The sequence below is a fragment of the Kitasatospora sp. NPDC001175 genome (assembly GCF_053598215.1).
This window is the reverse complement of the sequence record NZ_JBSFJU010000002.1, coordinates 113,814-229,156: the sequence shown is the minus strand read 5'-3', so window position 1 is coordinate 229,156 and position 115,343 is coordinate 113,814. Positions and strand designations below refer to the sequence as shown.

Below are 115,343 nucleotides of genomic sequence, written 5' to 3'. Positions count from 1 at the left end.
TGATCGTCAACATCGGCGAGGCCGAGGCCGCCCGCCGCTACGTCTCCGCCGAGGTCGAGCTGGTCGAGCGCCCGCTGGACGACGCCTGGATGCGCGACATCGGCCCCACCTTCCTGATCGACGGCAAGGGAGAAGTCGCCGCCACCGACTGGGTGTTCAACGGCTGGGGCGCACAGTCCTGGGCCAGCTGGGACAACGACCAGCACATCGCCGAGAAGATCACCGAACTGACCGGTGTCCGGCGCTTCGTCTCGAAGCTGATCAACGAGGGCGGCGGCATCCACGTCGACGGCGAGGGCACCGTCCTAGTGACCGAGACCGTCCAGCTCGGCGAAGGTCGCAACTTCGACTGGACCAAGGAGGCCGTCGAGGCCGAGCTGCACGCCCAACTCGGCACCACCAAGGCCATCTGGGTCCCGCGCGGACTCACCCGCGACTACGACGAGTTCGGCACCCGCGGCCACATCGACATCGTCGCCTCCTTCGTCCGCCCGGGCGTCGTACTCGCCCACGTCCAGCCCGACCCCGCCCACCCCGACCACGAGGTCTGCAAGGAGATCCTCACCGTCCTGCGCACCTCCACCGACGCCGCCGGCCGCCAGCTGGAGGTCATCGAACTCCCCGCCCCCACCGTCCTGACCGACGAGGACGGCGAGCCGGTCGACTACTCCTACATCAACCACTACGTCGCCAACGGCGCCGTCATCCTCTGCGGCTTCAACGACCCCCGCGACCAGGTCGCCGCCTCGATCCTCGGCGACGCCTACCCCGACCGCAAGGTCGAACTGGTCGACGCCCGCGAGATCTTCGCCAACGGCGGCGGCATCCACTGCATCACGCAGCAGCAGCCGAAGGGCTGACGCCGTTCGAGGCCATGGCGCTGACCTAGGGATTTACATCGAACGGACCTGGGAGGAGCTAGCAGCTCCTAGCAAGATCTAGCAGCTGCCGTGAGCTGGTGAGAGCACACGGCCGGTTCGTCCGGTGCCCCGGCCGGCCGCTTCGGGGGTGTGCGGCTGGCCGGGGCTGGTCCCGCTGTGCCGGTGTGCTGACGGGGCTGCAGCGGGAGTCTGGGGTCCTGCTAGCTCTTCGGGGGATCGTTTGGCGGGAGCGGCGGGGGCGGGGTGCTCGGCCCGGGCGGAGGCGACGGCGGGCTGCCGGGTGCCGGGGGACTGCTCGGCGGGCGCTGTGGGTTCATAGCTTGCTCCTCCTCGGTCGGATCTTCAGGTCCGTGGAACGGGAGACGTGGGCCCTTTCCGGGGCCGCGGGTTCCGCGTCGTCCACCAGGCCAGGACGGGCCTTTGGCGCCAAGCGGCGGTGTGCGACTCATCTGCAACAACCTCTCTGTAGCCCGCACTGAGTCTGGCGCTGGACCGGCGTACGGGCGAGTTACCCCCGCCCTGCCGACCGGTCGGCAGGGCGGGAGGGTGCGCACGGGCCCAGCCACATGGAAGGGAGGAGCCGCCGGAACGCGCGGGTCTGCGACTGGGGACTCAGTGCCGCCGGGCGGACACGAGCAGGAGGGTGGCCAGGCCGGCGATGCAGCCGCTGGACAGCACGTAGGCCACCATCGAGGCGATCGGGTCCGGGAGTCCGCGGCGCCGGCGCTCGGCGACCTCGCGGTACTCGGCCTGCAACTCGTCGGCGGGCATCACGACGGCTCTTCCTGCGGAACCATGAGCCAGGGCGTGACCGCGACGTGGGCGTACGACCGGTGCTCCTGCTGCACCTTGAGGTGATCGAACGGCCACTTCTGTGCCGTCGCGAAGGCCTCGTGGACGGGCCCTTCGGCGCCGCACGGCTTGCCGTCCTCGTCCTCGCCGAGGCACCGGTACAGGTGCTGGATCGGGGGCGCGTCCGGCTCGCGGCCCAGCGTCAGGGTCCAGTCGAGGAAGCGGAAGAGTTTGCGGGGCATGCTGCTCTCTCAAGGGCGGTGGAAGATGTTCAGCTGCACGTCGCCCTCAGCGCGGGACCGGAGGGAGGTGGGTGACCGTACGCGGAGCCTGGTCACGCGCGCGGAAGCCGAAGCTGATGAGGACGACGCTCTCCCCGGCGCTGAGGGGCGTCCGGCCGTGCGGCGTGAGCGCGCCGTCGAACACGACGCAGTCTCCCGGTGGATGGCGATGTACGAGACCGCGCACGGCCTCGGGCAGAGCTACTACCTACGAGCGCTCGAAATGGCGGCTGCAGCTGGTGACCACATCACCTACTGCCGGACCCTGCGCGGGATGGCGTTGCAAGCCTCCAGCCTTGGGCACGGTCCGAAGGCGCTGGAGCTGGCCGACAGCGCCGCCGAGGCTGCCCCGGCCGCCGGCCCGCGTCTGACAGCGTTCCTGCGCGGCCAGCAGGCCCACGGGGCAGCGATGGTGAAGGACCAGCGGCAGGCGTTCGCCCGCCTGCGCGAGACCGAAGACGCCCTGTCGAGGGCCGACGGTCGGAATGACGCCGTAGGCGGCTACGACCAGGCGGCATACCACTTCCACGTATCCCACGTGCTGTGGGAGCCCGGAGACCAGGCCGGTTCGGTCAGGGCGCTTCGCGCGTCGAACCGGGCCCGACCGACGAACGAGAAGCAGGGCAGGGTGCACGCGAACGGGCTGCTCGCGCGCCGCCAGATGAAGATGCGGCACGTCGAAGCTGCTGCGGAGACGTGGAACGCGTTCCTCGACGACTACGTGACGATCAGCTCGGCCCGGGGAGATGAACACTTCCGGACGCTCCGGCCTGAGATCGCCCCGTACGCGGGCCTGCGAGCGGTGCAGCAGCTCGACCAGCGGGCGGCCGAGGTGGCGCGCTTGAAGGCAGCCTGAGCGAAACAAAAGCCCCCACCGGCACAGCGGAGGCTGTTCTCAACGTACCAGCCGACACGAAGTTGGCTACCGGTTCCGAAGAAGCTGGACCAGTGCAAAACGCAGGTCGCCCCCGCCCGGCCGGAGCCGAGCGGGGGCAGCGTGTTCAGGGGCGCACGAGGGCGACGGCAGAGACGACCAGGGCACCGAGACCGGTCAGCACAGCAACTGCCACCAGCGGCCAACGACCCCGCTCCAGCCAGTCGCGCGCTGGGCCGGTCACGCCATTGTGCCTACGTGGCCGCAGCGGGCGTTCGGCATCCCGTCCCGCCCCGGGCCCCTGGGGCGGGACGGTCACCCGAAACCGGCCGACCTGGAGCGCGAGCAGCTCGGCCGCTGAGAAGGCACGTCGAGCCCCCTAGGCCGGGGTCTCTCAGTTGGGCTCCTCCCCCGGCACCATGAGCCAGGGCGTGATCGCCACATGGGTGTAACTACGGTGCTCCTGCTGCTCCTTGATGTGCTCGAACGGCCACTTCTGCGCGGTCTCGAAGTCCTCGCAGACCGGCCCCTCGGCGCCGCACGGCTTGCCGTCCTCGTCCTCCCCCAGGCAGCGGTACATGTGGAGGATCGGGGGCGCGTCCGGCTCGCGGTCGGGCGTCAGGGTCCAGTCAACGAATCGGAACAGCTTGCGCATGCTGCCTGTCTCTCAAACGGGTCATTGGCGTGCCCATACGGACTTGAGTAACTCGACCATCGGTTGCACCTAGGGGATTAAAAGCGGATGAAAACTCATATTTCTTTTAGATCAAGGTAGTTGGATGCACGAAGCCGCACAACGGGATGTCCATCGGTGCACGGACTTGATCAACAGCCGAGCAGTGCGAGCAGTTGCTTCGCCTTGCCTCGCCGCACGCCGCCGCTCCGATCACCCGTGCAGCATGCGGTCGATTCGGCATGCTCCGGCGCACGCCACGAACCGGCCGGTCCACTCCGCAGGCATTCGGGAGCGGACCGGCACTTCCTGAGCCCCACGAGCCAGGTCCGCCCTGCCTGTCAGCCGCCGGCCAGCGGTCACGCCTGGAGCGCTGCGGCCGTCCCGTCGAGTTGGGCGGCCACGCCGGTCAGCCGGCCCATCGTGTGCGCGACACCGAGGCCGTCCATGTAGTCGCGGGCGTGCACGATCTGGCCGTTGCGGATTCTGAGCACCAGAAGGCCGGGGAGGCTGAAGGGGCGGCCGGTTGTGGCCAGCGTCCCGAGGACGATCTGCTCGGTGACGATCACCTCGCCGTCGGCACTCTCGTGCACGGCGACCTCGCGAACTTCGGTCGGCTGCGCGGGGCTCGCTCCCCAGGCTGCCCGGTAGCCGGCCCGGATCTCCTCCCGGCCCTGGTAGCTGTCGGGCATGCCCGGGAAGAGGAACGGGAATTCGTGGACGGCGTCGAGGGCGTACAACTCGGCCAGAGCGTCGGCGGACTTGTCGACTATCGCCTGCCGAAAGCGGGTCAGGACCTCGCGGGGCCCCGGGGCGGTCGAGTCGTTCGGATTCGGCATGGTGGTTGAGCTCCAGTTCGGTGCGGTCGGCTCTGGACATCCACCGTATCGCTGACCTTTCACCTGCATAACCTAACTCCATTGCGGCCGACCGGAGTTCTGCCACGGACATGACCGCGACCGTGCCCGGCCGGCCCCGCTCCGCCGCTACCGGTCCGGCTGAAGGGATACGGCGCGTCCTATGTCGACGGGCACTCCGCAACCGGTCAGTGCTGCTCAGGGCGGTAGGTACCGACGAACCGGCCGACTGTCCCGTGGGAGTCGCGGCCACGGCCGGGCGGCGAGCGCAGGTCGGCAGGGGCCATGGGCGGCGACATCCCCTGCGGGCGCACGTCAACCGCGACGCACCTCAACTCATCCTTGAGAGCGCGTTTCCACCGGTACCGTTGATCACCGCCGGCGACCGTGCGACGGCGAAGTGGGTGCCGTGTTCGCGCGGTCGGGCAGCTCTGACGGCACACCATCCCGGACGAGCCCCGAACCGCGTCGGCCCCGGCCCCGGCCAACCAGGGCCCGAGGTCGTCGAAGCCTTATCGTGGAAGGCCGGTCGGAGCGGGTCAGGAGGAGGAAGAGCAGATGGCGCAGGCACGGGCGCGCCGGGCTGCGCGGCCGCGCGAGGAGGTGTTCGCCGCCGCTCGGGCCGCGATCGCGGAACACGGTGTCGCCAAGCTGACGATGGCCGGGCTCGGCAAACAGCTCCAGATGAGCGCCGGGCACCTCCTCTACTACTTCGGCAGCAAGGACCAGTTGTTGCTGGAGACCCTGCGCTGGAGCGAGGAGCAACTGGGCGTACGCCGCCGCGCCGCGCTGGAGCGCGGCGGCGGTCAAGGCGGTGGTGGCGAGAGCGCCGGCGGTGACGTGTGGGCGCGGCTCGCGGCGTACACGGAGCTGTACCTGCCCGATGGGCCCGGGGATCCGCGCTGGATCCTCTGGGTCGAGGTGTGGGGGCGTTCACCGTCGAGCGCTGAGATCCGGCAGGGACAGCTGGAGATCGAGGCGCCCTGGCAGGCCGACCTGGTCGCGCTGATCGAGGAGGGCGTGGCGGAGGGCGAGTTCACGGCAGGCGGGGCGCACGACCGGGCCGTCCAGATCCGCGCGCTGCTGGACGGTTTCTCGGTGCCGATCGCGATCGGGCTCCCGGGGGCGAGCCGGGACGAGGCCGCCGCACAGGTCATGTCCGTCACGGCGGCGTTGCTGGGGCCGAAGCGCTGAGCCCGCGCTGGGCCCGCGCTGAACCAGCGCCGGGGCTGCCGCCCGGCTGCTCCGTCCCTACTCCGTCCAGAGGGCGGCCGCCGTACGGTCGTCGGTGTAGCCCTTGGCACGCACCTGGACCTGGCGGAGGAAGTCGACCGTTCCCGGCGGGTGTGGGTGGGCCCAGTGGCTCGACAGGAAGCGTGCTACGGCTGGTTCCTCGGCGATCGGTTCGGCCAGACCCGGTGAGCAGAGCAGCAGGATGTCGCCCGGGGTGGCCGGGACGAGCCTGAAACGGAACGGGCGCGGGGGCGCCACCGAGGGCGGCGGTACGGGCTGGCTGCCGTCGGGGTGGTGCAGCAGCCTGGCTCCGTACGCGTCGATCCAGTGGCCGGAGCGCAGCAGGTAGAGGCCGCCCGGTCCGGTACCGAACGCGGCCCGGTGGGTGGCCTCCGGGTCCAGCGAGAGCAGCAGGCAGTGCAGCGATCCGGCGGTGTGCGGGGCTGCCGGGCCGGCGGGGGCAGCGGCTCCGGAGTCCACCGCGGCGGCCGGCCCGGCTGACGGCTCGCCGGCTCGGAGCGGCGCGGCCGCACGGGCGGTGAGGCGCTGCAGGCCGTACCGGAGGCGATCGCGGGCACCGGTCCGGAGGTCGGCGGCGAGTTCGGGCCGACTGCGGCCGATCGCGGCGGCGAGCTGACGGCATGCCTCGGCCGCTGCCGCCGCGGACTGCGGCCGCCCACGACCGGGCGCGGCGAGCACCGCCAGCAGCAGGCCCTCCTCGCCCTCGCCGAAACGGGTGACCAGGAGCGAGTCCCGCCGGGGTTCGCCCCGGTAGCGGCCGGAGTCCCCGCGTGCGGAGACGGCCCGAAGCGTCGCCGGGCCGTACTGCGCGCCCTCGATGACCGTGTCCGGGGCGAGGGCGGCGAGGCCGTCCGGCTCCGCAACGGGCAGGGTGGTCGGCTCGGGCCCGTAGGTGGGCGGGCGCTCGCCGATGTGCGGGACGGGGTACGGCTGTTGGTGCTGGGAGGCCGTGCGCGGGGACGGCCGTCGCGGGGACGGCGGTCGGGGCGCGGACTCACCGGTTTCGGCGGCTTCGGCGGCTTCGCCGGTTCCGCCGGTTCCGCCGGTTCCGCCGGTTCCGCCGGTTCCGGTGACCTTGGCGGCCGGGGTGGCAGCGGAGGCCGGTGCCGAAACGGCGGACGGTTCGGGCCGGGGAGCGTGTTCCTTCGGTGCTTCCGACATGCCCGGCGCCTGCGGTGCGTCCGGCCGGTTTGGTACGGCCGGCTTCTGCGGCCCGGCCGGTGGCTCGGGCGCGGCCGGGGCATCGCGTTCACCGGCGGGCTTGACCAGGCTGGGCGGCTCAGGCGTGGGCTGCTTCCCGGCGGCCACCACCGTGGCGGGCACAGGTCCGGACTCTGCCCCGGGCCCGGGCTCGCACTCGGCCTTAGGCCCTGGCGCCGCCGAAGGCCCTGGATCGGCCGAAGGCCTTGGCTCGGGCACGATCACAGGCTCACGTCCGGCCGAAGGCTCGCACTCAGCCTCGGGTTCGCGCTCGGCCGCAGGCTCGGCCGCAGACGCGGGCGCAGGCTCGGCCGCAGACGCGGGCGCAGGCTCGGCCGCAGACTCGGTCTCAGCAGCAGGTTCCGGAGGTGACTGCGGCGCAGCACGGTTCGCACCGATCACGCCGGCAGCCGTGTCGAACCAGTCGTCGACGCTGACCTCGGCCGGAACCGGGCGCCCGCTCCCCGGCGGTCCCTCGGGCGGCTCCAGGGAGTCGGCCGAGCCCGGCCGACCGCTGTGGTCCGCCGCCGAGGGGGCCTGTTCGCGGTTCCTGCCCCTGCCCCGTAGGTCGTGCGTACCGCCCGCAGCCGAATCGCCCGCTCGCTGGGCGCCCACCCTCGGGGCCCCGGCTCGCCGCACGCCGATCATCCCCACCACCATGTCGAACCAGTCGTCGACGCTGCCCTCGTCCGCGGTGGCGCCGGGGGTGTCCGGCAGGGTGCCCGCCGGGCCCGCGTACACCATGTGCCACCAGCCGTCGTCCGGCTGGTGGTGCGGGGGTGCGCCCTGGTCGCTCATCTGGCGGCTCCTCGTCCATGTACTGCCGTCTGCCGAGCGGGCTGGGGTGCCGGACTCGACGTCATTGTCCCCAACGAGAACGACGCTGTCCGGGAATCGTGGACAACCGGTCACCCGGTGGGGGCAGCATTCCGGCCACCGATGCGCCCGATCGGTCCCGACCTGGCCGGAACTGCCCGGACCGGGGAGGATTCGGTACCGAATGCGGGCCACGAAGCCGAAAAATGAAGGCCTGCAAGGGGCATCGCTTCGCTCGTTCGGCTGATTAATATGTGCGCATGACCGCGCCGGGAGCCACCGCACCGCAGCCGGGGAGGGCCAGCACCGCGGGCCGCCCGGCGGGCGCGCTGTTGGTCCTGCTACTGGTCGGTCTGCTGGCCGTGCTGCCCTGCGCGGGCCGTGCCCAGGCCGCGCCGGCGAAGCCCGGGCAAAGCCCGGCCACCACCGTGACCGCGGCGCTGCCCGACCCCTCGGCCGCCACCGCACACAGCGCCGCACCGGCCACCCGCGCGAGCGGCACCCACGGGCACGGCGTCACCACCCGCACCCTGTACGGCCTGCCGCTCGACGGCGGCCTGCCGCTGACCTGGTGCTCGGTCGACGGTGATCATCCGGTGCCCGGCAGTGGCTGCTCCAGCCACCCGTTCTGCGCCCAGGAGTCCCAGCTGCCGAACGCGCCGCCGCAGCCGGCGGCCGCCGTGCCGAACCAGCCGCTCTCACCCGAGGCGCCGCCCCGCCCGGCCGCGCCCACCGCGCCGACCGGGCTCGACCACGCGCCCGACCTGCACGTGCTTCAGGTCCAGCGGTCCTGAGCGGAACCCACCGTCGGCCCGCACCGCCCCCGCGGACGGCCGACGGCTCCGCCATCCCCTCCACACCGCATACCGCCGTGCCCTGACACGCGGCGGGGACAAGGACACTTCCCATGGGTTCCGCATCGAAGCAGTCGAACAAGCCGGGCAAGGACCAGGCCACGGCTGGCAAGCCCGGGGTGGCCGACCGACGGGCTCGGATCGCCGAGCTCCGGGCCGCGGAGCAGCGCCGCGACCGCCGCAACAAGTTCGTGGCGATCGGCGCGGCGAGCGTGCTGGTCGCCGGGATGATCGGCGTCGGCGCCTGGGTCGCGCTGGACGCCAAGTCGAAGCAGGACGCCAAGGACACGGCCGCGAAGGCCCCGATCCCGGGCGTGAAGACCTACGACAAGCTGTCCCGCAACCATGTGGAGACCAAGGTCAACTACCCGCAGACCCCGCCGGTCGGCGGCGACCACAACCCGGTCTGGGCCAACTGCATGGGCACGGTCTACGACAAGCCGCTCGCGAACGAGAACGCGGTGCACTCGCTGGAGCACGGCGCGGTCTGGGTCACCTACAACGCCAAGGCCACCCCTGACGACCTCAAGACGCTGTCGGCCAAGGTGAAGGCGACCCCGTACTCGCTGATGAGCCCGTACCCGGACGAGAAGGGCACCATCACGCTGACGGCCTGGGGCACCCAGCTGGTCCTGGACAGCGCCAAGGACCCGCGTGTGGACGAGTTCTTCACCAAGTACGTGCAGGGCCCGCAGACCCAGGAGCCGGGCGCGTCGTGCAGTACCGCCCAGTGACCGGTGGTGAGGGCGTGGCCGGGAACGTGACCGTGGACGATCCGCACCCGAAGAAGGCGGTGGAGGCCGTGGAATCCGTGGACGCGGCGGAGACGATCGAGCACATCGAGGAATTGGCGAAGCCGCGCAGGCGACGGATGTGGTGGCCGGCCGCGCTGGCCGCCGCCGTGGCCCTCGGGCTGGGGATCCCGGCGCTGATGGCCGGCGGTTCGACCGCGGCGGGGACGGTGGCGTCCGCGCCGTCGACCGAATCGCCCGAGGCCGGGTTCGCCCGGGACATGGCGACGCACCACCAGCAGGCGATCGACATGTCGTTCATCGTCCGGGACCGCACCCAGGACCCCGCGGTCCGCAACCTGGCGTTCGACATCATCAACACCCAGGCCAACCAGCGCGGAATGCTGATGGGTTGGCTCGACCAGTGGGGGCTGACCCAGAGCTCGGCCGCCCCGCCGATGGCGTGGATGAAGATGGACCACCCCTACCCGGCGCACGACGGTTCGCTGATGCCTGGCATGGCCACCAACGTCGAACTGGACAGACTGCGCGGGCTCAGCGGGCGGGACGCCGAGGTGTACTACCTCCAGTTGATGATCGAGCACCACAAGGGCGGGGTCGCGATGGCCCAGGGCTATGTCGACCTCAGCACCAACCCGGTGGAGAAGCGGCTCGCCCAGACCATGGTCAACGGGCAGCGCTCCGAGATCGACCTGATCACCGGCATGCTCGCGGAGCGCGGCGCCAAGCCGCTCTCCTGACGGGCGATCGGACGACCTGCCGAGCGGGACGGGGTGTGGTGGACCGGCCGGTTCACCACACCCCGTCCTGCTCGGCGTGCGGATTACCTCTCGGAGAGCGGTACCGTCCGGTCGGCGGCTGCGAGCGGCAGAACCAGGTGAGACAGGTGCTTCAAACTATGTCGGAGACAGAATCACTCGCTTGCAGATATTATCCCCTGACGACCATCTCGGCATGGGATGCAATCGTCGACAGAGCTGGTCGCGGGCCGAACCAGCGGCGTAAGAGGCGCTACGCTGTCCGCCATGCCATCGCTGCCCAACCCTTCTCCCACCTCCCCCGACCCCACCGACACCGGTGACGAGTCCGCGCTGGAGAAGGCCGTGGCGATCGAGCGCGCCCAGCGACTCACCGATGTGATCACCAGGCTGCGCCGCGCGCTGCGCAGCAGCATCCGCACCGATTACCCGTGGGAATCGCTGCCGATGGCGCAGGTCGAACTGCTCCAGACGCTGGCCGCCGCACCGCTGCGGGTCGGCGAACTGGCCGCGCGCCAGCGGCTGGCCCCGAACACCGTCAGCGGGCTGGTCGGCAAGCTGCTGGAGGCCGGCTTCGTCGACCGGCAGGCCGACCCCGGCGACCGCCGCACCGCCCGGATCGCCCTGACCGAGGCCGGGCATCAACAGCTCAGGGACTGGCAGCGCGCTCACGAGCGCCGGATGGCCGACGCCCTGGAGAGCCTCTCGCCGGCCGATCGCGACGCCGTCATGCGCGCCCTCCCCGGCCTGGAACAGCTCGCCACCGCCCTGTCCGGCCCCGGCGCCCCCGAGGACCGCCCCGGTCTCTGAGCCTCCGCACGGAACGTCCCGGCAGGGGTACGAGGAACCGTGCGGCCAACCCTCCACCGAAGTGCTCGGCTTCTCGCGCAGTTCCCCGCGACCCCAAAGTGCCTCTCCCGGCTGGAAGTTCTCCCCTGGAAGCACCAGCCCCGCAGCCCTGACGGATGACCGGACGTCAGAAGAGCGTTCCGCTTTCGTGTTCCAACAGCCAGCGCTTCCGCTCGATCCCGGCGGCGAAGCCGGTGAGTGCGCCGTTGGCGCCCATCACCCGGTGGCACGGCCGGACCACGAGCAGCGGGTTGGCCCCCACCGCCCCGCCGACCGCTCGGACCGCACGCTGCGACTGCCCGGCCGCCGCCCCCAGTTCACCGTAGGTGACGGTGGTGCCGTACGGGATGTCCTCCAGGGCACGCCAGACCTGCTGGCGGAACTCGGTGCCGACCGGTGCCAGCGGCAGGTCGAAGACGGTGAGCTCACCGGCGAAGTAGGCGGTCAACTGCTCCACGGCCGGGGCCAGCGGCAGCGCGTCCGGTTCCCAGTCGGGGGCGGGCTCGGCGAGTGCCCCCTTCTGGCCGGGGGCGGTCACCGCGGTCAGCGCGGCCGGACCGTTGCCGTCCAGGACACCGCTCAGCAGCAGTACGCCCAGCGGGCTCTCCATGGTCGTGAACACCGTCGTCATGCCTGTTCACCCTTCGTACTGTTCGAAACACTGCTCGAAGTTCTCCGTTCCGCGTCCCCGGGCGCAGCCGAGGCCGTGGACCACAGTCGGTGGACCGCGTACGAGCGCCACGGTGCCCAGGCCTGCGCGGCCGCGGTGGCCGCCCCGGGGTCGCCCGACTGCCCGAGGCGGATCAGCCCGTGCCTGACCCCGGCGTCCGTGGGCAGGAAGACGTCCGGGTCGGCGAGGGCCCGCATCCGCAGGTAGCCGACCGTCCACGGGCCGATCCCGGGGAGGTCGAGCAGCGCTGCGGCGGCCTGTTCGCGGTCGACGCCACCGTCCAGCCGTACCGTGCCGCCCGCGAGCGCGCTGCACAGGCCGGTGAGTGCCCGACGGCGGGACTGCGGCATGGCCAGGTCGCCCGGCTCCGCCTCAGCCAGGGCGGCGGCGCTCGGGAAGAGCACCCGCAGCCCGCCGTCCGGCTCCGCCAGCGGCACGCCGTACCTGCCGGCGAGCCGTCCGGCCAGCGTACGCGCGGCGGCGACGGAGACCTGTTGGCCGAGCACCGCCCGGACCGCCAGTTCGTGCGGGTCCACATGGCCGGGCGAACGGAGGCCGGGGCGGGCCTGGACCAGAGGACCGAGCACCGGGTCGGCGCCGAGCCGGGCGTCCACGGCGTCCGGGTCGGCGTCCAGGTCGAAGAGCGCCCGCAGGCGGTGCACGGCGGTGGTGAGGTCGCGCAGGTCGGTCAGGCGCAGGCGGCAGTCGAGCCAGCCACGGCGCGGATCGGTGCCCGGGCCGAGGCCGTCCACCTCGGCGACGGCGTGGCCGTACGGGAGCGCCAGGGTGCGCCGGTAGGTGCGCACGCCGTTCCGTGCTCCGGCGGCCGGACCCGACGGCGCGTCGGCGCCCGGCCCGGCCTTGGCTCCTGCATCCGCCCCGGTCTGCACGCCGGGGACGACCTCCTCCACGCCGGGGACGGCGCGCAGGGCGAGGAAGTCGAGCAGGTGCTCACTGTCCAGGGCACCCCGGTAGGCGAGCCGGAGGCTGATCGTGCCGCCCCGGGCCGGCTTGCGGCGGCCGCCCGCCACCTCGGCGCGCAGACCGCTCGGGGTGCGGTCGTAGACCTCGCGGACCGTCTCGTTGAACTGCCGGACCGAGGCGAAGCCGGCCGCGAACGCGATTTCGGTGACCGGCAGTTCGGTGGTCTGGAGCAGCAGGCGGGCGGTCTGGGCGCGCTGCGCCCTGGCGAGTGCGAGCGGGCCGGCCCCGAGTTCGGCGGTCAGCTGGCGCTGCAACTGGCGTGAGCTGTAGCCGAGTCGGTCGGCGAGCCCGGCGACTCCCTCCCGGTCCACCACTCCGTCACCGATCAGTCGCATCGCGCGGCCCACCAGGTCCGCCCGGTGGTTCCACTCGGGCGACCCGGGGACGGAGTCCGGACGGCAGCGACGGCAGGCCCGGTAGCCGGCGCCCTGCGCGGCCGCCGCGGTGGGGAAGAAGGCGCAGTTCACCCGCTTCGGAGTCACCGCGGGGCAGCTCGGCCTGCAGTAGATGCCGGTGGTGCGGACGGCAGTGAAGAACACTCCGTCGAAACGGGCGTCCCTGCTGTCCACGGCTCGGTAGCGGGTGTCGTCGTCGATCACGCTGTCCAGTCTGCGTCACCGGAGAGGCATCGACTGGCGGAAATCGGACACGACCGTCAGCAGCACGGGAGTCGTGGGGCAGGCGCCGTGCGACGGCCGGTCGGAACGGGCGCCGTGCGGTCACCCCCGAGGTCGGGAGCGGCCGCACGGCGGTGGACGGCGACGGTCAGCGGCGGATCGGGCTGTTCGGCCCGCGCATGGTCTTGGTCATGGCCTTCCAGCGCTGCAACCGGGCGGCCGCCAGCCGGGCGTCGGTCCGGGAGGCGATCCACTCGTTCTCCCGCTGGAGCTTGAGGTAGCTCTCCCACCTGCGCTCCGAGAGCGTGCCGTTGGCGAGCGCGGCCCGCACGGCGCAGCCGGGTTCGGTGTTGTGGCCGCAGTCGTGGAAGCGGCAGTCCTCGGCCAGTTCCTCGATCTCGCCGAAGGCCTGCCGCAGGCCCTCGCCACCGAACAGGCCGACCTCGCGCAGCCCGGGGGTGTCGATGACCACGCCGCCGCCGGGCAGCGGGACCAGCTCCCGGGTGGTGGTGGTGTGGCGGCCCTTCCCGTCCCGGTCCCTGGTCCGCTGGACTGCCATGGTGTCCGTCCCGGTCAGGGCGTTGGTCAGGGTGGACTTGCCCGCTCCGGACTGGCCGATCAGCGCGGTCGAACCGCCGAGGCAGGCGCGCAGGACGTCGATCCCCTCGCCGGTCTCGGCACTGACCACCAGGACGGTCACTCCGGGCGCGATCTGTTCGACATCGGACCGGATGTACTCCGCGTCGTCCACCACGTCGGCCTTGGTGAGGACGACCAGCGGTTCGGCGCCGCTCTCCCAGGCCAGGGACAGGAAGCGCTCGATCCGGCCGAGGTCGGGTTCGGCGGCGAGCGACACCACGATCAGTACGGAGTCGATGTTGGCCGCCAGGACCTGCCCCTCCGAGCGTCCGCGGGCACCCTTGCGGACGATCGCGGTACGGCGCGGCAGCAGCGCCGCCAGGGTGGCCATCGGTTCGGCCGCCAGGTCGACGGCCGTCCAGTCACCGGTGCACGGGTTGTTCACCGGGTCGGGGTCGAGGACCCGCCGCGAGTCGGCCCGCACGGTCCGCAGCTCGCCCGACTCGGGGTCGGCGAGCACGACCTCGCACTGGCCGCGGTCCACCCGGGCGATACGCGCGGGGGTGAGTCCGGCCTCGGTGAGGGGAGTGAACTCGGCAGCCCACGCCTCGTCCCAGCCGAAGCCGGACAGCAGGGGGGCGACGGAGAAGTTGTTCAAGGGGGATGACCCTTCGGGAAAAGGGTGGCCCCGGCCGTGCGCGTTCGACGCTCGGGCGTCAGCGCATGGTTGTGAGAGGGGGTCGGCCGGAGACCACGGAGGTAGGAACGCCGGTCTTCTTGGCACGGGCAACGCGCCGGACAACGACAGCCACCACGGTCGCCACCTCCCTCGTCATCTCGACAGCCGACGGAACGGCCTCTGACGGACCGTTCCGAACAACGCCACCGTAGTTCGGGCCGCCCGTCGCCGCCACCGGTTATCGGCGGGGCACCACCACAGCCCGACCGCGGACCGCCCGTCGCTGCTCGGCCTGCGTCATCGATTCGCTCCCGGGCCATCGACGACCACCGACAGGGCTCTGGACGTAGCCGGCCCACCATGTCCAAGAGGCCACTCCCGACAGTGCTCGAGTGATCAACTCCGCTCAACAAGAGCTGTTCTGACGTTCGGTCACACAACACCGGCCTTCATCGCGCAGGTCAGCCGCAGGCTCCCCGGACGGTGTAGAGGGTGACCGTGATGCCATGTACCGCCCGGGTGCGGCAGGGCGTGAACCTGGCTGCCAGCGCGGCGAGTTTGGCCTGGTCGCGCGCGGAGGCACCGGCCCGTGGGCGCGGGTCGGTGACCAGGACCACCCGGCGCTGGGCGGCCACGGCGGCACGGATCCGCTCGGGTCCGGTCTCCACGCCGTTGATGGTGCCGGAGTCCGCACCGGTCCGTGCCAGCGCCAGGTCGCGCAACCCGGCGAAGGCGGCCGGGTCGTAGAGCGCGGCCTCCCGGCGGGCGCCGGGGACGAAGAGCACCGCGTCTCCCGGACGGCCGAGGTCCCGTGCCGCGCGGGCCGCCGCCGCCACGTCGTTGGGCCTGCTCTGCGGGGTCCGCAGCCCGCGTTCCAGCGGAAGCGGCGCCAGGACCAGGACGGTCAGCGCCAACGAGGCGACCACCGGCCGTCCCGGGACGGGCCATTCGGTCAGCGCACGTGGCAGCCGGGCCCAGGCGCGGTCGAGGGCGAGACCGAGCAGCAGGGCGAGACCCGCGTAGCTGAAGACCACATAGCGGTCCACGTACAGCGGGTCGAGAAAGGAGACCAGGATCAGCGCCGCCGGGGGCAGGACCAGCAGGGGCAACGCCAACGCCCGGGCCCGGCACGGCGCGCCGGGAGCGGCGGGCTGCCGCAGGCAGGCGCAGAGCGCGCCGACGGCGCTGGTCAGGGCCGGCGCCCAGACGTCGGACCAGCCGGGCGTGGTGATCCACGCGACCTGGTCCGCCTGCGCCCGGCTGATCAGGCTCAACGGCAACAGGCCCGCCAGCACGGCCGCGGCCGCCACGGCCCAGCCGGCCCACACCCGGCGACCGGCCCGGCCCCAGCAGAGCGTCAGCGCGTGGGCGGCCATCGCCAGCACCGCGAACTCGTGCAGCAGCGCTCCGATCAGCATCACCGCGCCGTACGCCGTCCAGGCCCGGGCCGTAGGGCGCTGCCAGGCGCGGACCAGCAGCAGGCTGCCGAGTACCACCGCCGCGCACACCGAGGCGTAGCTGCGGCCCTCCTGCGCGTACTGCTGGACGGCGGGCACCAGCGCGAAGACCAGCCCGGCCAGCAGTCCGGCACGGCGCCCGGCGAGCCGGCGACCGGTCTCGGCGAGTGCTCCGGCGGCGAGCGCCATCGCGAGCACCGATGGCAGGCGCAGGGCCGGCAGGCCGCCGTCCCATAACCGGAAGACGGTGTTCAGCAGCAGGTAGTGCAGCCCGTGCACCGCGTCGATCTCGTGCAGCAGCCGCCAGATCTCGGGCAGGCTGCGGTGGGCGACCTGGTAACTCACCACCTCGTCCCGCCAGATGCTCCCGCCCCGCTCGACGCCCCAGAACCCCAGCAGCAGGGTGAGCAGGGCCGGCGGGAGGAGGACGGGCCAGCCCCGCTCCGGCGTCGCCGTCTTGTCGGTGGTCACGATTCCGGTCACGGTCATCCAGTATGCGGACTGCCCTTCGAGCCCGAACCGGACTGCCGCTCTGGTTTGGTGATCGCCCGTCTGAGACGCGGCGTCCCGGCCGTCCGCCGGGTCGGCCGGGCGCCGGGTCGGCCGGGCGCCGAGCCGCGTACCCGGTCTCGCTACCGACCGGTCCAGGGCCCGTGGTGGGGGCCGCCCGAACGGCTGCCCGGGCGGTCGGAGTCGGGTGGGGGCGGGGGCTGGCGGCGGATGCCGCCGGCACGGAGGCGTCCGCGCAGGTCCTTGGGCGGCAGGATCTCCGCCCACCGTTCGGGGTACTCGGACGGGACGTCGATGTCGTCCTCCTCGTCCTCCAGGTCCTCCTCGTGGCCCTCGCCGAGCCCGAGCTCCCGCGCCAGCCGGGCCCGCTCCACCGCCCGCCGCGCGCTGACCTCGCGGAACGCCGCCGCTGCGGCCTCCTCGTCGGCCCGCTCGTTCTCGGCCCGCGCGTCGGCGGTCTCGACCGTGGGCCACCTGCGGTCTATCGCGGCGTTCATCGCGGCGCCGATCAGCACGGCCAGCGCGACCACGCCGATCCACAGCAGCACCGCCACCGGTGCGGCCAGCGACCCGTACACCGTGGGGCCCTCGACCGAGTGGATCAGGTATATCCGGAGCAGCACGCTGCAGACCACCAGCACGCCGAGGGCGACCAGCGCGCCGGGGATGTCCTCCCGCCAGGGGGTGCTGACCGGGACGGCCACGTGGTACAGCGTGGTGAGGAAGGCGACCAGCAGCAGGATGGTGGCGGGCCAGTACAGCGCGTTGATCACGCCCGCCGCCATGGGCAGCTCGTAGACGACCAGTCCCGGACCGGCAACCAGTAGCGGCAGCACCAGCGAGCCGATCACCAGGGCGCCGAGGTAGAGGCCGAGCGACATGAGCCGGGTCTTGACGATGCCGCGCTTCCCGTCGAGCCCGTACATCACGGTGATGGTGTCGATGAAGATGTACAGCGCGCGCGAGCCGGACCAGAGCGAGAACAGGAAGCCGATCGAGATGAGGTCGGGCCGGGCCCTGTCGAAGACCCCGGTCAACAGCGGCTGGACGATCTGGTTGATCGAGCTGGGCGAGAGCACCGTCCCGGCTGCCGTGACGATGTCCTGCTTGAGCTTGTCGATGGTGCCGGCGCCGAGGATCTCGTCGAGGTAGCCGAGGGTGCCGGCCAGACCGAGCAGCAGTGGCGGGATGGAGAGCAGGGTGAAGAACGCGGCCTCCGCGGCGAGTCCGGTGACCCGGTACTCGACACAGGTGTTGGTGGTGTCCTTGATGAGTGCCCAGAGTGTGGTCCGCCATGCCGCCCTGGCACGCCGACGCCTGCCGCGGCGTCGCGAAGGCCGGTCGGGCGTCGTCCTGGAGGTTTCCCCTGCTGGTTGCACTCCCCTACGGTAGCGGGCCCGGTACCCACCGCCGGTCCGAGCGGCGATGCGCCCGCGGACTCGCCGGCGGACGGCGCCGCCGGCGGCATCCCGTGCGACACGTATGAGGGGGAGCGATGGGGTGGCCGCGGACACACCGGCACGGAGCGACATCTGACGCAGCGGCTCCGGTCTGGACCCTCCCCACAGCGTCTCATGCAATGGAACGAATCAGTCCACTATTCGGATGTTAGTGGACCGCGGGTCGCCGGCCGTGCGAATCTCTTGCCATGCCTAGCGCCGGAGCCACCCTGGTAGGTCGACTGCACGTCGATCTCCTTCGCGTGTCCAGCGCCATCTGTCCGGTGACCTGAGCCCCACCCCCGCTGCCACCACCGCACCCGGCGCCACCACCTGCCATCCCCGCAGACGCGGACGAAACGGCGCCCTCCGGCCGAGGTCACCGCCTGCCTGCGTCTCTTGATATCCGCAGGTCAAAAGCGGTTTCGCGGCCGGGATTGCCAGCCCCGCCCCCAGCCTGCTGCCTAAGGACGACACCATGGCAACCACTCCCGAGACGGTCGAGCCCGCGGCCGAGAGCGCACCTGTTCGCCGCCCCGCCGCCGCCCGCAAGGTGACCCGCCACCGCGGCGAGGGCCAGTGGGGCATGGGCCACTTCACTCCGCTGAACGCCAACGAGCAGTTCAAGCGGGACGACGACGGTCTCAATGTACGGACACGTATTGAGACGATCTACGCGCACCAGGGCTTCGACTCCATCGACCCCGCCGACCTGCGCGGCCGGATGCGCTGGTGGGGCCTGTACACCCAGCGCAAGGAGGGAATCGACGGCGGCAAGACGGCCATCCTGGACCCGCACGAGCTGGACGCCGAGTACTTCATGCTGCGGGTGCGCATCGACGGCGGCCGACTGACCGTGGCACAGCTGAAGGCGATCGGCGAGGTCTCCGAGGAGTACGGCCGCGGCACCGCCGACCTGACCGACCGGCAGAACGTCCAGTACCACTGGATCCGGATCGAGGACGTGCCGGCGATCTGGCGGAGGCTGGAGGCCGTCGGCCTGTCCACCACCGAGGCCTGCGGCGACACCCCGCGCGTCATCCTCGGCTCGCCGGTCGCCGGTGTCGCCGAGGACGAGATCATCGACGGCACGCCCGCCATCGACGAGATCCACCGCCGCTTCATCGGCAACCCCGAGTTCTCCAACCTGCCGCGCAAGTTCAAGAGCGCGATCTCCGGCTCGCCGCTGCTCGACGTGGCGCACGAGATCAACGACGTCGCCTTCGTCGGCGTGGTGCACCCCGAACACGGCCCGGGCTTCGACCTCTGGGTCGGCGGCGGGCTCTCCACCAACCCCAGGCTGGGCGTGCGGCTGGGTGCCTGGGTGCCGCTGGAGGAGGTCGCGGACGTCTTCGGTGGCGTGATCGGCATCTTCCGCGACTACGGCTACCGCCGGCTGCGCAACCGCGCCCGGCTCAAGTTCCTGGTCGCCGACTGGGGCGCCACGAGGTTCCGTCAGGTACTGGAGGACGAGTACCTGCGCCACCGGCTGATCGACGGCCCCGCCCCGGAGGAGCCCAGCGGCCGCTGGCGCGACCACGTGGGCGTGCACCGGCAGAAGGACGGGAAGTTCTACGTCGGCTTCGCCCCGCGCGTCGGCCGGGTCAACGGCAAGCTGCTCTCGCAGATCGCCGACCTGGCCGCCGAGCACGGCTCCGACCGGCTGCGCACCACCGCCGAGCAGAAGATGCTGATCCTCGACATCGCCGAGGACCGGGTCGAGTCGCTGGTGGCCGGGCTGGAGGCACTGGACCTGCGGGTCACCCCGTCCCCGTTCCGCCGCGGCACCATGGCCTGCACCGGCATCGAGTACTGCAAGCTCGCCATCGTCGAGACCAAGGAGCGCGGCCGCACCCTGATCGACGAACTGGAGCGGCGCCTGCCGGAGTTCGACGAGCCGCTGACCATCAACATCAACGGTTGCCCGAACGCCTGCGCCCGGATCCAGGTCGCGGACATCGGCCTCAAGGGCCAGCTGGTGACGGACGAGAACGGCGAGCAGGTCGAGGGCTACCAGGTGCACCTCGGCGGCGCGCTCGGCCTCCAGGCCGGGTTCGGCCGCAAGGTCCGCGGACTCAAGGTCACCAAGGACGGCCTGCCCGACTACGTCGAGCGGCTGCTGACCCGCTACCGGGCCGAGCGCCGCGAGGGCGAGCGGTTCGCCCAGTGGACCGCCCGCGCCGACGAGGAGGCGCTGTCGTGAGCGAGCGCGCGGCGCCGTTCTACTGCCCGTACTGCGGGGACGAGGACCTGCGTCCGTCCGAGACCGGCCACGGCGCCTGGGAGTGCGCGGCCTGTCGCCGGGCCTTCCAACTGAAGTTCCTGGGACTGCTGTCGACTGCCGACGGGAGCAAGGCACATGAGCACTGATCTGGAGGAGCTCGCGAACCGGACCGGCCGCGAGCTGGAGGACGCCACCCCGCAGGAGATCCTGCGCTGGGCCGCCGACACCTTCGGCAAGCGGTTCTGCGTCACCTCCTCGATGGCGGACGCCGTCGTCGCCCACCTGGCCTCGACCGTGTTCCCCGGCGTGGACGTGGTGTTCCTGGACACCGGCTACCACTTCGCCGAGACCATCGGCACCCGGGACGCGGTGGAGGCGACCATGCCGGTCACCGTCATCACGCTCACCCCGAAGCTCACCGTGGCCGAGCAGGACGCCCGGTACGGTCCCGCACTGCACGACCGCGACCCGGACCTGTGCTGCTCGCTGCGGAAGGTCGAGCCGCTGGGCCGCGGCCTCGGCGCGTACGACGCCTGGGCGACCGGCCTGCGCCGCGACGAGTCCCCGACCCGCGCGGGCACCCCGGTGGTGTCCTGGGACGCCAAGCGCCGCAAGGTGAAGATCGCGCCGATCGCCCGCTGGACCCAGGACGACGTGGACGCCTACGTCAACACCAACGGAGTCCTGCTCAACCCGCTGCTGTGGGAGGGCTACACCTCCATCGGATGCTCGCCGCTCTCCTGCACCGCCAAGCCCACCCAGGGCGAGTCGGGCCGGGCCGGCCGGTGGGCCGGCTCGGGCAAGACCGAGTGCGGCATCCACTCCTGACAATGCGTCAAATCCACTACCCGGAAAGGACATCACCGTGACGACAGCCAACACCTTGGCCGCCCGGGGAGCCGCAGAGGCGGCCCCCGCGGCCGCCCCCTGCGAGCGCGGCGCCACCGTGTGGCTGACCGGGCTGCCCAGCGCGGGCAAGACCACCCTCGCCTTCGCCCTCGCCGAGCGACTGCGCGCCGGAGGCCACCGGGTCGAGGTCCTGGACGGTGACGAGATCCGCGAGTTCCTCTCCAAAGGACTGGGCTTCAGCCGGGAGGACCGGCACACCAACGTGACCCGGATCGGCTTCGTGGCCCAGAAGTTGGCCGCCAACGGCGTCAAGGTGCTCGCACCGGTGATCGCGCCCTACGCCGACGCGCGTGCCGCCGTCCGCGAGCGCCACGCCGCCAACGGCACGGAGTTCCTGGAGATCCACGTCGCCACCCCCGTCGAGCTCTGCTCCGAGCGCGACGTCAAGGGCCTGTACGCCAAGCAGGCCGCTGGCGAGCTGTCCGGCCTCACCGGTGTGGACGACCCGTACGAGACCCCGGACGACCCGGAGCTGCGGATTCACACGCAGGGCCGTTCGGTGGCCGAGTCCGCCGCCGAGCTGCACCAATTCCTGACCGAGAGGGGCCTGGCTTGATCCCCACCTTGGCCCCGAAGGGCCAGAGCCTCCTCCGGTCGCCCGGCGGACCTTCCCGCTTCACGGCCGGCAGCCTCCGGAGCGAACCCGAGACGAGGTCCCACACCAGCTCCGAAGGCATCACTTCCCGCCGACCCGGCGGCAGGTCCAGCCGACCGACTGGACCTGCAGAGTTCATCACCGTTCAGCAGAGCGTTAGGAGTCTCGCATGACGACGGCGACCCGGAGCCTGGTGGACACCACCGAGAACCCTCCCCCAGCCTCCGGCCGGGGGTACCCCCACGCGCTGTCGCACCTGGACGCGCTGGAGGCGGAGTCGGTGCACATCTTCCGCGAGGTGGCGGGGGAGTTCGAGCGGCCGGTGATCCTGTTCTCGGGCGGCAAGGACTCGATCGTCATGCTGCATCTGGCGCTGAAGGCCTTCGCGCCGGCGTCGATACCGTTCTCGCTGCTGCACGTGGACACCGGGCACAACTTCCCCGAGGTCATCGCCTACCGCGACCGGGCCGTCGCCGAGCACAACCTGCGGCTGCACGTCGCCTCCGTCCAGGACTTCATCGACCGCGGCCTGCTGCGCGAACGCCCGGACGGCACCCGCAACCCGCTGCAGACCGTTCCGCTGCTGGACGCCATCGAGAAGAACCGTTTCGACGCGGTCTTCGGCGGGGGCCGCCGCGACGAGGAGAAGGCCCGCGCCAAGGAACGGGTCTTCTCGCTGCGCGATGAGTTCGGCGCCTGGGACCCGCGCCGTCAGCGCCCCGAGCTGTGGTCGCTCTACAACGGCCGCCACGCTCCCGGCGAGCACGTGCGCGTCTTCCCGCTCTCCAACTGGACCGAGCTGGACGTCTGGCAGTACATCGAGCGCGAGAACATCGACCTCCCGGAGATCTACTACGCCCACGAGCGCGAGGTGTTCGCGCGGGGCGGCATGTGGCTCACCGCCGGCGAGTGGGGCGGCCCCAAGGAACACGAGACGCCTCAACGGCGGCTGATCCGCTACCGCACCGTCGGCGACATGTCCTGCACCGGCGCCGTCGACTCCGACGCCACCGACATCCAGGCCGTCATCGCCGAGATCGCCGCCAGCCGCCTCACCGAACGCGGCGCCACCCGGGCCGACGACAAGCTCTCCGAGGCCGCCATGGAAGACCGCAAGCGCGAGGGGTACTTCTAGACATGACCACCGCCCCCCTGATCGATGGAAGCGGCGCCACCTCGCTGCTGCGCTTCGCCACCGCCGGCTCCGTCGACGACGGCAAGTCCACCCTGGTCGGCCGCCTGCTGCACGACTCCAAGTCCGTGCTCGCCGACCAGTTGGAGGCCGTCGAACGCGCCTCCCAAAACCGCGGCCAGGACACGCCCGACCTCGCGCTGCTCACCGACGGCCTGCGCGCCGAGCGCGAGCAGGGCATCACCATCGACGTCGCCTACCGCTACTTCGCCACCCCCAGGCGCCGGTTCATCCTCGCCGACACCCCCGGCCACGTGCAGTACACCCGCAACATGGTCACCGGCGCCTCCACCGCCGAACTGGCCGTGGTGCTGGTCGACGCCCGCCACGGCGTGGTCGAGCAGACCCGCCGCCACGCCGCCGTCGCCGCCCTGCTGCGCGTCCCGCACGTGGTGCTGGCGGTCAACAAGATGGACCTGGTCGACTACGCCGAGCCCGTCTTCGCCGCCATCGCCGAGGAGTTCACCTCCTACGCGGCCTCGCTCGGCGTCAAGGACATCGTCGCCGTCCCGATCTCCGCACTGGCCGGAGACAACGTGGTCGAGCCGTCCGCCCGCATGGACTGGTACGGCGGCCCGACCCTGCTGGAACACCTGGAGACCGTCCCGGTCGGCACCGACCCGAGCCTGGAGCCGACCCGTCTCCCCGTCCAGTACGTGATCCGACCCCAGCGGGGACAGGGGGTGAGCGCGGAGTACCACGACTACCGCGGCTACGCCGGGCAGTTGGCGTCCGGCGTGCTGCGGGTCGGCGACACCGTCACCGTCCTGCCCTCCGGCCACACCACCACCGTCACGGCCATCGACGCCCTCGGTGCGCAGACGGACATCGCCTGGGCCCCCCGGTCGGTCACCGTCCGCCTCGCCGACGACATCGACATCTCCCGCGGCGACCTGATCGCGGCAGGCCGGGCTCCCGTGCCCACCAAGGACATCGAGGCCACCGTCTGCCACCTGGGCGAGCGCCCGCTGCGCGCCGGGGACAAGGTGCTGCTCAAGCACACCACCCGGACCGTGCGCGCGCTCGTCAAGGACATCTCGTACCGCATCGACATCACTGCGCCGATCAGCGAAGGGGGCCTCGAACAGCGGTCCGGTGCCGAGGGGTTGAACGTCAACGACATCGGCCACGTGACGCTCCGCGCCGCCGAGCCGCTGGCGCTGGACGAGTACGCGGACAACCGCCGCACCGGCTCGTTCCTGCTGATCGACCCGGCCGACGGCACCACCCTCACCGCCGGCATGGCGGGCGAGGCCTTCGAGACCGTACGCGCCACCGAACCCGTTGAGGAGGACTGGGTCTGATGCCCAGCGAGGCGTTCTCGGGCATGGACAAGGAAGGCGGCCGCATCGGCGGAGGGACCCTCGGCAGCGGCCAGGGCGGTCTGAACCGATGTGCGGGCGGACACGGGCGCTGAGCCCGCGCCACCGGGCCGTCCCTTCACCGACCGCCCGGCCTGTCCGGCACCCCGACCCGGCCGCACACCACCCCGACCTCCACGAACAGGACGACTCCCATGGCACCGAACCCGGCGATCCCGCATACCCGCAAGCGCCCCGGCCCCGGCCGGATCAGACGGTCCGCCACCGCCGCCGTGGCGGGCCTGACCGCCGTCCTCCTGCTCTCGGCCTGCGGCTACGGCTCCAAGGCGGCCGACTCCGCCCCCAGCGCGGCCCCGGCCGCCTCCTCGGGCTCGAAGCTCTCCGCCGACACCGTGAAGATCGGCTACTTCCCGAACCTGACCCACGGCACCGCCCTGGTCGGCCTGGGGGACGGCTTCTTCCAGAAGGAGCTGGGCGCGACCCGGATCAGGACCCAGACCTTCAACGCCGGTCCGGCCGAGATCGAGGCGCTGAACGCCGGTTCCATCGACATCGGCTGGATCGGCCCCTCCCCCGCGGTCAACGGTTACACCAAGTCGAACGGACAGTCGCTGCGCATCATCGGCGGCTCCGCATCCGGCGGCGTCAGGCTGGTGGTCAACCCCGACCGGATCAAGTCACCGGACGACCTCAGGGGCAAGAGGATCGCCACCCCGCAGCTGGGCAACACCCAGGACGTCGCGCTGCTCGACTACCTGGCCGACAAGGGCTACCGGGTCGATCCGCAGACCGGCGGCGGGGACGTCTCGGTGGTCCGCACCGACAACAAGGTCACCCCCGACGCCTACAAGTCCGGTTCCATCGACGGCGCCTGGGTGCCCGAACCGACCGCCTCCAAGCTGGTCACCCTCGGCGCCAGGGAACTCCTCGACGAGAAGTCCCTGTGGCCCGACGGCAAGTTCGTGATCACCAACATCATCGTCTCGCAGAAGTTCCTCAAGGAGCACCCGGACGTGGTCGAGGCCGTACTGCGCGGCTCGGTGAACGCCAACGCCTACATCAAGGCCAACCCGGACCAGGCCAAGGCCGACGCCAACGCCCGGCTCAAGGCCGACAGCGGCAGCGCGCTGGACGCGGCGGTCCTCGACCCGGCCTGGCAGGACATCGACTTCATCGACGACCCGCTGGCCGCCACCCTGCAGACCGAGGCCGACCACGCGGTGACCGCCGGACTGCTCAAGAAGCCTGACCTGGCCGGGATCTACGACCTGACCCTGCTCAACAAGGTGCTCCAGGCCAAGGGCCGGCCCGCCGTCGCGGACGCCGGACTCGGCGCCAAGTAGCCGCCCTGCACAGCTCCGTGGCCCGCCCCGCTCCGTCCCCGTCGATGCCCAGTCACCGGACGGAGCGGGGCCGGCCCCGGCCCGAGCCTCCGCCCACCCCGTCCCTCCCTCCTCGCCCGCCAACGGGCGGGGGTACCCCCGGCCGAAGGCTGGGGGCGAGGGGCCCCGACCACTCACGCAGGAGGTGCCCGGCATGCCCCCGGCACTGACCACCTCGCAGGCCGCCACCGGAAGTGAGCCCGACGGCCACGCCCCCGCCATCCGGCTCTCCCACGTCCACAAGACCTACGGCCGCCCCGGCACCGCCGCCCCCGTCCTCGACGACATCTCCCTCGACGTCGCGCCCGGCGAGTTCGTCACCCTGCTCGGCGCCTCCGGCTGCGGCAAGTCCACCCTGCTCAACCTGATCGCCGGACTCGACCGGCCCACCACCGGCACCATCGAAGTCCCCAGCGGCCGCCCCGCCCTGATGTTCCAGGAACACGCCCTCTTCCCCTGGCTGACAGCAGGCCGCAACATCGAACTCGCCCTCCGCCTGGCCGGCATCCCCCGCCCCGAACGCCGTCCCGAAGCCGAGCGCCTGCTCGAACTCGTCCGCCTCTCCGGCTCCTACGGCAAACGGGTGCACGAACTCTCCGGCGGCATGCGCCAGCGCGTCGCCCTAGCCCGCGCCCTCGCCCAGGGCAGCCGCGTCCTGCTGATGGACGAACCGTTCGCCGCCCTGGACGCCATCACCCGCGACGTCCTGCACGACGAGATCACCCGGATCTGGGCCGAACGAGAGCTCACCGTCCTGTTCGTCACCCACAACGTCCGCGAGGCCGTCCGACTCGCCCAGCGCGTCGTCCTGCTCTCCTCCCGCCCCGGCCGAGTACGCCGCCAATGGCACATCGACCTGCCCCAGCCGCGCCGCATCGAGGACACCGGCGTCGCGGACCTGTCCATCGAGATCACCGAAGAACTGCGTGGGGAGATCCGCCGCCATGGCAAGCACTGACACCACACCCGTGCAGACCCAGCGCCCCACAGCCGACAACACCCCGGCCAAGGACAGCCCGGTCAGCACCGAGGACCTCGGCGCCGGCCTGGACGCACTGGACAGCGTCACCATCCAGCACGCCCCGATCACCCGGACCCTGCGGGAAAAGGTCCTCCCCCCGGTGATCGCCATCGCGCTGGTACTCGGCCTGTGGCAGCTCGCCTTCACCCTGCACCTCACCGACACCTACAAACTGCCCAGCCCCGCCATGGTCTGGCACTCACTCACCGACCTCTGGTACGCCGGAACGCTCTTCTCCATCATCTGGACCAGCCTCTGGCGCGGCATCTCCGGCTTCCTCGCCGCCGTCGCCATCGGCACCCCGATCGGACTCCTGGTCGCCCGGACCAGGCCCGTACGCGCCGCGATCGGCCCGATCCTCTCCGGCCTCCAGTCCCTGCCCTCGGTCGCCTGGGTACCCGCCGCCGTCATCTGGCTCGGCATCAACGACTCCGCGATGTACGCCGTGATCCTCCTCGGCGCCGTCCCCTCCATCGCCAACGGCCTCGTCTCCGGCATCGACCAAGTCCCCCCGCTGTTCCTGCGGGCCGGCCGCACCATGGGCGCCACCGGCCTGACCGGCGCCCGCCACGTCCTGCTACCCGCTGCCCTCCCCGGCTACCTCGCCGGCCTCAAACAGGGCTGGGCCTTCTCCTGGCGCTCCCTGATGGCCGCCGAACTCATCGCCTCCTCCCCCGACCTCGGCCTGGGCCTGGGCCGCTACCTGGAGAACCGCCGCGAGGACATCGACATGCCCGGCGTCCTCCTCGGCATCATCCTCATCCTCACCGTCGGCATCGCCATCGACCTACTCGTCTTCTCCCCGATCGAACGCACCGTGCTCCGCAGCCGCGGCCTGCTGACCACCAACCGCTGACGCCGGACCACCCGACCTTCCGCCGCCGACGCCCGATCGCACCGAGGGGCCGCACATGTCCACGAGCAGACCGCCCGCCTCCGCCCCGGCCCGCCTCACCACCGGCCCCGGGACGGCGGCGGCCCGCCCGGCGCCGTCCGACCCCTCGGCCAGGTCCGCCGGAGGCCCCCTGCGCCGCGTCCGCGCCCACGCAGGGCCCCGCCCACTCCCGGTCTCAACGCCAACTCCCCTTCCCCGTACGGCACTCCCGGCTCCCACCCTGCTACTGATCGCCCATGGCAGCCGTGACCCCCGGCACGCCGCCACCGTGGACGCCCTGGTCGAACGCCTGCGCCTGCTGCGCCCCCGACTGGAGATCGCCACCGCCTACCTGGACCACTGCGCCCCGCGCATCCCCCAGGTGCTCGGGCGGCTGGACGGCACCCCCGCGGTCGCCGTACCACTGCTGCTCAACCGGGCCTTCCACGCCAAGAGCGACATCCCGGCGGCCCTGCGCGAGGCCGGTGCCGTGCTGCCGCTGGCCGAGGTCCTCGGTCCGTCCCCACTGCTCCTCGCCGCCCTCGACCGCCGCCTGGCCGAGGCCGGTCTCGACGTGCGCTCCGCCGCCGTGCGCGCCCGCACCGGCGTGGTCCTGTCCGCCGCCGGGTCCTGTGACCCGGCCGCCGACGCCGCCACCCGGGCACTCGCCGCCGACTGGCGGCGCACCCGGGGCTGGGCCGCCGTCGAGGTCGCCTACGCCTCGGCCGGCGGTCCGCGCGTTCCCGAGGCCGTCGCCGCACTGCGCGCCTCGGGCGTCACCCAAGTCGCCGTCGCTCCCTACCTGTTGGCGCCCGGCCTGCTCCCCGACCGCATCACCGCGGCCGCCGCCGAGGCCGGTGCCGACCTGACCGCCCCCGTCCTAGGAGCCGCGCCGGAACTCGCCCGCCTCCTCCTGCACCGGTACGACCGGGCACACCGGGCGGCTGACCGGACCACCGCCCTGATCGCCTGAACGGCTTGCCGTCCCCGTGCCGACCCGACGTTTTTTGCGCTGCGATCCGGCTCGGTGAGACTGTGCGACGTGACATCCAATCAGACAGGCCCGCTCATCGGCGGCACATTCGGGCTGATCTTCATCCAGGCGAACGCCGGTGACCTCCCGTCAGCCATCGCCATCCCCCTACGGGCGCTCGGGGCAGCCGCGTTCCTCGGACTGCTCGCCGCACTGCGCAGGGCCCCCGCGCCCCGGACCACCGGGACGCCGCAGCGCACCTTCGGACGCGGCTACTGGCTCGTGGTGGCCGCCGAGGTGATCGCCGCAGCGGCCGGCTTCTTCGTCATCATTTCAGTGCTGCACGCCCCGCACGCGACGGTCGGCTGGATCGCCCTCGTGGTCGGCGTGCACTTCTTCGGCCTCGCGGCCGTCTGGCGGATGGCCGCCCTGCGCCTGCTGGCCGCGGGGATGTCCCTGTGCGGCGCCGCCGGTCTGGTCCTGGCCGCCTGCGGCTCCTCCCCCGCCGTCATCGCAGGGGTCGCGGGCATCGCCCCGGGCGCCCTGCTGCTCGCCTCCGTCTGGCGGAGTGCCCTCGCCAAGCCGGCGCTCCAGGACACCCCCGCCTGATCCAGGACACCCCGCGCACCGAGCCGTTGGCGCCGGGTGCAGCCCACCTCACCGGACCGGGCTGGCCCCGGCCTCGACCGTCAGTGCGCGCCGCCGGACCGCCGTCACTTCAGGCCGGCGGCCATCCGTCCAGGGCTGCCGACAGTCGGTCGCGAGTCCAGTCGTCCCGGCAGGCCGCCTGCGCCGCCCGCAGGCCCGCCTCGAAGCGTGAGGCCAGGTCGGACAGCGCGGCCCGGGCCGCGAGGCTCCGCGGAGTCGGCCGGCCGGCCCGGAAGTCCTCCTCGCCCGCGTAGTCGAGCGGTGCCAGCACCCACGGCCAGGCGCCCGCCGCGCAGGCCTGCTGGTACGGGTCGCCGTCCTCGACCGCCCGGACCAGGCTCTCCTGCACCCGCCGGCGCCCGACCGACTCGACCAGCACGGCGGCCAGCGAACGCGGCGAGCTCCGGTCGTCGTCACTCACCAGCGCCCGGAGCACGAGCTCGTAGTGGCGCTCGACCAGTGCCCGCCGCCCGGTCAGCTCCCGGACGGCCGACTGCCGCTTGTGCCCGATCCGGTGATACTGCGGAAAGTACGGCTCCCGCTGGGCGAACGCCGCCACCCTCGGGTCGTCCGGCTCCGTCCACTCGACCCCGAGGGACCGCAACAGCTCGTCCAGGCAGCCCTCCTGCCGGGCCAGCCGCGCGCCGAGTTCCATCCGTCCCCATCCGTCGAAGAGATCGCACCCGAGCTCCACGGGCCGGCCGTCGGGACCGCCGGGGTCCGCGCCCAGCCCGCCGGGCCGCAACAGGAGCCCGGCATCGGGCGGTTCGGGCGGCCACCGGACGATCGGCGGCCGCCCCAGCCGTGTTGACGCGCTGCGTCAGTCCGCCTTGCGGCGCTGGCGGCCGGTGCCGTAGTTGGAGCCGCTCTTGGCGCCCGAGCCGGGCTTGGGGCGGCCCGAGGCCTTGCCGATGAAGCCGGCGGCCATCCGGCGGCCACCGCCCTCGCCGGTGCCCGAACCGGCGGCGCCGAAGCGCTGCTTGGGGCGCGGCCGCTTGGCGTTGCCGCTGGCGTCCACGTCGGCGGGCAGGCCGGAGCGGCGGGGCGGGCGGCGGCGGGCGGGCGCCGCACCGGAGGGTGCGGCCGGAGCGGCGGCCGGCGCGGGCTGGACCACGGCCGGGATCGGGAGGACGGCGACACCGCTGGGGGTGCGGGCACCGGTGATCCGGGCCAGTTCGGCGTCGGTGGGACGGACCTTGGTGACGGTGGGCCGGATGCCCGCGGTGGACATCAGGCGGTTGACCTCGCGGCGCTGCTCGGGCAGCACCAGGGTGACCACGGTGCCGGACTCGCCGGCCCGCGCGGTGCGGCCACCGCGGTGCAGGTAGTCCTTGTGGTCGATCGGCGGGTCGACGTTGACGACCAGGTCGAGGCCGTCGATGTGGATGCCCCGGGCGGCGACGTTGGTGGCGATCAGCGCGGTGACCTGGCCGTCGCGGAACTGGTCCAGGGTGCGGTTGCGCTGCGGCTGGGACTTGCCGCCGTGCAGCGCGGCGGCCTGCACACCGTTGGCCCGCAGCTGCTTGGCCAGCCGGTCGGCGCCGTGCTTGGTGTGCACGAACATGATGACGCGTCCCTCGCGGGCGGCGATCCGCGCGGTGGCCTCGGCCTTGTCGGCCGGGTCCAGCTGGATCAGGTGGTGGTCCATGGTGGTCACCGCGCCGGCCGACGGATCCACCGAATGGGTGACCGGGTCGGCCAGGAAACGGCGCACCAGGCGGTCGATGTTGCGGTCCAGGGTGGCAGAGAACAGCATCCGCTGCCCACCCTCGGCGACCTGCTCCAGCAGCTTGGTGACCTGCGGCAGGAAGCCCATGTCGGCCATCTGGTCGGCCTCGTCCAGGACGGTGATGGTGACCTGGTCGAGCTGGACGTCCTGCCGGTTGATCAGGTCGTCCAGTCGCCCGGGGGTGGCGACCAGGACCTCGGTGCCGCGCCGCACCGCATTGGACTGCTTGTTGATCGACATGCCGCCGACCACGGTGGTGATCCGCAGGTTGACCGCGTTGGCGTACGGGGTGAGGGCCTCGGTGACCTGCTGGGCCAGCTCGCGGGTGGGCACCAGGACCAGGGCCAGCGGGCGGCGGGCCGAGGCGCGCTGCCCGGCGGTACGGGCCAGCAGCGGCAGGCCGAAGGCCAGGGTCTTGCCGGAGCCGGTCCGGCCCCGGCCGAGCACGTCGCGCCCGGCGAGCGAGTCGGGCAGGGTGGCGGCCTGGATCGGGAAGGGCTCGGTGACGCCCTCCTTGGTGAGCGCGGACACCAGTGCCTTCGGCATGTCCAGCTCGGCGAAGCTCTCGGCGGCCGGGCGGGCGGGGGTGCCCTCGATGACGGTGAAGTCCTCGGCGACCTGCGGCGCGGCGGTACGGGCCCGCGGAGCCCGGCGCGGCCCGGACGAGCCGCGGCCGGCCGATCGGGTGCGGTCGGCGCCGGAGCGCTCGGCGCCGCGGGTGCGGTCGGTGGCTCGCTGGCGGTCCGTGGCACGGTTGCGCGGCGGGCGGGCAGGGGTGGTCATGGGTTCTCCAGTCCTGTTCGGCCGATGGCCGCGGGTACCGCGTGATGATCGCAGAGGATCGCGGATGCCGTGGCGGCAGGCCATGGGTCGTCGCCCCCGGCCGGAGGCTGGGGGGGTGGGTCGGCCGTCAGGGTGTGGAGGTGCGCCGCCCCGGCCGTTCGGCGGCATGGGCGAGGGCCCGCACCTTGCGGTGCGGGCCCTCGCTTCGCGACTCAGACTGTCGGCAAGTGCCGAAGTCAGCCGATGACGCGGATGTTCTCGGCCTGCGGGCCCTTCTGGCCCTGGGTCACGTCGAACTCGACCTGCTGACCCTCGAGCAGCTCACGGAAGCCCTGGGCAGCGATGTTCGAGTAGTGGGCGAAGACGTCCGGGCCGCCCTCGGCCTGCTCGATGAAGCCGAAGCCCTTCTCGCTGTTGAACCACTTCACGGTGCCGGTAGCCATAACCGTCTCCTCTTTCTGGGGCATCGGGACACGCACCTCGCGAGCCCCGGGTCGCCGCGATCCCCATCCGGAGACAAAACACCGGACAAAACAAATGCGCCTGTTGGTTGGTACCAGCAGGCGCACACAAACGTTCATGGGAACCAAAACTGCAACTGCCTCGACTGTAGCACGGCGGGCCGTCAACTGATCGGAAAAGTTTCCCTCGCCACAGTGCCAGTGCACCGGGTTTACCTGCACGGATGAGGGGGCATGCGGCCAGTTCACCGCATGCCCCCTGCCCTTTACTCCGGGCTACCGCCTACCCACTGCCACTCACCCTCAGTGATGACCGGCGGGCTCCCGGTCGTCCTCGTACGGGACGCCGGCCAGCGGTGCCTGGGCCCCGCGCCCTGGCATCGCGCCGTGGCCGGGCCACCAGGCGACTCGGCCGAGCAGCGCGGTCACCGACGGGGTGAAGAAGAGCGCCATCACGAAGGCCGCGACGAGGATGCCGAAGGCGATCGAGAAGCCGATCTCGCTGAACAGGACGTTGCCGGCCAGCATGAAGGTGGCGAAGGAGGCGGCCAGGATGAAGCCGGCCGCACCGACGGTCGGACCGCCGTGGCGGATCGCCTCGGCCGCCGCCTCACGCGGCGAGCGCCCCTCGGCGGCCTCCTCGCGCAGCCGGGCGACCATCAGGATGTTGTAGTCGGTGCCGATCGCCACCACGAACAGGTAGATGAAGATCGGCAGCATGAACATCAGGCCCGGCTGGTGGACCATGTGCTGGAAGATCAGGCTGGTGGCACCGAGCGTGGCGCCGAAGCCGAGACCCACCGAGGCCATCAGGTACCAGGGGGCGACCACACTGCGCAGCAGCAGGCCGAGGATCACCATGATCAGCAGGCCGGCGAGCGGGAAGACCAGCTTGTAGTCGTGCGCCATCGCCGTGTTGATGTCCTTGTTCACCGAGGTGCTACCGGAGACAAGGGCCTTGGTCCCGTCCGGGGCGTCCGTGTGGGCGGTGTTCCGGAGCTTGGTCACGGTGTCGAGGGCCGCGTTGCTGGCAGGGTCGTCCTTGAGCATGACGGTGAAGTCCGCCGTGGCGCCGTCCTTGCTGAGCTGCGGCTCGGGCAGCACCTGGGCGACGCCCGGGACCTCGGCGAGCTTGCCCGCATAGGTCTTCAGCGCCCCCTGGTCGAGCTTGGCGCCGTCGGCGGTGCTGGTCACAAGGACGTGACTCGGGTCGGCCGCACCCGCCGAGAAGGCGTCCATCATCTTGGTCTGGACGACCATGGACTCCTTGCTCTTCGGCATCGAGCCGCCGCTCAGGTCGAAGGTGCCCTTGTAGCCGAGCGCGGCCAGGGTGAGCGCGATCAGCACACCACCGGAGGCCATGGCGACCATGGCGGGACGGCGCTGCACCATCCGGCCCAGAGCGGCGAAGCGGGCGCCCTCGCGCTCCTCCATCCACTTCTTGCCGGGCCAGAACAGGGCCTTGGCGGGGATCACCGAGAGCACTGCGGGCACCAGGGTGACCGAGGCGATGGCAGTGGTGACGACGGCGATGGCGAGCGCCGGGCCGATCGACTTGAACATGCCGAGGCTGGAGAGCACCAGCACCGCGAAGGCGGCGGCGACGGCACCGGCGGCGGAGGTGATCGCCTCGCCGACCCGGCCGACCGCGTTGGCCACGGCCGTCTTGCGGTCCTCACCGGCCCGCAGCCGCTCGCGGTAGCGGAACATCAGGAAGAGGAAGTAGTCGGTACCGACACCGAGCAACACCACGAGCAGCATCGCCGACATGGTGTTGTCGGCCTTCAGGCCGAAGAACTTGGTGGCGTAGCTGATCAGGCCGTTGGCGGTCGGCGAGATCACCAGCATGATCAGCAGCAGCGGCGCCAGCGCGACCAGGACGCTGCGGAAGATGATCGCGAGGATCACCAGGATCAGCACGAAGGAGCCCATCCCGATCAGGGCGTTGGCGAGCCCTGAGGAGTCCTGCATGTCGAGCGCGGACGCCGCCGGGCCACCGACCCGGAACTTCAGCGCCGAACCGTCCGCAAGCTTGCCGCCGTCCGTGCGCAGGTCCTTGGCGACGTCGAGGTAGTCCTGCCCCTGGGTGGCCTTGTTGATCGCGACCATGGACAGCGCGTACTTGCCGTCCTTGGACATGCTCTGCGGGCCGACCGGGAGGATCTGGTCGACGTTCTTGATGTGCTCGTCGGTCAGCCCCTGGACCACCTTCTTCATGGTGGTCTGGTCGGCCGCATCCAGCTTGCCACCGTCGGCGCGCTCGAACAGCAGCAGGGCGCCGGGCGAGAAGTTGGCCGGGAATGCCTTCGCCTGCAGCTCGATGGCCTGGATGGACTCGTAGTGCTTGGGCAGGAAGGCGCTCTCGTCGTTCTGCGCCGTGACGGTCGGCGCGGTCATCAGGAGTGCGATCGCGCCGACGGCCCAGACGGCGATCACCCACCACGCCCGCCTGACGACGAATTGTCCTATTCGGTGGAACATGCTCGTAGTGCCTCCTGGGCATGGTTCACCGCAGCCCTTGGGGACGGGACATCGGGCGACGGCTGGACCGGGGCAGAGCAGAGCTCTAGCCGGTCGGCAGGTAAGTGAGTGAGTGCATCCTACGGGATGCTTACTTGCCGACCGGCAAGTGGCCCCCCGCTGGATCGTGCCCCCTGGGAGCCGAAATCCGGCCCCGGTCCATCGTGGCCTCTTGACCAACCCCGACGCCTCGTGCTCGGGGTGGAGATCCCTCCCCCTCAGGGTGGATCCATCCCCTACCCACAAGAAGGAGAACCTGTCCCTGAGGAGTAGGGAGAACCCCGGGTCTCCCCGGTTCCGCCCACCGTTCCCGCCCCTGACCTGGGCCCGGGAAACCCCGAGACCGGCCCCGGCCCCCATGCGCCATGATTCACTCCATGACCGCCTTCGACGGACCCCACGCCCGGGCCCTGCTCACCACCGCCTGCGCCGCCGCCGGGCTGCCCGACCCGGTGGACGCCCGGCTGCTGGCCCTCGGCGAGAACGCCGTCTTCGATCTGGGCGACCCCGCCGTGGTGGCCAAGGTCGGGCGCGGCCCCGAACTGACCGAGCGCGCCCGCCGCGAACTGGCCGTGGCCGACTGGCTCGGCCGGCAGGACGTACCGGTGGTCCGCCCGCACCTGCCCGAGCCGCTGGTCGCCGACGGACACCCCGTCACCTTCTGGCACCGGCTCGGCCCCGCCGTCAGGGCCGCGGCACCCACCGACCTCGCCCCGCTGCTGCGCGCCCTGCACCGGCTGCCCGACCCGCCGTTCGAGCTCGGCCGCCGCGATCTGCTGGCACCCGTGGACCGCTGGCTGGCGAGCGCGGACGGCCATATCGACCCGGCGGACGCCGCCTTCCTGCGCGAGCGCAAGGCCGGCTTCGCCACCGCGATCGCCGAGCTCACCCCGCAGCTGCCGCCCGGCGTGATCCACGGCGATGCCCTGCCGCGCAACGTCCAGCTGACCGCCGACGGGCCGGTCCTGCTCGACCTGGAGAACGTCTCCCACGACCTGCGCGAGCACGACCTGGTGGTGCTCGCCCTCAGCCACGACCGGTACGGCGTCCCCGCCGAGGACTACCTCGCCTTCACCACCACCTACGGCTGGGACGTGCGCGACTGGCCCGGCTTCGCCGTACTGCGCGGCGCCCGGGAGACCGCCAGCGCCTCCTGGGTCGCGCAGCAGGTCCCGGGCAACCAGGCTGCCCTCACCGAGTTCCGCCGCCGGGTCGCCTCGCTCCGGGACGGCGCCACCGCGGTGCGCTGGTACCCCTTCTGATCCCCCATCATCCACTTCCTCCCCTTCCGCCCCAAGGGTCGTCTCTGTACGCACCTCGAGGAACCGCACCCCGACGGCACACGTCGTACCGGTGGCTGCCCGCACTCCCCAAGGCAGCCAGTACGACGTCAGGAGCCGTCGCCATGCGGATACCCAGCCCTCGGTCACCTCTCGTCCACGCCCTCGGGTACGGCCTGGCCGTGCTGCTCGCGCCCGTCCTGCTGGCGGGCTGCAGCCCCGCCGACCCCCACGCCGCCGGACCGGCGGCGCCCGGCGCGTCCGGCTCCGCCGCCGCCACCCCGTCCGCCATGTCCTCATCCGCCGCAGCCCCACCCGCCGCATCCCCAGCCATTACGAGCGCCGCTCCGTCCGCCAGGGGCAGGACTTCCGCGGCGCCCGCCCCGACCCCGACTCCGGACCCGCCCGGCAGCACGGCGCCCGCGCCGCCACCGGCCGCCTCCGCCCCGGGCGGTACGACCTCGATCGTGTACCGTGCCGCCTCCGCCGGCCGTACCGTCGCGCTCACCTTCGACGACGGCCCGAGCCAGTACACCGGACAGATCCTCGACCTGCTCGCGCAGTACGGCGCGCACGCCACGTTCTGCCAGATCGGCCCACAGGCGTCCGCCCGGCCGGCCGTCGTGAAACGCGTCCTGGCCGAGGGGCACCGCCTCTGCGACCACACCGTCCACCACCCGCAGCCGATGCACACGCTGTCGCACGAACGGCAGGCGTACGAGATCGCGGCGGCGAAGGAGATGATCGGCGAGGCGGGCGGGCCGGGCACCGAGGTCGCCTGGTTCCGCGCACCCGGTGGGGACTTCAGCGCCGAGAACCGGCTGATCGCCGTTCAGCACGGGATGCGCCCGCTCGGCTGGTCGGTCGACACCCGCGACTGGTCCCGCCCCGGGGTCGCCTCGATCGTCGCCGCCGTACAGCACGGTCTGAGGCCCGGCGGGGTGGTACTCATGCACGACGGCGGCGGCGACCGCAGCCAGACCGTCGCGGCGCTGCGCCAACTCCTCCCCTGGCTCACCACCCACGGCTACACCTTCGACTTCCCCGCCACCTGAGCCGCCGTCTGAACCGCCGGCGCCGGGGCACGCGCACTCCGCCCACCGGCACCCCTATGCTCTCCCGGGGGGCGCCGCCAGGTCTCAGCGCAACGGCCACCGCGGATCGATGACGGCCTCGGCGTCCTTGCCCTTGCGCAACCACGCCTGGAGGCCCTCGGCCCAGGCGCGGTACCAGTCGATCTGATGTTCGTGAAGCTGTTCGACAGTCAGATCGCCCACCTGGGAGGGATAGCGCTCACCGAGGGCGACGGCGACCCGGACGGCGGCCAGTGCGTCGCTGCCCGCCTCATGGGCGTCGGCCAGCTCGACCCCGTACACCTCGCAGACGTGCTGGAGGGTGCGGGAGCCCTTGCGGTAGCGGTCCACCGAGCGGTCGATCACCAGGGCGTCCACCACCGGGCCGACGCTGCCGCCGAGGCGGTCGGCGAGGGAGCGGCGGCCGTGGCGGCGCAGCTCGGCGTCGAGCAGCGAGAGGTCGAAGGGCGCGTTGAAGGCGACCACGGGCTGCCCGAGCGCCAGCCGGTCACACAGGGCGGTGGCTATCTCCTCGACGGCCTCGGCCGCCGGGCGGCCCTGGGTGCGGACGTGCTCGTCGCTGATGCCGTGGATCGCGGCGGCCTCCGCCGGGATCGGCACCCCGGGGTTCACCAGCCAGCCGAACGATCTCTCGACCCGGCCTCCGAGGGTCTCCACCAGGGCGGCGGTGACGATCCGCGAGTGCGCCGGGTCGGTGCCCGTGGTCTCCAGGTCGAAGCCGACCAGTGGCTCCTTCCACCAGCTCATCTGGGGTGTGTCCTTCCGTCCGTTCGCCGTGGTCTGTCCCTCATCATCGCGGGTGCCTGTGACAGCCGGGCCGTGGCAGCCGGACCGTGACCGTCCGCGGACGTGCCGCGGCCCCGGCACTGGTCGTACCGGGGCTGCGGCGGGACCGGCCGGGGCGGCGGGTCAGACGGCGGCGAAGAGTCCGCGTCCGAGCCAGTCGGCGTTGTCCCTGACGCCGGGCAGCGCGAAGAAGTAGCCACCGCCGGTGGGCGAGATGTAGTCGACCAGCGGCTCGTCGATGAGCCGGGTCTGGGTGGCCTCGAACTGCCGGACCACGTCCTGCTGGTAGCAGCAGAAGGCCAGACCCATGTCGAGGTCGCCGACGCTGTCGATGCCGCGGTCGTAGTTGAAGCCGCGGCGCAGGATCCGCGAGTCGGCGGTCTTGTCGGTGCGCGGGTTGGCGAGCCGGATGTGCGCGGTCAGCGGGATGGCGTTGCCGTCCGGGTCCTTGGCGTAGTCCGGCGCGTCGGTCTCCTTGGCGCCGTCCAGCGGGGCGCCGGTGTCCTTGCGGCGGCCGAACATCTTCTCCTGCTCGGCGAGCGAGACCCGGTCCCAGAACTCGACCAGCATCCGGATGATCCTGATGACCTGGTAGCTGCCGCCGACCGCCCAGGCGGGCTCGCCCATGCCCTCGGTGACCCACACCAGCTTGTCCATCGCCCGGGAGGAGGTGGTGTCCGGGTTGGCGATGCCGTCCTTGAAGCCGAGCAGGTTGCGCTGGGCACCGTCGGGGCGGCTGGGGCTCTGGAAACCGTCGATCCGCCACTTGATCTGCATCGCGCCGCGGGTGTGCCGGGCGATGTCGCGCAGGGCGTGCAGCACGGTGTCCTGGCTCTCCGCGCAGATCTGCAGCGAGAGGTCGCCGTGCAGCTCGGCGTCGTTCAGGTTGTCGTTCGGGAAGGTCTTCATCGGCGCGAGCTTGACCGGCTTCGCCTTGGCCAGCCCGAAGCGGTCGTCGAAGAGCGAGGCGCCGACGCCCACCGTGACGGTCAGGTTGTCGGCTGGCAGCACCGGGCCGAGGATGCCGCTGTCGGAGGGCGGTGCGCCGACGCCGAGGTCCTTCGGCGTGCCGCCCCCGGTGAGGAGGCGGATCCGGTCGGTCAGGGTGTGGAACAGGTCCTCCAGCGCCTTGCGGTCCTTGGCGACGACGTCGCAGGAGACGAAGATCGCGTGGCCGGGGGCGGGCGTGGCGATGCCGGCCTGGTGCTCGCCCTGGAAGGGGACGGTCCCGGTCTTGGGCCGGTTCGGGCTGTCGGCGGTGGCCGGGGTGGCGCCGAGGGTGAGCGCACCCCCGGCGACGGCGGCGGCGCCCGCGCCCGCGCCGAGTGCGGCCTTGACGAAGCTGCGGCGGTCGGACCCGCCGAAGCCGAAGGGGCAGGAGCCGGTGACAGCGGGCTGGTCGGTCATCAGGCGGCCTTCCGGATTTCGAGCAGGGTGGGGACGTTGGCGAGGTCTTCGAGCAGCTGACCGGTGGCACCGTTCAGCTGGCGGCGGGCCGTGGGCGCGAGCTGCTCCACGGGGGTCCAGCTGCCGTCCGGACGGTGAGCGGCGTCGAGCAGGCCGTTGACCCGGATCATGCCAGCGTCGATCCCGGTCAGCAGCTCGGGTGCGCGCGACTGGAGCAGCGGTTGAAGGACCGTCAGCAGTTCCCTGGTGCCCGCGACATTGGCCTGAGCGGTCGCCAGGTTGGTGCCGCTGCCTTGGTCGGTGTCCCCGGTGAGCTCGAACTGGAGGGTGTTCTCAAGGATCTCGTGGGTGCGCAGCGGGAGGTCGGTGGGGTCGAACTTCTGGGTGGGGAAGGCCTTGCCGAGCCCGTCCACATCACTCACCAGCTGGTCGGCCACCGGGGTGAGGTCGGCGGCGCTCTGGTTGTGCCACAGGCCGTACTCCAGGCGGAGGAAGCCGGTGAAGTCCTTGTCCTGCGCCTTGTCGGCCAGGCCGTCCGGACGGCCGTCGATCTTGCCGTCGAAGTCGGCGAAGGTGCCGTAGGCAGCGCCGAGTGAGGCGTACTGGGTGTGCGCGGTGACCCAGTCGGTCCGGGCGGCGTCCAGGTTGCCCGCGTGGATGTCCGACTGCAGCTGCTGACTCTGGGTCAGCAGCGTGGCCAGGTTCTTGGTGACGTACTCCTTGTACGCGGCGAGCGGGGCGTCGAGGTCGCCCTCGGTGACCGGGACGACGGCCTTGACCTCGGTGCCGCCAGTGACGCGCACGCTCGCGGAGGTGACGGACTTTCCGCCGGTCGGGACACAGCGCCAGGCGTAGTCGCCGGAGCCTATGGTGGCGATCAGCGCGCGGGTGGTGCCGGGGGCCAGGCCCTCGATCTCGCCGTAGACGGCGCCGCTACCCGGGTTGATCAGGTAGACCTCGGAGGCCTTGCTGCCGGTGTTGTGCATCTGGAAGACCTGCCGGCCGGGCTGCGGCGCGGCGAACCCCTTGCCGCAGTCCTCCTCGGAGACCGAGACGGTGGAGCTGCCTGCCGGCTTGCCGTCGCTGACCGCGATCACGGCGCCTGCCACCACGGCGGGGACGGCGACCAGGGCGGCCGGGACCAGCCAGCGCGGACGGCCACCCTGGGCGGGAGCGCCCTTCGAGGCGCTTGGAGCCGGCTCCGAAGCCACGGGGGTCCCGGTCTCGGCGGCCTTGGTCCCAGCCGGCTTGGTCTCAGCCGCGGCCGCCTCGGCCTCAGCGGGCTTGGCCTCAGCGGGCTTGGCCTCAGCGGGCTTGGCCTCAGCGGTCATCCGGACGCCCTGGACGAAGAGCGTCATCACGATCGACAGGTACGCCACGTAGGCCAGCACCTGAATGACCGTCATGGTGACGGTCAGGTTGAGCACGCCCTGCACCAGGGTGGCGTACCAGGACGAGGCGTCGACGTGCTTGCTGACGTCGAAGGCGTACGCGGTGCCACCGCCCAGCACGCCGGACTCTTGCAGGTCGCGCAGGCCGTAGCTGAGCACGCCGGCCGCGATGACGATCAGTACCGCACCGGTCCAGGTGAAGAACCTGGTGAGGTTGATCCTCAGCACCCGGCGGTACAGCGCCCAGCAGAGCCCGGTGGCCAGTACCAGGCCGGTCGCCGCGCCGACCACCGGCCCGGTGGACTCGTTGGCGGTCTGGATGGTGCTCCACAGGAAGAGGGACGTCTCCAGACCCTCCCGGCCAACGGCCAGGAAGCTGGTGAGGATCAGCGTGCCGGCGCCCATGGCGAGCGCGGCGGTGACCTTCTCGCGGATCTCCGAGGAGAGGTTGCGCGCGGACTTGCGCATCCAGAAGACCATCGCGGTGACGAAGCAGACCGCTATCAGGCTGAGCGTGCCGCCGAAGGCCTCCTGGGCCGGACCGGAGAGCTTGGCGGCGGTGAAGGTGAGCACCGAGCCGAAGCTGAGGGCCAGTGCCACGGCGCCCGCGACCCCGGTCCAGACCTGCGACAGGCGGGCCTTCTGACCGGAGCGCACCAAGGTGGCGACCAGGATGGAAACGATCAGCCCGGCTTCCAGCCCCTCGCGTAGGCCGATGAGGAAACTGGGAAACGCGTCGTCCCACATGTCGAGGACTCTCCTCCCCGGGACCGGCCCCGGCAGTGCCTGTACTCAGAAACGACGCCCCGGACAGGAACTGTCCAGGGCGCGGACTTAGCTTAGGCGTGCCTTAGTAATGGGCGGGTCAAGCAGTCCTGGGAGAATGGCAAAACCTGAGACGGGCCCGGCTCCCGGTGCGGCGTCAGCCAGGCAGTCCCCTCAGTGCCTTGAGTCCTGGGCAGCCGGGACCATGGTGCGGACCAGCTCGAAGGTCCGCACCCGGAGGTCGAAGTCGGGGCAGACGGTGTTGATCGCGAGTTCGTCGGGAGCGTAGGCGGCGATCAGGACACCGAGCTGATCGGCCACCTCCGCGGGAACGCCGGCCAGCAGCGACATGCTGTCCGGGCTCGGCGAGGGCGCGGTGGGCCCGAGGGCGCGAAGTTCCTCCCAGGACGGGAGAGTCCGGCGGTCCGACGGGGCGGCGGCCCAGGCGAGGACGGAGCGCAGCAGCCGGACGTCCCGCGGGTCGTCCGCGCAGGCCACCCGGACGGCGATGCTGACGCGGGGGCTCACCCCGAGCGGCCCCGGACGGAAGCTCTCGCGGTACAGCTCGACGATCTCCGGCCGCAGGGTGCCGTGGGCGAACTGCGCGAGGCAGAACGGCAGCCCGTAGTGGGCGGCGAGCTGCGCACCGCCGCCACCGGCGCCGGTCAGCCACAGTTGCGGCGGAGTGGACTCGGGCAGCAGGTCCGTCCCGTCGGTGACATGTGCCACGAGGTGCTTGAGCTTCTCCTGGTAGGGCGCCCCGCCCTCCCGCGCGAGCAGCCGGGTGATCGCCTCGCCCGCGCCGGGACCGCGGCCGATGCCGAGGTCGATCCGGCCGGGGAAGAGCCGTTCCAGGAGGTTGAACGTGGTCGCCACCTTCAACGGCGCGTAGTGGGGCAGCAGTACCGAGGCGGCGCCCACCCGGATGGTGCTGGTCGCGGCGGCAGCAGCGGTGACCAGCACCTCGGGCGAGCCGCAGCCGCTGGTCGCACCGTGGTGTTCGGCGATCCAGAAGCGGTCGTACCCCAGGCGCTCGGCCGCCACGGCGAGTCGGACCGACTCCCGGGCGGCGCCGGCCGGGCCGGTCGCGCCGAAGACCGGCACCTGGTCGAATGCGGTGAGTTTCATCATCGGGCTCCCGTTCCGGCTCCCGCCACGCCTTGGTGCCCGGCGGTCTGCGCTTCGTACATCTGCGCGTACAGGCCGCCGAGGCTCATCAGTTCCTGGTGATCGCCGTCCTCGACCAGCCGGCCGCGGTCGAAGACCAGCACCCGGTCCGCGCGCAGCACGGACGAGAAGCGGTGGGCGATCAGCAGCGAGACCCGGCCGGCCGAGGCCGTGGCCAGGGTGTCGAGCAGCTCGGCCTCGGTGATGGTGTCGAGCGCTGCGGTGGGCTCGTCCATGACCCTGACGCTCGCCGAACGTGCCGTGCCCCGCGCGATGGCCAGTCGCTGCCACTGGCCGCCGGAGAACTCCACGCCGCCCGTGAACAGCTTCCCCGCCTGCGTCTGGTAGCCCTGCGGGAGGGAGGCGATGTGCTCGTGCATCCCCACCTCGCGAGCCGCGGCCTCGACCCGCCCCGCTCCCTGATCGGTCTCGTGCACCAGGCCGAGCGAGATGTTCTCGCCCACCGAGAGCTGGTACTCGACGTAGTTCTGGAAGACGTAGGAGACGCGGTCGCGCAGGCTGTCCAGCCGGAAATCGGTGAGCGGGACGCCGTCGACGACGATCGAGCCCTCGGTCGGCTCGTAGAGGCGGCCGAGGAGCTTGCCCAGGGTGGACTTCCCCGCGCCGTTGAGGCCGACGATCGCCGTCACCTGGCCCGGCTTCAGCGTGAACGAGACGTTCTCCAGGGCGCGCTGCCCGCTGCCGGGGTAGCTGAACGACACCCCGCGGAACTCGACACCGGCGACGATTTCCTGAGGGAAGGTCAACTCGCCCTGCGGGGGCGGCGTGTGTCCGAGCGCGAGGAACTCGTTCACGTTGCGCAGGTAGAGCTGGTTCACGTACATCCCGGACACCGCACCGAAGAGCTGCTGCATGCTGCCCTGCAGCATGCCGATCGCCTGGATCACCGCCAGCAGCCCGGCCACGTGCCGGGCGTCGGTGCCGATCAGGACCGCCGTGGCCTGTGCGGAGACCGTCAGCACCGCGGTCGCGATCACCATCGGGATGGCCAGGCGGAAGTTCCGGTTCGCCAGCCGCAGGTCCGCGCCGACGATCCCGGCCAGCAGTCGCCGGTGGTTGGCGAGGACCACCGGGGCGAGCCGGAAGGCCAGCACCTCCTTCATCGAGTTCGGCTGGGAGGCCAGGTGCTGCCAGTAGTTGAGCCGGCGCCGCTCCTCGGACCGGCTGTGCTCCAACGCGTGGGCACGGCGGCCCTGCAGGATCTGTGCGAGCAGGGTGGGAAACGGGGCGAGCATGGCCAGCAGCGCGACGCGGAAGTCCAGGGTCCACAGGATCGCGCCGACCGAGCCGAAGGTGACCACCTGGGTGGCCGCCTGCACCAACTGGGCGAGCATCATCCCCGGTCGGAACGCCACCTCCCGGACGGCTCGTTGCAGCGAGTCCTGCACGCTCGGGTCCTCCACCTCGGAGAGGGTGAAGAGGGTCGCGCGGCTGATGATCTCGTCGGACATGTGGGCCGAGAGCCTGCTCTGACAGCGCTGCACTGCCCGGCTCTGCAGCAGGGACAGCACCTGCGCGCCGAGGCCGAGCAGGGACAGCAGGGACAGGCAGACCAGGATGCCGCGGACCTGCGGGTCGGAGCCGCCTGCCGCGCTCAGCAGGGCCGTCGCGAGCGCTGCCGTGAGTTTGACCTGACCGGCCGGCAGGACGCCGATGACCAGCGATATCAGAGCCAGCTGCGCGGTCCCGGCGCGGTCGCCGCGCCAGGACCGGCTCAGCACGGCCAGCCCCGGTCGCGGCGCTTGTGCCAGCCGCCGGTGCCAGAGGCGCGGGTTCACCGGTTCCGCCCCGCCGTCGGCACGCCCTCGGCCGTGGCGACCCGGTCCAGCAGCCGCCGCCACATGCCGTAGGCGGCGTCCTCCCCCTCGCGCCGCAGGCCCATCCGGTTGCAGTGCATGTGGAACAGGCTGCGCAGGATGGACGTTTGATCCGACCAGAGTTCGCCGGCCGCGGCGAGCTTGGCCACCTGGGCGGCGTACCCGACTCCCTCGGACTGCCAGGCGGCCCTCACCTGCCCGAGCGCCGCGGCCTCGCCGCCGGCGGGGGCGGTGTAGCCCTGCCAGAGGCGACGCGCGACGGCCCGGTACTCCACGCCACCGGCCTGCGAGCCGGCCATCGACCGCACCAGGGCGTGCCGCTCGGCGAAGTCGGGTACCAGCACCCGGCCGACGGTTTCGAGGCTGAGCGCGGTGAGCGCGGTCCGGTCCAACGCGGTCTCACCCGCCTGTGCCGGTGAGGCGAGGTGCCGCAGCAGTGCCAGGGTCGCGGCGCTGTCCCGGCAGAACAGTCCCTCGGCCGCGTCGATCAGGTCGGGGCCGCCGTAGCGCTCGATCTCGCGGCGGTACGTCTCGAAAGTGACGTCCGTGATCCGGCCCTCGACTGCCAGGCCGTGGGCCCACTGCGCGACTTCCCCCAGCAGTGCGGCGGCCCGGGCCGGATCCGCGGCCCGGAAGCGCAACCGCAGGTGCGGGGCGGGATCGCCGTACCGGAGGTAGAACGGCTGACCCGCGAGGCGGCCCTCGGCCAGCGAGCGCGTCAGCGCCGTCACTTCCTCGAGCAGGAGGGCGTCCTGCGCGTCCTGCTCCACATAAAGTTTGGCGTAGACCCACGGCCCACCGACCGGTCGCGACCGCTCGGCTTCGGTGATCCGCCTGCGTGCGGGGGCCACTGCCCGCGGCGCCGGCGCCTGCTGTTCGCGCACCACGGGGACCACGACCTCCGCGACGAAGGGGGCATCGGCCGCATCCCGCAGGAAGCCCTCCTCCGGGCCCGGCAACGCCTCGTCGATCTGCAGCTGGAAGGCCGCCGTGTCCCGGGCCGCGGCCAGCCGGAGTTCCTCCAGCGAGGGGGCGCTCTCCAGGTCGAGCAGAATCGTGTTGTCGCCCTGTGTGAGGTAGGCGAGGCGCGGCACGTTCCACTGCTTCCGCCAAGCGGCGACGGCCGCGGTGAAGGCCGCCGACGAGCTGGTGCAGCCGGCCGGCAGCTCGGCGGCGCGGAGCAGCCAGCGTGCGCGCTTCAGCACCAGGTCCCGCCGGACGACCCGGGGCAGGAACGGCATGCTGCCGGCCAGACCGCCCCACTCGAACGACGAGACGCCGTGGAAGGCCGCCGAGGAGACGTCGAGCAGGAAGCGGCCGACGTTCGGCGCCATCAGTGGGTTGAGCATGGTGTGTTGGGTGACGTGCAGATCGCACCCGAGGACCGGGCTGTGCAGGTACAGCCGGCCCTCGCGCACGCCGACGACCACGTCCTCGAGCGCGATCACCTCATGCGCGGGCCGCCCCGGTGCCACGTTGACCGGCAGTTCCAGCGCTCGTACCGCCGGACGGACCGAGACGTTCGCGGCCCGGGCCCGCTCCGGCAGGTAGGTCAGCTCCACCACCGCGACCCCGGGCAGCAGCGCCGCCTCCGCCTCGGCCAGCTCCTCCAGGCCCCGGCGCCCCTCCGCGCCGAGCAGGTCGTGGAACCGGGCGAACGTACGGCCGCCGTGCGCCACCGCCGTGACCACCCCGCGCCAGCCGGACCCCGGCGCCGTCGGCGGCACCACCTGCAGGTGTACGTCGATCGCGGGCCTCAGCGGCCGGTCGTCGGCGAACTGCCCAAGCTCGGCGATCCACCGCTCGTCGAGGACCACCTCCAGACTGCCGCGGCTGAGAGCGTCGGCCGCGAGCCGGTGCAGGACCGCGTCCCGGCCCTCCCTGCTCGGGTCGCGCGTGGTCATCGGCTGCAGCTCGAAGGAACGCGGAGGATTCTGATAGCTGTTCGGCGCGCCCAGCCCGGTCTCCTCGGAGAGCACCTCCAGGACCGGTACCTCGGCCTGTGCGCCGTAGCGCTCGGTGAACGCCGTCGCGTAGTCGCGCAGCTGCCACGGGTACTGGTAGACGTCACCCACGGTGGCCAGGACCTCGGCGGCGTCCTCCGCCAGCGCCTGGACCTCGGCCGGCAGGACGGGCGGGGCGGGGACGTTCAGCCGGGCGTCGACCCGCAGCAGCGGTCCGGTGTAGTCCTCACTCACCCGCCGCGCCAGCGGGGCGATCTGCTCCTGGAGCGCCTCCAGGGCGGCCACGTCGCCGACGGCGTTGAACTCGGCCACCGCCGCCTCCGCGGACGTCAGCGCGGCTGTCGCGTCGCTGTCGTAGGCGGTCGCCAACCGGGCCGACAGCGGCGGCTGTTCCGACGTCTCCAGCAGGGCCGGCCGGTGCGCGGTGATCAGGAAGTCCAACTCGACCAGCTGGTCGAGAAGTGCGGTGACCTTCTCCGGCGGGACCGTCGGATACCGCTGCGTCAGCTCGTCCCGCAGCTCACCGAAGGTCTTCGGGGTGCGGGCCGACTCCAGGACGAGCTGGACGGCCGGGGACCAGCGGACGGAGGCCGAGCGTCGCGACCCCTCGCCGTACGCGTCGGCCGTTGACAGCCAGGCCCGGCCTCGGCCACGGTGGATCAGGTCGTTGGCCCGGAGCTCCAGTTCGGTCCGGACCTGCGGCGCGCCGGTGACCGCCTTGAACAGGTGCAGCACCCAGCCCATGTCCGGTCTGGCCACGGCCGTGCTGATCGCGGGAACGCCGAGCCGGGCGGGCGCAGCGGCGGAGTCCGTTCCGCCGAACGTGCCCACCGCGACACCGGCCACCGTGCTCAACGGGGTCGCCCGCATGCTCATCCGGTTCAGGTACCGGCCCAGGCTCATCATCATCCGTCGCTGGTCCCGGGCCGAGAGCGTGTCGATACCCGCCACGGCCCGGGCCAGGTCCGGCGCCGCCAGCGAGATCGCCGAGCGGACCCCGGGCCTCGCCCACAGCTCCAGCAGACCTTGCAGATAGCGGGCCTCCCACCCCGACGGGTCCGCGCCCGCCGGCCCCGTTCCGGCGGCCAGCAGGCTGGTCAGCTCCCGGGTCGGCAGGCCCGGTGCGCGGAGCAGGAAGAAGTCCCGTGCAACGTAGTCGCGGCTTCTCCCGGACTTCCGGTCGCTGATCTCGGCGTTCCGACGGGTCACGCTCATTCCTTAGCTGTGCTTGGGAAACGCTGTTACGAGGTAAGGCAGTTCTGGAGCCGTGTCGGCGCCGTCGTGGTCTTCGGGCCCGGTCAGGCCGGAGTGAGGAAGAAGATCTCGTCCCATCCCGTCGCCCGCGGTGCGAGCACACCGCAGAGCGCGAGCAGCACGCCGGCCGCACCGTTGAGGAATCCCGGGTCGTCGACCAGTTCGCCACGCCTGGGCTCGTCCACCACCACGTACGGGCGGGCCTCGTCCGCCAGCGACAGCACGGCCTGGAGCGAGTCCTCGGCCATGGCCCGGAAGGACGCCGAACCCGTGACCGCATGGGCCCGCTGGTAGACCGCCAGCAGTCCGGAGTGGCCGTGGCAGAGATTGGGCGAGAAGATGTGCCGCTCGGCCGGCGCCCAGTCCACCACCCGCTGCAGGGCCCCGACCGCGGTCGCCTCGAGGGCGGTGTCGCCGAGCACCTTGGCCGCACTCAGCAGGGCGATGCCGATGCCCGGAGCGCCGTAGCACCAGGCGGCGCGCGCGGACCGCTGGCCGAGCGGGGCGACGGGCAGACCGGTCTCCTCCTGGGCCCGGAGGAGGTTCGGCCAGGCGGCGCCGGGCACGTCGTCCGCGAGCTGGTGCTCGACCAGCCAGGCCGTGGTCCGTGCGAGGTGTTCGGCCGGACCACAGCCGCCGATCCCGGCGGCGGCCGCGACGCACAGTGCCGAGACGATGCCTGGTAGGCCGTGTGCGAAGCCCAGGTTGTACATCCCGTGCGGGGCCTGCTCCTCGTATCCCGGATAGGCCGAGTAGTAGTCCGGCGACGTGAACCAGCCGAACCGCTGCCGGCTGTCCGGCTCGGTCACCCGCAGGAGGTACTCCGTCAGCCGCTCGGCCGCGGTGTGGATCGGGTCGCCGGGCGAGGCCTCCAGGGCCGAGCAGAGCCGGACCGCCGCGGCCAGCTGGCCGGCGGCACCCGAGATGACATCGAAGGCGGCGACCGGTAGTCCCTCCCCGGGTTCCGGGCGCGGCTCGGCCGCGATCTGCTCGCCGAGCCGGTCGGCGATCCGGCGCAGGGACGGCAGGTAGCGGCGGTCGTACGCCGAGAACTCGAGCAGGACGCTGGCGAAGCCCGCGGTGCCGCCGTAAAGACTGGCGCCGGACAGTGGCCTTTCGGCAGTGGCCTGCGCGGAACGGCGGAGCAGGGCCTGCGCCGCGTCGATCAGTTTGGGCTCGTCCAGCGCCCTTCCGGCATGCAGCAGCGACAGTGCGATCCCCGGGTGGCCATCGGCCAGGCCCGACCCGTCCGGCACAGACTCGTGCCCCGCCGACTTCTCCAGCGGCCCCACCGCCGCACCGGCGAACATCGCCAGCCGATCGGCCACAGCCCGGGCCACCTCGGCGGTCCTCGCATCGAATTCCAGCACCGCCACCGCGGACTCCCCCAGATTCACATCAAAACTTGGCAGAATTCTCCGAACGGCTCGCCGAGCCCGGCCGCCGACAGTTCCCCGGAAAGCTCCCGACTTCCCGGAAGGCTCCCGGCGCGGGAAAGCGCCGGGAGCCTCCTGCCTCAGGGCGAGCTCCGGCAGGCGATCAGCAGATCGTGGGGTACCCGACCGTGAACGGGCAGTTGCAGGAGTCGCCACAGGACCAGCAGGTGGAGCCGATGCTCGCGAAACCCTGCGGCGTGGCGTTCTGCGGGGCAACAGCCACGCGGACGTCGAGATCGAAGTCCTGCTCCATTTTTTACCTCCAGTGAATTCATGTGTTCCCGCTCCCCCGGCCGGGCTCCAACGAATTCAGCGCGTGGGAGCGGCTCTGGGGGAGTTTCTAGCACGCCACTCGAACGCGACGGCCGATTAAGGCAATCAATTTCAGCCACAATCACTGTGACCCAGCTCACAGCGATTGGGAGGATGCGGGTCAGATCAGTGTTGACGCGACCGGAACAGCCACCAACATGGCTGGTTTCCGCATTTCCTCGATTCGAACTGGCGACGAGAGATGTCCACCTTCAGCGCTTTCGCGGCGTCTTGAATATTTCGGCCAGTTTACGGAGATCATCTCCGAATAAACTGCTTGCCGGCACGACGCGAGCCGCCGGCCAAAGATGTGATGGACGTTCGACACGTGCCACTGAAGACCTCGGAAAACCCCATGGACGGGCATGGCCGCGTCACGGATGAGCCGGAACCACAGCGAGGAGGGCCGAGGCCGGCACGCCGGTACGGGGCCGGGCGCACACCGCGGGCGGCGGCCCCGGGGTGGCCGAGGGCGCCGAGAAGCCCCCGGGAAGCGGCCGGGAGGCCCTACCGGGGTGCGGAGATCCCCACGAACAGCCCCGCACCTCCACAGCGGATCGCCGGCGAAGCTGGCGACACCCCGGGATGCCGCCCTCAGGAGACTGCGCGCGAGTCCGTCCAGACGCCCTCGAACTCCTCGCGGTAGATCTCCAGCAGCCCGGCCTCCTGACCGCCGGGCAGCTGTCCGGCGCCGGCGCGCAGCACCAGGGCCGGGGACTCGATACCCCGGGAGCGCCGCAGGTAGGGCTGGACCACGCCGAGCCCCTCGGAGCGCCGCCGGCCGCCGGCCGAGGCCACCGAGCGGGGGCCCTCCACCAGGTAGGCGGTGAACCGCGGGGTCTCGTCGAACACCCGGATCTCGAAGCCGCCCTGGTCGCGCAGACGGGCCCGCACCCGGCGCACATGCATGATGTTCATCTCGATCGATCGGGCCAACTCGCCTCGACCGAGCCCGAGTTCGCGCTCACGTCGGCGCACCGCACTGCTCGCCGGGTTGAGGAAGAGCAGCCGCACCCGGCAGCCCTCGGAGGCGAGCCGGATCAGCCGCTTGCCGGTGTAGTTCTGGCAGAGCATGCCGAGCCCGATGCCGATCGCGTCCAGCCGCCGGGCGCCGTCCAGCAGGTCCTCCACCGGCAGGTCGCGCTGGAGCCTGACCCGGTCGGCGTGCACCGCGACCACGTCCGCGTAGCGTCCGGCGATCAGTTGCTCGACCACGTCGGCCGGCACTCCGCCGGCGCCGCCGTCGAGCAGCGCGAGCAGCCGGGCGGCCGCCCGTTCGGTCTGGGCCAGCACGGTCTGCGAGAGGCTGCGGTTGCGCGAGACGACGTGCCGGGCGACCTCCAGCTCGTCCAGCGCCAGCTCGACCTCGCGGCGGTCCAGCACGTACGGCTCGAAGCAGGGCCAGTGCTGCACCATCAGCTCGCGCAGCTGGGGCATGGTGAGGAAGACCAGCGGGTCGTCGTCGGCCGGGTCGAGCAGATAGCCCTTGCGGCGGCTGACCTCGCGGACGGCGCCGGCCCGGTAGACCCACTCCTCGCCGCTGGGCCCCGCGGCGGCCGTCACCCAGTCCTCGCCGTGGGCGGGGGCGTAGACGGGGCGCAGCACCTCGCCGACCAGGGCGCGCAGCCGCTGCTCGACCAGGTTGAGCCAGACGTACGCGCGTCCGGTCAGCCGGACCCGCTGATGGGCCTGCTCCCACTGGTCGGCGGACCAGGCGAGGACCGGGCCCTCGGGCGACCCCGACTGGGCGGGGATGGCGATCCGGCCGGGCGAGGACGTGTGCATGACCACCGTCGGCGCCTCGCTCCGCCCGGGGCCCTCGGGGCCACCCCGGCCGTCTGCGGGGACCACCATGCGCTACCTCACCTCTTTGTCCCGATCACCTGGAGTGACGGACCATCCGCTGACACAGTCTCAACCCTGGCGGTCCCGGCGAGGCCTGTCTCCGCATGGGGTCCGGAGCGCGCCGGACGATCAAGGGTACTGCGCGCGCGACGCGCGACGCAGCCCGTTGACCGGACAACGACCCCTTCGAGAACGGACCGTGACGCAGTGCGAGCGCGCCGCAACCGGCTCACGGACACCCGTTCGGGCGAACAACGAACGAATGAGCACGGCCCGCGGGCGGCCATTGGGGAGGATGCCCCATGTGCCGTACATCACGGTGCAGCCGGGCCGCACATGGTGGAGCATTCCGCGGTGCGAGGTCCGTTCGAGCACCAATTGCCGTCATCCAAAGGTGAGTTGAGGCATATGCAGGTCTGGCCAGGGCAGCCGTACCCGCTGGGCGCCACATACGACGGCGCCGGCACCAACTTCGCGGTGTTCTCCGAGAGCGCCGACCGGATCGAGCTCTGCCTGCTCGGCGAGGACGGTTCCGAGACGGCCGTCGAGCTGCGCGAGACGGACGCCTTCGTCCGCCACGCCTACCTCCCGGGCGTCCAGCCTGGACAGCGGTACGGCTTCCGCGTGCACGGCCCGCACAACCCGGGCCTGGGCCAGCGGCACAACAGCGCCAAGCTGCTGCTGGACCCGTACGCCAAAGCGATGAGCGGTCACATCGACTGGGACGAATCCGTCTACGGCTACCACTTCGGCGCCCCCGAGCGCCGCAACGACCTGGACTCGGCCCCGCACACCATGCACTCGGTGGTGATCAATCCGTACTTCGACTGGGGCACCGACCGCCCGCCGCGCACCGACTACCACCGCACGGTGCTCTACGAGGCCCATGTGAAGGGGCTCACCAGGCTCCACCCGGGCATCCCCGAGGAGATCAGGGGCACCTTCGCGGGCCTGGCCCACCCGGCGGTGATCGAGCACCTGGCGAAGCTGGGCATCACCGCGATCGAGCTACTGCCGGTGCACCAGTTCGCCCGGGACCACCGGCTGCGCGACCTGGGCCTGTCCAACTACTGGGGCTACAACACCATCGGCTTCTTCGCCCCGCACTCCTCCTACTCCTCCGGCGGCGACCGGGGTCAGCAGGTGCAGGAGTTCAAGTCGATGGTCAAGTCGCTGCACGCGGCCGGGATCGAGATCATCCTGGACGTCGTCTACAACCACACCGCCGAGGGCAACCACCTGGGCCCCACCCTCTCCTTCCGCGGCCTGGACAACGCCTCCTACTACCGCCTGGCCGCCAAGGACCGCCGGTTCTACGAGGACACCACCGGCACCGGCAACAGCCTGCTGATGCGCAGCCCGCACGTACTACAGATGATCATGGACTCGCTGCGCTACTGGGTCACCGAGATGCACGTCGACGGCTTCCGCTTCGACCTCGCGGCCACCCTGGCCCGGCAGTTCCACGAGGTGGACCGGCTCTCCTCGTTCTTCGAGGTCGTCCAGCAGGACCCGGTGGTCTCCCAGGTCAAGCTGATCGCCGAGCCATGGGACCTCGGCGAGGGCGGCTACCAGGTCGGCAACTTCCCACCGCTGTGGACGGAGTGGAACGGCATGTACCGGGACACCGTCCGCGACCTGTGGCGCGGCGAGCCGGCCACGCTGGCCGAGTTCGGCTCCCGGCTGACCGGCTCCTCCGACCTCTACCAGGACGACGGCCGCCGGCCGATCGCCTCCATCAACTTCGTCACCTGCCACGACGGTTTCACCCTGCGCGACCTGGTCTCCTACAACGAGAAGCACAACGAGGCCAACCACGAGGAGAACCGGGACGGCGAATCCTTCAACCGCTCCTGGAACTGCGGCGTGGAGGGTGAGACCACCGACCTCGGCGTGCTGGAGCTGCGCGCCCGCCAGCAGCGCAACTTCATCGCCACCCTGATGCTCTCCCAGGGCGTGCCGATGGTGTCCCACGGCGACGAGCTCGGCCGCACCCAGCGCGGCAACAACAACGCCTACTGCCAGGACGACGAACTCACCTGGGTGCACTGGCCGCAGAGCGACGGCCCGGAGGCGCGACTGCTGGAGTTCACCCAGGGCATGATCTGGCTCCGCCGCGACCACCCGGTCTTCCGGCGCCGCCGGTTCTTCCACGGGCGCCCGGTCTCCGGCACCCACAACGACCTCACCGACATCGCCTGGTTCACCCCCGCCGGCGAGGAGATGACCAAGCGGGACTGGGACACCAGCTACGCCAAGTCCCTGACGGTCTTCCTGAACGGCGACGCCATCTCCGAACCCGACCGGCGCGGCGGGAAGATCGTCGACGACTCCTTCCTGCTGCTGTTCAACGCCCACTTCGAACCGCTCGAGTTCACCGTGCCCGCCGACCACGGCGAGACCTGGCAGGTCGTGGTGGACACCACCCTGCCGGTGCTGCCCGCGCCGGGCACCGGCACCAGGGTCAAGGCCGGCGACAGCATCTGGCTCACCGACCACTCGCTGCTGGTACTGCAGCGAGTGACCTGACCGGCGTGCCGCGCCGGTTGGACCATTCGCACCACGCGGCCATAGCGGCCCCCGAGCCCGGGTAGGCATCCCCCCATGACATCCGCCGCCGCACCCCGTCCGACGGCCAGTTACCGGCTGCAGCTCCAGCCCGGGTTCACCCTGCACGACGCCGAGCACGCGGTCGCCTACCTCGCCGCGCTCGGTGTCTCGCATCTGCACCTGTCGCCGCTGCTGGAGGCCGTACCCGGCTCCACCCACGGCTACGACACCGTCGACCACGGCCGGATCAGCGAACAGCTCGGCGGCGAGCGCGCCCTGCGGTCGCTGGCCGCCGAGGCACAACGGCACGGTCTGCGCCTGATCGCCGACGTGGTGCCCAACCACATGGCGCTCCCGGTGCCCGAGCAGCTCAACCAGCCGCTCTGGCAGGTGCTGCGGGACGGCCCCGACTCGGCGTACGCGCACTGGTTCGACATCGACTGGACGGCCCAGCCGGGGCCGGCCGACGCTCCCGCCCGCGGCCGGCTGCTACTGCCGCTGCTGGGCGACCGACTCGGCGCGGTACTGGAGGAGTTGGAGACCGACGGCGAGGTGCTGCGCTACCACGAGCACACCTTCCCGCTGCGCCCCGGCACCGCCCACCTGCCGCTGCCCGAGCTGCTGCGGCACCAGTGGTACCGGCTGGCCTGGTGGCAACTGGCCAGCGCCGAGCTGAACTACCGGCGGTTCTTCACCGTCAACGAGCTGATCGCGGTGCGGGTCGAGGTGCCCGAGGTCTTCGAGGCCACCCACCGCACCCTGCTGCGGCTGCACGCCGACGGCGTCCTGGACGGCTTCCGGATCGACCACCCCGACGGCCTGGCCGATCCGCGCGGCTACCTGGAGCGACTGGCCGAGGCCACCGGCGGCGCGTACACCGTGGTGGAGAAGATCCTCACCGGCCGGGAGCAGTTGCCCGCCGACTGGCCGTGCGCGGGCACCACCGGCTACGACGCGCTGCGCCGGATCGACGGCGTACTCACCGACCACGCCGGCGCCGAGCAACTGATCACGGCCTACCGCCGGGACACCGGCGCCGGTACGGCGGCGGCCGCCGCCGCCCGCGGGCGGGCCGAACTCACCGCTCCCGACGGCGAACTGGCCGCCGAACTGGACCGCCTGGTGCGGCTGGTGCAGCGGATCTGCGCCACCGAGCCCGCGCTCGCCGACCACGCGCCGTGGACCGTCCGGGAGACGCTGCGCCACCTGCTGACGGCGTACCCCGGCTACCGGCCCTACGTCCGGCCGGGCGAGAGCGCGCCCGAGGAGTCGGTGGCGCAGGTCGAGGCGGCGCTCGGCAACGGCCCGGCGGCGCTCGCGGACCTGCCCGGGGCGGCGGCGACCGCCGCGCTGGTCCGCGATCTGGTGCTCGGCCGGCTGGGGCGCGGGGCGGCGAAGGACGAGTTCTGCACCCGGTTCGCGCAGACCGCCTCGGCGGTGGCCGCCAAGGGCGTGGAGGACACCGCCTTCTACCGCTGGAACGCACTGCTGAGCCTGAACGAGGTCGGCGGCGATCCCGCCCACCCGGGGGTGCGGCCGGACGAGTTCCACGCCTGGTGCCGGGAGTCGGAGCAGCACTGGCCGCTCTCCATGACGGCGCTGTCCACCCATGACACCAAGCGCAGCGCCGACGCCCGGGCCCGGCTCGCGGTGCTGGCCGAAGTGCCCGGCCACTGGGCCGACGAGTGCCTGGCCTGGACCTGCTCGGCCGGTCTCTGCCCGGACCGGAGCACCGCCTGGCTGCTCTGGCAGACCCTGGTGGCCGCCTGGCCGCTCTCCGCCGACCGGCTGGTGTCCGTGCTGCTGAAGTCGGCCCGCGAGGCGAAGCTGCACACCTCCTGGACGGCGCCGGACACCCGGTTCGAGCAGGCGCTGGCCGACTACGCACGCGGTGTGCTCGCCGATCCCGGCCTCTGCCCGAGGATCGCCGGCTTCGTCGAGATGATCTCCCCCTACGCGCGCAGCAACACCCTGGCGGCCGCCCTGCTGCACCTGACCATGCCGGGCGTGCCCGACCTGTACCAGGGCAGCGAGGAGCCGCTGTACACCCTGGTGGACCCGGACAACCGGGCCCCGGTGGACCTCTCCGCCGTGGCGGTCCGGCTCACCGACTCCGCTGTCGACCGCCCGGGCGACCTGGCCAGGGAGAAGCTGCACCTGACCACCACCGCCCTGCACCTGCGCCGTGACCATCCGCTCGGGCCGTACCGTCCGCTCGCCGCGCAGGGCCCGGCCGCCGCCCATCTGCTGGCCTTCGCCCGCGGGCCCGAGACGGTCACCGCCGTGACCAGGCTGCCGTACGGGCTGGAACGGCAGGGAGGCTGGCGCGACACGGTGCTGGAGCTGCCGGGGGGCCGCTGGAGGGACGAGCTGACCTCGCACCGGATCGCCGGGGGTGCGGTGCCGGTGGCCTCGCTGTTCGAGCGGTATCCGGTCGCGCTGCTGCGCCTTGAGCAGGGTGGTGGCCGGTGACCACGTACCGGGTCTGGGCCCCCGAGGCCACCCTGGTGGAGGTCGAGGTGGACGGCGTCGCGCACCCGATGGTGCCGGAGGCGGGGCGGCTCGGCTGGTGGCAGGCCGACGCGCCGAACGGCGACTACGGCTTCCGACTGGACGGCGGCCCGCCGCTGCCGGACCCGCGCTCGCGGCGCCAGCCGTACGGGCCCGACGGATTGAGCCGTCCGGTGGCGCACGAGGACTTCCGCTGGTCGGACACCCCATGGCACGGGCGGCCGCTGCCCGGCTGCGTGGTGTACGAGCTGCACGTCGGCACCTTCACCTCGGCCGGGACTTTCGACGCGGCGGCCGAGCGGCTCGGCCACCTGGTCGAACTCGGCGTGGACTTCGTGGAGTTGATGCCCCTCTGTCCGTTCCCCGGGCGCAGCGGCTGGGGGTACGACGGGGTCTCGCTCTGGGCGGTGCACGAGCCCTACGGCGGCCCGGACGGGCTGAAGCGCTTCGTGGACGCGGCCCACCGCAAGGGCCTCGGCGTCGTCCTGGACGTGGTGCACAACCACCTCGGCCCGTCCGGGAACCATCTCTCCGCCTTCGGGCCGTACTTCACCGACCGGCACCACACCCCGTGGGGAGCGGCGGTCAATCTGGACGCACCGGGCTCGGACGAGGTGCGGGACTTCCTGATCGGCAGCGCGCTGGCCTGGCTGCGGGACTACCGGGTGGACGGCCTACGGCTGGACGCGGTGCACGCCCTGGTGGACGGGCGGGCGCTGCACTTCCTGGAGGAACTCGGCTGTGCGGTGACGGAGTTCGGGGAAGCCACCGGACGTCCGCTGTTCCTGGTCGCCGAGTCCGATCTGAACGACCCCCGGGTGACGGATCCGCGCCAGTCGGGCGGGTTCGGGCTGACCGCGCAGTGGAGCGACGACTTCCATCACGCGCTGCACGTCGTCCTGACCGGCGAGAGCCAGGGCTACTACGCGGACTTCGCGCGCCGGCCGCTGGCCGCCCTGGCCAAGACCCTGACCGGCGGCTACTTCCACGACGGCAGCTGGTCGTCCTTCCGCGGGCGCAGCCACGGCCGGCCGTTCCCGGCGGCCTTCGGGCACCGGCTGCTGGGCTACCTGCAGACCCACGACCAGGTCGGCAACCGGGCCACCGGCGACCGGATCTCCGCCACCCTCTCCCCGGGGCGGCTGGCCGGGGGTGCGGCACTGGTGCTCACCTCGCCGTTCACGCCGATGCTCTTCATGGGCGAGGAGTGGGGCGCCACCACACCCTGGCAGTACTTCACCGACCACACCGACCCGGCCCTCGCCGAGGCCGTACGGGAGGGCCGACGGCGGGAGTTCACCGAGTTCGGTTGGACTTCGGACCAGGTGCCCGACCCGCAGGCGCCGGCCACGGTGCTCGCCTCCGTCCTGGACTGGACGGAACCGCGCCGGGAGCCGCACCTCGGGCTGCTGGACTGGTACCGGCGGCTGATCAGACTCCGGCGGGCCCATCCCGAGCTGGCCGACCCCGACCTCTCGGCCGTGCGGGTGGCCTACGACGAGCAGGAGGGCTGGCTGGTGGTGCACCGCGGACCGTACCGGGTGGTGGTCAACCTCGGCGGGGGAACTCCGCGCGAGGTGGTGCTGGACCGGCCCTACGCGGGGACGCTCGCGCTGTTCGGTGACTGCTGGCCGGGCAGCGGGGAGAACTCGCTCTTCCTCGCCCCGGACTCGGTCGCGGTGGTCGAGGTCGGCTGACTTCCGCCGGGCGCGGGACCCCCGGCCAGCCCGGGGCGGACTACCACAGGTACGCGGTGATGCGGTCGCGCAGGCCGGCCGCGTCCAGGCCGTAGGCGGCGAGGTGCTCCGGGATGGAGCCGTAGTGGCGGTGTTCCTCGCGGGGGACGCCGAGGCCCAGCACCCGGTGCGGGCGGTCGGCCAGCGCGTCATGGGCCTCGTTGGCGGAGGTGCCCGCCAGGTAGGGCTCGACCAGGACCACGTCCGGCCGGTCGCCGAGGGCGGCGCGCAGCCCGGCCGCGTCGAAGGGGCGGACGGTTGCGGCGTAGAGCACGGTGACGTCCAGCCCCTCGGTGGCGTCGAGCACCGCGTCCAGCATCGGCCCGACCGCCAGCACCACCCCGCGCCTCCCCTCCCGCACCCGCAGGAACCGGCCCGGCGTGATCGGCCGGGCCTCCGCGTTGCGGTGGGCGGAGAGCCGGACGTACACCTTGCGGTCGCCGTCCGCCGCCGCGTGCCGCAGCAGGGTCTCGGCCTCGTCCGGGTGGCCGGGCACATGGACGGTCCAGCCGGGCAGGGTGTCCAGCAGCGCGACGTCGCCCGGCGCCATGTGGGTACGGCCACCGGCCGGCCAGTCGTACGAGCCCGCCGCGCTGACCAGCACCGCGCCGACACCCTGGTGTTCGAGGTCCAGCTTGACCTGCTCGAAGGGCCGCTCCACCAGGAAGCTGGCGAAGGTGTGGGCGATCGGCCGCATCCCGGTCAGCGCCATCCCTCCGGCGGCGCCGATCAGCAGCTGCTCCCGGATGCCGACGTTCACCACCCGGTCGGGGTGGCGGCGCGCGGCCTCGGTGAACGGGTCAGCGCTGATGTCGGCGAGCAGCAGCGCGATCCTGGGGTCGCGGTCCAGCAGGTCGGTGGTGACGTCGAAGAAGCGCTCGCGCATGGTTTCCATCGGTGGTCTCTTTCGGCTCGGGAGGGCAGGACGCGGGAAGGGACGGGACCCGGGGGACTCAGGAGTTCTTGGGCTCGACCCGGGCGACGACGGCATGCGGCCGGCCCGGGTGCGGCGCGGTGTACGCCTCGTACAGGGCCTGGTGGTCGCGCCCGTCCACGGTGACCGCGGACCAGCCCTCGGCCTCGAAGCGGGAGGCGATCCCGCCGCGCCAGCCGTGCGTGGCCGAGGAGTTGTCGATGGCGACCACGTGCAGCCGGTCCAGCCCGGCCGCGCCCGCGAAGGCGACCGCCTCGTGGTTGCTGCCCTCGTCGAACTCGGCGTCCCCGATCAGCACCCACACCGCCGGGTCGAGCAGCCCTTGGGCGCGCAGGCCCAGCGCGGTGCCGACCGCCAGCGGCAGCCCGTGACCGAGCGAACCGGAGGAGATCTCCGCGCCCGGGACCAGCAGCCGGTCCGGGTGGTGGCCGAGCGGCGAGTCGTAGGTGCCGAAGCTGGCGAGGATCTCCGGGTCCAGGAAGCCCTTCGCGGCCAGCACCGCGTAGTAGGCCATCGGGCCGTGGCCCTTGGAGAGCAGGAAGCGGTCCCGGTCGGGGCTCTCCACGCTCGAAGGGGAGACGTCGAGTACCCGGTCGTAGAGCACCCAGAGGGCGTCGAGGGTGGAGGTGGCAGCCGGTCCGTGCTTCTCGTCACCGGTCATCCGGGCCATCAGGCCGGGCAGGTCGGCGAAGCCGTACGGGCGGGCGGAGCGCTGCGGAGCGAGTGCGGTGGTCATGGGTAGAGCATGCAAGTTGAAGTCGACTTCAAGTCAAGCGCGCTATTCTCCGCCCATGGCACCCTCCAGGTACGACCTCCTGACCATCGGTCAGCTCGCCGAACGCAGCGGGCTGGCCACCTCGGCGCTGCGCTACTACGAGAGGCTCGGACTGATCCACGCCGAGCGCACCGCCGGCAACCAGCGCCGCTACGCCCGCTCCACGCTGCGCCGGGTCGCCTTCGTGCGGGCCGCCCAGCGGGTCGGCCTCTCCCTGGAAGAGGCCCGCACCGCACTCGACCGACTCCCTCAGGACCGGGCGCCCAGCACCGCCGAGTGGAGCGGAGTGGCGCAGTCCTGGCAGTCCCGGATCGACCAGCAGATCGCCGAACTGGAGCAGCTGAAGGTCAAGTTGACCGGCTGCATCGGCTGCGGCTGCCTCTCGCTCTCCCGCTGCTCGCTGTACAACGCCGAGGACCGCGCCGCCGCGACCGGCCCCGGAGCGCGCTACCTGCTCACCCGGGACCCGTCCAGCGGGCCGGAACCGCACCCGCCGGCCGGATCGTCCATCTATGCTGCGTGCCAAGACACATAGCAGTCACGGGGAAGCCTGCGGGGGAACGAGGTTCATCATGACCGACCATCAGAACATCTCACTGGACTGGATGTCGCCCGACGGCACGGAGCTGCGCCCGCCCGCCGACCTTCGTCCCGAGATACCCCACCCCGCCCGGATGTACGACTACTACCTGGGCGGCAAGGACAACTTCCCCGCCGACCGGGAGGCGGCCGAGCGGGTCATCGCACTCGGGCCGATGGTACGGCTCGGCGCCCGCGCCAACCGCGACTTCCTGCAGCGGGCCGTGCGGCACCTCGCCGAGCTGGGTGTGACGCAGTTCCTGGACATCGGCACCGGCATCCCCACCGCCGGCAACACCCACGAGATCGCCCAGCAGGTGCACCCCGACGCCAAGGTCGCCTACGTGGACAACGACCCGATCGTGCTGGTGCACAGTCGCGCACTGCTCGCCGGCAGCCACGGCACCACCACCGTCGTCCAGGCCGACCTGCGCGATCCGGCCGCCGTCCTGGCCGCCCCCGAGGTGCGCGAACTGATCGACTTCGGGCAGCCGGTCGCCCTGCTGCTCTTCGCGATCCTGCACTTCATCGACGAGTCCGACGACCCGTACGGGATCGTCCGGCAGCTGGTCGACGACCTCCCGTCCGGCAGCTATCTCGCGCTCTCGCACGGCACTTCGGACTTCGCGTCGCCCGCCGAGCACGAGAAGGGCACGGCCGTCTACCGCACCGCCACCGCCCAGCTGACCCCCCGCAGCCGGGAGCAGGTGCTGCGCTTCTTCGACGGCCTGGAGCTGCTGGAGCCCGGTCTGGTCACCGCCCCGCTCTGGCGCCCCGACCAGGAGGCCCGGAGCACCGACGCCACCACCGGGCTCTGGGCCGGGGTCGCCCGCAAGCCGTAGGGTCGCGGACGGGCCGTGGGTGCCGACTCCCCGGTGCGCGTGCGCCGTGATGGCAGCATGGCGGGATGGCACACATCGGACTCACCGCCCTGCTCGTCCGCGACTACGACGAGGCCATCGCCTTCTACGTGGACGCGCTCGGATTCGAACTGCGCGAGGACAGCCCGCGCGAGGACGGCGGGCGGTGGGTCGTGGTCGCGCCGCGCGGGTCCCGGGAGACCGCTCTGCTGCTCGCCCGTCCCCACCGGCCCGAGCAGCGGGCCCGGATCGGCGACCAGACCGGCGGGCGGGTCGGCCTCTTCCTGTACACCGAGGACTTCGAGGCCGACCACCGCCGGATGACCGCCGCCGGGGTCACCTTCCTCGAGGACCCCCGCCACGAGCCCTACGGCACGGTCGCCGTCTTCGAGGACCTGTACGGCAACCGCTGGGATCTCCTCCAGCCCGAGTAGGGGCCTCGCCCCGGGGCGTTTCGGTCAACCGCTAGAGGCGCGCCCGCAGTTGCTCCCATACCCCCCGGACCCGGGGGGTCAGGTCGGCCAGCGTCCCGCTGTTGTCGATCACCAGGTCCGCGACCGCGAGCCGCTGCTGGCGGGAGGCCTGGGCCGCCATCCGGGCCTTGGCCTCCGCCTCGGTCATGCCGCGCAGGCGCACGAGCCGGTCCAGCCGTACCTCGTCGTCGGCGTCGATCACGACCACCAGGTCGTACAGCGGCGCCAGCCCGTTCTCGGCGAGCAACGGCACGTCGTGCACCACGATGTCCTCGGGCCCCGCCGCGTCCTCGAGTTCGGCGGAGCGCGCCCGGACCAACGGGTGGACGATCGCGTTGAGCGCTGCCAGTCGCGCCGGGTCGGCGAAGACGACCGCGCCGAGCGCGGGGCGGTCGAGCGACCCGTCCTCCCGGAGGATCCCGGAGCCGAACTCGGCGACCACGGCCGCCAAACCGTCGGTGCCCGGTGCCACCACCTCACGGGCGATCAGGTCGGAGTCCACGACCACCGCACCCAGTGCGGCGAACTGCCGTGACACCTCGCTCTTGCCCGCGCCGATCCCACCCGTCAGTCCGATCCTCAGCATGCCGCCAGGCTACCGCCGCCCGTCGGCCGCCCCGACGGCGGATGAGCACTGGAACGGCGGATGAACATCACACACCCGTTCGGCGAACTGTGCGAGTCGTGTCCCCGGGAACTCCGGGAAAGGTGCGACCGGGCCGCGACCGGCAGCCGTTCGCCCGGGCTAGGGTGCCGGAGAGACCCCTGCCCAGCCGCTCGTCCCCTTGGAGTTCCCGTGTCCAGCCTGTGGTCCGCCGGCCCCCGTCGCGTCCTGGTCGTCGGCATCGACGGCGTCCGCCTCGACCTGCTGCCCGAGCTGCACACCCCGCACCTGGACTCGGTCGCCGCCGCCGGCTTCCTCGCCCCCGTCGAGGTGGACGACGTGACCCCGACCATGTCGGGCCCGTGCTGGGCGACCATCGCCACCGGCGTCGGCGTGGCCAAGCACGGTGTGCTCGGCAACCACCTGGGCGGCAACCGGCTGGACGTCTTCCCGGACTTCACCACCCGGCTGGCCGCCGTGCACCGCCGCCGGACCTTCGCCGTGGGCGGCTGGGAGCCGCTGTTCCTGGCCCGCAGCGGCGGCCCGCTGTTCGCCGCGCCGAGCCGGCTGTCCTACATAGCGCCGCTGGAGGACACCCCCGAGGCGTGGGAGGTCTGCGACGAGCGGGTCACCGCGGAGGCGGTGCACGTGCTGACCGGCGAGGACCAACCGCAGGCGTCCTTCGTCTACCTCGGCGCGGTGGACGAGACCGCGCACTTCCTCGGTTGCGGCGAGGAGTACCGCCGCTCGATCGAGACCGCCGACGCCCGGCTCGGCCGGCTGCTGACGGCGGTCGAGGGCCGCCCCGACGAGGACTGGACGGTCATCGTGGTGACCGATCACGGGCACGTCGACCAGGGCGGCCACGGCGGCCGGAGCGAACTGGAGCGCACCGCCTGGATCGCCGCCCAGGGCCCCGGCATCATCCCGGGCGCACCCCTCGGGTCGCTGCACCACACCGATGTCGCCGCGCACGTCTACGCCGCCCTGGAGATCGTCCCCGACCCGCACTGGACCCTGGACGGCCGCCCGTTCACCCAGGCCGGCACACCGGTTGTGGTCAGCTGACACCCAGTCTTTACTCATCTGACCAGTCGTCACAATCCTGTGACGAAGGTGTGTCGAAAATCAGGTACTGGCTTTACCGGGGCCGACGTATGGTCGGCCCATGCCACGCAGAACGCCGAACGGTCTCCGCAAGAACATACGACTCAGCGCCAGTTTCATAGGCGCCTGCGTCGTGGGGGGCGTACTGGCCGCCGGGCTCGTGCTGCCGGCGGTCGGCGCGGCGGGACTCGGTGCACAGGCGGCGGTGCAGGACTTCGACAGCCTGCCGGACGACTTCAAGACTCCGCCGCTCTCCCAGGCGTCCACCATCTACGACGCCGAAGGCGGTGTGATCGCCACCGTCTACGACCGGGACCGCACGGTCGTACCGAGCAAGCAGATGTCCCCGCTGGTGAAGACCGCACTGGTGGACATCGAGGACAACCGCTTCTACCAGCACGGCGCCATCGACCTGAAGGGCGTCCTGCGTGCCGTCAACACCAACGCCAACGCCGGCGGCACCGCGCAGGGCGGCTCGACCCTCACCCAGCAGTACGTGAAGAACGTGTTCGTCGAGGAGGCCGGGGACGACCAGACGAAGGTCCTCCAGGCCCAGCGGGCCACGCTCGACCGGAAGATCAAGGAACTCAAGTACGCGATCAAGGTCGAGGAGACCCTCACCAAGGACCAGATCCTCACCAACTACCTGAACATCACCTTCTTCGGCGAGAGGGCCTACGGCATCGAGGCGGCCTCCGAGCGGTACTTCAGCGTCCACGCGGACGAGCTGAGCCTGCCGCAGGCCGCGCTGCTGGCGGGCCTGGTCCAGTCGCCCTCCGGCTACGACCCGATCGCCCACCCGACCCAGGCCAAGCAGCGCCGCGACACCGTGCTGCGCAAGATGGCCGAGTTCGGGCACATCACCCAGCAGCAGGCCCAGGACGCCATCGCGACCGACCTCAAGCTGAACGTCACCCACCCTCAGCAGGGTTGCATCACCGCCCAGTTGGGCGAGGGCTTCTTCTGCGACTACGTGCACCGCACGGTGCTCTCCAATCCGGCGTTCGGGCGGACGGCCGACGAGCGCCAGGCGCTGTGGGCCCGCGGCGGCCTGCAGATCCACACCACGCTGGTCCCCAAGGACCAGAAGGCGGTGCAGGACGCGGTCACCAACAACGCGGACGCCTCCGACAAGCCGGCCGCGGTGATGACCCTGGTGCAGCCGGGCACCGGCAAGATCCTCGGCATGGCGCAGAGCCGCCCGTACGGGGTGGACGACAACCAGACCCAGATCAACCTGAACGTGCCCAAGAACATGGGCGGCGGCCTGGGCTACCCGACCGGCTCCACCTTCAAGCCGATCGTCGCGGCAGCCGCGCTGGAAGCCGGCTACGGCATGAGCACCTCCTACAACACGCCCTACAGCATCCCGTGGCCCACGATGACGGACTGCTCGGGCAGGGTCTACAAGAACACCGGCGACGTGCACAACGACGCCACCACGCTGGCCGGGAACTTCTCCATGCCGGATGCGATGGCCCAGTCGGTCAACACCTACTTCGCCAACCTGGAGCACGACGCCGGGCTGTGCAACGTCGCCCGGATGGCCAACAAGCTCGGCATCACCCAGCAGGCCGGTGGTGAGAACCTCGCCGTCGTGCCGTCGATGGTGCTCGGCAGCAATGACCTGACCCCGCTGGAGATGGCCGAGGTGTACGCCGCCTTCGCCGCGCACGGCACCTACTGCGCGCCGAGTGCGATCACCTCGGTCACCGCGCCCGGCGGCAAGAACCTGAGCGTGCCGCAGACCAGTTGCACCCAGGCGATGTCCGCGGACACAGCGGACAGCATCACCAGCATGCTCAAGGGCGTCGTCCAGGACGGCACCGGCAAGACGGTCGGCCTCAACGACCGGGACAACGCGGGCAAGACCGGTACCACCAACGACAGCAAGCAGGTGTGGTTCGTCGGCTACACCCCCGAGCTGGCCGGCGCCACCGTGGTCGGTGACACCCTCAACCCGCGCCCGCTGGAGGGCCAGCGGATGCACGGCGAGCGGCTGACCAACGTCTTCGGTGGCACGGTGGCGGGCCCGATCTGGAACGCGGCCATGGGGGACGCCCTCGCGAACGTCCCGCCCAGCAGCTTCAACTCGGTCCAACTGCCCGGCACCGGCGTGGGATCCGACCCCGGCACCGGCGCGGGATCCGACCCCGGCACCGACCCCGGCACCGACCCCGGCACCGGCGCGGGATCCGACCCCGGCACCGACCCCGGCACCGGCGCGGGATCCGATCCCGGTTCCGACCCCGGCACCGATCCTGGCTCGCCGACCGCCACGGGTGACGCAGGTGGCGCGGGCGGTGCGGGTGGCGCGGGCGGTGCGGGTGGCGCGGGTGGCGCGGGCGGTGCGGGTGGCGCGGGCGCTCCGGGCAACCCCAACCGGCCCGCGCAGCCGCAGGGCCAGGGGCGGCAGTGACCGCTGATGGACACACATGTGCCACGCTGTGCCGCGACTTCATGAGCAAAGGGTGGGAATAGCTTGAGCAGCGAGATCTACTTCAGTAACAACTACCGCGACCTGTGCGAACAGCACGGCACGGGAGCGGGTTTCCAGTTCGAGTTCTCGTGTCAGCGCTGCCACGACAATTGGCGTTCCCCGTTCGAGCCGTTCCGGACCGGGCAGGTGGCCGGCTGGGTCAACAAGGGCATCAACGCCGTCTACGGGCTGATCGGCGGCAACGCCACCAACGGGATCAGCAACGCCGCCGACGGGCTGGCCGGCGCCAATTGGGGCAGCGGCCGGGACAGCGCCTTCGAGCGCGCGATAGGCAACGCCCAGCAGCACTTCAACCGCTGCGCGCGGTGCACCGACTACGTCTGCGGCCGGTGCTGGAACCCGGAGCAGGGGCTCTGCCAGAACTGCGCCCCCGACACCGCCGCCGAGGCGGTCGCCGCCCAGCGGCGCGGGCTCAACGACTTGGTCTCCCAGCGGGCCTACGAGCAGGGGCAGCAGGCCGGCCAGTCCTTCGACGTGGACACGCCGCGCCAGCTGGTCTGCCCGCAGTGCCGGACCGAGACCCACGGGACCCCGTTCTGCCCAGGCTGCGGTCACCGGCTGGCCGTCCAGAACGACTGCGGTGTCTGCAACAAGCCGGTGCCGGACGGCGCCGCCTTCTGCCCGAGCTGCGGGGCTCGGCGCTGACGCTCGGCCTCACTCCGCCCTGACATGGAACTGCTCTGCACCGGACCCGGTCCGGTGCAGAGCAGTTCCCGTTGGGCCCCGGTCGCATACCGCGCTCGTCCCGGCCGGAACGGCTCGGGAGCAGAACAACTCGCGGTCGGAGCGGCTCGCAGCCGGAGTCACCCGGGGCCGGAACGGCTCGCGGCCGGAGCAGGTCGTTGTCGGAGCAGCTCGTGGCCTGACCAGCCCGTTCACCGGGCAGCACCGGCGCGGATTTGATCTGCCGCAGAGCGGATCCGACGCAGAATCGCTCCCGCCCGGCTGCCCGGGACAGGTGCGGCTCAGCCGAGGTCGACCTGCTCGCCCGCCGCCAGTTGGCGCAGCTCGGCACCCGTACCCGGCCCGCCCTCGCCCAGCAGGCGGCCGTACACCATCTGACCCACCTCGCTCAGTACGGCCTCGTGCACCGCGAGTGCCCGCCGGGGCTTGAACTCACGGACGTAGTCGATCAGCTCGGCGGCCTTGGACCACGGCGCTGCGATCGGCAGCAGCAGCGTCTCCACCGGCTGATCCAGCAGGGTGAGCGCATCACCCGGGTGGAAGACCCGGCCGTCCAGCAGGAATCCGATGTTGCGCACCCGCGGGATGTCGGGGTGGATCACGGCATGCCACTCACCGTGCACGCTCACGCCGAGCCCGTTGATGTCGAAGGCGTCGCCCGCACCCACCACCGTGACCCTGCCGCCGAGCCCCGAGAGCTGGTCGGCCACCGTGCGGTTGGTCCAGATCCGCAGCCCCGGGTTGGCCTCGGCGGCGGCCCGCAGCCGGTCCTCGACGAAGTGGTCGAAGTGCTCGTGAGTGATCAGGACGGCGTCAGCGCCTTCGATCGCCTCCGGTGCGGTGAACATCCCGGGGTCGATGACGACGGTGGCGTCCGTGTGCTCGATGCGTACGCAGGCATGCCCGAACTTGGTAAGTCGCATGCCAAAACTGTACAGCAAGGCTGTACAGTTTCGCTGCAAATTAAGCCGAACGGCCGGATAAGCTGACCCCATGGAGCCACAGGAGCACGCAGACCCCGTCGACCCGTTCGAGATCGCCGCCGAGCTGCGACTGGCCATCGGTGCCCTGGTTCGTCGGCTCCGGGTGGACGACGAGCTGCCACAGAACCAGGCCGCCGTACTCGGCTGGCTGGTCCGGGAGGGGCCGCGCACCACCAGCCAACTTGCCGAACTGCAGCGGGTCCGGCACCAGTCGATGGCCCGTACGGTCACGCTGCTCACCGAGGCGGGACTGGTGGAGCAGCAGCGGCACGCCACCGACGGCCGCAAGGTGCTGATCGCCGCCACCGACGCGGGCACGGCCGCCCTGTACGCCCAGCGCACCCGCCGCGAGGGTCGGATCGCCGCAGCCATCAGCGAGCGGCTCGCCCCGGACGAACAGCGCCGGCTCCGCGACACCGTCGCCCTGCTCCATCGGCTGGCCTGAAAACCCCCGCTGCACCGGAGGACTGTGGGGCCGCCGCCGCACCGTCAGCCGGACGGCTCCCCAGGGGCGGGCAGCGCTGCGCGAGCCGGGCTGCACGTAGGCACACCGCCCCGGCCCGGCTCCACGGCACCGGCTCACGTCACCGGAGAATCCACCGGGCGGGTGAGTGCCCATGCCCTCCCCGGGTCTGCGGCGTCGAGCAGGGCGATCCGTACCGCCCCGGAGGGAAGCCCACCGTGAGCGCCGCCCACAAGACCCTGTCCCCCCGGAACGTCCTGCTCGCCGCCGCCCTGTGCGGCCTGCTGTTCGCCGGCGCGGGCAGCGCCGCCGCCTGCAGCGCCGTGGACGCCATCGCCCCGGGCTTCGGCAACTCCTGCGTCAGCGGCTGACCCCGGCGCGCTCCGCGTCGCGCTCCAGGGCCCGTTCCACGTCCCGTCCGGCCTCCGCTCGCCGCCCCGGCAGTGCGACGGCCACGGCGGCCGGCGCGGCGGGAATCGGCGGCAGCACCACATGCTCCCTGAGCCCGATCCTCCGGTGCAGCCGCCGCAGCGGGCCCGGGGCCCACCAGTTGAACTCGCCGAACAGCGTCATCGCGGCCGGTACCAGCAGGCACCGGACCAGTGTGGCGTCCACCGCGACCGCCACCGCCAGCGCGATGCCCATCTCCTTGACCATGAGCATCTGGCCCGCCGCGAACCCGGCGAAGACAATCACCATCAGCAACGCCGCCGAGGTGATGATCCGACCGCTCCGCTGAAGACCGAGCTCCACCGAGCGGGCACAGCCGTGGCCCTGGTCCCGGAGTTCCTTGATCCGCGCAAGCAGGAAAACCTCGTAGTCCATCGAGAGGCCGAAGGCGAAGGCGAAGACCAGCACCGGTATGAAGGTCTCCAGGCCACCCGTCGGACTGAATCCGAGCAGCCCGCTGAAGTAGCCGTGCTGGAAGACCAGGGTGAGCGAGCCGAGCGAAGCGCCCAGCGAGAGCACGTTCATCAACAGCGCCTTGACCGGCATCACCACCGAGCCGGTCATCAGGAAGAGCAGCACCAGCGTCCCGGCCGCGACCAGCCCGAGCGCCCAGGGGCCCCGGGTGGCGATCTCGTGCTGGAAGTCGGCCACCGAGGCCGCGTCGCCGGTGACATAGGTGGTGAGCCCGCCGCGGTCGGCCCGCAGTTCGCCCACCACGCGCTTCGCCTCGGCGCCCTGCGGCGCGCCGTTCACCAGCACCTCGACCGTGCTCACCCGGTCGGCGACCGGAGCGACCGACCGGATCCCGCTGACCCCGGGCAGCTTGGCCGCCACGTCCTCCGCGTACGCCTGCGCGGTGTTCCGGTCGGCCTCGACCACGACTGTGACCGGGGCCGGGGCCTGCTGCGGGAAGCGCTCCGAGATGGCCTCGGTGACCTGGCGTCCCGCGGAGGAGGTGGGCAGCACGGCCGCTCCCGAGCTGCGCCACTGCGAGCCCAGGAAGGGCGCGCCGGCGGCCAGCAGCAGCGCGACGCAGCCGAGCACCACCGGCACCGGCCGCCGCTGCACCCGGCGGACCGTACGGGTGAAGAAGCCCTCGTCCGGAACCGGCGTGGTGGGTGCCTTGACCCGGTGGCCGACGAAGCCGAGCAGCGCGGGGACCAGGGTCAGCGCAGCGGCGACGGCGATGATCACCACGCTGACCCCGGCCGCCGCGACGGCACGGAAGACCGGACTGGTGAAGACGAAGAGTCCGGCCAGCGCGACGGCCACGGTCAGCCCGGAGAAGGCGACCGTCCGGCCCGCGGTGGCCGCAGTGCGCTCGACCGCGTAGGCGATCGCGGCACCGCAGCCGCGCTCCTCACGGAAGCGGTTGACCATCAGCAGCGCGTAGTCGATCGACAGCCCCAGTCCCAGCACGGTGGCGATCGGCAGCACGCTGGTGTCGATGTCCATGATCCGGCTGAACCCGAACATGGCCAGCAGCGCCCCGCCCACCGAGGCGACCGCGCCGATCACCGGCAGCCCGGCCGCAGCCAGCCCGCCGAAGACCAGGACCATCACGATCAGCGTCAGCGGCAGGGTGACCAGTTCACCGAAACGGGTGTCGCTGGCGGTCTGGTCCTTGACCTCGCGCTGCAGCACCAGGTCCCCGCCGACCGTGGTGTGCACGCCGTCCGCCCTGATCGACTGCAGCTGCCGGGTCACGGCCGACAGTTGGGCGTCGGTCGAGCCCTCGGCCATCCGCACCGCGACCAGGCTCGCCCGGCCGTCGGTGGCGGTGAGCGCCGGGCCCGCACGGTAGGTGTCGACGGCCGAGACCACGCCGGGCAGCCTGCCGATCCGGTCGGTGGCTGCGGTCACTGCGGCGCGTACCGCCGGGTCGGCCACGGGTGCGCCGTCCACCACGGCGGTGACGGTGCCCTTGGCGGAGTCGACGGCGGCGACCAGGGCCTCGCCCCTGGCGGACTCCGAACCGCCTGCCGCGGTACCGGCCACCGAGCCCTCGAAGACCCGTCCGCCGATCAACACCCCGAGCACGAGCACCAGGAGCCAGAAGCCCAGCACCGAACGCCGCCGCCGGTGGCAGAACCGGCCGAGGGCCGCGAGCCTCCCGTCAACCTGGACGGGAGCGGCGGCGGGTTCGACAGCTGCAGCGAGCGGGTGGCGCATGTGCGAGAACCTTTCGGGCAGTTCACCCAAAAATAAGTGGAGTCGCCCAAACCTCCTATAGGTGGACGATGAGCTTCATCTCACACCGGAACCGGGCACCCGCTCGGCAGCCGCCGGCCGGCGTCCGGATACGACAGAACCCCCACCCGGAGCCCCGGGTGGGGGTTCTGTCAGTTACCAGCGCCGGTCAGCGCCGAGCGTGAGCTCAGCTCTGGCCGCCGGCCAGCTTCTCGCGCAGAGCGGCGAGCGCCTCGTCCGAGGCGAGCGCGCCGGAGCCCTCGTCGCTGCTGGAGGAGTACGAGCCACCACCGGCGACCGGGGCCTCCTCGCCGGCCTCGGCGGCAGCGGCGGCGTCGGCCTCACGGCTCTTGATGACCTGAGCCTGGTGCTGCTCGAAGCGGGCCTGCGCCTCGGCGTACTGGCGCTCCCACTCCTCACGCTGCTTCTCGTAGCCGGGCAGCCAGTCGTTCGCCTCGGGGTCGAAGCCCTCCGGGTAGATGTAGTTGCCCTGGTCGTCGTAGGACGCGGCCATGCCGTACAGGGTCGGGTCGAACTCGACCGCGGCAGCGTCGGGGCCGAAGGCCTCGTTGGCCTGCTTCAGCGACAGGCTGATGCGACGACGCTCGAGGTCGATGTCGATGACCTTGACGAAGATCTCGTCGCCGACCTGGACGACCTGCTCCGGGATCTCGACGTGGCGCTCGGCCAGCTCGGAGATGTGGACCAGACCCTCGATGCCCTCGTCGACGCGGACGAACGCACCGAACGGAACCAGCTTGGTGACCTTACCCGGAACGACCTGGCCGATCTGGTGGGTACGGGCGAACTGCTGCCACGGGTCCTCCTGGGTCGCCTTCAGCGACAGGGAGACACGCTCGCGGTCCATGTCGACGTCGAGAACCTCGACGGTGACCTCCTGGCCGACCTCGACAACCTCGGACGGGTGGTCGATGTGCTTCCAGGACAGCTCGGAGACGTGAACCAGACCGTCGACGCCGCCCAGGTCCACGAACGCACCGAAGTTGACGATCGAGGAGACGACACCGGAGCGCACCTGACCCTTCTGCAGGGTGGTGAGGAAGGTCTGGCGGACCTCGCTCTGGGTCTGCTCCAGCCAGGCACGGCGGGACAGGACCACGTTGTTGCGGTTCTTGTCCAGCTCGATGATCTTGGCCTCGAGCTCCTTGCCCACGTAGGGCTGGAGGTCGCGGACGCGGCGCATCTCGACCAGCGAGGCCGGGAGGAAGCCACGGAGGCCGATGTCGAGGATGAGACCACCCTTGACGACCTCGATGACGGTACCGGTGACGATGCCGTCCTCTTCCTTGATCTTCTCGATCGTGCCCCAGGCACGCTCGTACTGAGCGCGCTTCTTGGACAGGATGAGACGACCCTCCTTGTCCTCCTTCTGGAGAACCAGGGCCTCGATGTTGTCACCGACGGAGACGACCTCGTGCGGGTCAACGTCGTGCTTGATCGAGAGCTCGCGGGAAGGGATGACGCCCTCGGTCTTGTAACCGATGTCGAGGAGCACCTCGTCACGGTCGACCTTCACGATGACGCCCTCGACGATGTCGCCATCGTTGAAGTACTTGATGGTCTCGTCGATCGCGGCAAGGAACGCGTCCGCGTCGCCGATGTCGTTGACCGCGACCTGCGGGGTGGTGCTGATGGTGTCGGTGGGGCTCGTCATTAGGAAAGGGGCTCCGGTACGGACATGAAGTCGTAGGTAATGCCACGCGGAGGGCCCGTATCGCTCCCACCGAAAGCCGGACAGCCAAGAACACGGCCCACCCGCTGAAATTCTCCAGAAGGGGTCCGTCTTGCGACCGTGGGGTCTTCGACAGATGCGAGCGCGACCTGCTCCGTCCGAGGCGCGCAGGCCCGCAGCGCAACTTGTAGCATACGGGGACAGCCGGGCACGGTCAACGCCAGAGAAGGCGAGACGGTAAAGGCCGGGACAGATAAGGCCATATCCTCCATCTGCGCACCCTGCGCCCATGATCACCTTAGTACCTTCGAGTTCGGTACCCTGAGGTGATCACCAGCGCGGGAGGCAGCCGCAGGGCCCGCTCCGGTCCCCGGATGCCACCGCCCGATCCGCCCCGTTCGACCGGGCCGGCTCGTTGCAGTAGCGCTTCCGCAGCCTCCACCCTACGCGACGGGTTTCACACTTTGTCCACCACCCCCGATCTTCCGGACCCCACCGATCTCAGCGCCCTGGCCGCCCTCGGGGACCAGCTGTCCGAGGACGACGACAGCGAGGCCGTCCGCCGCGAGGCCGCGCCCGCCGAGAGCAGCCGGGCCAGCCGCCACTGGTGGGACCGCAACGCCGACGAGTACCAGGACGAGCACGGCGAGTTCCTCGGCGACGCCCGCTTCACCTGGTGCCCCGAAGGACTCGACGAGGCCGACGCCCGACTGCTCGGATCCCCGGACTCGCTCAAGGGCGCGAAGGTGCTGGAGCTCGGCGCGGGCGCAGCCCAGTGCTCCCGCTGGCTGGCCGCCCAGGGTGCGATCCCCGTCGCCCTCGACATCTCCTACCGGCAGCTCCAGCACTCCCGCCGGATCGACCTGGAGGCCGGCGGCGAGCCGGTCGCGGTGCTCCAGGCCGACGCGGCCGTGCTCCCGTTCGCCGACGGCTCGTTCGACCTGGTCTGCTCGGCGTACGGGGCGGTGCCGTTCAGCGCCGACACCGCCGCGCTGATGCGCGAGGTGCACCGGGTGCTGCGGCCCGGCGCGCGCTGGGTCTTCTCGGTCACCCATCCGATCCGCTGGGCCTTCCCCGACGAACCCGGCGTCGAGGGGCTCACCGCCACCGCCTCGTACTTCGACCGCACGCCCTACGTCGAGCAGGACGAGCACGGCCACGCCACCTACGTCGAGCACCACCGCACCCTGGGCGACCGGGTCCGCGAACTCACCGGCGCCGGCTTCCGCCTGCTCGACCTCGTCGAACCCGAGTGGCCGGACGGACACGAACAGGAGTGGGGCGGCTGGAGCCCGCTGCGCGGCCGGCTGATCCCCGGGACCGCGATCTTCGTCGCTCAGCGGGACTGAGGGCCGGCGGGGCCGAGCGCGTCCGAAGGGGCGCGCCCCGCGAAGAGACGCTCTGGAGAGAAACATGACCAAACCTGGAGGACTCTCCAAGGAAACTCTCATGCGGGCAGCAGATCGTGCCGCGTATGGCTACCGATCTGCTCACCGCACCTCTCCGGACCGTGGCCGCCCCGCCGGGCGGCCGCAGGGTCCCGTGGAAGTCCCCTGACGGCCAGCCCGGATACGCCCGGCCCGCGCTGCTGGGGATCGCGGCCGTCGCCGCGGTGCTGTACGCCTGGAACATCAACCACAGCCAGTACCACGCCTTCTACGCCGACGCCGTGCGCAGCATGACCGAGAGCTGGAAGGCGTTCCTCTTCGGCTCGTTCGACCCGGCGAACACCATCACGCTCGACAAGCTGCCCGGCTTCCTCTGGCCGCAGGCGCTGTGCGCGCGGCTCTTCGGGTTCCACCCGTGGGCGCTCACCCTGCCGCAGGCGATCGAGGGCGTGCTGGCCGTGCTGGTGATGTACCGGGTGGTGCGGCGGTGGGCCGGGGCCAACGCCGGGTTGCTCGCGGCCGCCGCCTTCACCCTGACTCCGGTGGCCGCCGGACTGTTCCGTACGGCGGTCGAGGACGCCGCGTTCACGCTGCTGCTCCTGCTGGCGGCCGACGCGGCGCAGCGGGCCGCGCAGTCGGGCCGGCTGCGGCCGCTGCTGCTCGCCGGAGTCTGGGTCGGGCTGGCGTTCCAGACCAAGATGCTGGAGGCGTGGGCGGTGCTGCCCGCACTGGCCGCGGTGTACCTGGTCTCGGCGCCGGTCACGCTGCGGCGGCGGTTCGGCCATGTGGCGCTGGCGGGTCTGGTGACGGTCGCGGTCTCGGCCTCCTGGATGCTGGCCGTCACGCTCACTCCGGCCAAGGACCGTCCGTTCGTCGACGGCACGACCGACAACTCGGCCTTCAGCATGGTGGTCGGGTACAACTTCCTGAACCGCTTCTCGTCGGTGGGCCTTTCGGCTTCGCAGACCGGAAGCGTCCAGGCGGTCCGCGGCGGCGGGGGCGGCGGCAACCACGGGGGCGGCGGCCACGGTGGTGGCTACGGCGCGGGCGGCCGTGGCGCAGGTGGTCACGGCGGTGGTCAGGCCGGCTCCGGCGCGGGTGGCGCGGGGTTCGGGGCGGGCTTCGGCGCCGGTCACTCGGGTGCTGCGGGTGCCTCGGGCATGCCGGGTGCCTCGGATGCGCCGGGTATGCCGGGTGCTCCCGGTGACGCCGGGGCGGCGGGCCACGGCGGTTGGCGGACGGAGGCCCAGGGTGGCGGCGGGGCCGGTGCGACCGGCATGGCCGGCGCCGGGGCGGACGCCGGGGCGTTCTGGGCCGCGGCAGGCGGTGGTGGCGGGGGCGGCATGAGCGACGGCGGCTGGACCAAGATGTTCAACTCGCAGTTCGCACCGCAGACCGGCTGGTTCTATCCGCTGGCACTGGTCTCGCTGGTCTGCGGCCTGGTCTGGCGGCGACGCGCGCCGCGCACTGACGTACGGCGGGCCGGGTTCGTGCTGTGGGGGACCTGGCTGACGGTCTTCTTCCTGGTCTTCAGCGCGGGCAGCGTCGGCGGCCACAGCTACTACATGGGTGTGATCGCGGCTCCGCTCGCCGCGCTGAGCGGCACCGGACTGGTGCTGATGTGGCGGGCGTTCCGCGACGGCGGACGCCGGGCCTGGGCGCTGCCGGTGGCGATCGCGAGCACGGTCGCCTGGTGCGCCTACCTGGCCTGGACGTACCCGACCTTCCTGCCGTGGCTGGCACCGACCGCGATTGCCCTGGGCCTGCTGGCCCTGGTCCTGCTGGGACTGGCCCGAACGGGTGGCGGCGAACGGTTCGCGGGGCTCTTCGGGCGGCGGCTCGCACTGGCCGGTGCGCTGACGGGCATCGCGGCCGTGCTGGTAGCACCGAGCGCCTGGGCATCCTCGGTCCTGGACTCGAAGTACGGCAACTCGGGCATGGGCACCGTCGGCCCGGTCGGCGGCGGTCACGGCGGCGGCAACCAGCGCTCGGCGACGTCCTCGGAGTTCGCCCGGCTCATGCAGGCCGAGCAGGCCAGGTTCGGCGGCGGCCAGGGCGGCGGGTTCGGTGGCGGCTTCGGCGGTTCCTCGGAGCACCTGAGCGCTCCGCAGCAGGCCCTGTTCGACTACCTCCAGGCCCATCGGGACGGTGCCCGCTACCTGCTCGCCACCACCAACTGGAGCAGCGCCTCACCGTTCATCCTCGCCACCGGTGCCGAAGTACTGCCCATGGGAGGCTTCAGCGGATCGGCGCCGGCGCCGAGCCCGTCGCAGTTCCAGCAGTTCGTCGACTCGGGTCAGCTGCGATACGTCCTGCTCACCGGCGAGGGCGAAATGGGTGGCATGGGCGGTGTGGGCGGCTCGGCCAACCCGGCGACGGCGCAGATCCAGTCCTGGGTCCGCACCGCCTGCACCGTGGTGTCCCCCGGTGAGTACGGCGCCACCGCTCAGGGGACCCAGCAGCTCTACACCTGCCGACCCGCTCGCTGACGGGTCTCCCCCGGGGCGCGGGAACCGCGCGAGGAACCAGGTACGGTACCTCGCTCGTGCGGCTCCCGCGCCCCGGGCGTTTCCGGTTGACGCGGCAATCCACCGAAGGCCGCGCACGTGCGACCTACCCACGCGAACTCCCGCGCCACTGCACGTGCACACCCCGCACGGACTCCCCTGCCGCTGCACGTGCACACCCCGCACCGACTCCCCCGCCGCTGCACGTGCACACCCCGCACCGGACTTCGCACATACTGCTGCACGTGAACCCCGCCTGGCTCGAACTCCCCGTCCGCACCGCCGTCGCACCACTGCGGCAGGCCCTGGAGGCGCGCGGCACCGCCGTTCTCTCGGCACCGCCCGGCACCGGGAAGACCACCCTGGTGCCGCTCGCCCTGGCCGGGTTGGTCGAGGACTCCCCCGAGCCGGTGCGGCGTGTGCTGGTGGCCGAGCCGCGCAGGCTGGCGGTTCGGGCAGCGGCGCGCCGGATGGCCTGGCTGCTCGGCGAGAGCGTGGGGCGCCGGGTGGGGTACACCGTCCGGGGCGAGCGGAAGACCGGCCCGGACACCGTGGTGGAGGTGGTCACCACCGGCGTGCTGCTGCAACGGCTCCAGCGCGACCCCGAGTTGGGCGGTGTGGACACGGTCGTCCTGGACGAGTGCCACGAACGGCACCTGGACGCGGACACCGCACTCGCCTTCCTGCTGGACGTCCGGGCCGCGCTCCGCCCCGAACTGCGGCTGGTTTGCGCCTCGGCGACCTCGGACACCGCCGCCTGGGCCGGGTTGCTCGGCGGTGAGGAAGGGCCCGCCCCGGTGGTGGAGGCGCACGGCGTCTCGTACCCCGTCGAGGTGGTCTGGGCGCCCCCGCCGCGTGCCGTGCGCCCTCCGCACGGGATCCGTACCGATCCGGCGCTGCTCGACCATGTCGCCGCGACCGTCCGCCGGGCGCTCGGCGAGCGCTCCGGTGACCTGCTCTGCTTCCTGCCCGGCGTCGGCGAGATCGCCCGGGTCGCCGGGATGCTCGCCGGTACGGTCGATGCCGAGCTTGTGCAGTTGCACGGGCAGGCGCCGCAGTCGGTGCAGGACGCGGCGCTGTCGGTCGGCGACCGGCGCCGGGTCATTCTGGCCACCTCGGTCGCCGAGTCCTCGCTGACCGTCCCTGGGGTCCGGGTGGTGGTCGACTGCGGGTTGGCGCGGGAGCCGCGTACCGACCATGCGCGCGGACTGTCCGGCCTGGTCACCGTACGGGCCTCGCTGGCTGCGGGCCGGCAGCGCGCGGGGCGCGCCGGGCGCGAGGCTCCCGGCGCGGTCTACCGCTGCTGGGCGGAGGTCGAGGACGCGCGGGCGCCGCGCTTCCCCACACCCGAGATCGCGCTCGCCGACCTGACCGGGTTCGCGCTGCAGGCCGCCTGCTGGGGCGATCCGGACGCCCGCGGCCTCGCGCTACCCGACTCCCCGCCCGCCGGCGCGCTGGCCGCGGCGCGCCAGACGCTGTCCGCGCTCGGCGCGGTGGACGGCAAGGGGCGGGCCACCGAACGCGGGATCCGGATCGCCCGCACCGGCCTGCACCCCCGGCTCGGCCGCGCTCTGTTGGACGGTACCGGTGTGGTCGGCGGACGCCGCGCGGCCGAACTGGTCGCCCTGCTCTCCGAGGAGCCCCCGCGCGCACTGGGCGACGACCTGCTGGCCGTCTGGCGCACGGTGCGCGGAGCCGGGGACGCCTACGCCTCCCGGTGGCAGCAGGAGGTCCGCCGCCTGCACCGCGCCGCCTCGCCCACCGCCGACCGGCTCCCGGACAGCGCCGACCGGCCCGTGGAGAGCGCCGACACGTCCGGCACCGCGAACGCCTCCGCCTCGCCCGCCGGCACCGGCCGCTCCGGGAGCGGGGCCGCAGGGCCGTCCGATGCCGTCACCGCCGGGCTGGTGGTCGCGCTCGCGCACCCCGAGCGGATCGCGCGGGCGCGGTCCGCGGACGGCCCGTACCTGATGGCCTCCGGCACGGCGGCCGAGACCGCGGCCGGTTCGGCGCTCGCCGGGGCGGGCTGGCTGGCGGTGGCGGTCGCGGACCGACCGGCGGGCTCCCCCTCGGCGCGGGTCCAGCGCGCGGTGGTACTGGACGAGGGGACGGCCCGGCTGGCCGGTGCCTCGCTGCTGTCGGAGCGCACCGAGGTGCGCTGGGTGGTGCCGCCGGGCGGACGGCGCGGGGACGTCGCCGCACGCCGGGTCGAGGAGTTGGGGGCGATCGAGCTCACCGCTCTGCCGCTGCCGGATCCGGACCCCGGGCTGCTACGGACGGCCCTGCTGGAGGGGCTGACCCGCGAGGGGGTGGGCGCACTGCTCAACTGGTCGCCCAAGGCGGTGGCGCTGCGACAGCGGCTGGCCCTGCTGCACCGCGTGCTCGGCGCGCCCTGGCCGGACGTCAGCGACCAGGGACTGCTGGCGGCTGCCGAGGACTGGCTGGAGCCCGAGCTCTCCCGCGCCCGCCGCCGGGTCGACCTGGAACGGATCGACACCGCCACCGCACTCCAGCGGCTGCTCCCCTGGGCCACCGGAGAGGCCGGGCGGCTGGACGAACTGGCGCCCGAGCGGATCACCGTGCCGAGCGGTGCCCGGATCAGGGTGGACTACTCGACCGAACGCCCGGTGCTGGCAGCGAAGTTGCAGGAGTTCTTCGGCTGGCAGGCCGCACCCGCACTGGTCGACGGCCGGGTGCCGCTGACGGTCCACCTGCTCTCTCCGGCCGGCCGCCCGGCCGCCGTCACCGGCGACCTCGCCTCGTTCTGGCGCGAGGGCTACCGCGCCGTCCGCGCCGAACTGCGCGGCCGCTACCCCCGCCACGCCTGGCCGGAGAACCCGAGCGAGCGGTAACGGCGGTACGCCGGGGAGCACCGGCCAACTGCTCGACCGACAGGGCTGCTTGCTCGAGCGGACATCAGCCCGTGGGTGTAAACCCACGGGCTGTCGGTGCTGCCGTCATTGCCACCGACGGTCCGATGCGCCACCCGGGCGGCTCACGGCACCGTTGACCAGGTGATCGAAGTCAACGAACCGGCGCCACGGCGCCGGCGACACCCCGCCCCACGCACAAGTCGTGGGAGCGATCGGGCATCCTCGCACTCCACACACGACTGACCCGGTGTCAGTTGTGCGTCCAGGAGCCCTCGGCCGTACATCGCCGGGATGACGTCGCGGCCGGGTGGCCCCAGCGATTGACCCGATGTCAATGCGAGGGCTGACGCGACCGACAGCGGCCACGCCTAGCGTCAACTCCCGGCGCCCGCACGCGCCGCACTCCGACGGAGTCGGGAGCCGGTGCGGAAGGTCCCCGACGACCGCCGCAACCACCTCTTCACCTCCTGACCGCCGCACCCACCCGCCCGGCCGCTTCCCGGGCGCCCACCCACTCCCACCGCCTGGCCGTTTCCAGGTGCCCGTCCGTCTCCCACCACCCGAAGGGCCTGACACCCCGCCATGGGCTCCACCCTCGTCATCACCAACGACTTCCCGCCCCGGCAGGGCGGCATCGAGACCTTCGTGCACGCCATGGCCACCCGCATGCCGGCCGACGAGGTCGTCGTCTACACCTCGCACGAGCCGGGCGGCGCAGTCTTCGACGCGACCCTCCCGTTCCCGGTCATCCGGGACCCCGCCCGGATGCTGCTGCCGACCGGGCGGGTGACCCGGCGCGCGGTCGAGATCGCCCAGGTCCACGGCTGCGACCGGGTCTGGTTCGGCGCTGCCGCACCGCTCGCCCTGATGGCACCGGCCCTGCACCGCAGCGGTGTCCGACGCACCGTGGCCACCACGCACGGCCACGAGATCTGGTGGGCCAGGACACCCGGCGCCCGCCGGCTGATGCGGCGGATCGGCGACGGTGTCGACGCCGTCACCTACCTCGGCCAGTACACCCGCCGCCGGATCGAGCCCGCTCTCGGCCCCCGGGCCCGACTCAGCCGCTTGGTGCCGGGCGTCGACGCCGAGGTGTACCGGCCGGACGCCGGTGCCGGCCTCGCCCTCCGAACCCGACTCGGCCTGCAGGAAAGGCCGGTGATCCTGTGCGTGGCCCGCCTGGTGCCCCGCAAGGGCCAGGACGTGCTGATCCGGGCACTTCCGCTGGTCCGGCGCGCCGTACCGGACGCCGTCCTGCTCGTGGTCGGCCAGGGTCCCGACGAGGCGCGGCTGCGCAAGCTCGCGCAGCGTCACACCACGCCCGGATCGGTGCACTTCGCCGGCGGCAGGTCGCACGCCGAGACACCGCCGTACTACGCCGCCGCCGACGTCTTCGCCATGCCGTGCCGCACCCGGAAAGGCGGCCTGGAGGCCGAGGGCCTGGGGATCGTCTTCCTGGAGGCCGCCGCGAGCGGTCTGCCGGTGGTCGTGGGCGACTCGGGCGGCGCTCCCGACACCGTGCTCGACGGCCGGACCGGCCGGGTGGTGGACGGGTCGGATCCGGCGGCCGTCGCCCGGGCGCTGACCGAGCTGCTGCTCGACCCCGAGCGCGCGGCGATCGGCGCCCGGGGCCGCAGCTGGGTCCAGCAGTCCTGGTCGTGGGACGCCTCCGCCCGCCATCTGATCGAGCTGCTCTCGCCCGAACACAGCCTCACCGCCGTGCACCGGGAGCGGTGAGCGGGAACCCGCGCGGCCGTCCGGTCCGGGCGCTCTGCGGCAGGCAGCGCCGCGAGGCGTGAGGCACCGCGCCGCAGGGGGCGATCGGCCGACCACCTCTGCGCCGCCAACCACCGCAACCGGCGGGGCGGTTCGGGCGCCCTTCGATGACCGGAGCCCCGACCACAGTGACCATCCCGCTACCGGCGCACGCACCCAGGACCGCACCCGCGCCGCCGCACCCGCGCTCCGGGGGCGGCGGCGCAGGCCGGTGCCGGTCCTGTCGGGTCAGCGCCGGCCCGCGCCGGTCACCACCGACCCGTCGGGTCACTGCCGGTGCGCACCGGTCAACGCCGGCCCGCACCGATCGGTGTCGGTCGGCGCCGCGTCACTACAGGCCGAGGACCGACAGCGCGGTGGTCCAGTTGGTGGCGATGGCACGCTGGGCGGCCACCAGCCCGACCTGGTGCGCGCAGACCGCCTTGTGGAGCTTGTTCTCCACGGTGTCCTTGTTGCCGGCCGTCTTGCCGTTGACCGCGTAGCGGGGCTCGGGCCACAGGTTCTGCGGGCTGGTGGGGTTGCCGCCGATCTCCAGGGCTATCAGGTGGTCCTCCTCGTAGTCGGAGGTGTTGGTGTCCTGGAAGCCGTACTGGGTGATCTGCTTGATCTTCAGCGGGTTGGTGTACGAGGTCGGCGGGCGGACCGTGGCGGTGTAGCCGGGAGTGCAGATGGTGGAGTCGATGTTGGCCTGGGTGACGGCCGGGTTGACGGCTCCGGGCTGGCACCGCGAGTCGGGGAGCGGCAGCTGGGCCTGGCTGCAGGTGGGGGTGACGGGCCGGGCCGCGGCGTCGGCGGCACCGGCGCCGAACACCAGGCCGGTGGTCGCGAGGGCGAGGGCGAGCGCGGGCAGTCTCCGGGCGCTGGACATGGGGGTCTCCTGTGGGGAGGGAGTCGATTGATGGGGCCCTTTCAAACACAGGGCCGAACCCATGACAGCAGAACCGGGTCTATGCGAGTAGATCTCGCACAGTGAATATCTGATGATCGATCAGGAATGCTTTCACCAAGCGTTGGTAGTCGAACCGGGCCGCAGGGACGAACCGGCGACTCCTCACACAGCCGAGGTCGAGCCGCCCCCGACCCAGCCGCGCGGCCGCGGCCGTCGGCGCACCAGCTGCCGGATCTCCAGCTCCACCGGGACACCACTCCCGGCGAGGAGATCCTTCAGCGTCCTGGCCAGACGCCGCGAGTCCGGCCGGTGCCGGACCAGATGCGGGTTCTCCACTCCGTACCGCATGACCAGCCGGACGGTGAAGAAACCGCCAGCAGGCCGCCGGTCACCGGGGTACGGCAGGACGGTCCACTGAACCAGCAGGATCCGCTCCAACTCGGCGATCGGCAGCCAGCCGCCGGGCTCGCCCGCGCGCACGAACCGCACTGCGGAGGGGGCCTCGGCCGGGGCGAACTCCACTCGGCGGAGCTGCCGCAGCACCTCCCGCGCGGTGCGCACCCATACGACCGCCACTCCGGCGGCCACCGGCACGGCGGCGATCGACAGCGCGAGCGTTCTGCCGGTCCCGAGCGCCAGCAGCACCGCGGCCACCGGCACCACGGCCGGGACCAGCAGCAGCAGACTCAGCAGCGCCGGCCCACCGCTGCGCAGCACCTGCTGGCGCGCGAAGCCCCGCGTACCGCCGCCGCTGCGGAACACCAGGGCGGTCGAATCGGGGCCGCGCTCCAGCATGCTGTCAGCACCCATACCCCCAGCGTCCCCGCCGGGGAACCGCCACGCAAGGGGAGTGCTGACACACCGTCGGACGGCGGACGGCCAGCGCCGGCCGCCCGCCGCCGAGCGGGGATCAGTGCGCCGCCGTCTCCCAGTTGGCGCCGACGCCGACCGAGACGTCGAGCGGGGCGCGCAGCGGGTACGCCCCCGCCATCTGCTCGCGGACGATCTTCTCGGCCTGCTCGTGCTCGCCCGGGGCCAGCTCCAGCACGATCTCGTCGTGCACCTGGAGCAGCATCCGGGTGCGCAGCCCGGCCTGGCGCAGCTGCTCGTCGACCCGGAGCATCGCGATCTTGACGATGTCGGCGGCCGAGCCCTGGATCGGGGCGTTGAGGGCCATCCGCTCGGCCATCTCGCGGCGCTGGCGGTTGTCGCTGGTGAGGTCGGGCAGGTAGCGGCGGCGGCCGAGCAGGGTCTCGGTGTAACCGGTGGCGCGGGCCTCCTCCACCACCCGGCGCAGGTAGTCGCGGACACCGCCGAAGCGCTCGAAGTAGGTGTCCATCAGGCCCTGGGCCTCGGCGGGCTTGATGCCGAGCTGCTGGGAGAGCCCGTACGCGGACAGCCCGTACGCGAGTCCGTACGACATCGCCTTGATCTTGCGGCGCATCTCGGCGTCCACCGCGCCGGGGGCGACCTCGAAGACCTGGGAGGCGACCGTGGTGTGCAGGTCCTCGCCGCTGGCGAAGGCCTCGATCAGGGCCTCGTCCTCGGAGAGGTGGGCCATGATGCGCAGCTCGATCTGCGAGTAGTCGGCGGTGAGCAGCGCCTCGTAGCCCTCGCCGACCACGAAGGCGCGGCGGATCATCCGGCCCTCCTCGGTGCGGACCGGGATGTTCTGCAGGTTCGGGTCCTGCGAGGAGAGGCGGCCGGTGGCGGCGACCATCTGGTTGAAGGTGGTGTGGATCCGGCCCTGCGGGGAGACCGTCTTGAGGAGGCCCTCCACCGTGGTGCGCAGCTTGGCCTGGTCGCGGTGGCGCAGCAGGATGACCGGCAGCTCGTTGGTGGTCTGGGTGGCCAGCCAGGTCAGCGCGTCGGCGTCGGTGGTGTAGCCAGTCTTGATCTTCTTGGTCTTGGGCAGGCCCAGCTCGCCGAAGAGGATCTCCTGGAGCTGCTTGGGCGAGCCGAGGTTGAACGGGTGCCCGGCCGCGGCGTGCGCCTCCTCCACACAGCGCTGGATCTCGGTGGCGAACTGGGACTCGATGGTGGTCAACCATGCGCGGTCGGCGGCGATACCGGTGCGCTCCATCCGGGCCAGCAGCTCGGCGATGGGCAGCTCCATCTCGTGCATCAGCTTGTCGGCACCGACCTGGGCGAGCCTGGTGTCGAAGTACACCGCGAGGTCCAGCACGGCGCGGGCCTGGGTCATCAGCGCCTGGGCACCGGCGGTGGGGTCGTGCTCGGGGGTGTCGAAGGAGAGCTGGCCGCTCTCCGCCGCGGCGGCGGGCGCGAGCGAGCGGGCCAGGTACTCCTCGGCGAGCACGTCGAGGGTGAAGGTGCGGCGGCCCGGCTTGTCGAGGTAGGCGGCGAGCGCGGTGTCGGCGGCCACCCCGGCGATCTGCCAGCCGTGCTCGGCGAAGGCGCGCATCACCTGCTTGGCGATGTGCAGGGCCTTGGGGCGGGTGGCGTCGGCGAGCCAGCCGGCGAAGGCGCGCTCGTCGGCCTCGGTGAGCTCGGCCGGGTCGAACCAGGCCACTTCCTCTCCGGCCGCCAGCGCGATCTCCTGCACCCTGCCGGTGCCGAGCGCCCACTCGTAGTCGGCGGCGACGGCGATCCGGCTCTCCCCGTGCGCCGCCAGCCAGGCGGCCAGGGAGCCCGGCTCGGTGAGCAGTTCGCCCTCGACGGCGACAGCGGGGGCGGCGGCGAGCTCGGCGGCCTCCTCGGCGCCGCCCGGGTCGACGCCGTGGACGCGGTCGCGGAAGTTCGGGTTGCGGAACTCCAACGCCTCCAGGATCTGGCCGACCGCCGCCTTGTCGAACGGCGTACGCGCCAGGTCGGCGACGCCGAGCGGGAGTTCGACGTCCCGGACCAGCTCGGTGAGGATCCGGTTGCGCTTGACCGAGTCGAGGTGCTCGCGCAGCTTCTCGCCGATCTTGCCCTTGACCTCGTCGGCGCGGGCGACCAACTCGTCGAAGGAGCCGAACTGGTTGACCCACTTCGCGGCGGTCTTCTCACCGACGCCGGGGATGCCGGGCAGGTTGTCGGACGGGTCGCCGCGCAGCGCGGCCAGGTCCGGGTACTGGTCGGGCCGCACGCCGTACTTCTCGGCCACCTTCTCCGGGGTGTAGCGGGTGAGCTCGGAGACGCCCTTGGTCGGGTACAGCACGGTGACGTGCTCGCTGACCAGCTGGAGCGAGTCCCGGTCGCCGGTGACGATCAGCACCTCGAAGCCCTCGGCCGCGGCGGCGGTGGCCAGGGTGGCGATGATGTCGTCCGCCTCGAAGCCCTCCACCGACATCCGGGAGATCTTCATGGCGTCGAGCAGTTCGTGGATCAGGCCGATCTGGCTCCTGAACTCGTCCGGCGTCTTGGCCCGGTTGGCCTTGTAGTCGGGGAACTCCTGGGAGCGGAAGGTATTCCGGGAGAGGTCGAAGGCGACCGCGAGGTGGGTCGGCTGCTCGTCCCGCACGGTGTTGGCGAGCATCGAGGCGAAGCCGTACACCGCGTTGGTGGACTGGCCGGTGGAGGTGTTGAAGTTCTCCACGGGCAGGGCGAACCACGCCCGGTACGCCATCGAATGCCCGTCGAGCAGCATCAGCCGGGGGCGGGACCCCGCAGCGCCACCCGACGCACTCTTGCCTGCACTCTGCGTAGCCACGTCAACGTCCGTTCCTGCCGGTTCCACTTCTCCCCACCGATCCTATGGCCCGCCGCCGACAACGCCCGCGAGCACGCGCACCGGCAGCCCGCCCCCGCACGGCCGTGCCGGTCGTACGATCACAGTCAGCAGCGCCCACGACGCACAACGATGTGAACCTCGAACGGCAGGAGCACCATGACCGACGCGGCACCGGTTCTCAAAGTCCCGCAGGACGTCCTCGACCACTTCGCGAAGCTGGGCGTCGACGCGTCCACCTTCACCGGCGGCCACCTCGGCGACCGCCTCGGCATCCGGATCGTGGAGGCGTCCGGCGACCGGGTGGTCGGCACCATGCCGGTCGAGGGCAACCAGCAGCCGTACGGGCTGCTGCACGGCGGCGCCTCGGCCGCGCTGGCCGAGACGCTCGGCTCGATCGGCGCCATGCTGCACGCCGGCCCCGGCCGCTACGCGGTCGGCGTCGACCTCAACGCCACCCACCACCGCTCGGCCACCTCGGGCCTGGTGACCGGCGTGGCCACCGCCGTCTTCAAGGGCCGCACCGCCGCGACCTACGAGATCGCCATCACGGACGACACCGGCAAGCGGATCACCAGCTGCCGGCTCACCTGCATGCTCAGGGATCTCTGAGCGACCCCCGGCCGGCTCCGTCGGCCGGGCAGCGGCCGACGGGGGCGCGGGAAACCGCGCCCCTTCGCCGTCCCGCACCACCCCCACCGGGCTCCACCCCTCCCCCGCGGCCGACCGGGCGAAGAACCCCACCCCTGCAACCGGCCCGGGCCCCGATGGCCCCAACTCCCCAGCCCCGACCGCCTCGTGCGTTCCGCGCGCCCCAAAAGTCCCGGGCCGCACCGCCGTTTGAGTCGCGTACCAGCCGGGCAGCCTCCGCCTGAACCAAGGGCCGCGAGGGGGGCTTCGACCAGGCCGTTCAGGCGACTTGACGTGCCGTCAGATCTCCATGTCGATCCGGACGCACATCCTTCGATATAACGCTGAGTAATGAACGTGAAATCCGGACTTTGCCCCGGTTTTCCTGTTGCACCCCCGCCGCAAACGACCCCGAGTTCCGCAATTCAGCCTGCCCGCACTCCGATATTCGGACACGGCCGACCGGTTACGGCGAACCGGAGTCCGCTGTCCGCATTCCGAACTCCAGCACCACCCAACGGTCTTCGGGCCGCGGGCCGTGATGGCGGCCGCTCCCCGCACCCCGACCAGCGGCATCCCGTCAAATGGGAAAGATCGAAATGCCGGAACGCCACGGCGGATTCCGATAACAAGAGAATCACAGCCTGTCCGGCCCCCTGCCCGAGCTGTCGAACGCGTTCTAGAGTCACGCCCAGTCACCGCGCCGACGGATCGGGCCTGGCCTCAGTGCGCGCCCTGACGCCCCCGCCGCACGTTCGGGCGGGTGCCCTCCGCAGAAAGGGAACCCTCGTGCGTCATCGTTCAACGCTCGTCGTGAGCATCGCAGTCGTGGGAGCACTCACCGTCACGGCCTGCGGCTCACGGAACCACGACAAGGGCGGCTCGGGCAGCGCCGCAAGCGGCACCACCGTCGTCATCGGCGTCGACGCCCCGCTCACCGGCGACCTCTCCGCCCTCGGCCTCGGCATCAAGAACTCCGTCGACCTCGCGATCAAGACCGCCAACAGCACCAACGAGGTCCCCGGCGTCAAGTTCGAGATCGAGGCCCTGGACGACACCGGCAAACCCGCACCCGGCCAGCAGAACGCCACCCAGCTGGTCGCCGACAAGAAGGTCCTGGGCATCGTCGGACCGCTCAACTCCAGCGTCGCGCAGTCGATGCAGCAGATCTTCAACGACGCCAACCTGGCCGAGATCTCCCCCGCCAACACCGGCGTCGCACTCACCCAGGGCGAGAAGTGGGCCAGCGGCACCAAGGTCCGCCCGTTCAAGAGCTACTTCCGCACCGCCACCACCGACGCAGTCCAGGGCCCGTTCGCCGCCCGCTACCTGTACAACGACGCCAAGAAGAGCAAGGTCTTCCTGATCGACGACCAGAAGACCTACGGCGCCGGCCTCGCCGCGACCTTCAAGGGCGAGTTCACCAAACTCGGCGGCACCATCGTCGGCGAGGAGCACGTCAACCCCGACGACCGCGACTTCAGCGCCATCGTCACCAAGGTCAAGAGCTCCGGCGCCGACGCCGTCTACTACGGCGGCGAGTACCCGGCCGCCGGCCCGCTCTCGCTCCAGCTCAAGAACGCCGGCATCGCCGTCCCGCTGATGGGCGGCGACGGCATGCAGAGCGCCGAGTACATCAAGCTCAACCCCAAGAGCCAGGGCGACCTGGCCACCGCCGTCGGCCTCTCCGTCGGAAAGCTGCCCTCCGCCGCCAAGTTCGTCGCCGGCTACGCCGCCGCCGGCTACAAGGACCCGTACGAGACCTACGGCGGCTACTCCTACGACAGCGCCTGGGCCATCATCCAGGGCGTCAAGGCCGTCGCCGCCGCCAACAACGGCAAGCTGCCCGACGACGCCCGCGCCAAGGTCGTCGACGCCGTCCAGAAGGTCAGCTTCAACGGGGTCACCGGCAAGGTCTCCTTCGACGAGTACGGCGACACCACCAACAAGCAGCTCACCGTCTACAAGGTCGACGGCGGCAAGTGGGCGGTGGAGACCTCCGGCACCTTCACCGACTGACCGGGAAACCAGGCCCCGAACCACCCGCGCGGGGGGCGCCGATCCGCCCCCGCGCGGCCACACCCAGCCCGCGCTCACCACGCACTACGGAGGCCGAGCGGTGCACGAACTACCGCAGCAGCTGGCCAACGGCCTGATCCTGGGAGCCCTCTACGGACTCGTCGCGATCGGCTACACGATGGTTTACGGCATCGTCCAGCTCATCAACTTCGCCCACGGCGAGATCTTCATGGTCGGCGGCTTCGGCGCCCTCACCGCCTACCTCGCCCTGCCCGGCGGCACCACCCTCTGGCTCGCCATCCCGCTCATGCTCCTCGCCGGGATCCTCGTCTCCACCCTGGTCGCCGTCGCCGCCGAACGCTTCGCCTACCGGCCCCTGCGCGGCGCCCCCAGGCTCGCCCCGCTGATCACCGCCATCGGACTGTCCATCGTCCTCCAGCAACTCGTCTTCTCCTTCTACCCCAACGCCAAGAAGGCCCGGGTCTTCCCCAGGATCCCCGGCGACCCGCTCCAGATCCTCGGCACCACCATCCAGCGCAGCGACCTCTTCCTGATCGCCGCCGCCCCGATCTGCATGCTCATCCTCGGCTGGTTCGTCACCCGCACCCGCTCCGGCCGCGCCATGCAGGCCACCAGCCAGGACCCGGACACCGCCAAGCTGATGGGCATCGACACCGACCGGATCATCGTCATGGCCTTCGCCATCGGCGCCGCCTTCGCCGCCGTCGCCGCCGTCGCCTACGGACTGCGCACCGGCCAGGTCGACTTCCGGATGGGCTTCATCCTCGGCCTCAAGGCCTTCACCGCCGCCGTCCTCGGCGGCATCGGCAACATCTACGGCGCCATGGTCGGCGGCATCGTCCTCGGCCTCGCCGAAGGACTCGCCACCGCCTACATCCAACACCTGCCCGGAATGCACCTGTTCGGCGGCGGCGCCTGGAAGGACGTCTGGGCCTTCGTACTCCTCATCGTCGTGCTGCTCGTCCGGCCCCAGGGGCTGCTCGGCGAGCGCGTCGCGGACAGGGCGTGACCACCATGAGCAGCACCGAGCCGACCGGCACCACGACCACCCCGGTCCTCCCGATGTCCGCCGGCCCCGCCCGCATCCTCACCCTCGCCGGATCCGCCGGCGCCATCGCCTCCGCCTTCCTCTCCTGGACCTGGACCCCCGACTTCCCCGGCGACCTCACCGTCACCGGCTACCCCGGCGGCCTCCAATGGCTCACCCTCACCGGCGGACTGGTCACCCTCCTCCTCACCCTCGCCCACGCCGTCGGCACCCGCGGCCTGCCCGGACTGCGCTGGCTCAACCCCGGCGACAGCAACAACGGCATCCTCTACGCCGCCCTCGGCACCACCGCCACCACCTGGTTCACCCTGATCGCCATCTCCGCCGAACTCGGCGGACTGGCCAACCTGGAACCCGGCGGCTGGATCGCCGGCGCCACCGCCCTGCTCGCCCTGCTCGGCGCCCTCGGCCTCCCGCTGGACCGCCACCCGCACGGCACCGGCCGGGGCATCACCCGCCACCTCCCACTGCGCCTCGCCACCATCGACCGCCCGCTCCCGGCCCCCCGCGAACTCCCCTCCTGGATCGAGGTGCTGCTCATCATCGCGGCCTTCGCCGCCGGCCTGGTCGCGATCACCTACGGCATCGACACCGACTACGGCGAACTCTTCACCGGCTACCTGCTACTGACCGGCTTCACCGTCGCCGCACTCACCAAGTCCGGCCTCATCGCCCGGCTGCGCGCCCTCACCCTCAAACACCGCCCCGTCACCACCGGCGCCGCCTTCGCCGCCGCCGCCGGCTTCCCGTTCACCCAGACCAGCGACCAGTACACCTCGGTCGCCGCCAACATCCTGATCTTCGCCACCGTCGCCCTCGGCCTCAACATCGTGGTCGGCCTCGCCGGACTGCTCGACCTCGGCTACGTCGCCTTCCTCGGCGTCGGTGCCTACGCCGCCGCCCTGGTCTCCGGCTCGCCCGCCTCCCCCATCCACGTCCGGTTCCCCTTCTGGGCGGCCATGCTGACCGGCGCGGCGGTCTCCGTCGTGTTCGGCGTGGTGATCGGCGCCCCCACCCTGCGCCTGCGCGGCGACTACCTCGCCATCGTGACCCTGGGCTTCGGCGAGATCTTCCGCATCACCATGAACAACCTCAACGGCACCACCGGCCCCAAAGTCACCAACGGCTCCAACGGCATCCCGCGCATCCCCGACCTGGACATCCTCGGCTTCGACTTCGGCGCCACCCACACCGTCGGCGGCGTCCAACTCGGCCGCTTCTCCAACTACTACCTGCTGATGCTGCTGGTCACCGCCCTCGTCGTACTGGTCTTCGCCCGGGTGGGCAACTCCCGGATCGGCCGCGCCTGGATCGCCATCCGCGAGGACGAGACCGCCGCCGAAGCCATGGGCATCAACGGCTTCCGGCTCAAACTGCTCGCCTTCGCCCTCGGCGCCTGCCTCGCCGGACTCGCCGGCACCGTCCAGGCCCACGTCAGCTACACCGTCACCCCCGACCAGTACACCTTCGCCGAAGCCCTGCCGCCCAACTCCGCCTTCCTGCTGGCCGCCGTCATCCTCGGCGGCATGGGCACCATCAGCGGACCACTGCTCGGCGCCACCCTGCTCTTCCTCATCCCGAAGAAGCTGGAGTTCCTCTCCGACTACCAACTGCTCGCCTTCGGCATCGCGCTGATCGTCCTGATGCGGGTCCGCCCGGAAGGCCTGATCGCCAACCGGCGGCGGCAACTCGAGTTCCACGAGGCCGACATCCCCGCCCAGGCGGCCGCCACCGAGACCGCCCCCACCAAGGCAGAGGCACGATGACCGACACCCTTCTCGACGTCAGCGGCGTCACCATGCGATTCGGCGGCCTCACCGCCGTCAACGACGTCTCCCTCACCGTCGGCCAGGGCGAGATCATCGGCCTGATCGGCCCCAACGGCGCGGGAAAGACCACCTTCTTCAACTGCCTCACCGGCCTGTACGTCCCGACCGAGGGCACCGTCACCTTCCGGGGCAGCGTCCTGCCGCCCAAACCCCACCTGGTCACCCAGGCCGGAATCGCCCGCACCTTCCAGAACATCCGGCTGTTCGCCAACATGACCGTGCTGGAGAACGTCCTGGTCGGCCGGCACACCCGCACCAGGGAAGGACTCCTCTCCGCCATCCTGCGCGGCCCCGGCTACCGCCGCGCCGAGGCCGAGAGCCGCGAAAAGGCCATGGAACTCCTGGAGTTCACCGGCCTCGCCGCCAAGGCCGACCACCTCTCCCGCAACCTCCCCTACGGCGAGCAGCGCAAACTGGAGATCGCCCGGGCCATGGCCAGCGACCCCGGACTGCTGCTGCTGGACGAACCCACCGCCGGCATGAACCCCCAGGAGACCCGCGCCGCCGAGGAACTGGTCTTCGCGATCCGCGACAAGGGCGTCGCCGTCCTGGTCATCGAGCACGACATGCGCTTCATCTTCAACCTCTGCACCCGCACCGCCGTCCTGGTCCAGGGCCAGAAGATCGTCGAAGGCGACCGGGAGACCGTCCAGAACGACGAACGGGTCATCACCGCCTACCTCGGCGCACCACTCGCCGAGACCGGCCCCGACCAGGCGACCGGCGCCGCCCCGGTCACCGGCACCGACCCCACGGAGGCAGACCAGTGACCGCACTGCTCGAGGTCGAGGACCTCCGCGTCGCCTACGGGAAGATCGAGGCCGTCAAGGGGATCAGCTTCACCGCCAACCAGGGCGAGGTCACCACCCTCATCGGCACCAACGGCGCCGGCAAGACCACCACCCTGCGCACCATCTCCGGCCTGCTCAGACCAACCGGCGGCAGCATCACCTTCGACGGGCAGGCCCTGCACGCCGTCCCCGCCCACCGGATCGTCTCGCTCGGCCTGGCCCACTCCCCCGAGGGACGCCACATCTTCCCCCGGATGACCATCGAGGAGAACCTGCTGCTCGGCGCGTTCCTGCGCCGCGACCCGGCCGGCGTCACCGAGGACGTGGAACGCGCCTACACCCTCTTCCCGATCCTCGGCGAACGGCGCCGGCAGGCCGCCGGGACCCTCTCGGGCGGTGAGCAGCAGATGCTCGCGATGGGGCGGGCGCTGATGTCCCGCCCCAAACTGCTGATGCTGGACGAGCCCTCGATGGGCCTGTCCCCACTGATGATGCAGAAGATCACGGCCACCATCGTCGAGCTCAAGGCCGCCGGGACCACCATCCTGCTGGTCGAGCAGAACGCCCAGGCCGCGCTCTCGCTCTCCGACCACGGCTACGTGATGGAGACCGGCCGGATCGTGCTCACCGGAACGGGCGCCGACCTGCTGCACGACGAGTCCGTCCGCAAGGCGTACCTGGGCGAGGACTGAACGTGCGCGAAGGGCCCGGCCGTTGCTCGAAGGCCGGGCCCCCGCCAGATCCGGCTCAGCCCTCGGACTGGGCCTCCTCGGCCTTCTTGCGGTCCTGGGCCTGCCCCTCCTCGATCACGGCCTCGGCCACCGCGGCCATGGTCATCCGGCGGTCCATCGAGGTCTTCTGGATCCAGCGGAACGCGGCCGGCTCGTTCAGCCCGAACTTGGTCTGCAGCACGCTCTTCGCCCGGTCCACCAGCTTGCGGGTCTCCAGCCGCTGGCTGAGGTCGGCGATCTCCTTCTCCAGCGCCCGCATCTCGGTGTGCCGGGACACCGCCATCTCGATCGCGGGGACCAGGTCGCTCTTGCTGAACGGCTTCACGATGTAGGCCATCGCACCCGCGTCACGGGCCCGGTCGACCAGCTCGCGCTGCGAGAACGCGGTCAGCATCAGCACCGGGGCCAGGTGCTTCTGGTGGATCCGCTCGGCCGCCGACAGCCCGTCCAGGACCGGCATCTTCACATCGAGGATCGCCAGGTCCGGCTTCAGCTCCTCGACCAGCCGTACCGCCGTCTCCCCGTCCCCGGCCTCGCCGACGACGGTGTAGCCCTCCTCCTCCAACATCTCCTTGAGGTCGAGGCGGATCAGCGTCTCGTCCTCGGCGATCACAATTCGGGTGATCTGGGGCGAGTCGGTCTCAAGCGCCTGGGGCTGCTCGTCGGCGGTGCTCACGTGGCTCCTCGTTCCGGCGGGGACTGCGTGCACGAGCCTACCTAGACACGGTATGTTTGAGTTCACGCAGGGTCGGGGGCAGCCTTCGAATCTGTGGATGCCCCGGTAGCCCAGTGGTGAGAGGCACGGCGCTCAAACCGCCGACAGCGTGGGTTCGAATCCCACCCGGGGTACTTTTCCTTCGATTCAAAAGCCACTTAGGCTAACCTAACGGTTGGCGATCTTCGCCATTTCAGGTGAAGGTCTTAGCGGTTTGGGTGTGCGCGGCCGCAGGACCACCGAATCTCGCCTACATGTACGACCAGGTGACACGCGAACACGCGGTGGCACTGCACCGCTCAGGTCTGACCTTCAGCGAAGTCAGCCGCTCGACGGGAATCTCACGGTTCGCGATCCGCGAGTGGACCGCCCGAATCACCCCGAGCCCCCGCATGACCGCCGAGTGCCCGGTCAAAGGCGGCAAGGTTCCCCGAGCCGACTACGCCTACCTGCTCGGCCTCTACCTCGGTGACGGCTGCATCAGCGAGGGCCGCCGGGGCGTCCACGCACTCCGAATAGCCTGCGGCAACGTCTGGCCCGGTCTGATCGAGGAGTGCGCGCGGGCCATCGCCTCGGTCATGCCGTACAACAGCGTCAGCCGGGTCCAGGCTCCGGGCTGCACGAGCGTCGTCAGCACCAGCAAGCACTGGCCCTGTCTGTTCCCCCAGCACGGCCCTGGACCCAAGCACCTGCGCCGCATCGCCCTGGCGCCATGGCAGCAACGCATCATGGATACCCGCCCCTGGGAGTTGCTGCGCGGTCTGATCCACTCCGACGGATGCCGGATCATCAACTGGACCACCAGGACGGTCGGTGGCGAGACCAGGCGCTACGAGTACCCGCGCTACTTCTTCACCAACACCTCGACCGACATCGTCCGCATCTTCACCGACACCCTCGATGCCGTCGGCGTGCACTGGAAGGCCGTCAAGCGCCCGAGCGGCGCGGTGAACGTCTCCATCGCCCGCCGCGACTCCGTCGCGCTGATGGACGAGCACATCGGCCCCAAGTACTGACCACGGCGCAGCCCCCGGAGGAGCGGCGCCGTGGCCTCGGCGTCCCCTCTCAGTTGTCCAGTTCCCCCACGTGGTGGACCCGCACAAGGTTGGTGGAGCCTGCCAGGCCGGGGGGTGAGCCGGCGGTGATGACGACGATGTCGCCGCGCTGGCAGCGGCCGAGGCTGAGGAGTTGGGCGTCGACCTGGGCGACCATCTCGTCGGTGGTCGGGACGAAGGGGCCGAGGAAGGTCTCCACGCCCCAGGTGAGGGCGAGTTGGCTGCGGACGGCCGGTTCGTAGGTGAAGGCGAGGACGGGGATGGGCGAGCGGTAGCGGGTGAGCCTGCGGGCGGTGTCGCCGCTCTGGGTGAAGGCGATGAGGTACTTGGCACCGAGGAAGTCGCCGATCTCGGCGGCGGCGCGGGCGACGGCTCCGCCCTGGGTGCGGGGCTTGCCGCGTTCGCTGAGCGGGGACAGCCCGGCGGCGAGGACTTCGCTCTCGACGGCTTCGAGGATCCGGCCCATGGTCTTGACGGTCTCGACGGGGTACTTGCCGACCGAGGTCTCGCCGGAGAGCATCACCGCGTCCGTGCCGTCGATGACCGCGTTGGCGACGTCGGAGGCTTCGGCGCGGGTGGGCCGGGAGGCGTGGATCATCGAGTCGAGCATCTGGGTGGCGACGATGACCGGCTTGGCGTTGCGCTTGGCGAGCTTGATGGCGCGCTTCTGGACGATGGGCACCTGTTCCAGTGGCATCTCGACGCCGAGGTCGCCGCGGGCGACCATGATGCCGTCGAAGGCGTCCACGATGGCGTCGAGGTTCTCGACGGCCTGCGGCTTCTCGATCTTGGCGATGACGGGGAGGAAGCGGCCTTCCTCGGCCATGATCCGGTGGACGTCCTCGATGTCGTGGCCGGTGCGGACGAAGGAGAGCGCGATCAGGTCGGCGCCGGTCCGCAGGGCCCAGCGCAGGTCGGCGACGTCCTTGTCGCTGAGCGCGGGCACGGAGACGGCGACCGAGGGCAGGTTGAGGCCCTTGTGGTCGGAGACCAGGCCGCCTTCGATGACGATGCAGTGGACGCGCGGGCCGTCCACGTGGGTGACTTCCAGGCAGACCCGGCCGTCGTCCACCAGGATGCGTTCGCCGTGGGAGACGTCGGCGGCGAGACCCTTGTAGGTGGTGCCGCAGATCTCGCGGTCGCCGACCACCCCGTCCTCGACGGAGATGGTGAACTCGTCGCCGCGTTCAAGGAGTACGGGTCCTTCGGCGAAGGTGTCGAGCCGGATCTTCGGGCCTTGGAGGTCGGCCAGGACGCCGATGCTGCGTCCCGTCTCGTCGGAGGCTTTGCGGACCCGGCGGTAGCGCTCTTCGTGCTCCAGCTGGGTGCCGTGGCTGAGGTTGAACCGGGCGATGTCCATACCGGCTTCGACCAGGGCCTTGATCTGGTCGTACGAGTCGGTGGCGGGCCCGAGGGTGCAGACGATTTTTGCTCGGCGCATGAGTCAAGAGCGTAGGCATTACCGGCGCGTAACAACGACGTTCCGACACGCCTGCCGCATGGCAGTTGGCGAACGATTCGGTTAACTCTTGAAGAGATCTGATGCATCGTGATGTCTCTGGAATCGAACGGGAGTTGAGCACCGAACCCTCACCCGTCGATGCGGTTCCGTGAACGTCTGTTCACCTCCGATTCACCGTCCGGCCGGGTCGCGCTCCGGCTGCGGCGGGAACCTCGGTGGTCCGGGGGGATCCGGAACGGCCGGGCCCAGAGGGAGGGTTGGCGATGAGACGTGCCGGGGGCGTGCTGGCGTCCTTGCTGCTGCTGGCCGGGGTTGCCTTCGCGATACTCCATGAACGGGGCGACACGGACCGGACGGTGACGGTCCGCGGGCTGATCGGGTCCGAGAAGCTGGACTTCTTCAACGACCAGGCGGTCACCGACGAGCTGAAGGCCAAGGGCTTCCGGGTCGCCGTGGAGACCACCGGCTCGTGGTCGATGGCCAGCACCAGCCTGGACGGCTACGGGTTCGCCTTCCCGGCCAGCCTTCCGCCGGCCGAGGAGATCAGGAAGCAGCGGCAGATCTCCACCGAGCCGGTACGGCCGTTCTACTCGCCGCTGGTCATCGTGGCGCACTCCCCGGTGGCCGAGCTGCTGGTCAGGAACGGCCTCGCCGAGAAAGGGAGTTCGGGCCTGTGGACGTTCCACATGTCCGACTACCTGCAGGCGGTCAAGGCGGGCCGGAACTGGCAGGACCTCAAGGACGCCAAGAGCCACCCCGACCTCTCCGGCGCGATGTACATCAGGACCACCGACCCCTCCACCTCCTCCTCGGGCGCGCTGCACCTGGCCGCCGTCTCCTACCTGGAGAACGGCGGCACGGTGGTCGCCGACGACGCGGCGCTCGCCAGGGTGACGCCGCTGGTGCGGACGCTGACGCAGATGCAGGGCGACCAGAAGACCAGCAGCGACGGGCCGTACCGGGACTTCCTGTCCGGGATCGGCGACCCGCTGGTGCTGGTGTACGAGTCCCAGGTGGCCGCGCTGGTGGCGCAGGGGCGTTCGACGGGCGACCTGGTGGCGCTCTATCCGGATACCACCGTTTCGAGTGGCCACACGGTGATCGGCCTGACCCCGGACGGGGACCGGCTCGCCCGGCTGCTGCGCGACGACGAAAGGCTCCGCTCGCTGGAGGCCAGCTACGGCTTCCGCCCGCAGGCCGACCCGGGCGCCTTCACCGGCGCGCTGTCCGGCCGGCAGAGCCCGGCCGTCTTCGCCCCCGACCTGTCGGCGGCCGGGATCCGGCAGGCGCCCGTCCCGGCGGTCGGCATGCTGTCCAAACTGATCGATGCGGCCAAGGGCCGGTGAGGGAAGTGCTGATGAGAGCACGAGCGTTCGGGCGGGGCCTGACCGCCGCCGCGGCACTGGCGCTGCTGCTGGCCGGCTGCTCCGGCGATCCGAAGCCCAAGCAGGAGGATCTGTCGCCCACTCCCGAGGACGGCGTGCTGCGCGTGCTCGCGGGCAGCGAACTCCAGGACATGGCCCCGGTGCTGGAGGAGGCCAGGAAGGCCACCGGGGTCACCGTCCAGTTCGCCTGGACGGGTTCGCTGGACGGTGCCGACACCGTCTCCTCGGGCAAGGCGGACGGCAAGTACGACGCGGTCTGGTTCCCGTCCGACCACTACCTGCGGCTGGACGGCACCGGCAGGTCCAAGCTGGTCTCGGAGACTCCGGTGATGGTCTCGCCGGTCGCGGTGGGCGTGCGCAGCGGGATGCTGGGCGAGCTGGGCTGGGGCGACGGTTCGCAGGTGACCTGGGGTCAGCTCGGTGACGCGGCGGCGTCGGGGAGACTGACGTACGGGATGGCGGATCCGTCGCGGTCGAATTCGGGGTTCTCGGCGCTGGTGGCGGTGGCCTCGGCGTTCTCGGGTGCCTCGGCGGCGCTCACCGACGCCGATGTGGCGGGGGCGGCGCCGCGGTTGCGGCAGTTCTTCTCGGGCCAGAAGCTGACGTCGGGGTCCTCGGGCTGGCTGGCGCAGGCGTACCAGCAGGCGTACCGGTCGGGTTCGGGCAGCCGGGTGGGTGCACTGGTGAACTACGAGTCGGTGCTGCTGGAGCTGAACAGGACCCTGCCGGCCGAGGAACGGCTGACGGTGGTGCGGCCGGTGGACGGTGTGGTGTCGGCGGACTATCCGCTGTCGCTGCTGTCCTCGGCGGGTCGGCCGGCCCGGGACTCGTTCCAGCGGTTGACGAAGTACCTGCTGCGCCCGGACGTCCAGCAGCGGATCTCGGAGACGACGCTGCGCCGGCCGGTGACGGCGGAGGCGTCCCCGGCGGCGGGACTGCCGGCGGACCGGCGGCGGGAGTTGCCGTTCCCGGGTACGAAGGCGGTGGCGGACGGTCTGCTGGCGGCGTACCAGAACGAGCTGCGCCGGCCGTCCCGGACGGTGTACGTGCTGGACACGTCGGGGTCGATGGCGGGTGCCCGGTTGGATGCGCTGAAGCGGGCCATGGCGCGGCTGACGGGGGCGGAGGACACCCGGGCGGTGCGGCGGTTCAGGAACCGGGAGGAGGTGACGCTGATCTCGTTCGCCTCGGGAACACCGGAACCGCCTTGCCCGCCGACGCCAACTTCGGGGCGGATCCGGCGGCGGTGCTGACGGCGGAGGTGGGCCGGCTGCTGGCCGAGGTGGCCGGAGGGGCCGTTGAGCCGGCTGCTACTCGGGAGTAATGCATATCTCACCTGTTGGACATGTCGGAAGTCTGTTCGCCGGGCCGTTTACCCGGCAGACTTCTACGCGCGTTTCTCTACGCGCGTCGTCGCATAGTTGACGGTCCGTTCGCCCCACGTTGGAGTCGTCCATGTCCCTGAATCGTCGTGACTTCGTCACCCGCTCGGCCGCCACCGCCGCCGGCGCGGCCCTGGTCGGCGGTGCTCCGCTCGCCGCCGCGAGCCCGGCCGCCGCGGCGAGTGAGGAGCCCTCGGCCGCGGAGCTCGCGAAGCACCCGGTGAAGGAGAGCTTCACCGTGATGGGCACCAGTGACATGCACGGCCGGGTGCTCAACTGGGACTACTTCACCGACGCCGAGTACGACGACGCGGCGCACAACGACGTCGGCCTGGCCAAGATCTCCACCCTGGTCAACCGGGTCCGGACGCAGAAGGGCCACCACCGCACCCTGCTGATCGACGCGGGTGACATCATCCAGGGCACCCAGCTCAGCTACTACTACGCCCGGGTGGAGCCGATCACCGGCAAGAAGCCGCCGAAGCACCCGATGGCCGAGGCGATGAACGCCATCGGCTACGACGCCGCCGCGCTCGGCAACCACGAGTTCAACTACGGCATCCCGACGGTGCGGGCCTTCGAGGAGCAGCTGGAGTTCCCGCTGCTCGGTGCGAACGCCCTGCACGCCAAGAACGAGAAGCCGGCCTTCCCGCCGTACGTGATCCGGGAGCTGTACCTGGGCCGCGGTCGTCCGCTGAAGGTGGGCATCCTGGGTCTGACCAACCCGGGTATCGCGGTCTGGGACAAGGCCAACGTCGCGGGCCAGATGGTCTTCCCGGGCATCGTGGAGATGGCCGCGAAGTACGTGCCGCGGATGAAGGCGGCGGGTGCGGACGTGGTCGTGGTGGCCGCGCACTCGGGCATCGACGAGCCGACCACCTACGGCGACCAGCTGCCCTGGCCGGAGGACGCCTCCGGTGAGATGGCCGCGACCGTGCCGGGGATCGACGCGGTGCTGGTGGGTCACACCCACAAGGAGGTGGCGCAGCGGCTGATCGTCAACAAGAAGACCGGCAAGACCGTGGTGCTGTCCGAGCCGCTCTGCTGGGCGCAGCGGCTGTCCTGCTTCGACTTCGAGGTGGAGTTCAGCAAGGGTCACTGGCAGGTCACCAAGGTGAGCTCGCGGGTGCTGAACACCAACACGGTCCCGGAGGACCCGCGGATCGTCAAGCTGATCGGCGCCCAGCACAAGAAGGTGGTGGCGTACGTCAACCAGGTGATCGGCACCTGCAAGGCCGATCTGTCCATCTCCGAGGCCCGGTTCAAGGACGTGCCGATCATCGACCTGATCGGCCGGGTGCAGGCGGACGCGGTGAAGGCGGCGCTGGCCAAGACCTCGTACGCGAACCTGCCGGTGCTGGCGCAGGCGGCGCCGTTCAACCGGACCGCGCACATTCCGGCGGGTACGGTGAAGCTGCGGGACGCGGCGGGTCTGTACATCTACGAGAACACCCTGGAGGCCCGGATCCTGACGGGTGCCCAGATCAAGGACTACCTGGAGTACTCGGCGAAGTTCTTCGCCCAGCTGGCCCCCGGCGACCCGGTCGACCTGGACAAGCTGACCAACCAGCAGGACACGCCGGACTACAACTTCGACTCGGTGTACGGCGTTTCGTACGACATCGACATCAGCAAGCCGGTCGGTTCGCGGATCACCGGCCTGTCCTTCGACGGCAAGCCGATAGACGCGGCGGCTCAGTTCGTGCTGGCGGTGAACAACTACCGGGCGAACGGCGGCGGCAACTTCCCGCACGTCGCCTCGGCCAAGCAGGTCTGGACGAACTCGGACGAGATCCGCAACACCATGATCGCGTGGGTGAAGGCCAAGGGCGTGATCGACCCGGCGCAGTTCGCCGCGGTCAACTGGCGTCTGGTGCGCGCGGGCGTCCCGCTGTTCTGAGGTTCCGCCGGCCGGTGTCCGGTGCCACCCTCGGGTGGTTCCGGGCACCGGCTGTGATGCTTCCTCAGGCCTCGCAAGTGGCGGGCGTCGTGGAGGTGTCGGGCTTGGTGCAGAGCGGGCCGAGGCCGGTGTCGGCGTTCGGGCGCGTGATGAAGGCGAGCGGCCCGGCGTTGTGCTCGCCGTTGAACGGCGTGGTGCCGGTGAAGCCGCACGCGGCAGCGTCGCTGGGCTTGTTGAACCAGAAGCCGACGTGGAAGGTGTTGGTGGGGTCCAGATTGGCGTCCGGGTCGAAGCCGAAGATCTGGTCGAGCAGGATGGTCCGGATCCTGGCCCGGCCCTTGCCCTGGTGGTCGGTGTGGAGGTCGGTCTGGTACCAGGCCAGGCCGAAGCTCCCGTGGAAGTCCGGGTCCGGATCGCCGTTCGCCAGCTGGTTGCTGCGCTGGACGGTGAACAGGTCGAAGTCCAAGTCGGGCTTGAAACCGCGCAGCTCGATCTCCATGCTGTCGTTCAGCTCGCCGCGGCGGACCTCGGCCTCCACCTTCGGTGTCTGGCCGTCGCCCGCCAGGCACGGCAGGAACTTGGCATTGGGGAACAGCTTGAACTTGGTCGTGTCCTGGTGGCCGACGGACTGCGGCGCAACCGCGTTCGCCGTGCCTGCGCCGACCACGGTGAGCGCGGTGAGGGCGAGGGTGAGTCCGAGGGCTCGGTGCGGGCGCAGCCTGGCGAACAGGGACATGGATGGTCCTCCAGAGGACGAAGAGGCAGAAATCATCACTTTCTGTCGAAAGTGACTCTTTGTGACCACCTCTACCAGTCCGCTTCCCACCGCCTCGCCCGGCGCACACGGCTGAACCCCCTTCGGTAGACCCCTCCCCGCCATCCGGAGCAAGTGGCACCCGCACCGCCGACGACGACGGCCACCACACCGGCCCACACCCCAGGCCAGTAGGCTGAGGCACCGTCACTTAGGCCACGAGCACCGGGATGCCTGATGTCCGCTGTCCTCAGCACCGAGCGCCTGACCGTCCGCCAGTGGCAGGCCACGGACCGGGAGCGGGCCTTCGACCTGTACTCCCGCACCGAGGTGACCCGTTGGCTCGGCCGCACCCGCACGATGGCGCAACTCGCGGACGCGGATGCCCTGATCGAGCGGTTCCAGGAGCGCTCGATGGATCCCCGGTACGGGGTCTGGGCGGTGGAGCGGCGGGACACCGGCGTGGTGGCGGGTTCGGTCCTGCTGGTGCCGTTCCCGGACGGCGACGGCGAGGTGGAGGTCGGCTGGCACTTCCACCCGGACTCCTGGGGCAGCGGCTTCGCCACCGAGGCCGCCCGCGCGGCCGTGGCCAAGGGCTTCGCCGACGGGCTGGCCGAGGTCTACGCGGTGACCCACCCGGACAACCACCGTTCCCAGGCCGTCTGCCGCCGCCTCGGCATGACCCCGCTGGGCCGTACCGACCGCTGGTACCGGAGCGAGCTGGAGGCCTTCCTGCTCACCGATCCGAACTGACTGCCAGTCTCCCGAAAGGGCGCGCCCGGTGTCCCGGGTACGGCAGGATAACCGCCATGCGCCGCACGTCAGTTACCAGCAGCTCCGCGATACCCAGCCGGCTCGACAGGCTCACCGCTACCGAACGCCGGCTCTGGCGGGCCTTCCCGCACGGCGAGCTGGTCGATCTGCGTACCGGCGACTTCGGCGCGGACGATCCGGCCGGGGCCGACGGGTGGCCGGCCGAGCGGTCCGTGCGCGGTGAGGTGATCGCGGCGCTGCTGCTGGGCGCCTGCCCGACCGTGGCGGGGGCGGTGGCGGCGGTGCGGCTCGCCGGGGCGCGGATCTCCGGTGGGCTGCGCTTCGACCACGGGCAGGTCGCGCCGCTGCTGCTGCTCCGGGGCTGCCGGTTCGAGGGGCCGGTCGTGTTCGACGGCGCGGTCACGGAGTCGATCGACCTGAGCGGTTCCCGTCTCACCACGCTCAGCGCGGCCGGCGCGCAGGTGCGCGGCACCCTGGACCTCAGCGACACCCGTATCACCGGGACCGGCGCAGGTGAGAGCGAGGGCGAGGAGGACGCACGCACCGTCCGCGCCGACGGCATCCGCGTCGAGGGCGGCCTGCTCGCCGAGAAGGCCAAGGTGGAGGGCTCGTTCAGCCTGATCAACGCACAGATCGACGGCCGGGTGAACCTCATCGACGCCGAGCTGGTCGGCCGGGGGGCCGGCGGCGAGTCACTCAACGCGGGCGGTATGCGGGTCGGGCGCAGCCTGATGGCCCAGCGGCTGCGGACCGAGGGAGCGCTGCGGATACCCGGTGCGCACATCGGCAGTTCGCTGTACCTGACCGGCGCCCGGCTGGACGGCCGCGGCCACTCCGCGCTGCACGGCGACTCGCTCACCGTGGTCAGCTACTCCTTCTTCAGCCCGCACGAGACCGGAGCGGGCAAGCAGCCCTTCACGGCGATCGGCACGGTACGCCTGCCGGGCGCGAACTTCGGCAGCGGGCTGACCTTCAGCGGCGCCCAGCTCACCCCGACCCCGGGCGGGCCGGCCCTGCGCGCCAACCGGATGCAGGTCGCGGGCAGCCTCCACCTGGGCAAGGGATTCCACACCGACGGCGAGATCCGGCTGACCGGAGCCCGCGTCACCGGCCACCTCGACCTGGAGGGCATGGACAGTCCCAGGGCCCTGCTCACCCTCTACGCGGCGTCCGCCGCGGGCGGCATCAGCGACACGGCCGAGTCCTGGCCGGGCCGGCTGAACCTGGACGGCTTCGCCTACGGCCCGTTCAGCCGGTACGCCGACGCGGCGGACCGGCTGAACGTGATCAGGCGCCAGGTCCGGCGGTCCGACCCCGCCCGGACCGGCGGTTTCCGCGCCCAGCCGTACGAGCAGCTGGCCGCCTACTACCGCTCGCTGGGCAACGACGGCGAGGCCAGGACCGTCCTGCTGGCCAGGCAGCGCGCGGTACGGGCCGAACTCTCCTTCCCGCGCCGCCTCCCCGGCTACCTGCTGGACCTGCTGGTCGGCTACGGCTACCGCCCGCTGCGGGCGTTCGGCTGGGCGATCGGCCTGCTGGTGGCGAGCAGCGTCTACTTCGGCCGGGTGCACCCGCAGCACGTCAGTGCGGACAGCGCCGCGACCTTCAACCCGGTGCTGTACGCCGCCGACCATCTGATCCCGGTGGTCCGCTTCGGTCAGTCGGACGCCTGGCAGTACCACGGCGTCCCCGCGGTGGTCACCGTGGTGCTGACCGTCCTCGGGTGGACCCTGGGCATCGCCATCGCCGCGGCCGCCGCCCGGACCTTCAACCGCAACTGACGCGGCCGGCTACACCCGGTGCCCGCGCCGGCCGCGCGGACGGGTGAGCCGGAACCGGTCCACCGGCAGCAGCTCGCCGTACGGCCCGGTGACCGCGTAGTACGTGACGGCGATCGAGGTGTTGCCGCCCCGGACGCCGGGGTCGACCTCGAAGGCGGCGAAGCCGTAGGAGTGGTCGGCGTCGCGGAAGGCTGACCAGGGAGCGTCCTCGATCACGTACTTCGGCGGCCGCTTGCCGGTGGCGGAGTCCACCGGGCCGACCCCGGTGATCACCCGGCAGCGGGCGGGGCTGTAGAGCAGCTGGTTGGAGGGCGCCGAGGTGCCGCCGCCGCCGATCACCATGTGGACGGTGCCCTTGCTGGTGTCGATCACCTCGGTGTCGGTGGCGACCGGGATCGGGGTGCGGGTGTCGGTGGGCTGCTGACCCCGGATCGGGTGGGAGCGCTCGTAGTGGTGCTCGTGGCCGCAGACCACCAGGTCCACCCCGTATTTGTCGAACAGCGGCACCCAGGTCTCCCGGATCCCGAGGTCGGCGCCGTTGAACTTGTCGGCCGTGGAAATCACCACCTGGTGCATGCAGACCACGATCCAGTCGATCTGCGGGTCCGCGTTCGCCGCCGCCAACTGGGCTTCCAGCCACCGCTGCTGGGCTCCGCCGGAGTAGCCGTGCACATAGGAGTTGCCGCCGTCCTGGTAGGCGACGTCGTCGTTGTTGAGGCTGATCACCCGGACCGAGCCGGCGGTGAACGCGTACCACAGGCCACGCAGTTGCTCGTCCGCGCCGGCCTCGGGGAGGCTGAAGTACGCCTGGTAGGCGCCGTACCCGATCGGGCCGTTGCCGAGCTCGTTCTCGTGGTTCCCGGCGGCGGGCATCCACGGACGGTGGCGGGCGGAACGGGAGTTGTTCTCGAACCAGTCCGACCAGGTGCGCACCCGGTCGCCCGACAGGTTGGCGTAGCAGAGGTCGCCGTTGACCAGGTGGAACAGCGGCGCGATCCGCTCGACGCCGGCCGTGGTGTCACCGGCCGCCGGGCTGCCGAGGTTGTCGTTGACCCAGCCGCCTGCGGTCTGCCGGCCCAGCGTCGGCGTGCCCTGGTCCCCGAAGCTGGTGAAGGTGAAGGCGCCCCGGCCGCGCGGTGCGGTCCGCACCGTGCCCAGCTCCGGTGCCGCGCCGTCGTGCAGGGCCGCGTAGACGTAGTCGGTGTCCGGCTGCAGCCCGCCGATCCTGGCGTGGTGGACCTGCACCTCGGTACCCGACTTGGCGTCCCGGTAGGTGGTGGTCCGAGCCTGCTCGGTCCGGCCGAAGCCGCCGTGCGCCGTACCGAGGAGCACCCTGGGGCGGGCCACCGAGGCCGTGGTGTGCCAGGAGACCACCACCTCCCGGGAGGCGTCCGACCCGAACTGCAGGTGCAGACCGGACACCCGGGGCGCGCCCAGCCGCCCCGGCCGCGACCACAGCAGCGGACCCGGCGCGGCGGGCTCGGCGGCCGCCGTCCCACCGCCGAGCGCCACCGCACCACCGAGGCCGACCCCGGTGGCACCCGCTAGAAGACCACGCCGGCTGACACTCTTCACTGAACTCATGACCGGTCAGCCTGCCGCCCGGAAGGTGAACACCGCCGGATCCCCGACATGAACAGCAGCGCGCCCAGGGCGCGGGAGCGCTCGGCCGCTCCCGGGAGGCGCTCCGGTCGCCGGACGGCTCCGTCGGCCCGGTGCGCGGCGAGCCCCGTTGACCGGCGCCGCCGAACAGTGCTGACCTGGCCTGACGCCGAGGCCGGACGAACGGACCGGCCCGGTGGGAGGCAGGATGCCGTACTCCGGCAGTACCCGGCGCGGACAGTGGCGCGCCCGCTTCGTCGAGACCCGCACCCGGCAGGCCGAGGCGGGCGCCCGCCGGTGCGCCCGGTGGCGCCGCGAGGGTGCCGAGCGCTGCCGGCGGTGGGCGCGCGAAGGCTCCCGGCGGCCGGGCGAGTTCGCGCCGCCGTCGTGGTTCTGGATGGCCATGCCGTTCGGCATCGCCTGGTACCTGGTCCTCGGCTGGGCGGGCGAGGCGTGGTACCGGTCGGCCGGCCTGGTGTACCGGGCCGCCGCCCGGGCCTGGTACGGGGTGCTCACCGTCGCGGCCGGCCTCGGCTGGTGCATCCGGCGGATCCGGTGACCCCTCGCCCGCCCCTGAGCGCGCCACCTGGACGCGGCACCCCGGCCTCGCCATGATCGGCATGCCGTCAATCGTCCGAGTACAGAGCGAGTGCGGGAGGTGCCCCGGTGGCCGCTGCCGGATTGTCCTTCGATGTGGTGCACATCGAGAAACCGGACGACGTCAATGTGATCGTCGGTCAGGCGCATTTCATCAAGACCGTGGAGGACCTGCACGAGGCACTGGTCGGGGTGAGCCCGCACCTCCGCTTCGGCATCGCCTTCTGCGAGGCCTCCGGCGCCTGCCTGGTCCGCAGGTCCGGCAACGACGACGAACTGGTACGGGTGGCGGTCGCCGGGGCCCGGGCGATCGGCGCCGGGCACTCCTTCGTGATCATGCTGCGCGAGGGCTACCCGGTCAACGTCCTCAACTCCGTCAAGGCCGTGCCCGAGGTCTGCGGCATCTTCTGTGCGACAGCCAACCCCGTCGACATCCTGCTCGCGGCCACCGAGCGGGGCCGCGGCGTGATCGGCGTCATCGACGGAGTACCGCCGGTCGGGGTCGAGACCGACGCTGACGCGGCCGACCGGCACGGACTGCTGCGCCGCATCGGCTACAAACTCTGAGTAGGGTCGGGGACTGGCGCGGTGGCTGATGCTCCGTTTCCAGTCCCCGCCGCTTCAAACCGTGCATGCGGTTCTCCCGCACACGGCTTTCCGACATCGTTCACCAGCTGGCATGCGCCGTCGCCCAGCGCACGTTCCCGGTCAGGCGGTAGACCCCGAGCCGACTGATCCACCCGTAGGTGAAACGGGTGGTCCAGTTCCGGCCCGCGAGTCCGTGTTTCCGGCTGGCGAAGATTGCCAGCCGCTCGTGGACGTAGCCGTCGACCTCGTTGAACTTCCGCCCGCTGTTGCCGTTGCGGAAGTACGCTGCCCAGCCACGCAGGACCGGGTTGAGATCGGCGACCACATCGGCCACCGGCCGCTCGCTCCGGGACCTTGAGGTGGCCGCGCGAATCTTGTCCCGCAGCACCCCCAACGCCCGGGCCGAGGGCCAACGTTGCAGGTAGAACCTGCCCCGCCACTTCCACGACTCCACCTTCCGGTGATGGAATCCGAGGAACTCGAAACCCTGCCCACCCCGGGTGAGGCAGACGATGCCGGACTTCTCCGGATGCAACCGCATCCCGAGCCCGCCCAACACCTCGGCCGCCAGCTCACGCGCCTGCTCGGCACGCTGCCTGGTCGGCGACAGGACCACGAAGTCATCGCAGTAGCGCACCAACACCCCAACCGCCCGCCGCGTGTCTGCCACGCCTCATCAAGGACATGCAGGGCCACGTTGGCCAGCAACGGGGAAATCGGTGAGCCCTGCGGGGTTCCCGCCCCAGTCGGGGAGGTCACCCCACCCTCCAGCACTCCCATCCGCAGCCACGCCCGAATCAGCTTCAGCATCTGACGGTCCACCACGCGCCTCGCCACCTGAGCGACGAGTGCATCGTGATCAATCGTCCCGAAGCAGTCCCGGATATCAGCCTCGAACACCCACTCCTGCCGCTGGTTCGCCGCGACGCGCACAGCCTCGCACGCGTCGATCGCGGACCTCTTGGGCCGGAAACCGTAGCTCGCGTCGGTGAAATGAGCCTCGAAGACCGGTTCGAGAACCAGTTTCGCGGCCGTCATCACCACCCGGTCCGCCACAGTGGGGATCGACAGCGGCCGTAACTCCCCCGGCCGCCCCGGCTTGGGAATCTGGACCCGCCGCAGCACCGACGGACGATACGTATGCGTCCGCAGTCGATCCGACAGATCCTGGAGGAACTCATCCACCCCCGAGGCCGCCACCTGGTCGACGCTCACGCCGTCCACCCCGGGGGCGCCCCGGTTCGTGCTCACGCTGGACCATGCCCGCCACAAGACGTCCATGCGGTGGACGTGGCCGTACAGGGCATGGAACCGGCGCTCGGGTTCTTGCTCGGCACAGCGGTAGAGCGTCCACTGCAAGGCTCGGACCTTGTCCAGAGGACGCCGCTCACCGCGGCCTGTGTCCTCCCGGCGGGCGGACATAGCCGTTCCGACACTCACCCGGGCCCCTCCTTGTTCGTGTCAGCATCGATGAAGCAGGGGCCCTTCGCTCCTGACGGGTTGTGTTGTCCCGCCGATCGGCACTACTACGACCCCCTCCGACTGCCTCTCGGCAGCCCGCCACTTCCCGGTTCCGCCGGTTATAGGCGAGCCAGAACGCGACATCGGGCTGATCACCCACACGATGTCAAGCTGACTGCCCGGTGCAGACGACGGGACGGCGATGCGCGCCCAGCGCCGCCGCGAGGTCGACCGACGCTGGCTGGTGCGGCTCGTCATCCAGCGGCTGTCTCGTTGCTTCCGTAGTGGACGGCGACGAGCGCCCCCGCGGCGGCCACCGCAGGGCGACCGCCCGCCCGATCCCGCGCGAGCCGCCCGTCACCAGCGCGGTCCTGCCGTCCAGTTCCCCCACGATCACTGCTCCTCTCGTGTTGCCCCGGCCGAATCCGGGACCTATCCCGAGTAGATTCGAAGTTCCGCCCCGCCAAAGGAACGAAGGTGCCCAAGATCAGTTTGTGACGACCGACCTGAACACCCTCTTGATCGCACAGTACGTGAAGACCGAGTGCGAACCACGAGGCTCTGAGCTGTACCGAATGGGGGCGGAAGACCTTCATCTCCCTTCCGCCGTAGCGGTGGGGTGAAGCCCGCCCGCGAGCCCCGGGCGACAGCCGCCGGCTCAGCGGCTCGGGTCGGCCGCGGCGGCGAAACCCTTCACGGCCCGCTTCGGGGCCGGCCCGGCCCTGCGGGGCTTGGGCGCGGGCTCCGGCAGGCAGGCCAGCCTCCCGCTGATCATCGACGCCGCGCGGCTCACGGCGTCGGACAGCAGGGGGATCAGCTTCGCGTCCAGGGCGGTCACCGCGACGGCGGCCACTACCTGGCCGGACGCAGAGCGCACCGGAGCCGCCACGCACGACAGCGAATCCACGCACTGCTCGTAGTCGAACGCGAGCCCCCGCTCCCGGACCCCGGCGACCTCGCGCGCCCAGGAGGCCTCCGTCCACCCCGCCGGCCGCTCCGGCACCGGGGCGGCCGCCGCCAGGACTAGTTCGGCCGCACTGCCGGGCGGCAGAACGACCCCGGAGCGCAGCGGGAAGACCTCGTCCACCTCGCCCCGCATGCCCCCGACGACGATGATGTGTCCCGCTTCGGGCACCGACAGGCTCAGGCTCGCCCCGCCGCTGACCGCCGCGAGTTCCCGTAACGGCTGGGCCGATGCGGCGCGCAGCGCGCGCGCCGGATGCCAGGCCTGCCCGAGCCGGAACGTCCGCGGGCCCAGCCGGTAGCGGCCTTCATGACTCTGCACCGCGCCCAATGAGACTAGCTGCCCGAGCAGCCGGTGGGCGGTGGCCTTCGGCAGCGCGGCGTCACTCGCCAGCCGGGTCAGCCCCACCTCGTCGTCGTGCGCGAGTACCTCCATGAGTGCGAACGCGCCTTCCAGCACGCCGCGTCCCTCAGCGCCGGATCTCGCCATGAGGGTCCCCCTCTCATGCCGGGCCGTCGATCGGACGGCCCCACAATTCCCCGTTTGGACCAGGACAGTTGGGGTTTCGGAATGGTTCCCCTCAGTCACCGGTCGTTGAATCGCGCCACTGTGTTTTCTCGTCAAGGGACGGAACGCCCCGCGGCCGGCGGCTGCGGGCAGGCGCCCCTGACCGTCACCACCGTCGGCGCGCACGACGGCGTACGCGTGATCGCCCCGGGCCAGCGACCTCGACTTCGACACCGCCGCCACGCTGCGCGCCTCACTGTTCGACGCTGTCACCGCGAGGAACACCGCCGTCGCACGGCAGTACTTCGGGCGGCGCGGGCGTGGGTGGTCCGGCGGTTTTGTCGAGAAAGCCTCAGCGGCTCAGGCGAGCGTCACCCCCAGTGCTCCAGAAGGCTATCCACGGCCGTATGTTTGCCGCACCTTCACGAGTGCACGATTGAGAGCCGCCGCACCTTCACCAACGCACAGCCTTCACCGCCGCCTTGGTGGCCCTGCACGGCCTTCAACGCCAGTTGACCTGGTTCTCCTCAGTCACCGGTCCGTTGAATGGACCCGATCGTTGCCCGCTCGCGGTGATCGCGCCACTGTGTCTCCTAGTCAAGGGACGGAACGCCGGAGCTCCTGCGGAGGTTAGGCGGCCGTCCACCCACAGCAAACGAGGAGGCACATATGAGTTCCATCAAGACGAGCGCCAAGCAGTTCAAGTACGTCATGGGTGCGCTGACGGCGGTCTTCTTCGGCGCTTGTTCGGCCAGCTGACGTAAATCCCGGGGGTGGGGGCGGCGAGCCGCCCCCACCCCTTCGTCCTGTTCGAGGTGCGAAGGAGGCATCAGTGCTGGAGACCGCTGTCCGGCAGGTACGGGTGGCCACGGCGATGGTGTTCGGCCGGCGGCTGAACGTACGGGCCGTGGAACGGCTGGTCGCCGACGCGCTCGTCACACTGGAGGAGTTCGGCTCGCTCGGCGATGACGTCGACGAACTGGCCGACGGACCGTTCACCGATCCGGCCGAGCGCCGAGACCTGCAGAACCGGGCGCTCCAGCGCACCGTGCGCAGGCTCGCCACCCGCTCGCCCTTCTACCGGGAACGGCTCGCCGGCGTGGACCCGGCCGGGATCACGACCGAGACGCTCACCCGCATCCCGGTGACCCGCAAGGCCGACCTGATTGCCCGCCCCGCCGACTTCCTCTGCAGCGACCCGTACCTGGTGACGCAGACCACCGGCACCACCGGCGCGCCGGTCCAGATATGGCTCTCCCGCTACGAGATGGAGCTGTGGCCCGCCCTGATCGCGCTGTCCCTGGTGCTCCGCGGCGACCTCGGCCCCGGCGACCGGATGCAGATCAACCTCAGCTCGCGGGCGACCGCCGCCGTACAAGAGGACGTCGAGGTGTGCCGCCTCGCCAACGCCGCCTGTCACGTCGTGGGACAGGTCCCCCCCGAGGAGTCCGTCGAGCACCTGCTCGGCCGCTCCGGCCCCCAGCCGACGGTGCTCACCGGAAACCCCAGCTACCTCGCCCGCATGGTGAGCGCCGCCCGCGAACGCGGATACGGGCCGCACGACTTCGGGCTGCGCGCGGTCTACGCGGGAGGGGAGATGCTGTCACGCAACCTGGCGGCCGCCTTCCGCGAGACCTTCGGCGCACGCACCATCGGCGACTCCTTCGGAATGACCGAGCTGCTGCCCGTCAGCGGCCGTACCTGTACCCACCATCACCTGCACATCGACCCCAACATGGGGTACACGGAGGTCCTCGACCTGGAGACGGGCGAGCCCGCCGGGCCCGGCCGCCTCGGCGAGCTGACGGTCACCCCGTACTTCCCCTACCGGGAATGCATGCCCGTCCTGCGGTACAACACCGGTGACGTGGTCCGCACCCTGGACGGCGAGCCCTCCTGTGAACTCGCCTCGGTCCCCGCGGTCTCCCACATCCTCGGCAAGGCCGGACAGCTCTACCGCACCGCCGACGCCATCGTCACCCCGCGCGACATCGTGGAGGCGCTGGACGGCACCCCCGGCCTGCCGTGGCCGCTGCGCCACCGGGCCGAGGTCACCGCCCGGGGCCGGCTGCAGGTGGAGGTCGCCTCCAAGGAACTCGGCACGGCCGACGTGACCGAACGGCTGCGGGCCGAGGGCATCGACGCCGACGTCACCGTCCTGCCGCTGGACGACGCGGAAGCGGCGCTGCGCTTCCCGCTCCGCTGCGACCTGCTGGAGCACACCTTCACCCGGAGCCACGCATGACGGTCTTCTTCCAGCTCGCGGTCAGCTGCACCCTGGCCCTCGCGGTGTGCGTCGGCGCCGTCGGCTACTTCCGCACCGTCCGCACCCCCCGGCCGCCGATCGGCGTCTTCAACGGCGCCGACATCATCCTGATGATGGGCTTCGTCCTGGCACTGCCGTACCTCTACCTGGCGCTGCCCGGTACGGTCCTGCCGGTGGTGCTCGCGGTGGCCTTCGCGGGCGGGCTGTCCGTCGGCTACCAGCCCGTCATCGGTGACGGACGGCTGCGCTGGGCGCTGATCGCCGCGCTGATCGCGGCCGTGTTCGGCGCCCACCTCGCCTTCGGCGACACCGCCGCGCCGTACTGGATCGCCAACAGCTGCGTCGTCGGCCTGGTCGTCGTCTCCGCCACCAACATCAACGTCCAGGGCGGGATGCGGCTGAAGAACGTCGCGTGGTTCCTGCTCGCGCTCACCGCCTACGACGCGTTCTTCGCCTGGGTCGTCCCTCTGACCGAGGAACTGTCCGACGCGATCCAGGGCTACCCCTTCGCCCCCGCGGCCGGGCTGCGCATCGGGGAGGACCTCGGCGCCGTGCTCGGCATGGGCGACCTGCTGGCCTACGCCCTCTTCACCACCGCCGCCTACAAGGCCTACGGAAAGGCGGGGCTGCGCACCGGGATCGTGCTGGTCGTGCTCTTCGGCGCCGTGGCCCCGGTGGCCACCCTGCACATCGTCGGCGCGGTCACCGGGCACCCCGCGGCGCTGATCCCGGCCCAGGTGTTCTTCGGCCCGGCGGCCTTCGCCGGCCACCTGCTCCTGCGCCGCCGGGGCCCCGAGCGGCGGATGGCCGAACTCGTGTTCCGCCGCGACCGGATCGGAACCCCGGGGCGGCGGCCGGCCCGCAGGTCACGGGACCTGGTGGCCCTCGGTGAGCACGGCCCGGTGGGGCGGAGCGAGGGCTTCACCCCCTAGCGCCAGGATCCGCTGGGCCACCCGGATCGCGACGCCCTCGAAGGTCCGCCCGCCGTGTTGTTCCAGGTCGAGCTGCCCTTTGAGGGTGTCGTTGACCGACTCGATGAGCTGGCGGACCTGCTTGAGCATCGGCTCGCCGAACCGCTGCTTCTCGCGCTTGAACGACGGCCGCAGCAACTCGATGCCCAGCTCGGCGAGTTCCCGCTCTAAAGCCTTCGAGGCGAAGCCCTTGTCGGAGATGAGCACGAGGCCCCCGCGGCGGGCGACGAGCTCCGCATCGACTTCGAGCATCGCGCCCAGCACCTCCCGCTCGTCCAGCGTCGGGTTGGCCAGCGCCCACAGGATCGGCATGCCGGTCGGCGTGCACACCAGGTACAGACGCAGGCCCCAGAAGAAGCGGGGGTGGGAGGCGCAGTAGCCATAGCCGGCCCAGCCGGCCAAAGGTCGGAGCGTTGAACGGTCGGGCGTGACATGCCGCACGGCACCGGCGTGGAGTCGGTGATCCACACCGTGTCCGTCCAGAAGTCGCTGTCCCGGGCCAGCTCCCGGATCACGCGCTTGACCAGCGGCAGAGCTGAGCGGAGCCGCTTGTTGTAGCCCGCCCTCTGGGGCAGGTAGGGGAACATGCCGGACAGGTGCTTGTGGGCGTAGCGCAGCCAGCGGGCCTCGGAGTGGTAGCCGAGCAGGGCCTGGGCCACTGCGAGGCAGACGAGTTCGGAGTCGCTGAGCAGAGGCGGGCGGCCCAGCCATCGCGTTCCTCCTATCTCGTCGGTGAGGTAGGCCCGTGGGCGCGGTGCCGACGTCTCCGTCGGTCGTCTCCCTCGGGCCCCCTCCCGCACCCGGCGTGCGAATTGCTCCGCACCGGGCGCTCCACGTGTCTTGACCGTTGGTCAGCCGCCTGCTGTTGCTTCGGGGTCCACGGGGTCGGGATGTCGCTTCCGCGGTAGCGGTAGCGTTCCACTGCGACACTGGATGCGCCGGTGAACACGACCCCGTTGTGGGCGAACCGCCACCCCTTGTCACAGAAGCGGTTGCGGAGTTCCTTCATCCCGAGCCGGTGTTTCCCTGTGTACTTGGCGCGGATCCACCGCATCAGCCGGCCCCACGCGTGGGAGTCGACCGCGGTGAAGATCGCCTTTGACACCCCGTGTCGGAAGAAGTTCGCCCATCCCGCCAGGCTCCGGTTGACGCTGCGAAGCAGCTCGTCCAGCTCCATGTGGCGGGTCGATCTGTACGTCTGCTCCCGTACCGTGTCCTTGATCGACGCGATGGCCTTCTTGGACGGTTTGGTGTAGACGTAGTGCTTTGTGGTTCCTCGCTTCCGTTGGCGGCGGATGTTGTGTCCGAGGAAGTCGAAGCCCTCGTCGATGTGGACTACCCGGGTCTTCTCCGGTGCCAGCTGCAGCCCCAACGGGGCGAGTACGGCTGCCACCTCCTCGCGCAGGCTCTCGGCGTGGTGGCGGTTTCCTGAGACCACCAGGACGAAATCATCCGCGTAGCGGATGATTCGCCAGTTGCCGAGGCCGTCCTTCTTGCGCTTGGATTTAGAGGCCGTTGTCTTTCCGAGAGTGATGGGTGCGTTTTCGCTGGTCAGGCATAGGGCTGGTACTTCGGCGGGAGAGACGAGGTGTCGTTTCGTCTCTTCGGTGGAGGTGCCGGATGCCGTCGGTGATGGGGCTGCTGGAGGAGCGTGAACGCGCTGCTCGGCAGCGGGTGGAGGCCCTCCAGACCGAACTGCGGGAGGCGGAGGCCGTGTGGGAGCGATTCGTGATCGCCCGTGAGACGGTGGCCGAGGTGTTGGCCCTTCCTCGCAGCGGCGAAGAAGGGCCGCCGGTCGTGGCGGCCGATGAGCGGCCGGAGCGGGCCGCCGCGGCGGCGCCCGGTTCCGTGGTGCCGCAGTGGTGTGAAGGACTCGCCCCGGCGGTGCTGGCGCCGGACTACCAGCGGCTCATCGACGCCCTGGCCGGTCGGAGCGCTTCGTGCGGGGAGGCGATGGACTGTCGGCAACTCGCGACGGCACTCGGGCTAGAGCCGGTCCCGGCGAAGGTGGAAGGGGTGCGGTCGAAGGCCAAGCGGCTGGCCGCGCGGGGCTGGCTCGTCGAGGAACGGCCGGGGATGTTCAGCGTGGTCGCCGGGCGAGCCGGCGGCTCATGACCATGCTCATCGACCACCGGATCATCGCCTCGGAGGTGTCGGCGCGGCCCTCGTAGTCGCGGGCCAGACGGCGTGAGCGCATCAGCCACGCGAACGTCCGCTCCACCAACCACCTTTTGGGCAGCACGACGAATCCTGTGGTGTCGTCGGTACGTCTGACCACCGTCAGCGCGATCCGCAGCACGTCGCGGGCGAGGTCGACCAGGCGTCCGGTGTAGCCGCCGTCGGCCCACATCAGGGTGATGCGCCAGTGCCGCTCCCGTAGCCGAGCCAGCAGGGTGCGGCCTGCCTCGCGGTCGGTGACGCAGGCGGCAGTGACCATGACGACCAGCAGCAGGCCGAGGGTGTCCCCCACGATGTGCCTCTTGCGGCCGTTCACCTTCTTCCCGCCGTCGAATCCCCGGCTCGCGCTCGGAACCGAGGAGGCGGCCTTCACCGACTGCGCGTCGATGATCCCGGCAGTCGGCTCCGGATCCCGGCCCGCTGCCTCGCGGACCCGGTCCCGCAGCCGGTCGTGGAACTCGGCGACCAGGCCGCAGTCCCGCCACCGTCGGAAGAAGGCGTAGACGCGGTCCCACGCGGGAAAGTCCTCCGGCATCGCCCGCCAGGTGATGCCGCCCGCGACCAGGTAGCGCACTGCGTCGACCATCTGACGGTGGCAGTAGCCCTCCGGCTGCCCGCCCCGGCCTTCCAGCCAGGCGGGGACGGGCATCGCGTTACGCACGACCGCCCACTCCGCGTCGGTCATGTCCGAGGGGTACCTCGGACGCCTGTACGGCCGGTCGCCGGCGTTCCCGAACCGGTGAGCGAGACAATCACACGTATGGGCTGCGGAGTTGGAGCCAACCGGCG

The 115,343-nt window shown here is 71.6% G+C and carries 93 protein-coding genes, 1 tRNA gene and 3 pseudogenes (1 of these 97 only partly in view); 54 read left to right on the top strand and 43 right to left on the bottom strand.

Going from position 1 to position 115,343, the window contains the following annotated elements:
* A protein-coding gene (locus ACWDAK_RS02940; protein WP_344636470.1) for an agmatine deiminase family protein crosses the window boundary here: on the top strand, positions 1-860 show its 3' portion. It extends 178 nt beyond the left edge of the window; the window shows 860 of its 1,038 coding nt (coding positions 179-1,038); its start codon lies off the left edge, out of view; the stop codon is at positions 858-860.
* 633 nt (positions 861-1,493) lie between these two features.
* Here ACWDAK_RS02940 and ACWDAK_RS02935 read toward each other — a convergent pair.
* Together ACWDAK_RS02935 and ACWDAK_RS02930 are read right to left on the bottom strand one after the other, a co-directional pair.
* A complete protein-coding gene (locus tag ACWDAK_RS02935; protein ID WP_427393140.1) occupies positions 1,494-1,655 on the bottom strand; it encodes a hypothetical protein in 162 nt (53 codons plus the stop codon).
* Entirely contained in the window at positions 1,652-1,915 is a 264-nt protein-coding gene (locus ACWDAK_RS02930; protein ID WP_344636472.1) for a DUF7848 domain-containing protein, read from the bottom strand. Before ACWDAK_RS02930 ends, ACWDAK_RS02935 begins: the two co-directional genes overlap by 4 nt.
* 196 nt (positions 1,916-2,111) lie before the next feature.
* Here ACWDAK_RS02930 and ACWDAK_RS02925 point away from each other — a divergent pair.
* Positions 2,112-2,810: pseudogene (locus ACWDAK_RS02925) on the top strand (hypothetical protein); the annotation flags it as partial.
* A 412-nt stretch (positions 2,811-3,222) separates the two neighbouring features.
* Here the strand turns inward: ACWDAK_RS02925 and ACWDAK_RS02920 are convergent.
* The gene (locus ACWDAK_RS02920) at positions 3,223-3,483 is read right to left on the bottom strand and encodes a DUF7848 domain-containing protein (RefSeq protein WP_344636473.1); all 261 of its coding nucleotides are present in this window, start codon (positions 3,481-3,483) and stop codon (positions 3,223-3,225) included.
* Between the two features lie 377 nt (positions 3,484-3,860).
* Positions 3,861-4,340 carry a nuclear transport factor 2 family protein gene (locus tag ACWDAK_RS02915; protein WP_344636474.1) on the bottom strand — a complete coding sequence of 160 codons (480 nt, stop codon included), beginning with the start codon at positions 4,338-4,340 and terminating at the stop codon, positions 3,861-3,863.
* 576 nt (positions 4,341-4,916) lie between these two features.
* Here ACWDAK_RS02915 and ACWDAK_RS02910 point away from each other — a divergent pair.
* Positions 4,917-5,552 carry a TetR/AcrR family transcriptional regulator gene (locus ACWDAK_RS02910; protein ID WP_427393141.1) on the top strand — a complete coding sequence of 212 codons (636 nt, stop codon included), beginning with the start codon at positions 4,917-4,919 and terminating at the stop codon, positions 5,550-5,552.
* A 57-nt stretch (positions 5,553-5,609) separates the two neighbouring features.
* Here the strand turns inward: ACWDAK_RS02910 and ACWDAK_RS02905 are convergent, their stop codons facing one another.
* On the bottom strand, positions 5,610-6,773 hold the full coding sequence (locus tag ACWDAK_RS02905; RefSeq protein ID WP_427393142.1) for a protein phosphatase 2C domain-containing protein: 1,164 nt from the start codon (positions 6,771-6,773) through the stop codon (positions 5,610-5,612).
* Positions 6,774-7,888: 1,115 nt separating this feature from the next.
* Between ACWDAK_RS02905 and ACWDAK_RS02900 the strand changes: the two genes are divergently transcribed.
* The 4 genes from ACWDAK_RS02900 (at position 7,889) to ACWDAK_RS02885 (ending at position 10,802) form a co-directional block, all read left to right on the top strand.
* Positions 7,889-8,422, top strand: a complete 534-nt coding sequence (locus ACWDAK_RS02900; protein ID WP_344636477.1) for a hypothetical protein — start codon at positions 7,889-7,891, stop codon at positions 8,420-8,422.
* Between the two features lie 113 nt (positions 8,423-8,535).
* On the top strand, positions 8,536-9,216 hold the full coding sequence (locus ACWDAK_RS02895) for a DUF3105 domain-containing protein (protein ID WP_344636478.1): 681 nt from the start codon (positions 8,536-8,538) through the stop codon (positions 9,214-9,216).
* A gap of 137 nt (positions 9,217-9,353) precedes the next feature.
* Entirely contained in the window at positions 9,354-9,974 is a 621-nt protein-coding gene (locus ACWDAK_RS02890; RefSeq protein ID WP_427393208.1) for a DUF305 domain-containing protein, read from the top strand.
* Between the two features lie 285 nt (positions 9,975-10,259).
* Positions 10,260-10,802: a MarR family winged helix-turn-helix transcriptional regulator gene (locus ACWDAK_RS02885; protein ID WP_427393143.1), complete on the top strand. Its 543-nt coding sequence runs from the start codon at positions 10,260-10,262 to the stop codon at positions 10,800-10,802.
* A gap of 166 nt (positions 10,803-10,968) precedes the next feature.
* On the opposite strand, the gene ACWDAK_RS02880 is transcribed toward ACWDAK_RS02885, so the two are convergent.
* The 5 genes from ACWDAK_RS02880 to ACWDAK_RS02860 all read right to left on the bottom strand — a co-directional run bounded on the left by ACWDAK_RS02880 (position 10,969) and on the right by ACWDAK_RS02860 (position 17,716).
* Positions 10,969-11,472 carry a methylated-DNA--[protein]-cysteine S-methyltransferase gene (locus ACWDAK_RS02880; protein WP_427393144.1) on the bottom strand — a complete coding sequence of 168 codons (504 nt, stop codon included), beginning with the start codon at positions 11,470-11,472 and terminating at the stop codon, positions 10,969-10,971.
* Positions 11,469-13,094: a DNA-3-methyladenine glycosylase 2 family protein gene (locus tag ACWDAK_RS02875; protein WP_344636481.1), complete on the bottom strand. Its 1,626-nt coding sequence runs from the start codon at positions 13,092-13,094 to the stop codon at positions 11,469-11,471. The genes ACWDAK_RS02880 and ACWDAK_RS02875 overlap by 4 nt, the downstream gene beginning before the upstream one ends.
* Positions 13,095-13,260: 166 nt before the next feature.
* On the bottom strand, positions 13,261-14,349 hold the full coding sequence (gene rsgA / locus ACWDAK_RS02870) for a ribosome small subunit-dependent GTPase A (RefSeq protein WP_344636482.1): 1,089 nt from the start codon (positions 14,347-14,349) through the stop codon (positions 13,261-13,263).
* Between the two features lie 482 nt (positions 14,350-14,831).
* Positions 14,832-16,310 carry a glycosyltransferase family 39 protein gene (locus tag ACWDAK_RS02865; RefSeq protein WP_427393145.1) on the bottom strand — a complete coding sequence of 493 codons (1,479 nt, stop codon included), beginning with the start codon at positions 16,308-16,310 and terminating at the stop codon, positions 14,832-14,834.
* Between the two features lie 149 nt (positions 16,311-16,459).
* Positions 16,460-17,716, bottom strand: a complete 1,257-nt coding sequence (locus ACWDAK_RS02860) for a YihY/virulence factor BrkB family protein (RefSeq protein WP_344636484.1) — start codon at positions 17,714-17,716, stop codon at positions 16,460-16,462.
* Between the two features lie 269 nt (positions 17,717-17,985).
* On the opposite strand from ACWDAK_RS02860, the gene ACWDAK_RS02855 reads away from it, so the two are divergent.
* The 12 genes from ACWDAK_RS02855 to ACWDAK_RS02800 all read left to right on the top strand — a co-directional run bounded on the left by ACWDAK_RS02855 (position 17,986) and on the right by ACWDAK_RS02800 (position 28,877).
* A complete protein-coding gene (locus ACWDAK_RS02855) occupies positions 17,986-18,069 on the top strand; it encodes a putative leader peptide (protein WP_317634116.1) in 84 nt (27 codons plus the stop codon).
* 185 nt (positions 18,070-18,254) lie between these two features.
* Positions 18,255-19,979, top strand: a complete 1,725-nt coding sequence (locus ACWDAK_RS02850) for a nitrite/sulfite reductase (protein WP_427393146.1) — start codon at positions 18,255-18,257, stop codon at positions 19,977-19,979.
* Complete coding sequence (locus tag ACWDAK_RS02845) at positions 19,976-20,146, top strand: hypothetical protein (protein ID WP_344636486.1); 171 nt, start codon at positions 19,976-19,978, stop codon at positions 20,144-20,146. Before ACWDAK_RS02850 ends, ACWDAK_RS02845 begins: the two co-directional genes overlap by 4 nt.
* The gene (locus ACWDAK_RS02840; protein WP_344636487.1) at positions 20,136-20,828 is read left to right on the top strand and encodes a phosphoadenylyl-sulfate reductase; all 693 of its coding nucleotides are present in this window, start codon (positions 20,136-20,138) and stop codon (positions 20,826-20,828) included. Before ACWDAK_RS02845 ends, ACWDAK_RS02840 begins: the two co-directional genes overlap by 11 nt.
* A gap of 55 nt (positions 20,829-20,883) precedes the next feature.
* Positions 20,884-21,465, top strand: a complete 582-nt coding sequence (gene cysC / locus ACWDAK_RS02835) for an adenylyl-sulfate kinase (RefSeq protein WP_344636558.1) — start codon at positions 20,884-20,886, stop codon at positions 21,463-21,465.
* A gap of 208 nt (positions 21,466-21,673) precedes the next feature.
* The gene (gene cysD / locus ACWDAK_RS02830; protein ID WP_344636488.1) at positions 21,674-22,639 is read left to right on the top strand and encodes a sulfate adenylyltransferase subunit CysD; all 966 of its coding nucleotides are present in this window, start codon (positions 21,674-21,676) and stop codon (positions 22,637-22,639) included.
* Positions 22,640-22,641: 2 nt separating this feature from the next.
* Positions 22,642-24,000, top strand: a complete 1,359-nt coding sequence (locus ACWDAK_RS02825) for a sulfate adenylyltransferase subunit 1 (protein ID WP_427393147.1) — start codon at positions 22,642-22,644, stop codon at positions 23,998-24,000.
* A gap of 212 nt (positions 24,001-24,212) precedes the next feature.
* Positions 24,213-25,361 carry an aliphatic sulfonate ABC transporter substrate-binding protein gene (locus ACWDAK_RS02820; protein WP_427393148.1) on the top strand — a complete coding sequence of 383 codons (1,149 nt, stop codon included), beginning with the start codon at positions 24,213-24,215 and terminating at the stop codon, positions 25,359-25,361.
* Positions 25,362-25,554: 193 nt separating this feature from the next.
* Complete coding sequence (locus ACWDAK_RS02815; protein ID WP_344636491.1) at positions 25,555-26,358, top strand: ABC transporter ATP-binding protein; 804 nt, start codon at positions 25,555-25,557, stop codon at positions 26,356-26,358.
* On the top strand, positions 26,345-27,277 hold the full coding sequence (locus tag ACWDAK_RS02810) for an ABC transporter permease (protein ID WP_427393149.1): 933 nt from the start codon (positions 26,345-26,347) through the stop codon (positions 27,275-27,277). The genes ACWDAK_RS02815 and ACWDAK_RS02810 overlap by 14 nt, the downstream gene beginning before the upstream one ends.
* Positions 27,278-27,536: 259 nt before the next feature.
* Positions 27,537-28,268 carry a sirohydrochlorin chelatase gene (locus tag ACWDAK_RS02805; RefSeq protein ID WP_344636559.1) on the top strand — a complete coding sequence of 244 codons (732 nt, stop codon included), beginning with the start codon at positions 27,537-27,539 and terminating at the stop codon, positions 28,266-28,268.
* A 69-nt stretch (positions 28,269-28,337) separates the two neighbouring features.
* On the top strand, positions 28,338-28,877 hold the full coding sequence (locus tag ACWDAK_RS02800) for a hypothetical protein (RefSeq protein WP_427393150.1): 540 nt from the start codon (positions 28,338-28,340) through the stop codon (positions 28,875-28,877).
* Between the two features lie 109 nt (positions 28,878-28,986).
* Here ACWDAK_RS02800 and ACWDAK_RS02795 read toward each other — a convergent pair whose 3' ends face one another.
* The 4 genes from ACWDAK_RS02795 to ACWDAK_RS02780 all read right to left on the bottom strand — a co-directional run bounded on the left by ACWDAK_RS02795 (position 28,987) and on the right by ACWDAK_RS02780 (position 34,370).
* Entirely contained in the window at positions 28,987-29,571 is a 585-nt protein-coding gene (locus ACWDAK_RS02795; RefSeq protein WP_427393151.1) for a hypothetical protein, read from the bottom strand.
* A gap of 165 nt (positions 29,572-29,736) precedes the next feature.
* Positions 29,737-31,428, bottom strand: a complete 1,692-nt coding sequence (locus ACWDAK_RS02790) for a DEAD/DEAH box helicase (RefSeq protein ID WP_427393152.1) — start codon at positions 31,426-31,428, stop codon at positions 29,737-29,739.
* Between the two features lie 236 nt (positions 31,429-31,664).
* On the bottom strand, positions 31,665-31,871 hold the full coding sequence (locus tag ACWDAK_RS02785; RefSeq protein WP_153460276.1) for a cold-shock protein: 207 nt from the start codon (positions 31,869-31,871) through the stop codon (positions 31,665-31,667).
* A 321-nt stretch (positions 31,872-32,192) separates the two neighbouring features.
* A complete protein-coding gene (locus ACWDAK_RS02780; protein ID WP_344636496.1) occupies positions 32,193-34,370 on the bottom strand; it encodes an MMPL family transporter in 2,178 nt (725 codons plus the stop codon).
* A 416-nt stretch (positions 34,371-34,786) separates the two neighbouring features.
* On the opposite strand from ACWDAK_RS02780, the gene ACWDAK_RS02775 reads away from it, so the two are divergent.
* Positions 34,787-35,671: a phosphotransferase enzyme family protein gene (locus ACWDAK_RS02775; protein WP_427393153.1), complete on the top strand. Its 885-nt coding sequence runs from the start codon at positions 34,787-34,789 to the stop codon at positions 35,669-35,671.
* 143 nt (positions 35,672-35,814) lie between these two features.
* Positions 35,815-36,744, top strand: coding sequence for a polysaccharide deacetylase family protein (locus ACWDAK_RS02770; protein ID WP_427393154.1), 930 nt, complete (start codon positions 35,815-35,817; stop codon positions 36,742-36,744).
* Between the two features lie 84 nt (positions 36,745-36,828).
* Here ACWDAK_RS02770 and ACWDAK_RS02765 read toward each other — a convergent pair whose 3' ends face one another.
* The 9 genes from ACWDAK_RS02765 to ACWDAK_RS02725 form a co-directional block, all read right to left on the bottom strand.
* Positions 36,829-37,530, bottom strand: a complete 702-nt coding sequence (locus ACWDAK_RS02765; protein ID WP_344636499.1) for an exonuclease domain-containing protein — start codon at positions 37,528-37,530, stop codon at positions 36,829-36,831.
* Positions 37,531-37,692: 162 nt separating this feature from the next.
* Entirely contained in the window at positions 37,693-38,976 is a 1,284-nt protein-coding gene (gene efeB, locus ACWDAK_RS02760) for an iron uptake transporter deferrochelatase/peroxidase subunit (protein WP_427393155.1), read from the bottom strand.
* Entirely contained in the window at positions 38,976-41,114 is a 2,139-nt protein-coding gene (efeU, locus tag ACWDAK_RS02755) for an iron uptake transporter permease EfeU (protein WP_427393156.1), read from the bottom strand. The genes efeB and efeU overlap by 1 nt, the downstream gene beginning before the upstream one ends.
* Before the next feature lie 192 nt (positions 41,115-41,306).
* Positions 41,307-42,260, bottom strand: a complete 954-nt coding sequence (locus tag ACWDAK_RS02750; RefSeq protein WP_344636502.1) for an MsnO8 family LLM class oxidoreductase — start codon at positions 42,258-42,260, stop codon at positions 41,307-41,309.
* Entirely contained in the window at positions 42,260-44,098 is a 1,839-nt protein-coding gene (locus ACWDAK_RS02745; protein WP_344636503.1) for an ABC transporter ATP-binding protein, read from the bottom strand. The genes ACWDAK_RS02750 and ACWDAK_RS02745 overlap by 1 nt, the downstream gene beginning before the upstream one ends.
* A complete protein-coding gene (locus ACWDAK_RS02740; RefSeq protein ID WP_427393157.1) occupies positions 44,095-47,310 on the bottom strand; it encodes a lantibiotic dehydratase in 3,216 nt (1,071 codons plus the stop codon). The genes ACWDAK_RS02745 and ACWDAK_RS02740 overlap by 4 nt, the downstream gene beginning before the upstream one ends.
* An 89-nt stretch (positions 47,311-47,399) precedes the next feature.
* Positions 47,400-48,731 (bottom strand): lanthionine synthetase C family protein, encoded by a 1,332-nt coding sequence (locus ACWDAK_RS02735; protein WP_344636505.1) that lies wholly within the window; start codon positions 48,729-48,731, stop codon positions 47,400-47,402.
* Positions 48,732-48,894: 163 nt separating this feature from the next.
* The gene (locus ACWDAK_RS02730; protein WP_344636506.1) at positions 48,895-49,044 is read right to left on the bottom strand and encodes an FDLD family class I lanthipeptide; all 150 of its coding nucleotides are present in this window, start codon (positions 49,042-49,044) and stop codon (positions 48,895-48,897) included.
* 653 nt (positions 49,045-49,697) lie between these two features.
* Positions 49,698-50,957, bottom strand: coding sequence for an SAV2148 family HEPN domain-containing protein (locus ACWDAK_RS02725; RefSeq protein WP_344636507.1), 1,260 nt, complete (start codon positions 50,955-50,957; stop codon positions 49,698-49,700).
* A 399-nt stretch (positions 50,958-51,356) separates the two neighbouring features.
* Between ACWDAK_RS02725 and glgX the strand changes: the two genes are divergently transcribed.
* The 3 genes from glgX (at position 51,357) to treZ (ending at position 57,706) form a co-directional block, all read left to right on the top strand.
* A complete protein-coding gene (gene glgX, locus ACWDAK_RS02720) occupies positions 51,357-53,477 on the top strand; it encodes a glycogen debranching protein GlgX (RefSeq protein ID WP_344636508.1) in 2,121 nt (706 codons plus the stop codon).
* Positions 53,478-53,552: 75 nt separating this feature from the next.
* Positions 53,553-55,970, top strand: a complete 2,418-nt coding sequence (gene treY / locus ACWDAK_RS02715) for a malto-oligosyltrehalose synthase (protein WP_427393158.1) — start codon at positions 53,553-53,555, stop codon at positions 55,968-55,970.
* Positions 55,967-57,706: a malto-oligosyltrehalose trehalohydrolase gene (treZ, locus tag ACWDAK_RS02710; RefSeq protein WP_344636510.1), complete on the top strand. Its 1,740-nt coding sequence runs from the start codon at positions 55,967-55,969 to the stop codon at positions 57,704-57,706. The genes treY and treZ overlap by 4 nt, the downstream gene beginning before the upstream one ends.
* Positions 57,707-57,746: 40 nt before the next feature.
* Here treZ and ACWDAK_RS02705 read toward each other — a convergent pair whose 3' ends face one another.
* A complete protein-coding gene (locus ACWDAK_RS02705) occupies positions 57,747-58,640 on the bottom strand; it encodes a transketolase family protein (RefSeq protein WP_427393159.1) in 894 nt (297 codons plus the stop codon).
* A gap of 58 nt (positions 58,641-58,698) precedes the next feature.
* A complete protein-coding gene (locus ACWDAK_RS02700) occupies positions 58,699-59,415 on the bottom strand; it encodes a transketolase (RefSeq protein ID WP_344636512.1) in 717 nt (238 codons plus the stop codon).
* 55 nt (positions 59,416-59,470) lie between these two features.
* Here ACWDAK_RS02700 and soxR point away from each other — a divergent pair, with 55 nt between their 5' ends.
* From soxR to ACWDAK_RS02685, 3 genes are all read left to right on the top strand, one after another.
* On the top strand, positions 59,471-59,989 hold the full coding sequence (gene soxR, locus ACWDAK_RS02695; protein WP_427393160.1) for a redox-sensitive transcriptional activator SoxR: 519 nt from the start codon (positions 59,471-59,473) through the stop codon (positions 59,987-59,989).
* Between the two features lie 37 nt (positions 59,990-60,026).
* A complete protein-coding gene (locus ACWDAK_RS02690; protein WP_344636514.1) occupies positions 60,027-60,875 on the top strand; it encodes an SAM-dependent methyltransferase in 849 nt (282 codons plus the stop codon).
* A 65-nt stretch (positions 60,876-60,940) separates the two neighbouring features.
* A complete protein-coding gene (locus ACWDAK_RS02685) occupies positions 60,941-61,327 on the top strand; it encodes a VOC family protein (protein ID WP_344636515.1) in 387 nt (128 codons plus the stop codon).
* A 31-nt stretch (positions 61,328-61,358) separates the two neighbouring features.
* Here the strand turns inward: ACWDAK_RS02685 and coaE are convergent, their stop codons facing one another.
* Entirely contained in the window at positions 61,359-61,952 is a 594-nt protein-coding gene (coaE, locus tag ACWDAK_RS02680; protein WP_344636516.1) for a dephospho-CoA kinase, read from the bottom strand.
* Positions 61,953-62,162: 210 nt separating this feature from the next.
* Between coaE and ACWDAK_RS02675 the strand changes: the two genes are divergently transcribed.
* The 3 genes from ACWDAK_RS02675 (at position 62,163) to ACWDAK_RS02665 (ending at position 66,222) form a co-directional block, all read left to right on the top strand.
* Positions 62,163-63,038 carry an alkaline phosphatase family protein gene (locus ACWDAK_RS02675; RefSeq protein ID WP_344636517.1) on the top strand — a complete coding sequence of 292 codons (876 nt, stop codon included), beginning with the start codon at positions 62,163-62,165 and terminating at the stop codon, positions 63,036-63,038.
* A 100-nt stretch (positions 63,039-63,138) separates the two neighbouring features.
* Positions 63,139-65,496 carry a transglycosylase domain-containing protein gene (locus ACWDAK_RS02670; protein WP_427393161.1) on the top strand — a complete coding sequence of 786 codons (2,358 nt, stop codon included), beginning with the start codon at positions 63,139-63,141 and terminating at the stop codon, positions 65,494-65,496.
* A 207-nt stretch (positions 65,497-65,703) separates the two neighbouring features.
* A complete protein-coding gene (locus ACWDAK_RS02665; protein ID WP_449806441.1) occupies positions 65,704-66,222 on the top strand; it encodes a double zinc ribbon domain-containing protein in 519 nt (172 codons plus the stop codon).
* A 320-nt stretch (positions 66,223-66,542) separates the two neighbouring features.
* Here ACWDAK_RS02665 and ACWDAK_RS02660 read toward each other — a convergent pair whose 3' ends face one another.
* Positions 66,543-67,184, bottom strand: coding sequence for an MBL fold metallo-hydrolase (locus ACWDAK_RS02660; RefSeq protein ID WP_344636520.1), 642 nt, complete (start codon positions 67,182-67,184; stop codon positions 66,543-66,545).
* A gap of 70 nt (positions 67,185-67,254) precedes the next feature.
* On the opposite strand from ACWDAK_RS02660, the gene ACWDAK_RS02655 reads away from it, so the two are divergent.
* Positions 67,255-67,689, top strand: a complete 435-nt coding sequence (locus tag ACWDAK_RS02655; RefSeq protein WP_427393162.1) for a MarR family winged helix-turn-helix transcriptional regulator — start codon at positions 67,255-67,257, stop codon at positions 67,687-67,689.
* Between the two features lie 236 nt (positions 67,690-67,925).
* Positions 67,926-68,078: a hypothetical protein gene (locus tag ACWDAK_RS02650; RefSeq protein WP_344636522.1), complete on the top strand. Its 153-nt coding sequence runs from the start codon at positions 67,926-67,928 to the stop codon at positions 68,076-68,078.
* On the opposite strand, the gene ACWDAK_RS02645 is transcribed toward ACWDAK_RS02650, so the two are convergent.
* Entirely contained in the window at positions 68,068-70,329 is a 2,262-nt protein-coding gene (locus ACWDAK_RS02645) for an MMPL family transporter (RefSeq protein ID WP_344636523.1), read from the bottom strand. The genes ACWDAK_RS02650 and ACWDAK_RS02645 overlap by 11 nt on opposite strands.
* A 205-nt stretch (positions 70,330-70,534) precedes the next feature.
* On the bottom strand, positions 70,535-72,022 hold the full coding sequence (gene rpsA, locus ACWDAK_RS02640) for a 30S ribosomal protein S1 (RefSeq protein WP_344636524.1): 1,488 nt from the start codon (positions 72,020-72,022) through the stop codon (positions 70,535-70,537).
* A 527-nt stretch (positions 72,023-72,549) separates the two neighbouring features.
* Between rpsA and ACWDAK_RS02635 the strand changes: the two genes are divergently transcribed.
* From ACWDAK_RS02635 to ACWDAK_RS02620, 4 genes are all read left to right on the top strand, one after another.
* Positions 72,550-73,389 (top strand): class I SAM-dependent methyltransferase, encoded by an 840-nt coding sequence (locus tag ACWDAK_RS02635; RefSeq protein WP_425557605.1) that lies wholly within the window; start codon positions 72,550-72,552, stop codon positions 73,387-73,389.
* 125 nt (positions 73,390-73,514) lie between these two features.
* Positions 73,515-75,917, top strand: a complete 2,403-nt coding sequence (locus tag ACWDAK_RS02630) for an ArnT family glycosyltransferase (RefSeq protein ID WP_427393163.1) — start codon at positions 73,515-73,517, stop codon at positions 75,915-75,917.
* Positions 75,918-76,180: 263 nt separating this feature from the next.
* Entirely contained in the window at positions 76,181-78,787 is a 2,607-nt protein-coding gene (hrpB, locus tag ACWDAK_RS02625) for an ATP-dependent helicase HrpB (RefSeq protein WP_427393164.1), read from the top strand.
* Positions 78,788-79,390: 603 nt separating this feature from the next.
* The gene (locus ACWDAK_RS02620) at positions 79,391-80,545 is read left to right on the top strand and encodes a glycosyltransferase family 4 protein (protein WP_344636527.1); all 1,155 of its coding nucleotides are present in this window, start codon (positions 79,391-79,393) and stop codon (positions 80,543-80,545) included.
* 370 nt (positions 80,546-80,915) lie between these two features.
* Here the strand turns inward: ACWDAK_RS02620 and ACWDAK_RS02615 are convergent, their stop codons facing one another.
* From ACWDAK_RS02615 to polA, 3 genes are all read right to left on the bottom strand, one after another.
* A complete protein-coding gene (locus tag ACWDAK_RS02615; protein ID WP_344636528.1) occupies positions 80,916-81,452 on the bottom strand; it encodes a hypothetical protein in 537 nt (178 codons plus the stop codon).
* A gap of 183 nt (positions 81,453-81,635) precedes the next feature.
* Positions 81,636-82,283, bottom strand: coding sequence for a hypothetical protein (locus ACWDAK_RS02610; RefSeq protein ID WP_344636529.1), 648 nt, complete (start codon positions 82,281-82,283; stop codon positions 81,636-81,638).
* Positions 82,284-82,383: 100 nt separating this feature from the next.
* Entirely contained in the window at positions 82,384-85,062 is a 2,679-nt protein-coding gene (gene polA, locus ACWDAK_RS02605; protein WP_344636561.1) for a DNA polymerase I, read from the bottom strand.
* A gap of 240 nt (positions 85,063-85,302) precedes the next feature.
* Here polA and ACWDAK_RS02600 point away from each other — a divergent pair, with 240 nt between their 5' ends.
* From ACWDAK_RS02600 to ACWDAK_RS02575, 6 genes are all read left to right on the top strand, one after another.
* A complete protein-coding gene (locus ACWDAK_RS02600; RefSeq protein ID WP_344636530.1) occupies positions 85,303-85,755 on the top strand; it encodes a PaaI family thioesterase in 453 nt (150 codons plus the stop codon).
* Positions 85,756-86,562: 807 nt separating this feature from the next.
* Positions 86,563-87,792, top strand: coding sequence for a branched-chain amino acid ABC transporter substrate-binding protein (locus ACWDAK_RS02595; protein ID WP_344636531.1), 1,230 nt, complete (start codon positions 86,563-86,565; stop codon positions 87,790-87,792).
* Between the two features lie 100 nt (positions 87,793-87,892).
* A complete protein-coding gene (locus ACWDAK_RS02590) occupies positions 87,893-88,822 on the top strand; it encodes a branched-chain amino acid ABC transporter permease (RefSeq protein ID WP_344636532.1) in 930 nt (309 codons plus the stop codon).
* A 53-nt stretch (positions 88,823-88,875) separates the two neighbouring features.
* The gene (locus ACWDAK_RS02585) at positions 88,876-90,627 is read left to right on the top strand and encodes a branched-chain amino acid ABC transporter permease (protein WP_427393209.1); all 1,752 of its coding nucleotides are present in this window, start codon (positions 88,876-88,878) and stop codon (positions 90,625-90,627) included.
* Positions 90,624-91,460 (top strand): ABC transporter ATP-binding protein, encoded by an 837-nt coding sequence (locus ACWDAK_RS02580; RefSeq protein WP_344636533.1) that lies wholly within the window; start codon positions 90,624-90,626, stop codon positions 91,458-91,460. Before ACWDAK_RS02585 ends, ACWDAK_RS02580 begins: the two co-directional genes overlap by 4 nt.
* Positions 91,457-92,173 (top strand): ABC transporter ATP-binding protein, encoded by a 717-nt coding sequence (locus ACWDAK_RS02575; RefSeq protein ID WP_344636534.1) that lies wholly within the window; start codon positions 91,457-91,459, stop codon positions 92,171-92,173. Before ACWDAK_RS02580 ends, ACWDAK_RS02575 begins: the two co-directional genes overlap by 4 nt.
* A gap of 55 nt (positions 92,174-92,228) precedes the next feature.
* Here the strand turns inward: ACWDAK_RS02575 and ACWDAK_RS02570 are convergent, their stop codons facing one another.
* Positions 92,229-92,888, bottom strand: a complete 660-nt coding sequence (locus ACWDAK_RS02570; RefSeq protein WP_344636535.1) for an ANTAR domain-containing response regulator — start codon at positions 92,886-92,888, stop codon at positions 92,229-92,231.
* A gap of 99 nt (positions 92,889-92,987) precedes the next feature.
* Between ACWDAK_RS02570 and ACWDAK_RS02565 the strand changes: the two genes are divergently transcribed.
* Positions 92,988-93,061 (top strand) — tRNA-Leu (locus ACWDAK_RS02565).
* A gap of 120 nt (positions 93,062-93,181) precedes the next feature.
* The gene (locus ACWDAK_RS02560; protein ID WP_344636536.1) at positions 93,182-93,943 is read left to right on the top strand and encodes a transcriptional regulator; all 762 of its coding nucleotides are present in this window, start codon (positions 93,182-93,184) and stop codon (positions 93,941-93,943) included.
* 49 nt (positions 93,944-93,992) lie between these two features.
* Here the strand turns inward: ACWDAK_RS02560 and pyk are convergent, their stop codons facing one another.
* On the bottom strand, positions 93,993-95,423 hold the full coding sequence (pyk, locus tag ACWDAK_RS02555) for a pyruvate kinase (RefSeq protein WP_427393165.1): 1,431 nt from the start codon (positions 95,421-95,423) through the stop codon (positions 93,993-93,995).
* Between the two features lie 284 nt (positions 95,424-95,707).
* On the opposite strand from pyk, the gene ACWDAK_RS02550 reads away from it, so the two are divergent.
* The 3 genes from ACWDAK_RS02550 to ACWDAK_RS02540 all read left to right on the top strand — a co-directional run bounded on the left by ACWDAK_RS02550 (position 95,708) and on the right by ACWDAK_RS02540 (position 100,111).
* Positions 95,708-96,790: a hypothetical protein gene (locus tag ACWDAK_RS02550; protein WP_427393166.1), complete on the top strand. Its 1,083-nt coding sequence runs from the start codon at positions 95,708-95,710 to the stop codon at positions 96,788-96,790.
* Positions 96,791-96,801: 11 nt separating this feature from the next.
* Positions 96,802-98,082, top strand: coding sequence for a substrate-binding domain-containing protein (locus ACWDAK_RS02545; RefSeq protein ID WP_427393167.1), 1,281 nt, complete (start codon positions 96,802-96,804; stop codon positions 98,080-98,082).
* A gap of 202 nt (positions 98,083-98,284) precedes the next feature.
* Positions 98,285-100,111, top strand: coding sequence for a bifunctional metallophosphatase/5'-nucleotidase (locus ACWDAK_RS02540; RefSeq protein WP_344636541.1), 1,827 nt, complete (start codon positions 98,285-98,287; stop codon positions 100,109-100,111).
* 64 nt (positions 100,112-100,175) lie between these two features.
* Here the strand turns inward: ACWDAK_RS02540 and ACWDAK_RS02535 are convergent, their stop codons facing one another.
* Positions 100,176-100,847 carry a hypothetical protein gene (locus ACWDAK_RS02535; RefSeq protein ID WP_344636542.1) on the bottom strand — a complete coding sequence of 224 codons (672 nt, stop codon included), beginning with the start codon at positions 100,845-100,847 and terminating at the stop codon, positions 100,176-100,178.
* A 255-nt stretch (positions 100,848-101,102) separates the two neighbouring features.
* Between ACWDAK_RS02535 and ACWDAK_RS02530 the strand changes: the two genes are divergently transcribed.
* Together ACWDAK_RS02530 and ACWDAK_RS02525 are read left to right on the top strand one after the other, a co-directional pair.
* On the top strand, positions 101,103-101,618 hold the full coding sequence (locus ACWDAK_RS02530; protein WP_427393168.1) for a GNAT family N-acetyltransferase: 516 nt from the start codon (positions 101,103-101,105) through the stop codon (positions 101,616-101,618).
* A 56-nt stretch (positions 101,619-101,674) separates the two neighbouring features.
* Complete coding sequence (locus ACWDAK_RS02525; RefSeq protein WP_427393169.1) at positions 101,675-103,420, top strand: translocation/assembly module TamB domain-containing protein; 1,746 nt, start codon at positions 101,675-101,677, stop codon at positions 103,418-103,420.
* A gap of 9 nt (positions 103,421-103,429) precedes the next feature.
* On the opposite strand, the gene ACWDAK_RS02520 is transcribed toward ACWDAK_RS02525, so the two are convergent.
* On the bottom strand, positions 103,430-105,004 hold the full coding sequence (locus ACWDAK_RS02520; protein WP_427393170.1) for a purple acid phosphatase family protein: 1,575 nt from the start codon (positions 105,002-105,004) through the stop codon (positions 103,430-103,432).
* 226 nt (positions 105,005-105,230) lie between these two features.
* Between ACWDAK_RS02520 and ACWDAK_RS02515 the strand changes: the two genes are divergently transcribed.
* Positions 105,231-105,581 (top strand): hypothetical protein, encoded by a 351-nt coding sequence (locus tag ACWDAK_RS02515; protein WP_344636546.1) that lies wholly within the window; start codon positions 105,231-105,233, stop codon positions 105,579-105,581.
* A gap of 107 nt (positions 105,582-105,688) precedes the next feature.
* Positions 105,689-106,186 carry an adenosine-specific kinase gene (locus ACWDAK_RS02510; protein ID WP_344636547.1) on the top strand — a complete coding sequence of 166 codons (498 nt, stop codon included), beginning with the start codon at positions 105,689-105,691 and terminating at the stop codon, positions 106,184-106,186.
* A gap of 100 nt (positions 106,187-106,286) precedes the next feature.
* On the opposite strand, the gene ACWDAK_RS02505 is transcribed toward ACWDAK_RS02510, so the two are convergent.
* From ACWDAK_RS02505 to ACWDAK_RS02490, 4 genes and pseudogenes are all read right to left on the bottom strand, one after another.
* On the bottom strand, positions 106,287-106,877 hold the full coding sequence (locus tag ACWDAK_RS02505) for a group II intron maturase-specific domain-containing protein (protein ID WP_427393171.1): 591 nt from the start codon (positions 106,875-106,877) through the stop codon (positions 106,287-106,289).
* 47 nt (positions 106,878-106,924) lie between these two features.
* Positions 106,925-107,488 (bottom strand): annotated as a pseudogene (locus ACWDAK_RS02500) (reverse transcriptase domain-containing protein); the annotation flags it as partial.
* 440 nt (positions 107,489-107,928) lie between these two features.
* Positions 107,929-108,059: pseudogene (locus ACWDAK_RS02495) on the bottom strand (SDR family NAD(P)-dependent oxidoreductase); the annotation flags it as partial.
* A 267-nt stretch (positions 108,060-108,326) separates the two neighbouring features.
* Entirely contained in the window at positions 108,327-109,121 is a 795-nt protein-coding gene (locus ACWDAK_RS02490; protein ID WP_427393172.1) for a helix-turn-helix domain-containing protein, read from the bottom strand.
* A gap of 850 nt (positions 109,122-109,971) precedes the next feature.
* On the opposite strand from ACWDAK_RS02490, the gene ACWDAK_RS02485 reads away from it, so the two are divergent.
* Together ACWDAK_RS02485 and ACWDAK_RS02480 are read left to right on the top strand one after the other, a co-directional pair.
* On the top strand, positions 109,972-111,384 hold the full coding sequence (locus ACWDAK_RS02485) for a phenylacetate--CoA ligase family protein (protein ID WP_427393173.1): 1,413 nt from the start codon (positions 109,972-109,974) through the stop codon (positions 111,382-111,384).
* A complete protein-coding gene (locus tag ACWDAK_RS02480; RefSeq protein WP_344636551.1) occupies positions 111,381-112,337 on the top strand; it encodes a hypothetical protein in 957 nt (318 codons plus the stop codon). Before ACWDAK_RS02485 ends, ACWDAK_RS02480 begins: the two co-directional genes overlap by 4 nt.
* Here the strand turns inward: ACWDAK_RS02480 and ACWDAK_RS02475 are convergent.
* Together ACWDAK_RS02475 and ACWDAK_RS02470 are read right to left on the bottom strand one after the other, a co-directional pair.
* Complete coding sequence (locus tag ACWDAK_RS02475) at positions 112,272-112,778, bottom strand: transposase (protein WP_449806438.1); 507 nt, start codon at positions 112,776-112,778, stop codon at positions 112,272-112,274. The genes ACWDAK_RS02480 and ACWDAK_RS02475 overlap by 66 nt on opposite strands.
* Before the next feature lie 319 nt (positions 112,779-113,097).
* Entirely contained in the window at positions 113,098-113,841 is a 744-nt protein-coding gene (locus tag ACWDAK_RS02470) for a group II intron maturase-specific domain-containing protein (RefSeq protein ID WP_449806440.1), read from the bottom strand.
* A gap of 155 nt (positions 113,842-113,996) precedes the next feature.
* On the opposite strand from ACWDAK_RS02470, the gene ACWDAK_RS02465 reads away from it, so the two are divergent.
* The gene (locus ACWDAK_RS02465; protein WP_427393174.1) at positions 113,997-114,491 is read left to right on the top strand and encodes a hypothetical protein; all 495 of its coding nucleotides are present in this window, start codon (positions 113,997-113,999) and stop codon (positions 114,489-114,491) included.
* Here the strand turns inward: ACWDAK_RS02465 and ACWDAK_RS02460 are convergent.
* Positions 114,457-115,239, bottom strand: coding sequence for an IS5 family transposase (locus ACWDAK_RS02460; RefSeq protein ID WP_427393175.1), 783 nt, complete (start codon positions 115,237-115,239; stop codon positions 114,457-114,459). The genes ACWDAK_RS02465 and ACWDAK_RS02460 overlap by 35 nt on opposite strands.
* Positions 115,240-115,343 lie beyond the last annotated feature (104 nt).

Bases quoted from the DNA above. Each gene is read 5' to 3' on its own strand.
- ACWDAK_RS02930 (WP_344636472.1), bottom strand. From the start codon at position 1,915: ATGCCCCGCAAACTCTTCCGCTTCCTCGACTGGACCCTGACGCTGGGC.
- ACWDAK_RS02920 (WP_344636473.1), bottom strand. From the start codon at position 3,483: ATGCGCAAGCTGTTCCGATTCGTTGACTGGACCCTGACGCCCGACCGC.
- ACWDAK_RS02915 (WP_344636474.1), bottom strand. From the start codon at position 4,340: ATGCCGAATCCGAACGACTCGACCGCCCCGGGGCCCCGCGAGGTCCTG.
- ACWDAK_RS02910 (WP_427393141.1), top strand. From the start codon at position 4,917: ATGGCGCAGGCACGGGCGCGCCGGGCTGCGCGGCCGCGCGAGGAGGTG.
- ACWDAK_RS02905 (WP_427393142.1), bottom strand. From the start codon at position 6,773: ATGTCGGAAGCACCGAAGGAACACGCTCCCCGGCCCGAACCGTCCGCC.
- ACWDAK_RS02900 (WP_344636477.1), top strand. From the start codon at position 7,889: ATGACCGCGCCGGGAGCCACCGCACCGCAGCCGGGGAGGGCCAGCACC.
- ACWDAK_RS02895 (WP_344636478.1), top strand. From the start codon at position 8,536: ATGGGTTCCGCATCGAAGCAGTCGAACAAGCCGGGCAAGGACCAGGCC.
- ACWDAK_RS02890 (WP_427393208.1), top strand. From the start codon at position 9,354: ATGTGGTGGCCGGCCGCGCTGGCCGCCGCCGTGGCCCTCGGGCTGGGG.
- ACWDAK_RS02885 (WP_427393143.1), top strand. From the start codon at position 10,260: ATGCCATCGCTGCCCAACCCTTCTCCCACCTCCCCCGACCCCACCGAC.
- ACWDAK_RS02880 (WP_427393144.1), bottom strand. From the start codon at position 11,472: ATGACGACGGTGTTCACGACCATGGAGAGCCCGCTGGGCGTACTGCTG.
- ACWDAK_RS02855 (WP_317634116.1), top strand. From the start codon at position 17,986: ATGCCTAGCGCCGGAGCCACCCTGGTAGGTCGACTGCACGTCGATCTC.
- ACWDAK_RS02850 (WP_427393146.1), top strand. From the start codon at position 18,255: ATGGCAACCACTCCCGAGACGGTCGAGCCCGCGGCCGAGAGCGCACCT.
- ACWDAK_RS02840 (WP_344636487.1), top strand. From the start codon at position 20,136: ATGAGCACTGATCTGGAGGAGCTCGCGAACCGGACCGGCCGCGAGCTG.
- cysD (WP_344636488.1), top strand. From the start codon at position 21,674: ATGACGACGGCGACCCGGAGCCTGGTGGACACCACCGAGAACCCTCCC.
- ACWDAK_RS02825 (WP_427393147.1), top strand. From the start codon at position 22,642: ATGACCACCGCCCCCCTGATCGATGGAAGCGGCGCCACCTCGCTGCTG.
- ACWDAK_RS02820 (WP_427393148.1), top strand. From the start codon at position 24,213: ATGGCACCGAACCCGGCGATCCCGCATACCCGCAAGCGCCCCGGCCCC.
- ACWDAK_RS02815 (WP_344636491.1), top strand. From the start codon at position 25,555: ATGCCCCCGGCACTGACCACCTCGCAGGCCGCCACCGGAAGTGAGCCC.
- ACWDAK_RS02810 (WP_427393149.1), top strand. From the start codon at position 26,345: ATGGCAAGCACTGACACCACACCCGTGCAGACCCAGCGCCCCACAGCC.
- ACWDAK_RS02795 (WP_427393151.1), bottom strand. From the start codon at position 29,571: ATGGAACTCGGCGCGCGGCTGGCCCGGCAGGAGGGCTGCCTGGACGAG.
- ACWDAK_RS02790 (WP_427393152.1), bottom strand. From the start codon at position 31,428: ATGACCACCCCTGCCCGCCCGCCGCGCAACCGTGCCACGGACCGCCAG.
- ACWDAK_RS02785 (WP_153460276.1), bottom strand. From the start codon at position 31,871: ATGGCTACCGGCACCGTGAAGTGGTTCAACAGCGAGAAGGGCTTCGGC.
- ACWDAK_RS02780 (WP_344636496.1), bottom strand. From the start codon at position 34,370: ATGTTCCACCGAATAGGACAATTCGTCGTCAGGCGGGCGTGGTGGGTG.
- ACWDAK_RS02775 (WP_427393153.1), top strand. From the start codon at position 34,787: ATGACCGCCTTCGACGGACCCCACGCCCGGGCCCTGCTCACCACCGCC.
- ACWDAK_RS02770 (WP_427393154.1), top strand. From the start codon at position 35,815: ATGCGGATACCCAGCCCTCGGTCACCTCTCGTCCACGCCCTCGGGTAC.
- ACWDAK_RS02765 (WP_344636499.1), bottom strand. From the start codon at position 37,530: ATGAGCTGGTGGAAGGAGCCACTGGTCGGCTTCGACCTGGAGACCACG.
- efeB (WP_427393155.1), bottom strand. From the start codon at position 38,976: ATGACCGACCAGCCCGCTGTCACCGGCTCCTGCCCCTTCGGCTTCGGC.
- efeU (WP_427393156.1), bottom strand. From the start codon at position 41,114: ATGTGGGACGACGCGTTTCCCAGTTTCCTCATCGGCCTACGCGAGGGG.
- ACWDAK_RS02750 (WP_344636502.1), bottom strand. From the start codon at position 42,260: ATGAAACTCACCGCATTCGACCAGGTGCCGGTCTTCGGCGCGACCGGC.
- ACWDAK_RS02730 (WP_344636506.1), bottom strand. From the start codon at position 49,044: ATGGAGCAGGACTTCGATCTCGACGTCCGCGTGGCTGTTGCCCCGCAG.
- ACWDAK_RS02725 (WP_344636507.1), bottom strand. From the start codon at position 50,957: ATGGTGGTCCCCGCAGACGGCCGGGGTGGCCCCGAGGGCCCCGGGCGG.
- glgX (WP_344636508.1), top strand. From the start codon at position 51,357: ATGCAGGTCTGGCCAGGGCAGCCGTACCCGCTGGGCGCCACATACGAC.
- treY (WP_427393158.1), top strand. From the start codon at position 53,553: ATGACATCCGCCGCCGCACCCCGTCCGACGGCCAGTTACCGGCTGCAG.
- ACWDAK_RS02705 (WP_427393159.1), bottom strand. From the start codon at position 58,640: ATGGAAACCATGCGCGAGCGCTTCTTCGACGTCACCACCGACCTGCTG.
- ACWDAK_RS02700 (WP_344636512.1), bottom strand. From the start codon at position 59,415: ATGACCACCGCACTCGCTCCGCAGCGCTCCGCCCGCCCGTACGGCTTC.
- soxR (WP_427393160.1), top strand. From the start codon at position 59,471: ATGGCACCCTCCAGGTACGACCTCCTGACCATCGGTCAGCTCGCCGAA.
- ACWDAK_RS02690 (WP_344636514.1), top strand. From the start codon at position 60,027: ATGACCGACCATCAGAACATCTCACTGGACTGGATGTCGCCCGACGGC.
- ACWDAK_RS02685 (WP_344636515.1), top strand. From the start codon at position 60,941: ATGGCACACATCGGACTCACCGCCCTGCTCGTCCGCGACTACGACGAG.
- coaE (WP_344636516.1), bottom strand. From the start codon at position 61,952: ATGCTGAGGATCGGACTGACGGGTGGGATCGGCGCGGGCAAGAGCGAG.
- ACWDAK_RS02670 (WP_427393161.1), top strand. From the start codon at position 63,139: ATGCCACGCAGAACGCCGAACGGTCTCCGCAAGAACATACGACTCAGC.
- ACWDAK_RS02660 (WP_344636520.1), bottom strand. From the start codon at position 67,184: ATGCGACTTACCAAGTTCGGGCATGCCTGCGTACGCATCGAGCACACG.
- ACWDAK_RS02655 (WP_427393162.1), top strand. From the start codon at position 67,255: ATGGAGCCACAGGAGCACGCAGACCCCGTCGACCCGTTCGAGATCGCC.
- ACWDAK_RS02645 (WP_344636523.1), bottom strand. From the start codon at position 70,329: ATGCGCCACCCGCTCGCTGCAGCTGTCGAACCCGCCGCCGCTCCCGTC.
- rpsA (WP_344636524.1), bottom strand. From the start codon at position 72,022: ATGACGAGCCCCACCGACACCATCAGCACCACCCCGCAGGTCGCGGTC.
- ACWDAK_RS02630 (WP_427393163.1), top strand. From the start codon at position 73,515: ATGGCTACCGATCTGCTCACCGCACCTCTCCGGACCGTGGCCGCCCCG.
- ACWDAK_RS02620 (WP_344636527.1), top strand. From the start codon at position 79,391: ATGGGCTCCACCCTCGTCATCACCAACGACTTCCCGCCCCGGCAGGGC.
- ACWDAK_RS02615 (WP_344636528.1), bottom strand. From the start codon at position 81,452: ATGTCCAGCGCCCGGAGACTGCCCGCGCTCGCCCTCGCCCTCGCGACC.
- ACWDAK_RS02610 (WP_344636529.1), bottom strand. From the start codon at position 82,283: ATGGGTGCTGACAGCATGCTGGAGCGCGGCCCCGATTCGACCGCCCTG.
- polA (WP_344636561.1), bottom strand. From the start codon at position 85,062: ATGCTGCTCGACGGGCATTCGATGGCGTACCGGGCGTGGTTCGCCCTG.
- ACWDAK_RS02600 (WP_344636530.1), top strand. From the start codon at position 85,303: ATGACCGACGCGGCACCGGTTCTCAAAGTCCCGCAGGACGTCCTCGAC.
- ACWDAK_RS02585 (WP_427393209.1), top strand. From the start codon at position 88,876: ATGTCCGCCGGCCCCGCCCGCATCCTCACCCTCGCCGGATCCGCCGGC.
- ACWDAK_RS02580 (WP_344636533.1), top strand. From the start codon at position 90,624: ATGACCGACACCCTTCTCGACGTCAGCGGCGTCACCATGCGATTCGGC.
- ACWDAK_RS02560 (WP_344636536.1), top strand. From the start codon at position 93,182: ATGTACGACCAGGTGACACGCGAACACGCGGTGGCACTGCACCGCTCA.
- pyk (WP_427393165.1), bottom strand. From the start codon at position 95,423: ATGCGCCGAGCAAAAATCGTCTGCACCCTCGGGCCCGCCACCGACTCG.
- ACWDAK_RS02550 (WP_427393166.1), top strand. From the start codon at position 95,708: ATGAGACGTGCCGGGGGCGTGCTGGCGTCCTTGCTGCTGCTGGCCGGG.
- ACWDAK_RS02545 (WP_427393167.1), top strand. From the start codon at position 96,802: ATGAGAGCACGAGCGTTCGGGCGGGGCCTGACCGCCGCCGCGGCACTG.
- ACWDAK_RS02540 (WP_344636541.1), top strand. From the start codon at position 98,285: ATGTCCCTGAATCGTCGTGACTTCGTCACCCGCTCGGCCGCCACCGCC.
- ACWDAK_RS02535 (WP_344636542.1), bottom strand. From the start codon at position 100,847: ATGTCCCTGTTCGCCAGGCTGCGCCCGCACCGAGCCCTCGGACTCACC.
- ACWDAK_RS02530 (WP_427393168.1), top strand. From the start codon at position 101,103: ATGTCCGCTGTCCTCAGCACCGAGCGCCTGACCGTCCGCCAGTGGCAG.
- ACWDAK_RS02525 (WP_427393169.1), top strand. From the start codon at position 101,675: ATGCGCCGCACGTCAGTTACCAGCAGCTCCGCGATACCCAGCCGGCTC.
- ACWDAK_RS02520 (WP_427393170.1), bottom strand. From the start codon at position 105,004: ATGAGTTCAGTGAAGAGTGTCAGCCGGCGTGGTCTTCTAGCGGGTGCC.
- ACWDAK_RS02515 (WP_344636546.1), top strand. From the start codon at position 105,231: ATGCCGTACTCCGGCAGTACCCGGCGCGGACAGTGGCGCGCCCGCTTC.
- ACWDAK_RS02490 (WP_427393172.1), bottom strand. From the start codon at position 109,121: ATGGCGAGATCCGGCGCTGAGGGACGCGGCGTGCTGGAAGGCGCGTTC.
- ACWDAK_RS02480 (WP_344636551.1), top strand. From the start codon at position 111,381: ATGACGGTCTTCTTCCAGCTCGCGGTCAGCTGCACCCTGGCCCTCGCG.
- ACWDAK_RS02465 (WP_427393174.1), top strand. From the start codon at position 113,997: ATGCCGTCGGTGATGGGGCTGCTGGAGGAGCGTGAACGCGCTGCTCGG.
- ACWDAK_RS02460 (WP_427393175.1), bottom strand. From the start codon at position 115,239: ATGACCGACGCGGAGTGGGCGGTCGTGCGTAACGCGATGCCCGTCCCC.